A 97680-nucleotide genomic window follows, 5' to 3' on the forward strand; every position below is an offset into this window, starting at 1 on the left:
GAGCCGGCCCTCGGTGCCGACCTCGCGGGCGACCCGGGTCACCTCACCGGTGAACAGCGACAGCTGGTCCACCATGCGGTTGACCGCCCGGCCGAGCCTGCGCAGGTCCCCGCGGAGCGGCCGGCTGCCGTCGTGCAGGTCCACCCGCTGCGTCAAGTCGCCGTCCGCCACGGCGTCCAGCACCCGGGTGGCGTTCGCCGCCGGGATGACCAGCGCGTCGATCAGGGAGTTCGCCGCCTGCACGCTCATCGCCCAGGACCCCTGGCCCGGGCTGTCGGCGAGCCGCTCGTCCAGCCTGCCCCGGCGTACGACCTCCCGCTTGACCCGGCCCAGTTCGGCGGAGAAGTGCTGCTCCCGCGCGACGATCCGGTTGAACGTTCCGGCGAGTTCGGCCAGCACCCCTTCGGCACCGTCACCCAGCCGCACCCGGAAGTCGCCGTCGCACAGGGAGCGCATCGCCGTGAGCAGCGGCCGCAGTTCCGCCGCGCGTATCCACTCACCGTCCGGCGGCGGGTCGACGACACGCGGACGCGCAGGAGTCGCGGTTTTCGGGGCGGGAACAGCCGATTTAAGAGCCATGACGGCCTTCTTCGGTGACTCGGCGCTTATGAGCGCGCTCAGTCTGTCACGCTGTGCGTGCCGTTAAGGGCGCAATGCCGGATCTGCTCGGGAGCCGCACAGTGGGGCCAGATTCCATGCCACGGGAGTTCGTTTCCCGTACCAGCCTGCCCGGCAACCAGCTGGCGGCCTCCGCGGCACGGAAGTTCGTCCGCGCCGCGCTGGCCGAGTGGACCACGGAGGAGCCCTGGCCGGCCGAGAGCATCGGTGACCACCTCGTGGACGACGCGGTGCTGCTCGTGAGCGAACTCGTCACGAACGCGGTCATCCACGCCGGTACCACGGTCGAGCTGCTCTGCCGGCTGGAGAGCGCGGCACCCGGCGCACGCGAGGACGGCGGCCTCGTCGTCGAGGTCTCCGACCACCACCCCGCCCGGGTCGTCCGCGACCGGGCCGAACTCGCCCGCGAGGGCCGCGACGGCGGGCGCGGCCTGCAGCTCGTCTCCGCGCTCTCCGAGGAGTGGGGCATCACCTACCGGCGCGACCTCAAGACCATCTGGTGCCGGCTGACCGCCGCCCGCGAACCCGGGGAGACGCTGCCGCCGGCGCCCGAGGCCGAGCGCGCCCTGCTGCGCGGACTGCGTGCCACCGAGATCCTCGCGCCCACGGCGCACCGCCTCCCGCGGCGGCACGACAGCGAGTGGATCAGCCGCGGTTCGCTCTCCTTCCTCGCCGAGGCCTCCGACCTGCTCGCCGGGCAGCTCGACGAGGACATGGTCGCCTCCCTCGCCGGGCAGCTGCTGGTGCCCCGGCTCGCCGACTGGTGCGCCGTCTGGCTCTCCGGGGACGGTCCCGAGGGCTCCGACCCGCGCCTGGCGCGCGTCTGGCACGCGGCGGAGGGCCGCATCGACGGGCTCCGCATGGTGCTGGAGAAGGAACCGCCACCGCCCGGCTCCCGCCCCGGCGCCGTGCCCTGGCCGTGGCCCGCCGTCGCCCACGGCACGGAGGCGGTCGGCGCGGCACTCGCCTGCCCCCTGGTCACCGGCGGCCGCTGGCACGGCACGCTGCTCCTCGGGCGCACGGGGCTGATGCGCTTCCCCGACGAGGTCATCGGCCTCATCGAGGACTTCGCACGCCGTGTCGCGCTCGCGGTGGGCACCGCCCGCCAGTACACGCGGCAGGCCATGATCAGCCGGGTCCTGCAGCGCGGCCTGCTGCCCGCGGGACTCGGCGCGGTGCCGGGCGTCGACACGGCCGTCGTCTACGAGCCCACGCGTGCCGACGTCGTCGGCGGTGACTTCTACGACCTCTTCCCCGCGGGCGGCGGCCGCTGGTGCTTCGCCCTCGGCGACGTCCAGGGCAACGGCCCCGAGGCCGCCGCGGTCACCGGCCTCGCCCGGCCCGTCATGCGGCTCCTCGCGCGCGAGGGGTACGGCGTGGCGGAGGTCCTCGACCGGCTCAACCGCGCCCTGTCGGACGAGGCCGCGGCGGCCACGCTCGGCGACGCGCTCGGGCCGGGGTGGGACGCGGGGCCGCGCTTCCTGTCCCTGCTGTACGGGGAGATCGTGCCGGAGGAAGCGCCGGGCGGCGGTTCGGCCGGCGGCGCCCTGTGCACCTTGGCCAGTGCCGGGCACCCCCTTCCGCTCCTGCTCACAGGAGACGGCGCGGTGCGGCCCGCGGCGGTGCCGCAGATACTGCTCGGGATCACGGACGACGCGCGGTACCGCAGCGAATCGTTCCGGCTGGCCCCCGGGGACACGCTGCTGTGCGTCACGGACGGGGTGACGGAGCGGCGCAACGGGAGCCGTCAGTTCGACGACGACGACGGGCTCGCGGCCGTGCTCGCGGCGTGCGCCGGACTGGGGGCGGCGGGGGTGGCGGAGCGGGTCCGGCGGGCGGTGCACGAGTACGACGTGGCGCCGCCGGATGACGATCTCGCGGTGCTCGTGCTTCAGGCCCAGTGAGGGGCGCTGCGCTGCGCTTGCGGTCGGGGGTGCCCCTTGCGGCCGGTTGTCGCGTGCGGGCGGCTGCGCCGGGCTGCCCGGTGGTTGTGTGCGGGTTGGTTGCGCCTGCGGCGGGCGGCTCTCCCACCCACCCTCCCGATTGCCCGGCGCGGTCAGTGACCGCCTCGCGGGGTTCGTGCGTGGGCCGGGTGCGAGGCCCGCACCAATCGCGCCGGATGGGGGTCCCCCCGGCCGAAGGCTGGGGGAGGGAGGGCGGGCGGGGAAACCGCCCGCCGCAGGCGCAACGGAGCCGCACACAACCACCTGGGCAGCCCGGCGCAGCCGCCCGCAGGCGCAAACAACCCGCACACGACAACCGGCCGCGAGGGGCACCCCCGGCCATCCGGCGAAGCGCCCGCGGGGGATGGCGGACAATGGGACGCATGCCATCCGTACTGCCCGACGGGGAGCCCATGCCTGAGGACGGCGCGCTCCCGCCGACCGCCCTGCGCGGCGCGGAGTCGCGCCCTCTGGGGTTCTACCTGCACGTCCCGTACTGCGCGACCCGCTGCGGGTACTGCGACTTCAACACCTACACCGCCGCCGAGCTGCGCGGCACCGGCGGCGTGCTCGCCTCCCGGGAGAACTACGCGGACACCCTGGTCGACGAGATTCGGCTGGCCCGCAAGGTGCTGGGCGACGACCCCCGCCGCGTGGAGACCGTGTTCGTGGGCGGCGGGACCCCCACCCTGTTGCCGGCCGCGGACCTGGTCCGGATGCTGGGGGCCATCCGTGACGAGTTCGGCCTGGCGGAGGGTGCGGAGGTCACGACGGAGGCGAACCCGGAGTCCGTGGACCCGGCGTACCTGGAGGAGCTGCGGGCCGGGGGGTACACACGGGTCTCGTTCGGGATGCAGAGCGCCCGGCCGCACGTGCTGCAGGTGCTGGACCGGCGGCACACGCCCGGCCGCCCGGAGCAGTGCGTGGCGGAGGCGCGGGCGGCGGGGTTCGAGCACGTCAACCTGGACCTGATCTACGGCACGCCCGGGGAGTCGGACGACGACTGGCGGGCGTCGCTGGACGCCGCGATCGGCGCGGGGCCGGACCACGTGTCGGCGTACGCGCTGATCGTGGAGGAGGGTACGCAGCTGGCGCGCAGGATCCGGCGCGGCGAGGTGCCGATGACGGACGACGACGTGCACGCGGACCGCTACCTGATCGCGGAGGAGCGTCTGGCGGCGGCCGGCTACGGCTGGTACGAGGTGTCGAACTGGGCGACCGCGGATGCGGCCCGGTGCCGCCACAACGAGCTGTACTGGACCGGCGCGGACTGGTGGGGCGCCGGGCCGGGCGCGCACAGCCACGTGGGCGGGGTGCGGTGGTGGAACGTGAAGCACCCGGCGGCGTACGCGGCGGCGCTCGCGGAGGGCCGCAGTCCCGGGGCGGGCCGTGAGGTGCTGGCGGCGGAGGACCGCCGCGTGGAGCGGATCCTGCTGGAGCTGAGGCTGTCCGACGGCTGCCCGCTCGACCTGCTGGCCCCGGCGGGCGCCGAGGCCGCGGAGCTTGCCGTAAGGGACGGCCTCCTGGAGACCGCTCCTTACCTCGAGGGCCGCGCCGTCCTCACGCTGCGCGGCCGCCTGCTCGCCGACGCCGTCGTCAGGGACCTGGTCGACTGACTCAGCCCGGGGCCGTGACGAAGTCGATCAGCTCCTCCACCCGGCCCAGCAGTTCCGGCTGCAGGTCCCGGTAGGAGTGGACGGCGCCCAGGATGCGCTGCCAGGCGGCGCCGGTGTTCTCCGGCCAGCCCAGGGCGCGGCACACGCCGGTCTTCCAGTCCTGGCCGCGGGGGACGGCCGGCCAGGACTGGATGCCGACGGAGGAGGGCTTCACGGCCTCCCAGACGTCGATGTAGGGGTGGCCGGCGACCAGGACGTGCCCGCCGGTGACCTCCGCGGCGATGCGGGACTCCTTGCTGCCCGGGACGAGGTGGTCCACGAGGACGCCGAGGCGGGCGTCCGGGCCGGGGGCGAAGGAGGCGACGATGGCCGGGAGGTCGTCGACGCCGTCCAGGTACTCGACGACGACGCCCTCGACGCGCAGGTCGTCGCCCCAGACGCGTTCGACCAGTTCCGCGTCGTGGCGGCCCTCGACGTAGATCCGGCCGGCGCGGGCGACCCGGGCGCGGGCGCCGGGGACGGCGAGGGAGCCGGAGGCGGTCAGCCGGGGGCCGGCCGCGGGGGCGGCGGCGGCGGGGCGTACGAGGGTGACCACGCGGCCCTCCAGGAGGAAGCCGCGGGGAGTCATCGGGAACACGCGGTGCTTGCCGAAGCGGTCCTCCAGGGTGACCGTGGGGCCCTCGGCGGTCTTCTCGCAGCGGACGACCGCGCCGCAGTAGCCGGTGGACACCTCCTCCACCACCAGGTCCCGCTCGGCCGCGACCTCGGGCGCGGGCGTGGCGGGACGTTTCCACGGCGGGGTGAGGTCGGGGTCGTAGTTGCGGCTGCGCATGCCAGGGATCGTATCCGCGCGGCGCACCGCTCAAGCGGATCCGAACCGGGCGGCGAGCGCGTCCCGTTGGGCGCGGACGAAGCGGGCGTCGACGACGGCGCCGTGGCCCGGCACGTACAGCGCGGTCTCGCCGCCCAGCCGCAGCAGCCGGTCCAGGGTCGCGGGCCAGGAGTGCGGGGCGGCGTCGGGCCCGGCCTGGGGCTCGCCGGACTCCTCGACGAGGTCCCCGCAGAAGACCACGGCCGGCGTGCCCGGCACGACCACCACCAGGTCGTGCGTGGTGTGGCCCTCACCCGGGTGGACCAGCAGGACCTGGCGGTCACCGCCGAGGTCGAGCTCGTAGGAGCCGTCCACGAGGTGGCGGGGGCGGACGAGGGCGTCCGCGGCCCGCGCGGACTCGGCCTCGCCGGCGCCGTGCTTGACCGCGTCCGGGCCCAGCGAGAAGCGCTCGCGGTCGAGGTAGGCGTCGAGGGTCATCTCCCCGAAGACCTGGACGCCCTCGAAGGCGGCGGCGCCGAAGACGTGGTCGAAGTGGCCGTGGGTGAATGCGATGTGCGTCACGTCCCGTCCGGTCAGTTCGCGTACCTCCCGGCGCAGTCCGGCGCCCTCGGGGACCGAGGAACCCGTGTCGATCAGCAGCACGCCCTCGTCGCCGACGACGACTCCGACGGTCACGTCGAGGAAGGACAGCCGCCGCCGCGCCACCCCCGGTGCGAGCTGCTCCCAGCCGCCGGGGGAGTCCGGTGCGGTCGGTGTGGTCTCCACAACGCGACGGTATCCCCGCGGGACGCCTCGCGCCCGCTACGGTGGCCGGTCAAGGACGCCCCCGGGCCGGACCCGTGGACGGCCCTTGCCGAGGTCTTGCCACCCCGCCGTACACTGACTTGGGGAAAACTGGCACTCAGGGAAGAGGAGTGCCAGGCCACGGGGGGCGACACGACCCGCACGGTGACCGAGCGACTGGAGGTGCGCGATGCTCAGCGAACGACGTCTCGAAGTGCTGCGTGCCATCGTCCAGGACTACGTGGGCACCGAGGAGCCGGTCGGCTCGAAGGCGCTCACCGAGCGGCACGCCCTCGGCGTCTCCCCGGCCACCGTCCGCAACGACATGGCCGTGCTGGAGGACGAGGGCTACATCCAGCAGCCCCACACCAGCGCGGGCCGCGTGCCGACCGACAAGGGCTACCGGCTCTTCGTCGACCGGCTCACCAGCGTCAAGCCCTTGTCCGGCGCCGAGCGCCGGGCCATCGGGAACTTCCTGGACGGCGCCGTCGACCTCGACGACGTGGTGGCCCGTACGGTGCGGCTGCTGGCGCAGCTGACCCGGCAAGTCGCGATCGTCCAGTACCCGTCGCTCACCCGCTCGACCGTGCGCCACGTCGAGCTGCTCGCGCTCGCCCCGGCCCGGATCATGCTCGTGCTGATCACGGACACCGGACGGGTGGAGCAGCGGCTGGTGGACGCCCCGGCGCCGGTCGGCGAGACCGTGCTGGCCGACCTGCGCGCCCGGCTGAACAGCCGGGTGGTGGGACGCCGGTTCAGCGACGTCCCGCCGCTGGTGCAGGAGCTTCCCGAGGGCTTCGAGCCCGACGACCGGCCCTCCGTCCAGGTGGTCCTCGCCACACTGCTGGAGACCCTGGTCGAGGAGACCGAGGAGCGGATCATGCTCGGCGGCACGGCCAACCTGACCCGCTTCGGGCACGACTTCCCGCTGACGATCCGCCCGGTGCTGGAGGCGCTCGAGGAGCAGGTGGTGCTCCTCAAGCTGCTGGGCGAGGCCAAGGACTCGGGCGTGACGGTGAGAATCGGTCACGAGAACTTCCATGAGGGCCTGAACTCCACATCGGTCGTCTCCGTCGGCTACGGTTCGGGCGACGAGGCGGTGGCGAAACTCGGCGTGGTCGGACCGACCCGCATGGACTACCCCGGAACGATGGGAGCGGTACGCGCAGTGGCACGTTACGTCGGACAGATCCTGGCGGAGTCGTAGTGGCCACGGACTATTACGCCGTGCTCGGCGTACGCCGCGACGCAGGTCCGGACGAGATCAAGAAGGCCTTCCGCCGTCTTGCGCGCGAGCTCCACCCGGACGTCAATCCGGATCCGAAGACCCAGGAGCGGTTCAAGGAGATCAACGCCGCTTACGAGGTGCTCTCGGACCCGCAGAAGAAGCAGGTCTACGACCTCGGCGGCGACCCGCTGTCGGCCAACGGCGGCGGCGCGGGCGCAGGCGCGGGCTTCGGCCAGGGCTTCGGCAACTTCAGCGACATCATGGACGCCTTCTTCGGCACGGCGTCCCAGCGCGGTCCGCGCTCGCGCACGCGGCGCGGCCAGGACGCGATGATCCGGCTGGAGATCGAGCTGGACGAGGCGGCCTTCGGCACGACCAAGGACATCCAGGTCGACACGGCCATCATCTGCAACACCTGCCACGGCGAGGGCGCGGCCCCGGGCACCACCGCGCAGACGTGTGACATGTGCCGCGGCCGCGGTGAGGTCTCGCAGGTCACGCGGTCCTTCCTGGGCCAGGTCATGACCTCCCGGCCGTGCCCTCAGTGCCAGGGCTTCGGCACCGTCGTCCCCACCCCGTGCCCGGAGTGCGCGGGCGACGGCCGGATCCGGTCGCGGCGCACGCTCACGGTCAAGATCCCGGCCGGAGTCGACAACGGCACCCGCATCCAGCTCGCGGGCGAGGGCGAGGTCGGCCCCGGCGGCGGCCCCGCCGGCGACCTGTACGTCGAGATCCGCGAGCTGCCGCACCAGGTCTTCCAGCGGCGCGGCGACGACCTGCACTGCACCGTCACCATCCCGATGACGGCCGCGGCGCTGGGCACCAAGGTCCCGCTGGAGACCCTGGACGGCCTGGAGGAGATCGACATCCGGCCCGGGACGCAGTCCGGCCAGTCGATCCCGCTCCACCAGCGCGGCATCACCCACCTGCGGGGCGGCGGCCGGGGCGACCTCATCGTGCACGTCGAGGTCCAGACCCCGGGCAAGCTCGACCCGGAGCAGGAGGAGCTGATGCGCCGCCTGGCGAAGCTGCGCGGTGAGGAACGGCCCATGGGGCAGTTCCAGCCGGGCCAGCAGGGCCTGTTCTCCCGCCTGAAGGACGCGTTCAACGGGCGTTAGGCCGACACGGCCCGGCCGCTCACCGGCCCGCGGTCCGGGGTGCACACCCTGGACCGCGGGCCGTCGCGTGCCGTGAAACGATGGGCGCATGGCCGCCCTGACCCACCGCTCCCCGAGGACCGCGCCGTGACCGCACCCGTCTTCGTCGTCGAACCCGGAGCGCTGGGCCCGGACCGCATCACGCTCTGCGGCCCCGAGGGCCGGCACGCGGTGTCCGTACGCCGGCTGCGGGTCGGCGAGGAGATCGTGCTCACCGACGGCCTGGGACGCGGCGCGTACGGCACGGTGGCGGCCGTCGACGGCAAGGACACGCTCGAGGTCGCCGTCGCCGACGTCCGCGAGGAGGCCGAGCCCCGCCCGCGGATCACCGTCGTCCAGGCGCTGCCCAAGGGCGACCGCGGGGAACTCGCCGTCGAGACCATGACCGAGGTCGGCGTCGACGCGGTCGTGCCGTGGGCCGCCGCGCGCTGCATCACCCAGTGGAAGGGCGAGCGCGGCGCCAAGTCCCTGGCCAAGTGGCGTTCCACCGCCCGCGAGGCCGCCAAGCAGGCCCGGCGCCTGAGGTTCCCCGAGGTCGCCGAGTTGATGACGACCCGTCAGCTCGCCGGGCTGCTGTCCGGCGCGGCGTTCGCCGCGGTCCTCCACGAGGAGGGCTCCGAGCCGCTCGCCGCGGCCCCGCTGCCGCCCGAGGGCGACATCGTGCTCGTCGTCGGCCCCGAGGGCGGGGTCTCCCCGGAGGAGCTCGACGTCTTCGCCGCGGCCGGCGCCAAGCCGTACCGACTCGGCGCCAGTGTCCTGCGCACCTCCACCGCCGGCGTCGCCGCGACCGCCCTCCTGCTCGGCCGCACCGGGCGCTGGAGCTGAGCCGGCCGCCGGGCCGGAATCCCCTCGGCGGGCAATGAGATCGAAAACCCCTGACCAGCAGGGCGCCGGGTGGTTAGTGTGACGACGTGACGCAGCCGCAGCCTTCGCACCCCGCGTACCTCCGCTTCCCGCACCTGCACGGTGACCTGATCACCTTCACCGCCGAGGACGACGTCTGGGCCGCCCCGCTGGACGGCGCCGGCCGGGCCTGGCGGGTCAGCGCGGACAACATGCCCGTCGGCCATCCGCGGTTCTCGCCCGACGGCGCGCTCATCGCGTGGACCTCCACGCGGGACGGCGCACCCGAGGTGCACGTCGCGGCCACCGACGGCGGGCCGTCGAAACGCCTGACGTACTGGGGCAGTGGCCGCACCTCCGTGCGCGGCTGGACGCCCGGCGGCGACGTACTGGCCATCAGCACGGCCGGGCAGGCGTCGCTGCGCCGCAGCTGGGCGCGGGCGATCCCGGTCGACGGCGGTCCCGCGTCGACGCTGCCGTACGGGCCGGTCGGCGACGTCGCCCACGGGCCGGACGGGGCCGTGCTGCTGCTGTCGGCCACGATGGGCCGCGAGGCCGCGGCCTGGAAGCGCTACCGGGGCGGCACCGCGGGCAAGCTGTGGATCGACCGCACCGGCGACGGGGAGTTCGAGCGGATCCACACGGACCTGGACGGCAACCTGGAGTGCGCGATGTGGGTGGGGGAGAGGATCGCCTTCCTCTCCGACCACGAGGGCGTCGGCGCGCTCTACTCCAGCCTCCCCGACGGCAGCGACCTGCGCCGCCACACCTCCGTGGAGGACGGCGGCTTCTACGCGCGGCAGGCCGCCACGGACGGCACCCGCGTCGTCTACACCAGCACCGGCCGGCTGTTCCTGCTGGACGACCTCGACGGCGTCCAGGCCCGTCCGGTCGAGGTACGCCTCGGCGGCCAGCGTGCCGACCTGCAGCCGCACCCGGTCCACGCGGCCCACCACCTCGGCGACGCCCGGCCCGACCACACCGGCCGCGGCAGCGCGGTGGAGATCCGCGGCACCACGCACTGGGTCACCCATCGTGGCGGCCCCGCGCGGGCGTTGTCCGCCGAGCCGGGGGTGCGCACGCGGCTGCCGCGGGTGTTCGGCGGCGAGGGCGACCAGCAGGTCGTCTGGGTCACCGACGCCGAGGGCGAGGACGCGCTGGAGATCGCCCCCGCGGCGGGCTCGGGCACGGCCGCGCCCCGCCGGCTGGCCGCGGGGCGGCTCGGCCGGGTCCTGTCCATGAGCGTCTCCCCGGACGGCCACCGGATCGCCGTCGCCTCGCACGACGGCCGGGTGCTGCTCGTCGAGGCCCAGACCGGCGAGGTCCGCACCGTCGTCGAGGGCGAGCACGGCCACGCGAGCGGCCTCGCCTTCTCGCCGGACTCGGCCTGGCTCGCCTGGTCGCACGCCGGACCCGATCCGCTGCGCCAGCTCAAGCTCGCCTCGACCGCAGACCTCACCGTCGTCGACGCGACCCCGCTGCGCTTCCGGGACTTCTCGCCCGCCTTCACCGCCGACGGCAAGCACCTGGCGTTCCTGTCCGAGCGCTCCTTCGACCCGGTCTACGACGAGCACGTCTTCGACCTCGCCTTCCTCGGTTCCTGCCGCCCCCACCTGATCACGCTCGCCGCCACCACGCCCTCGCCCTTCGGCCCGCAACGCCACGGGCGGCCGGTCGACTCCTCGTCCGAGGACAAGGACGGCGACGACCGCGGCCAGGACGAGGGCAAGAAGGACTCCCGCAAGGAGGACGGGGAGGACCGGCACCGCACCCCCGTCACCAAGGTGGATGCCGAGGGCCTGGCCGACCGCATCGTGCCCTTCCCGGTGGAGGCGGCCCGCTACTCCACGCTGCGCGCGGCCAAGGACGGCGTCCTGTGGCTCCGGCACCCCGTGCGCGGCGTCCTGGGCGCGAGCCTGGCCTCGCCCGATGCCGAGCCGCCGTCCACCGCGCTGGAGCGGTACGACCTCAAGCAGTTGCGCGTGGAGGACATCGCCGACGACGCCGACGACTACGCCGTCAGCGGGGACGGCAACAAGGTGCTGGTGACGTCCGGTCACCGGCTGCGGGTGGCCGCGGCCGACCACAAGTCGGCGCCGTCCGACGACGAGACCGACAGCAACGTGACCGTCGACCTCTCCCGGGTCCGCGTCACCGTGGACCCGCAGGCCGAGTGGCGCCAGATGTACGAGGAGTCGCACCGCCTGATGCGGGACAACTTCTGGCGCGCCGACATGGGCGGCGTCGACTGGGACGGCGTGCGCGAGCGCTACCGGCCCGCCCTGGACCGGGTCGCCACCCACGACGACCTCGTCGACCTGCTCTGGGAGGTGGCGGGCGAGCTCGGCACCTCGCACGCCTACGTCTCCCCGCCCGGCGGCCGCGGTGACGCGCTGAACCGCCAGGGCCTGCTCGGCGCGGACCTCGCCCGCGACGCGGACGGCGTGTGGCGCGTGGAGCGGGTGCTGCCCTCGGAGACCTCCGACCCCCGGGCCGGCTCCCCGCTGGCCGCGCCGGGCGCCGCGGTCCGGGCCGGTGACGCGATCCTCGCGGTGGACGGACGGCCCGTGGACCCGCTGGCCGGCCCCGGCCCGCTGCTCCTCGGCACCGTGCGCAAGCCGGTGGAGCTCACCGTCGGCCCGGCCGACGGCGGGGCGGTGCGCCATGTCGTCGTCGTGCCCATCGGGGACGAGGAGCCGCTGCGCTACCACGACTGGGTGGCCGGGCGCCGGGCGTACGTGCGCGAGCTGTCCGGCGGACGGCTGGGGTACCTGCACGTCCCCGACATGGTCGGCTCCGGCTGGGCCCAGATCCACCGCGACCTGCGCGTGGAGGTCACCCGGGAGGGTCTGGTCGTGGACGTGCGGGAGAACCGCGGCGGCCACACCTCCCAACTGGTCGTGGAGAAGCTGGCGCGGCGGATCGTGGGCTGGGACCTGCCGCGCGGGCTGCCCGCCTTCAGCTACCCGCTGGACGCGCCGCGCGGGCCCGTCGTGGCCGTCGCCAACGAGTTCTCCGGCTCGGACGGCGACATCGTCAACGCGGCGATCAAGGCGCTGGGGATCGGGCCCGTGGTGGGCACCAGGACCTGGGGCGGCGTCATCGGCATCGACTCCCGCTACCACCTGGTCGACGGGACGCTGGTCACCCAGCCGAAGTACGCCACGTGGCTGGAGGGCGTGGGCTGGGACGTGGAGAACCACGGCGTCGACCCGGACGTGGAGGTCGTCCACACCCCGCAGGACTGGGCCGCCGGGCGCGACCCGCAGCTGGACGAGGCCGTCCGCATCGCCCTGGAGGCGCTGGAGGCCAACCCGGCCCGTACCGCGCCCCCGTTGCCGTAGCGGCGGGAGCGGGGCCCGGGGCGACCCGGGCCCCGCGACGGCGCGCCCCCGCGAGGGGCACCGGTAGCATGCGGGACGTACTGATCAACCGCTGGACGGAGGCGTCAGGTGGCGGGAGAACCGCAGGCGGACTGCCTGTTCTGCAAGATCGTCGCGGGGAGCATCCCCGCGACCGTCGTGCGGGAGACCGAGACGACGGTCGCCTTCCGCGACATAAACCCCCAGGCACCGACGCACGTCCTGGTCATCCCCAAGGCGCACTACCCGGACGCCGCCTCGCTGGCCGCCCAGGCGCCCCAGCTCGCCGCGGACGTGCTGCGGGAGGCGGCCGAGGTCGCGGCCGGGGACAAGGTGGACGGCACCGGCTACCGGGTCGTCTTCAACACCGGCGCAGGGGCGGGCCAGACCGTCTTCCACGCGCACGCCCACGTGCTGGGCGGCCGTGGCCTCGAGTGGCCTCCCGGATAACCACCGGTGTCCGCACGTGAATTGGTCGTGCTCGGCACGGCAAGCCAGGTCCCGACCCGGCACCGCAACCACAACGGCTACTTCCTGCGCTGGGACGCCGAGGGCATCCTCTTCGACCCGGGGGAGGGCACCCAGCGTCAGATGCTGCGGGCCGGTGTGGCGGCGCACGACCTCACCAGGCTGTGCGTGAGCCACTTCCACGGGGACCACAGCCTGGGCCTGGCCGGGGTGATCCAGCGGATCAACCTCGACCGGGTGCCGCACCCGATCACCGCCCACTACCCCGAGTCGGGCAGGCGGTTCTTCGACCGGCTGCGGTACGCCACCGCCTACCGCGAGACCGTGCGGCTGCGCGAGGAACCGGTGGCGGGCGAGGCCGCGGTGCTGGTCGACTCCGAGGCCTTCCTGCTGGAGGCGCGCCGGCTGTCGCACCCGGTGGAGGCGTACGGCTACCGGCTGGTCGAGCCCGACGGGCGCCGCATGCTGCCGGAGCGCCTGGCCGCGCACGGCATCACCGGCCCGGCGGTGGGCCGGCTGCAGCGCGAGGGCGAGGTGGACGGGGTGACGCTCGCCGAGGTGAGCGAGACGCGCCCGGGTCAGCGCTTCGCCTTCGTGATGGACACCCGGCTGTGCGACGCGGTGTACGCCCTCGCCGACGGCTGCGACCTGCTCGTCATCGAGTCGACCTTCCTGGACGAGGACGCCGCGCTGGCCGAGGAGCACGGCCACCTGACGGCCGGCCAGGCAGCCCGGGTGGCGGCCGAGTCGGGTGTACGCCACCTGGTGCTCACGCACTTCTCGCAGCGCTACACCGACCCGGCGGACTTCGAGCGCCAGGCCCGGGACGCGGGTTTCCAGGGCGAGCTGACGGTCGCCCAGGACCTCGGCCGGGTCACCGTGCCGAAGCGCCGCCAGAGCTAGCCACACCCCTGTGACCTGTACGGTTGCGGGGTGAGCATCCCGAAGGCCGAACTCCATCTGCACATCGAAGGCACCCTCGAACCCGAGCTCGCCTTCACCCTCGCCGAGCGCAACGGGGTCGACCTGCCCTACGCCTCCACCGAGGAGCTGCGGCAGGCCTACTCCTTCAGCGACCTGCAGTCCTTCCTGGACCTGTACTACGCGCTCATGGCCGTGCTCCGCACCGAGCAGGACTTCGCGGACCTCGCCGACGCCTACCTCGCCCGGGCCGCCGCGCAGGGCGTGCGGCACGCCGAGGTCTTCTTCGACCCGCAGGCGCACACCGCGCGGGGCGTCCCGATCGGCACCGTCGTCGAGGGCCTGGCGCGGGCCCTGGACGGCAGCCGGGAGCGGCACGGCGTCAGCACACGGCTGATCATGTGCTTCCTGCGGGACGAGTCGGCCGAGTCCGCGCTGGAGACCTTCGAGGCCGCCCGGCCCCACCTGCACCGGATCAGCGCCGTCGGCCTGGACTCCGCCGAGGTCGGCCACCCGCCGTCGAAGTTCCGCGCGGTCTACGAGGCCGCCGCCGCGGCGGGCCTGCGCCGGGTCGCTCACGCGGGCGAGGAGGGCCCGCCGGCGTACGTGTGGGAGGCGCTGGACGTGCTCGGCGTCGACCGGATCGACCACGGCATCCGCAGCATGGAGGACCCGGAGCTGGTGGCCCGGCTGGTCCGCGACCAGGTGCCGCTGACCGTCTGCCCGCTGTCCAACGTGCGGCTGCGCTGCGTGGACACCCTCGCCGACCATCCGCTGCCCGCCATGCTCGACGCCGGGCTGCTGGTCACCCTGAACTCCGACGACCCCGCCTACTTCGGCGGCTACGCGGGCGACACCTTCGACGCCGTGGCCGGTGCGCTGCCGCTCGGCGAGGACGCCCTGCGCGGGCTGGCCCGCAACTCCTTCCTGGCCGCCTTCCTCGACGACGACGAGGAACTGCGCGCCCGGTACCTCGCCGAGGTGGACGCCCACACGTTCTGAGCGCGTTCCGAGTGCGTGCGCGCGTGCCGACATGAGTACGCGCACTCATGCGGGCCGCACCGCGCGGGCGGAGCATGGAGTCATGCGAAGGCACCTGATACGGCCCGCAGCGGCCGTCACGCTGATCGTGACCACGCCCGTCGCCACCTGGGGGCTCATGGGCCGGCAGGACGCGGCCGGTTTCGAACCCGCCGAACTGGACTACCTGGTGCGGCCCTTCGCCATCCCGGAGGGAGCGGAGACCGCGATCGGCGCGGCCGCGGCCGTGCTGGCCGCCGGCGCGGCCGTGCTGCTGGGCCGGGCCTCCCGTCCCGGACCGGACCGCTTCGACGGCCGGTGGTGGGAGGTCATCGGGCCGCTGCTCGCGGCCGGGCTGCTGACCGGAGCGATCTGGCGGACGGTGACCGCCGGGGTCATCGGCGCCAACATCGGCGCCGGGCTGGCGATCCTGCTCGGTGGGCCGGTGGTCGCCGGGCTGGTGCTGTGGTCGCTGGGCCGGGGCCTGTGGCTGGCCCGCTCGCGGCGCCGCGGCACCCGCCCCCCGCGCGGGGGGACGGGCACCGCGGGCTGGCGGCCCGCCGCCGGTCAGGGCACGTAGTACATCGGGTTGGGGAGCTTGAACGACTTGTCGGCGTGCCCGCCGTTCAGGTCGCTGTACTGATCGCCGAAGTTGGCGACGATGTCGTACCCCTGCGCCTCGATGTGGGCCCGGGTGCCCGCCTTGTAGTCGACGGTGGAGCAGGTCCACGTCGGGGCGGAGCAGGGCAGGTAGTCGGTCGCGACCTTGTTCTTCAGGAAGAAGTGGGCCGGGTCGGCGGTGGAGCCGTAGCCGGCGGTTCCGAGGTTGCGGACGCTCGCGGCGCGCTGCGTCTCCGGGCGGCCGGTGATCCAGAAGACCGTCACGCCGTGGTCGGCGGCCCAGTTGGCCAGCTGGGGCATGCCGAAGACCGGGGCCATGTCCTTGTTCTGGATGTACGCGTCGTTCGAGGCCGGCGTGTAGTTGAAGCCCACCTCGAGCTCGTAGTTGTACGTCAGCAGGGACGTGTCGTCGACGTCCAGGACGATCGCGGGCTTGCCGTGGCGGTGGTGCGCGGACTTCGCGAGGGCGTCCCGCAGGTAGTCCTGGGCCTTCTTCTCGATGCCGGCGACCTGCTTGGCGTAGTTGCCGTCGGTCGCGGCCTGGTGCTCACCGGAGGCGTCCACGGTGTCGCCGTAGTACGCCTTGATGTCGTTGACCACGTCGGTCAGGTTGGGGATCTGCTTGTCGCTGCGCGGCACGGAGGTGTCCGCGGTCGCCGCGCCGACCCCGTAGAGGGTGGCGGCCGCCGCGACCGCGGCGACGGCGGCGGCGAGGGTGCGGGTGCGCCCGCGGGTGAACACGGACGGCCTGGCTGCGGGCATCTGGGGGGCTCCTTCGATCCGGCCGGAGGGCACGCACGGCCGGGCCCACGCGCTTCGGGGGAACGCCCGGCCCTGCGGGGCTCGTTGACGCGGTGACGCTAGGGGCCACGATCGTGCTGGTCAAGGGCTGTCTACGCGCGATGACCCCGAATGGCCGCCCGAGGACGGATCAGCCCAGGTCGCCACGTGCGGAAAGGACCGGCAAAGCTTTGGTATGCCGCCGCGGCCGGGCCCCGCGCCGCCGACCCCGTACAGGTCCGAGGGTCAGTGGCGGTGCCGCCCCGGGCGCCGCCGCCCCGATGCGGCGCCCCTCCTGCGGGTGGCCCTCGACAGGGCCGCGCCGCCCGCGAAGAGCACGACGCCCACCGCGAACGCGGTGAAGCCCAGCGGTGCCTTCGGCAGCCCCCACAGGGTCTCCGCGAAGGGGTCCGGCGGGGCCTGCGCGCTGCCTGCGCCGCCCAGCAGACTGAGGATCAGGGACACCCAGACGGCGAACCCGGCGAGCGCCACCAGCACCCCGGCGGCCATGAGCACCCGGCCCGGCCCGCGCACCCGGAACAGCCCGGTGCAGGCCTCCTCGGCGGCCCCGGGGTCCGCCTCCCGCCCGTCGCCACCGTCCCCGTACTGCCGGCGCCCGGCGAGGTACTGCGCGCGCCCGGACGGGTAGCGGCGGGTGGGGCCGAGCCCGGACCGGCCCCGGGTGTCCCCGAGGTCGTGGAGCACGGTCAGCGGCGGGGGAGTGCCACCCGGGGCCTCCGCGGCTTCCGCGGCCTCTCCGGCTTCCGGGGGGTCCGCCTCGTCCTTGGGGTTCGCCTGCCGGGCCGACTCCACCGACAGCCGCAGCTCGACGTGGCCGATGCGGAGCAGGTCACCGTCGTGGAGGGGGCGCGGCTCGTCGACCAGGGTCCCGTTGAGGTAGGTGCCGTTGGTCGAGCCGAGGTCGCTGAGCACCACGTGGCTCCCGGCGCGGTTCATCGCGGCGTGCCGCCGGCTCACGCCCTCCTCGTCGAGCCGGATCCCGCTGCCGGCGAGCCTGCCGATCTCGCAGTAGCCGGCCGGTACGGGGTAGGCCCGTCCGGTGTCCGGCCCCGTGGTCACGATCAGTTGTGGCGGTGCGGCCGAGTGTCCGGGCATCTCCAGCCCCTGGGGGTCATCCGCTTTCCCTCAGGATCCGTCCGTGTCCCCGTGCGGACAAACGCTGGTCACGGCCCCGGGCGCGCGTACGATCGGTCGGAATGACACCAGGTCGGGAGGAGCCCGGGTGGAAGACCAGCCCGTCCTCGATCCGCTCGCGGCGGTGCGCGGGCCGGACGACCCGGAGACCGATGTGTACCTGACCGGCACGGTCTTCCTGGACATCATCTTCACCGGTCTCGACAGCGCGCCCGTGCGCGGCACCGAGTCCTGGGCACGCGGCATGGGATCGAGTCCCGGTGGCGTGGCCAACATGGCGACCGCCCTCGCCCGGCTGGGGCTGCGCACCTCGCTCGCGGCCGCCTTCGGCGACGACGTGTACGGGGACTACTGCTGGGACGCCCTCGCCGCGGGGGAGGGCATCGAGCTGGGGCTGTCCCGCAAGATCCCCGGCTGGCACTCGCCGGTCACGGTCTCCATGGCGTACGAGGGCGAGCGCACCATGGTCAGCCACGGCCACGAGGCGCCGCCGCCCGAGGAGCCCGCGCCGTCCTGCCCGCCGCCGAGCCGGGCGTGCGTGGCCTCGCTGGTGCCCGGGGTCCCGCAGCAGGAGTGGATCGGCACCGCCGCCGGGCGGGGCAGCCGGATCTTCGCCGACGTCGGCTGGGACGACAGCGGCCGCTGGGACCGCGCGGACCTGGCCGACCTGGCGCACTGCGAGGCCTTCCTGCCGAACGCCGCCGAGGCCATGCGCTACACCCGCACCGACTGCCCCCGGGCCGCCGCCCGCAAGCTCGCCGAGCTGGTCCCGCTGGCGGTGGTGACGCTCGGCGCCGAGGGCGCGTACGCGGTCGACTCCGCCGCCGGCCAGGCCGCCGAGGTGCCGGCGCTCTCGGTGGAGGCCCTGGACCCCACGGGCGCCGGGGACGTCTTCGTCGCGGGCTTCCTGACCGGCACCCTGGCCGGCTGGTCGCTCGCCGACCGGCTGGCCTTCGCGTGCCTCACGGCCGCGCTGTCGGTGCAGGAGTTCGGGGGTTCGCTCTCGGCGCCCGGCTGGATCGAGATCGCGGCCTGGTGGCAGCACGCCAAGGCCTACGACGACCAGGACCGCTCGGCGCTGCGCCGCTACGCCTTCCTGGACGACCTGCTGCCCACCGGCACCCGCCGCTGGCCCCTGCGCCGCGCCGTGCCGACGATCGGCTTCCGTCCGCCGCCCTTCCGCTGACGCGGTGGCGCTCAGGAGGCAGGCGGTACCCCGTCGCGGCCGCCGAGGTGCTCCGGGGAGAACTCCGCCGGCGCCGGACGGCCCGTGCGGCCCCGGATGTCGTCCGCCGTCGGCGTGCGTGCCTCCTCGGTCAGCTGCCGCAACAGGTAGGCGTCGAGGGACAGGCCGGCCTCGGCCGCACGGCCCCGTAGTGTGCGGTCCACGTCATCGGGGACGTCCCGGATCCGGATGGTGGGCATGCCCATCAGTATGGCGGCGCCGTCAGACCCGGCGCTCCAGGATCCGGCCCGGCCAGGGGGCGCCCTCGGCCTGGGGCACGGTGAAGGGCTCGGCGCCGGTGAAGCCCAGGGCTTCGTACTGCCGGACGAGCCGGCCCTCGCCGCCCGCGTAGCAGTCGACCCGCAGCAGCGGGATGCCGCGCCGCCGCGTCTCGGCGACGGCGTCCTCCACCAGGGCCGCGCCGATGCCGCTGCCGGACAGCGCCCGGTCGGTGACGAGCAGCCGCAGGTACAGCTCGCGCCCCTCCACGGGCGGGGCGTAGTCGGGCTTCTCCTCGGCCAGCACGCACACGCCGACCACCCGGCCGTCGGCCACGGCCGCGCGCAGCAGGTACTCCTTCGCGTACCGGGCCACGCGCTCCACCGCCGGGGGCCGGGAGGACCAGGGGCGGGTGCCCCACTGGCCGGTGTGGCCGCGGGCGGTCAGCCAGGCGACGGCTCCGTCCAGCAGGGCGAGCGTCGCGGGCAGGTCCTCGGGTCCTCCGGTACGGATCTCCATCAGGCAGTTCTACCCGGCGCGTGACGCAGCGTAAAACCCCTCGGCACCCCAGCCGCACCGACGTACCCTTGAACCCCAAGCCCAGTGGCATGTCGAACAGCAGAAGGCGGGATGAGCAGGCCGTCGAGCCTGGCCCATGACTCAGACACCGACAACGCAGCAACCGCAGGCGAGCGCCCACTTCGTCGTACCGGCCAAGCACCCCATGGTGACGGTCCTGGGGTCCGGTGACTCGCTCCTGCGCGTGATAGAGCAGGCGTTCCCGGCCGTCGACATCCATGTACGAGGCAATGAGGTCAGCGCGAGCGGTGAATCCGCGGACGTCGCGCTGGTCCAGCGCCTCTTCGACGAGATGATGCTGGTACTGCGCACAGGCCAGCCGATGACGGAGGACGCAGTGGAGCGCTCGATCGCCATGCTCCGCCAGGACAGCGGAGCCGACGGCCTGGAGGAGACCCCCTCCCAGGTGCTCACCCAGAACATCCTGTCCAGCCGGGGCCGCACCATCCGCCCCAAGACCCTCAACCAGAAGCGCTACGTCGACGCGATCGACAAGCACACGATCGTCTTCGGCATCGGCCCCGCCGGTACCGGCAAGACCTACCTGGCCATGGCCAAGGCCGTCCAGGCCCTGCAGTCCAAGCAGGTCAACCGGATCATTCTGACCCGACCCGCCGTCGAGGCGGGCGAGCGGCTCGGCTTCCTGCCGGGCACGCTCTACGAGAAGATCGACCCGTACCTGCGTCCGCTGTACGACGCGCTGCACGACATGATCGACCCCGACTCGATCCCGCGCCTCATGGCGAGCGGGACGATCGAGGTCGCTCCTCTGGCGTACATGCGCGGCCGCACGCTCAACGACGCCTTCATCATCCTCGACGAGGCGCAGAACACCAGCGCCGAGCAGATGAAGATGTTCCTCACCCGGCTCGGCTTCGACTCCAAGATCGTCATCACCGGTGACGTCACCCAGGTCGACCTGCCCGGTGGCACGAAGAGCGGACTGCGCCAGGTCGTGGACATCCTGGACGGCGTCGAGGACGTGCACTTCTCGCGCCTGACGAGCACGGATGTCGTACGCCATAAGCTGGTCGGGCGCATCGTGGACGCCTACGAGCGCTACGACGACCTCAACGGCAACCGAAAGTAGCCTCCGAAGCACTATGGCGATCGACGTCAACAACGAATCCGGCTGGGATTTCGACGAGGCGGCGGTGCTCGACATCAGCCGCTACGCCCTGCAGCACATGCGCATCCATCCGCTGTCCGAGCTCTCGGTCATCGCGGTGGACGCCGACGCCATGGAGCAGCTGCACATCCAGTGGATGGACGAACCGGGCCCCACCGACGTCATGTCCTTCCCGATGGACGAGCTTCGTCCCGGGAAGGAGGACGAGGAGCCCCCGCAGGGACTGCTCGGGGACATCGTGCTCTGCCCCGAGGTGGCGAAGAAGCAGGGCGACGAGGCCGTGACCAAGCACTCCATGGACGAGGAGCTGCAGCTGCTCACCGTCCACGGGGTGCTGCACCTGCTCGGTTACGACCACGAGGAGGCCGACGAGAAGGCCGAGATGTTCGGCCTGCAGAAGGCCGTCCTCGACGGCTGGCGCGCCGAGCGCGGCATCCAGGGCCCGTCGCCGGCCCCGACGACCACCCACTGATCGCGATGGTGGTCTTCGCCGTCCTGCTGGTGGTCGTCGCCTGGCTCGCCGCCTGCGCCGAGGCCGGCATCGCCCGTACCTCGCGCTTCCGGGCGGAGGCCGCGGTGCGGGCCGGCCGGCGCGGCGCGGACAAGCTGCTGGCGGTGTCCTCGGACCCGACCCGCTACCTCAACGTCGCGCTGCTGGTCCGGGTGGCCTGCGAGATGGCGGCGGCGGTGCTGGTCACCGTCGTGTGCGTCCGGCACTTCGAGGAGACCTGGCAGGCGGTCCTGGTGGCGGTCGCCGTCATGATCGTGGTCTCGTACGTCGCGGTGGGCGTATCGCCCCGCACCATCGGCCGCCAGCACCCGCTGAACACCGCCACCGCGGCGGCGTACGTGCTGCTGCCGCTGGCCCGGGTCATGGGCCCGATCCCGGCGCTGCTGATCCTGCTCGGCAACGCCCTCACTCCCGGCAAGGGCTTCCGCCAGGGCCCGTTCGCCTCCGAGGCGGAACTGCGCGCGCTGGTGGACCTCGCGGAGAGCGAGTCCCTGATCGAGGACGAGGAGCGCCGTATGGTGCACTCCGTCTTCGAGCTCGGCGACACCCTGGTGCGCGAGGTGATGGTGCCGCGCACCGAGCTCGTCGCCATCGAGCGCTTCAAGACGATCCGCCAGGCCATGACCCTCGCCCTGCGCAGCGGTTTCTCGCGCATCCCGGTCACGGGCGAGAGCGAGGACGACATCGTCGGCATCGTCTACCTCAAGGACCTCGCCCGCCGGGTGCACATCAACCGGGACGCCGAGACCGACCCGGTCTCCTCGCTGATGCGCCCGGCCTTCTTCGTCCCCGACACCAAGAACGCCGGCGACCTGCTGCGCGAGATGCAGCGCGAGCGCAACCACGTCGCCGTCGTCATCGACGAGTACGGCGGCACGGCCGGCGTCGTCACCATCGAGGACATCCTGGAGGAGATCGTCGGCGAGATCACCGACGAGTACGACCGCGAGGTGCCGCCCGTCGAGGAGCTCGGCGGGGGCCGCTACCGCGTCACCTCCCGCCTCGACCTCGGAGACCTGGGCGAGCTCTACGGCGTGGACCTGGACGACGAGGACGTCGAGACCGTAGGCGGCCTGCTCGCCAAGACCCTCGGCCGGGTGCCGATCCCCGGTGCCTCCGCCGTCGTCGCGCTCCCCGAGACCGCCTCGGCCCCGCACGCCCCCGCCGCGCTCCGGCTCACCGCGGAGGCCCCGTCGGGCCGTCGCAACCGCATCGGGGCGGTCCTCGTCGAGCCGGTCCCGGTCGTCGCGGAGGACCCTTCGGGCCCGGAGCCGGACGGGGCGATGCACGGCGGGTAGCGCCGGTCAGTCCTCGTCGACGAGCGGGACGCCGGGGGCGAAGTGCTGCAGCGCGGCGGCCAGGCGTCGCCGGTCGAGCCGCCAGCCGTTCACCTGGCGGGACGCCATGAGCAGGTCGAACGGTACGGGGACCAGGGCCCCCGTGGCGGCGCGTGCCAGCCGGCCCTGCCCGGCGCCGGGCAGGGGCGGAGCCCCCTCGCGGCGCGTCACCCCGATCCAGGGCAGCCGGTGGCCGTGCGGGACCGGCTGCTTCCACAGCACCACGGCGGTGACGTCCTCCCACGGCACGTGCACGGTGGTGGCCCGGTGGCGCAGGGGCGTCCCGCCGAGGAGCACGCCCGTCGCGTCGACGCGCAGGGCCACCTTGCGGGTCAGCGAGTTCGCGGCGACGAGCAGTCCGCCGCCGCCGAAGAGGACGCCGCCCGCGATCCGCATCGCCGGCGGGACACCCATGCCCGGAATCACCAGGACCGCGGTGAACACGGCCGCCCCCAGCAGTACGGTGACCGTTCGGAGGTCGAAGCCGTAGCGCGCCTCGTAGGCCGGCGCCGCGTTGTCATCCATGCCGGGATCATGACGATGCCCGTCCCCGAGGGGAACCCACGGGGACGGATACGCTGACCGCATGAGCGACGAGCTGCACCCGGAAGACCGCAAGATCATCACCCTGGCCCGCTCCGCCCGCGCCCGCAACGGCGTCGCCGAGGGTGCGGCCGTGCGCGACGAGACGGGGCGCACCTACGTGGCGGGGACCGTGGCCCTTCAGTCGTTGTCGCTCAGCGCGCTGCGGACGGCGGTGGCCATGGCGGTCGCCAGCGGTGCCACCTCCCTGGAGGCTGCGGCCGTGGTGTCCGAGGCGCACGCGGTGCCGGACGAGGACCGTGCGGCCGTGCGCGACCTGGGCGGCGCGGGCACGCCCGTGCTGCTGGCCGGCCCCGACGGTGTGCTCCGGGCAACGGTCGAAGCGGGCTGAGCCCGCGCCGGGTCAGCGGCCGGAGGCCGCCGCCGGGAACGCCGCCGCCAACGCCGCCGCCAACTCCGCGACCTCGGGCCGCTGATCGTCCTCCCGCCACCCCAGGGCCAGTTCCGCGGGCGCCGGCCCCCGTACGGGGCGGACCACGACCCCGGGGTGCGGGTGGGGTTCCGCGTCGCCCCCCGCGACGAGGGCGACGCCGAGACCCGCCGCCACGGCCTCGACGACGTCGTCCGGGGTGGCGGCCTCCGTACCCACGACGGCGTCGCGGCCGCCGCGCGCGTCGAGGCCGAGCCAGAAGTCGCGCAGCGCCCCCGCCTCGCGCGGCAGGGCCACGAAGGGCTCGTCGTACAGCTCGGCGAAGTCGATCGCGTCCCGGCCCGCGAGCGGATGGCCGGCGGGCAGCGCGACCATCCGCGGCGCGCGCACCAGCACCCGCGTGGACAGACGCTCACCGGGCACCGGCAGCCAGAGGAGGGCGACGTCACTGCCGCCGTCGGCGAGGCCGGCCGTCGGGTCGTCCCAGCCGGCCGGGCGCAGGGTGACCTGCCGGCCCCGCTCGTGGAGGGCGCGCAGGACGTCGCGCCGCAGGTCGCGGCCGACGGCCGTCTGCACGCCGACGGTCGGCGCGAAGCCGGGCCCCGCAGAGCGGGCCGCGCGCAGGGCGTGCTCCCAGTCGCCGACCAGGGTGCGCGCGGCGGGCAGCAGCGCCTCGCCCTGCACGGTGAGGCCGACGCCGCGCGGCCCGCGGTCGAAGAGGCGGAAGCCGAGCTGCCGTTCCAGGGCCCGGATCTGCTTGGAGAGCGCGGGCTGGGAGATGCGCAGCCGCTCGGCGGCCCGCGTGAAGTGCAGCTCGTCCGCGACCGTGACGAAGTAGCGGAGGTCGCGCACATGGACGTCCATATCCATCGGTTATAGCAGCGGATCGTGGCCTGTGCCGTGCCCTCGGGGGAACACCGGGCGACGCCCGGGGAACGGCCGCTCCGGTCCGCCGGGCGGCGGTGCCGCCCGAGGGCGTCAGCGGGGCCCGGTGGATCAGGGACAATGGTCGCCATGAGCGTTCGCACCGAGACGACCCCCGCCCCCGCCCACCGGGCCGGCTTCGCCTGCTTCGTGGGCCGCCCCAACGCGGGCAAGTCCACCCTGACCAACGCTCTGGTCGGCACGAAGGTGGCCATCACCTCCAACCGGCCGCAGACCACCCGGCACACCGTGCGCGGCATCGTGCACCGCCCGGACGCCCAGCTGGTCCTCGTCGACACCCCCGGTCTGCACAAGCCGCGCACCCTGCTCGGCGAGCGGCTCAACGACGTCGTCCGCACCACCTGGGCCGAGGTCGACGTGATCGGTTTCTGCCTGCCCGCCGACCAGAAGCTCGGTCCCGGGGACCGCTACATCGCCAAGGAGCTGGCCGAGGTCCGCAAGACCCCCAAGGTCGCCATCGTCACCAAGACCGACCTGGTGGACTCCAAGCGCCTCGCCGAGCAGTTGGTCGCCATCGACCTGCTCGGCGCCGAACTGGGCATCGAGTGGGCCGAGATCATCCCGGTCTCCGCCGTCGGCGACAAGCAGGTCTCGCTCCTGGCGGACCTCCTCGTCCCGCTGCTCCCGGAGAGCCCGGCCCTCTACCCGGAGGGCGACCTCACCGACGAGCCCGAGCAGGTCATGGTCGCCGAGCTGATCCGCGAGGCGGCGCTCGAGGGCGTTCGGGACGAGCTGCCGCACTCCATCGCCGTCGTGGTCGAGGAGATGCTGCCGCGCGAGGGACGCCCGGCGGAGAAGCCGCTGCTGGACGTGCACGCCAACATCTACATCGAGCGCCCCAGCCAGAAGGGCATCATCATCGGCCCCAAGGGCTCCCGGCTGAAGGAGGTCGGCACCAAGTCCCGCCGCCACATCGAGGCGCTGCTCGGGACGCCGGTCTTCCTCGACCTGCACGTGAAGGTCGCCAAGGACTGGCAGCGCGACCCCAAGCAGCTGCGCAAGCTCGGCTTCTAGGCGACAGCAGCTACCCGGCCGCACCTCCGGCGGCGGTCCCGCCGCTGAAGATCCCGTGGAAGCCGAACGGCACCGCGTGCGGGACCTCGGCGCGGGCCAGCTCGCGGAACGTGGCGGCGTCCAGCACCAGCAGGAAGGACGAGCCGGCCGCGGCGTCGAGGACGACGGAGAGCACCACGCCCTCGCCCTCCTCCCCGGCCTCCGGGGCCGCGACGAAGACGGGCTCCCCGGGGTAGCAGTCCTCCTGCGACCAGGTCACGGTGCCGCCGTCGGCCGTGTCGAGCCGCACGAGCTGGTCGGTGAAGTGCTCGCCCCGCCCGTCGCGGCTGCCGACGCCGTACGCGAAGCGGTAGGGGCGGCCGTTGCACCGGCCGTAGTCGATGCGGGGGAGTTCCATCGGCTCCTCGCCGAGCCGCTCGGCCGTCACCGCGCCGTCCGCGCCGATCCGGTACCGCGTGGGGCGGGCCTGCGGGACGCCGCCGCCGTCGCGCAGCCGGTCGAGGTAGAGGGCGTCGATGACGGACGGGTCCTCGTAGGCGCACAGGTCCAGCACCAGCGCGTCGCCGTCCTCGAAGGCGTTGACGTGGTGGAAGGCGAAGAAGGCGGGGCCCTTGGCGACGCGGCGGACGGTGCCGTCCCTGCGGTCCATGACGATGAAGCGGGTGCCGCGCTCAGGGCGCCAGCGGTAGTTCTCGATGAAGGGCCGGCCGCTGAGCAGCAGGGCCGGCGGGTTGACGACGAGCGGGAACTCCACGAGCACCACATGGCGGTCGGTGATCGCGAAGCTGTGCATGTAGCCGGGCCGGGTGACGGGCAGGCTGCCCAGGAGCCTGCGGCGGGCCGTGCCGTCGGAGGACTGGCGGTAGACGCGGTACTCACTGCGCCGCGCGAAGTGCGCCACGAAGTTGACCAGTTCGCCGGTGACCGGGTCCTGGTGCGGGTGCGCCGTGGTCCACTGACCGGCCAGCGCGTCCTCGTAGCCGACGACGCCCACCGTCTCCAGCGTCCTCGGGTCGAACTCCACCGGCATCGGGGTCTCGGTCAGCGCGACGAAGCGTTCGCCGAAGCGGGCGACGCTGACGTTGGCGTTCCCCGACGGCTTGCGGAGGAACGGGGTGAGCACCCGCGCGAAGAGCGAGCGGCAGGGGTCGGTGGCGAACTCCTGGTAGCCGATGCGGCCCTCGTGCCGCGCGGTACGGCTGCTCGGGACGTCCAGGAAGCGGTTGGCGTAGGAGACCCGGCCGTCCTCGATCGCGAACCGGTGGAGCATCGCCTGGCCGTCGAACCAGTGCCGGTAGCGGCGCTCCCCGGCCTCGAAGAGGGCGGGGCCGTTGCGCAGCAGCACCCCGTCGAGCCACCGCGGCAGCCGTCCCCGCACCGGCAGTTCGGGGACGGTCACCTCGTCGGTCAGGCTGCGCAGCCCGGTCGTGTGCCCGCTCATCGGCTACGCGCCCTCCTTCAGCACCAGTTGGACCAGTTCGCGTTGTTCCTCCGTCAGCCGCGGGTCGGCGCAGTGCACCGTGCGGCCGTCCACCGTGATCTCGTACCGGAAACCGTCCGGTACGCCCTGCGGGGGCGCGGCCGGGCCCGCGGCGAGGACGTCGCGGGCCAGGGCGTGCAGACGGAAGGCGTCGGGCCGGCCGGCGGTGTCCAGCACGGCCCGGCGCTCGATCCCCGCGAAACCGCCGGAGCGGATCACCTGTATGCGCATGGCGGACGTCTACCCCTGTGCGGGCGGTCGCGCACCTTCCGGGACCGGCGACTGGCGCGGCACGTCGGTGCCGTTCACGGAGGTCGGGATGCCGACCTCCGACCACGCCTTCACCACCGCCGCGTGCTCCTCGCCCTCACCGAAGCGCCCGGCGGCCGAGGCGACCGTCGCCTGGGCGAACTCGGCGAACGTCGCCCTGGGCGGCAGCGCGCCGCCGGTCAGCACGTCGTACCAGATCAGCCCGGCCCGCTCCCAGGCGTTGCCGCCCAGCGCGACGGCCAGCAGGTGGAACGCCCGGTTGGGGATGCCGGAGTTGATGTGCACGCCCCCGTTGTCCCGCGAGGTGCGGACGTAGGCGTCCATGTGGCCGGGCTGCGGGTCCTTGCCGAGGACGTCGTCGTCGTAGGCCGTGCCGGGGGCCTTCATGGAGCGCAGCGCCACGCCCGTGACGCGCGGGGCGAGCAGTCCGGCGCCGATCAGCCAGTCGGCCTCGTCGGCGGTCTGGCCGAGCGCGTGCTGCTTGATGAGGGAGCCGAAGACGTCCGACATCGACTCGTTGAGGGCGCCGGACTGGCCGAAGTAGTCGAGGTTGGCGGTGTACTGGGTGACGCCGTGGGTGAGTTCGTGGCCGATGACGTCGAGGGGGAGCGTGAAGTCGAGGAAGATCTCCCCGTCGCCGTCCCCGAAGACCATCTGCTCGCCGTTCCAGAAGGCGTTGTTGTAGTCGCGGTCGTAGTGGACGGTGGCGTCCAGCGGCAGCCCGGCGTCGTCGATGGAGTGGCGGCCGTACGCCGTCAGGAAGAGCTCGAAGGTCGCCCCCAGTCCGTCGTAGGCCCGGTTGACGGTGTCGTCGGCGAGGGCGGGGTCGCCCTCCCCGCGGACGGCCCGCCCCGGCAGGTCCGTGCGGTGCTGCGCGTCGCTGATCGTGCGGCGCGGCCGGTCCGACGGCTCCGCCCCGATCACCGGGAGGGCGCCGATGACGGTGGTCAGCCGGCGGCGGGTGCGCTCCGCGGCGTCGCGTTCCAGGGTGCGGCGGGCGGGCTCGGCGAGTGCGGGGTCCTCGTTGCGGGCGACCTTGTCGAGGACGTGCGGCGGCACGATCGTGCAGAAAACAGGTGTCTGCTCCATGCAGGGCAATGTGGCACGGTGCTCACTGTCTGTCACTAGGTGTGACCATGATCCACGAAAAGGGGGGAAGATGTACGTTTTTCATGTCATCACGGGCGGTCTTGCATACTGAGAAGAACGCCGCAGCGGCTGCAGGGTCCCCGGGGGCTCGGTTATGGTCGACAGCATCATGCGTTTCGGGCTGCTTCTTCTTAGCTGCCGCGGCGAGGGCCTGTAGTCCAGGTCGACTCCCTCCCCGCGGGGTTTGGCGTTGCACCAGCGCCGGTCGGCCGCCTCCACAGCCGCAACCGAGGAGCACCCCCGCAGATGTCCACCCCGAACGCCGTCGGCCGCCCCACGCCCATCACCGCCGCGACGGTGCGCCAGCGCCCGACCGCGATGCCGGTCCACAGGTACAAGCCGTACGAGGCCGTGGAGATCCCGGACCGCACCTGGCCGGACCGGCGGATCACCAAGGCCCCCCGCTGGCTGTCGACCGACCTGCGGGACGGCAACCAGGCGCTGATCGACCCGATGTCACCGGCCCGCAAGCGCGCGATGTTCGACCTGCTGGTGAAGATGGGCTACAAGGAGATCGAGGTCGGCTTCCCGGCCTCGGGCGAGACCGACTTCGCCTTCGTGCGCTCCATCGTCGAAGGGGGCGCGATCCCCGACGACGTCACCATCTCCGTACTGACCCAGGCCCGCGAGGAACTGATCGAGCGGACCGTGGAGTCCCTGCGCGGCGCGGCGCGCGCGACCGTGCACCTGTACAACGCGACCGCCCCGACCTTCCGCCGGGTGGTCTTCCGCGGCTCCAAGGAGCAGATCCGGCAGATCGCGGTGGACGGCACGCGGCTGGTCATGGAGTACGCGGACAAGATCCTGGGCGACGAGACCGTCTTCGGCTACCAGTACAGCCCGGAGATCTTCACCGACACCGAGCTGGACTTCGCGCTGGAGGTCTGCGAGTCGGTGATGGACGTCTGGCAGCCCGAGGAGGGCCGCGAGATCATCCTGAACCTGCCGGCGACCGTCGAGCGCTCCACGCCCTCCACCCACGCGGACCGCTTCGAGTGGATGTCGCGGAACCTGTCGCGCCGCGAGTACGTGTGCCTGTCGGTCCACCCGCACAACGACCGCGGTACGGCCGTGGCCGCCGCGGAGCTGGCGCTGATGGCCGGCGCCGACCGCATCGAGGGCTGCCTGTTCGGCCAGGGCGAGCGCACCGGCAACGTCGACCTGGTCACCCTGGGCATGAACCTGTTCAGCCAGGGCGTGGACCCGATGATCGACTTCTCCCAGATCGACGAGGTCCGCCGCGCCGCCGAGTACTGCAACCAGATGGAGGTCCACCCGCGCCACCCGTACGTGGGCGACCTGGTCTACACGTCCTTCTCCGGCTCCCACCAGGACGCCATCAAGAAGGGGTTCGACGCCATGGAGGCCGACGCGGCCGCCCAGGGCCCGGGTGTGACCGTCGACGATCTGGAGTGGGCGGTCCCGTACCTGCCGATCGACCCCAAGGACGTCGGCCGCTCCTACGAGGCCGTCATCCGCGTGAACTCGCAGTCGGGCAAGGGCGGCGTCGCGTACGTCCTGAAGAACGACCACAAGCTGGACCTGCCGCGCCGCATGCAGATCGAGTTCTCGAAGATCATCCAGGCGAAGACCGACGCCGAGGGCGGCGAGGTCACCCCGAAGGAGATCTGGGCGATCTTCGAGGACGAGTACCTGCCCACCCCGGAGAACGCCTGGGGCCGCGTCGCGCTGCGCAAGGCGCAGACCTCGACCAGCAGCGACGGCACCGACACCCTGACCGTCGAGGCGGTCGTGGACGGCGCGGAGACGGTCCTGACGGGCACCGGAAACGGCCCGATCTCCGCGTTCTTCGACGCGCTGGCCTCGGTCGGGGTCGACGCCCGCCTGCTGGACTACACCGAGCACACCATGAGCGAGGGCGCCAGCGCCCAGGCCGCCTCGTACATCGAGTGCGCCATCGACGGCCAGGTCCTGTGGGGCATCGGCATCGACGCCAACACCACCCGCGCCTCGCTGAAGGCGGTCGTCTCCGCCGTCAATCGCGCGGCCCGCTAGTCACCGCGGACGGTGAACCGGCCACGGCGCCCACCCGGGTGCCGTGGCCGGTTCTCGTATTCGGCCCTCACGTGGTACTGACTACGCGCCGCCCATGTGGCTAACATCACGTCATTACGGCGCCGTTGCCGGAGCGTTACCCACGCGTACGGCGCGTAAAGGGACGAACCGGTGTAATCGGGATGGCGGCCGGAGGGTGCGAAGTGCTCCACATCAAGGGCTTGTGCATCTTGGGCGTGCGGACGGTCTGGCACACCGAAGGTGACGGGGAGTTCTTCTGCGCCGGCTGCGGCGGCGACCGCGGCTACCGGCGGCGCACCGGCACCCGGCGGCTGACCCTGCTGGGCCTGCCCCTCCTGCCGCGCGGCTCGGCCGGCACGGTCGTGGAGTGCGTGGTGTGCCGCGCCCACCGCGGCCCCGAGGTCCTGGAGCAGCCCACCACCACCGTCTTCTCCGCCATGCTCCGCGACGCCGTCCACACCGTCGCCCTCGCCGTGCTCACCGCGGGCGGCGCCATGGGGCGCGGCGCCCGCGAGGCGGCCGTCGGCGCGGTCCGCTCGGCCGGGTTCACCGACTGCACCGAGGACCAGCTGCTCGGCCTGCTGGCGGCGATCGTCGCCGACGAGGGCCGTTTCCCCGGCGCCTCCGACGCCCTGGACGCCGACGGGCTCGCGGACGCCCTCGACGGCTGCGGCAGCTGGCTGTCCATCGAGCTCCACGAGGCTCTGGGACCCCTCTCCCGTCACCTCGCCCCCCAGGGCCGCGAGCACATCCTGGTCCAGGGCGCCCTCATCGCCCTCGCCGACGGTCCCTACCTGCCCGCCGAGCGGGAGGTCCTCGGCGCCGTCGGCCGCTGCCTCGGCCTCGTCGGCGAGGACACCGAACGCATCCTGGAGGCCGCGGCCCGTACGCCGTCCTGACGGGCCGCCCCTGACCGCCACCGCCGGGCGTACTCCCCGGGGAGTAACGGGGCCCGCACCGCACCCCGGGCAGTAACGCCGGGCTCGGTCCCGGGCCCGACGAAAAGGCGCCCTCGCGCCGGAAGTCTGGGAAGGACCAGACCACCGGCCCGGAGGGAGGCCCATGATGGGGGCCCCGACCACTGAGACCACACCGGCCGCCGTGCCGCCGCCGACGCGAGGACGGGGGAGGAGCCGGGGCGCCCGCGCGATCCCCTGGGCGGTGCTCGCGCTGTGGATCGCCGTACTGGCGCTGGCCGGTCCGCTGGCCGGCAAGCTCGCCGACGCGCAGCAGAACCGGGCGGTGGACTACCTCCCGGTGAGCGCCGACTCCACGCAGGTCGCCCGGCTCCAGGACGCGCTGCCCGGCGGCGAGGCCACCGAACTCGTGGTCGTCTACCACCGCGAGGGCGGGCTGACCGCCGCCGACCGCGACAAGGCCGCCGCCCAGATCGCCGGCATCGCGCGGGCGCACCGGCTCACCGGCGGCACGCCGCACGCCGTCCTGTCGCACGGCGACACGCTGATGTACCCCGTGGCGAGCACCGGGCCGGGCCAGGACGACGAGGCCAGGAACGCCTTCGTCACCGACGTCCGCGACCGGGCCGAGGGCGGCGACGGGCTGACCGCCCACGTGGGCGGCCCCGGCGCGCTCAACACCGACATGAAGGAGGTGTACTCCTCCCTCGACGGGCCGTTGCTGTGGACCACGGTGGCCGTCGTCGCCGTCCTGCTGATCCTCATCTACCGCAGCCCGCTGCTGTGGCTGCTGCCCCTGTTCGTCGCGGGCGTGGCCGACGCCGCCGCGATGGCCGGGGTCTACGGACTCCACCAGGCCTTCGGCATCACCGTCACCGGCCAGAGCCAGGGCGTGATGACCATCCTGGTCTTCGGCGCCGGCACCGACTACGCGCTGCTGCTCGTCTCCCGCTACCGCGAGGAACTCCGGCGCGTACCGCGCCCGTACGACGCCATGCGCGCCGCGCTGCGCGGCTGCGGGCCCGCGGTCCTGGCCTCCTCCGCGACGGTGGCCGCGGGCTTGCTGTGCCTGCTCGCCGCCGACCTCAACAGCAGCCGGGGCATGGGCCCGATCGCCGCGGTCGGCGTACTGTGCGCGCTGGTCGCCATGACGACGCTGCTGCCCGCGCTGCTGGTGCTGCTGGGCCGCCGGGTCTTCTGGCCGCTGGTCCCGGCGTACGGCAGCGAAGTGCCGCGTCCGCGCGGCCTGTTCGCGGCGATGGGCGGCTCGGCCGCACGCCGTCCGCTGGCCGTGCTCGCGGGTGGCGCGGTGCTGCTCGGGGCGCTGGCGCTCGGGACCCTGGCCCTGCCCGGCAGCCTGAAGAACGACGACGCCTTCACCAGTGCCCCGGAGTCGGTCGCCGCCATGCGCACCCTCGCCGAGGCCGACCCCGGCCGCTCCGCCCAGCCGATCACCGTCATGGCACCCACCGGCCGGGCCGGCGAGGTGCTGGCCGCGGTCCGGGGCACCGAAGGCGTCGCGTCCGCCGAACGCGGGCGCAGCGGCGGCGGCTGGACGGAGGTGTCGGTGACCGCGCAGGCGCCGCCCGAGTCGCCCGGCGAGACCGCGACCATCCACGCCCTGCGCGCGGGGCTGGACGGCCCCTACGGCGCCCACGTCGGCGGGCCCGGTGCCCAGCAGGCCGACCTGGCCGACACCAGTTCCCGCGACCGCTGGGTCGTCGTGCCGCTCGTCCTTGCGGCTGTGCTGCTGATCCTCGTCGTGCTGCTGCGCAGCCTGGTCGCGCCGCTGCTGCTCGTGGTGGCCGTGATCGCGGTGTGGGGCGCCGCGCTGGGCATCGGCGGGCTGGTCTTCGGGCCGCTCTTCGGCTTCGAGGGCACGGACCCGGGGCTGCCGCTGCTGTCGTTCGTCTTCCTCGTGGCGCTCGGCGTCGACTACGGCATCTTCCTCATGCACCGGATGCGCGAGGAGTCGCTGGCGGGGGCCGCGCCGGCCGCCGCGGCCGTCACCGCGCTGCGCACCACGGGCGGGGTGATCGCCTCGGCCGGGCTGGTGCTGGCGGCCACCTTCTCGGTACTGGTCAACATGCCGTTGGTGTCGCTGGTAGAGATGGGCTTCGTCATCGCCGTGGGCGTCCTGCTGGACACCTTCCTCGTCCGCACCTATCTGGTCACCTCCGCGAGCGTGGCGCTGCGCGAGCGGCTCTGGTGGCCGGGCCGGCTGAGCCGGCCGCGCACGAGCCCGTGAACCGGCCCGTGAACCGGCCCGTGAACCGGCCCGTGAACCGGCCCGTGAACCGGCCCGTGAACCGGTCTGTCACGCCGCCGACCCCGTAACGGAAGATGGAGCCGTGCCGAAGCCGCCGCCCCTCCCGCCCGCCGTCCGCGCGCACAAGGACGCCGCCCTCGCCGTGGGCGTGCTCGCGCTCCAGTGCACCATGGGCGCCCTCCTTCCGTCCGGACAGGGGCACCGCCCGGACGCTGCGGGCTGGGCGCTGCTGGTGGTCACCGCGCTGGTGCTGGCCGCCCGGCGGCGGTGGCCGATGACCGTGATGCTCGTCATGGTCGCGGCCGTCGCCCCGTACCACGCCATGGACAACCTCCACCTGGCCGTGGTTCCGGCCAGCATGGTGGCGATCTACTCGCTCGCGGTCGCCGGGCCGCCGCCGCGGACGTACCTCACCGTGGCGGCGGTCGTCGCGATCATGGTCGGGGTGATGTCGGCGACACCCGACCGGCACGCGGCGACCGACATGCTGCGCAGCGGCGGCTGGGTGGTGGCGGTGGCACTGACCGGCGAGGCGGTCCGCATCCACCGCAAGTACGTGGCCGCCATCGTCGGGCGCGCCGAACGCGCCGAACGCACCCGGGAGGAGGAGGCGGCCCGGCGCGTCGCCGAGGAGCGGCTGCGGATCGCCCGCGACCTGCACGACCTGCTCGCCCACAGCATCACCCTCATCGGCGTGCAGACCTCGGTCGCCGCGCACGTCCTGCTCGCCGACCCCGAGCGGCTGGACCGCACGGCCGTCGCCGGCGCCCTCGACAGCATCGCCGGCACCTGCCGCGACGCCCGCGCCGAACTGCGCGCCACCCTCCAGGTGCTGCGCGGCGACGACGAGCGCGGGCCGCTGCCGGGCCTGGCGGCCGTGGCCGACCTGGCCCGCTCCGCCGAGGCCGCCGGCGCCCGGGTGGAGCTGGCCGTCGCGGCCGGCGCGGACGGGGTGCCCCCGGCGATCGGGGCGGCCGCCTACCGCATCGTGCAGGAGGCCCTCACCAACGCCGTACGGCACGCCGGGGGCACCTCGGTCCGGGTCGGGGTGGAACTCGGCACCGACCCGGACCGCGGCACCGCCCTGCGGATCGCCGTCACCGACGACGGCCCCTGCCCGGGGACGGAGGCCGGGCACGAACCGGACCGCCCCGACGCCCGATGGCGGCCCTGGCGCGCCGTGGCACCCCCGAGGCCCCCTGCGGACGCCGGCCCGGCGGAGACCGTACCCGCCGCCGGCTACGGCCTCATCGGCATGCGTGAGCGCGCCCGCAGCGTCGGCGGGACGCTGACCGCCGGGCCCCGGCCCGAGGGCGGTTTCCAGGTGGCCGCCGTTCTGCCGTTCGCAGGGGGCCCGGCGTGATCCGCGTCCTGCTCGCCGACGACCAGACCCTGGTCCGTGAGGCCTTCGCGATGCTCGTCGAGTCCGCCCCCGACATGCAGGTCGTCGGGCACGCGGCGACCGGGCGGGAAGCCGTGGCGGCGGCCCGCGCCGGCCGCGCCGACGTGGTGATCATGGACATCCGCATGCCGGACCTCGACGGCATCGAGGCCACCCGGCTGATCGCCGCCGACGACGACCTGGCCGGGGTCCGGGTGCTGGTGCTCACGACGTACGACAGCGACGAGCACGTCGTCCCCGCCCTGCGCGCCGGGGCCAGCGGCTTCCTCGTCAAGGACACCCGCCCCGCCGACCTCCTGGACGCCATCCGCACGGTCGCCGCGGGCGAGGCGCTGCTCTCGCCGGGGCCGACCGCGCGGCTCATCGCGCGGGTGCTGCGCCTCCCGGAGGGCCCGCCGCCGGGCGGGCCGGCCCCGGAACGCCTCGCCGCGCTGTCCGCACGGGAGCGGCAGGTGCTCACCCTCGTCGCACGGGGCCTGAACAACACGGAGGTCGCCGAGGCGCTGGGCCTCAGCCCGCTCACCGCCAAGACGCACGTCAGCCGGATCATGGGCAAGCTCGGCGTCCGCGACCGCGCCCAGCTGGTGATCGCGGCCTACGAGTCGGGGCTGGTCGCGCCCGGCGGGACGGCGGGGCTCAGCGGCTGACCGCCCAGACCAGGATCGCGGCGGCGACGGCGAAGCAGGCGAGCACGGTCCACACCGTCGCGCCCAGCGCCCGCTTGTCCGCGGCCATCGCCGGCGCCCCGCCGGCTCCGTGGGCCTGCGAGAGGTGGACCAGCGCCTTGTCCCTGGCGCCGCCCCAGGTGATCTGCTCGCGCCACGCGCAGTGCCGGCACTCGAGCATCCGCCGTCCGCGGTCCGCGTAGCCGTACAGCACCTCCAGGGCGGTGCCGTCGGGGCCGGTCGCGGTGATGTGGTGGGTGACGGAGTCCATCAGCGGGCCACCAGCACCAGGGCCAGGGCGACGAGGGCCGGCACGGTCTGCACGAAGAGGATGCGGCGGCTCGCGGTCGCGGCGCCGTACAGCCCGGCGACCGCCACGCAGACGAGGAAGAACACCGTGGCCTGGAAGCCCACCGGGTCGGCGGCCACGGCGCCCCACACCAGCCCGGCGGCGAGGAAACCGTTGTAGAGCCCCTGGTTGGCCGCGAGTGCCTTGCTCGCCTGCGCGAACTCCGCGGTGGTCCCGAAGGCTCCCCTGGCGCGGGGGGTGGTCCACAGGAACATCTCCAGGACCAGGATGTAGAGGTGGAGGGCCGCTATGAGCAGCACGGCGACGGTCGCTGTGATCGACATGGGCCGTAGCGTACGACCCGGGCCGGTCCGGTCGCCGCGTACGGAAGAATGGGCGCATGAGTCTGTTCCGCGACGACGGCATCGTGCTGCGCACCCAGAAGCTGGGCGAGGCGGACCGGATCATCACCCTGCTCACCCGCCGGCACGGCCGGGTGCGGGCGGTGGCCCGCGGCGTGCGGCGGACGAAGTCCAAGTTCGGGGCGCGGCTGGAACCGTTCTCCCACGTGGACGTGCAGCTCTTCGCGCGCGGGGGCGAGCTGATCGGCCGCGGCCTGCCGCTGTGCACCCAGGGCGAGACGATCGCCCCCTACGGCAGCCGCATCGTCACCGACTACGCCCGCTACACCGCGGGCACGGCCATGCTGGAGACCGCCGAGCGCTTCACCGACCACGAGGGCGAACCGGCGGTGCAGCAGTACCTGCTGCTGGTCGGCGGCCTGCGCACGCTCGCCGACGGTGAGCACGACCCGCGTCTGGTGCTCGACGCCTTCCTGCTGCGCTCGCTGGCGGTCAACGGCTACGCGCCCAGCTTCGGGGACTGCGCGAAGTGCGGGATGCCCGGCCCGAATCGGTTCTTTTCGGTCGGTGCGGGAGGAGTCGTATGCGGCGAGTGCCGCCCGGCCGGAAGCGTCGTACCCTCACTGGAGTCACTGGAACTCCTCGGCGCGTTGCTCGGAGGGGACTGGGAGACCGCCGACGCGTGCGAACCGCGCCACTGCCGGGAGGGCAGCGGACTGGTCGCCGCGTATCTGCAGTGGCATCTGGAGCGCGGCTTGCGCAGTCTGCGTTTCATCGAGAAGTAGCAGCGGTACCCGGCGGGCCCGGCAGCACCAACTCGTGAGGCACAGGAAGTGGAGAGCAAGGTCATGGCAGTACGCGGGATTCTGAGCCGTCCCCGGCGCGAGTACCGGGCTCCCGACCCGCACCCGTCCGGCGCGCAGCCCCCCAAGATCCCAGGTGAGCTGGTCCCCCAGCACGTGGCCATCGTGATGGACGGCAACGGCCGCTGGGCCAAGGAGCGCGGCCTGCCCCGCACCGAGGGGCACAAGGTCGGCGAGACCGTCGTGCTGGACGTCCTCAAGGGCTGCCTGGAGCTGGGGGTCAAGAACCTCTCCCTGTACGCCTTCTCGACCGAGAACTGGAAGCGCTCGCCCGACGAGGTCCGCTTCCTGATGAACTTCAACCGGGACGTCATCCACCGCCGCCGCGACGAGATGCACGAGATGGGCATCCGCATCCGCTGGGCCGGGCGCATGCCCCGGCTGTGGAAGTCGGTCGTCAAGGAGCTCCAGGTCGCGGAGGAGATGACCCGCGACAACGACGCGATGACGCTGTACATGTGCGTCAACTACGGCGGCCGTGCCGAGATCGCCGACGCGGCGGCGCGCCTGGCCGAGGACATAAAGGCGGGTCGCCTCGATCCCTCCAAGGTCAACGAGAAGACCCTCGCCAAGTACATGTACCACCCGGACATGCCGGACGTGGACCTGTTCGTCCGCCCCTCCGGCGAGCAGCGCACCTCCAACTTCCTGATCTGGCAGTCCGCCTACGCCGAGATGGTCTTCCAGGACGTCCTCTGGCCGGACTTCGACCGCCGCGACCTGTGGCGCGCGTGCCTGGAGTACGCCTCCCGCGACCGCCGTTTCGGCGGCGCGCTGCCCAACGAGCAGCCGCCGGCGACGGAGAGCGACGCGGACACCGAGTAGTCAGTGGTCACCCCGCGGTCGTCGACGGGCGACCGCGGGGTGAAGCCGTACACGCGGGCGGGGCCGCGTTCAGTTCGCGGCGGGGCCGCCGCAGCCGGCGCAGTCGGCGCACGTCCCGAAGATCTCCACGGTGTGGGCGACGTCGACGAAGCCGTGCTCCTCGGCGATGGTGTCGGCCCACTTCTCGACCGCGGGACCCTCGACCTCGACCGCCTTGCCGCAGATGCGGCAGACCAGGTGGTGGTGGTGACCGCTGCTGCAGCGCCGGTAGACGGACTCGCCCTCCCCGGTGCGCAGGACGTCGATCTCGCCGGCGTCGGCGAGGGACTGCAGCGTGCGGTAGACCGTGGTGAGGCCGACCGAGTCACCCCGGTGCTTGAGGAGGTCGTGCAGTTCCTGGGCGCTGCGGAACTCGTCGACCTCGGCGAGGGCCGCGGCGACGGCGGCACGCTGCCGGGTCGATCGTCCGCGGACGGGGGGCTTGGCGGTCGTCACCGGTGGCCTCCTACTCGGTCGGTTCGGTCGGTCATTCTGCCAGGCCTGGACCTCATACCCGGACGTCGTCCTCGGTGGGACGCGCCGCGGGTACCTCCAGGGTGCACCGTGTCCCGTCCTCCGCGGCACGGCGTGCACGCTTTTTCGCCAGCGGCGCGGCCAGCAGCGTCAGCGTGACGAAGACGCCGATGGCCAGCAGCACGATGGTCGCCCCTGAGGGCACGTCGGCGTAGTACGAGGTCACCGTGCCGGAGAAGGCGACCGCCACGCCGATCACCACCGACAGCGCGAAGGCCGTGGCGAAGCTGCGGGCGATCTGCTGGGAGGCGGCGACCGGGATCACCATCAGCGCGCTGACCAGCAGCAGTCCGACGACCCGCATGGCGACCGTGACCGTGACCGCCGCGGTGACCGCGACCAGCAGGTTCAGCAGCCGCACCGGCAGGCCGGTCACCCGGGCGAACTCCTCGTCCTGGGAGACCGCGAACAGCTGCCGCCGCAGTCCCACGGTGACCAGCACCACGAAGCCGGCCAGCAGGCAGATCGCGGTGATGTCCTGCGGGGAGACGGTGGTGATGGAGCCGAACAGGTAGGTGAGCAGGTTGGCGTTGGAGCCGTTCGGCGCGAGCGAGGTGAACAGCACGCCGGCCGCCATGCCGCCGTAGAAGAGCATGGCGAGCGCGATGTCGCCGCGCGTCCTGCCGTACCAGCGGATGAGTTCCATGACGACGGCGCCCGCGACCGACACGGCCGTGGCCATCCACACCGGGTTGGTGCTGAGCAGGAAGCCGAGGCCGACGCCGGTGAGGGCGACGTGGCCGATGCCGTCGCCCATGAGGGCCTGGCGGCGCTGGACGAGGTAGATGCCGATCGCGGGGGCGGTGATGCCGACGAGGACGGCGGCGATCAGCGCCCGCTGCATGAAGGCGTAGGAGAACAGCTCCATCAGAACAGCCCCGTCCGGATCGGCTCGGCCACGTGACCGGCGTGCGGGTGGACATGGTCGTGGCCGGGCAGCGCGTGCTGCCCCTGGGCCTTCGGCGGGGGCCCGTCGTGGACGACGCAGCCGTCGCGCAGCACCACCGCGCGGTCGATCAGCGGCTCCAGCGGCCCGAGTTCGTGCAGGACCAGGAGCACGGTGGTGCCCAGCGAGACCTGTTCGCGCAGCGTCCCGGCGAGCACCTCCTGGCTGGCGATGTCGACGCCCGCCATCGGCTCGTCCATGATCAGCAGTTCGGGCTCGACGGACAGCGCGCGGGCGATGAGCACCCGCTGGTGCTGGCCGCCGGAGAGCGCCTCGACCGGATCGCCGGCCCGGTCGGCCATCCCGACCAGTTCCAGGGCGCGCTCCACCGCCCGGCGGTCCGCCTTGCGGGGCAGCCCGAGCCTCGTACGGGCCAGCCGCCCTGCGGAGACGACCTCGCGCACGGTGGCGGGGACGCCGGAGGCCGCCGTGGTGCGCTGCGGCACGTAGCCGATCCGGGCCCAGTCGCGGAACCGGTTCAGCGGGGTGCCGAAGAGCTCCAGACCGCCCGCGGTGAGCGGCACCTGGCCGACCACGGCGCGGATCGCGGTGGACTTGCCCGAGCCGTTGGCGCCGAGCAGCGCGACGACCTCCCCGCGCCGCACGGTCAGGTCGACGCCGCGCAGCACCGGCCGTGAGCCGAGCGAGGCGGTCGCCCCCCGCATCGATATGACCGTGTCCATTCCAGCCTCCGTACCGGGCTCCGTCATCGTTGCCTCACTTCGCGCCGAGCGCCGTGCGCAGGGCCTGAAGGTTGCTGTGCTGGACCTCGAAGTAGTCGCGGCCCGCGGACTTGTCGGTGATGCCCTCGACGGGGTCGAGCACCGCGGTCTTCAGGCCGAGGTCGCCCGCGAGGGTCTTGGCGGTCCGGTCGCTGGCGAGCGTCTCGAAGAATACGGTGCTGACGCCGTTGTCCTCGGCGAGGGTGTGCAGCGTCTTCATCCGGGCGGCGCTGGGCTCGGACTCCGGGTCGATGCCGCTGATCGCCTCCTCGACCAGCCCGTAGCGCTCGGCGAGGTAGCCGAAGGCCGCGTGCGTGGTGATGAAGGTGTCCGAGGTGCGGTTCTCCAGCCCGTCCTGGAAGTCGGTGTTCAGCGCGTCGAGCTTCTTCACCAGCGCGGCGGTGTTCTTCCCGTAGGTCGCCTCGTGGTCCGGGTCGGCCTTGGCGAGGGCCTTGCCGACGCCTTCGGCGACCTGGGCGTAGCGGACCGGGTCGAGCCAGATGTGCGGGTCGGCGCCCGCGTCCTCCTCGTCCTCGTGCCCGGTGTGGTTGTCCCCGGTGCTGTGGTCGTGGCCGTCGACCTCGGTTCCGTGGTCCTCCAGCGGGGTCAGCGCGGCGGCGTCGACGGTGTTCGCCACGCCGGATTGCGCTATCGCGTCGTCGACGGCGGGCTGCAGGCCCTTGAGGTAGACGATGACGTCCGACTCGCCCAGCTCGCCGGTCTGCCGGGGGGTGAGCTCCAGGTCGTGCGGTTCGGTCCCCGGCTTGGTCAGTCCGGTCACGTCGACGTGCCCGCCGCCGATCTGCTCGGCCAGGAACTGCATCGGGTAGAAGGAGGCCGTGACCTTGACCCTGCCGTTCGCCACGCCCCCGCCCGCGGCGGAACAGGCGGAGAGGGCGACCAGCCCGGCGACGGCGGCGAGGGGGACCAGAGCGCGACCTATGTTCATGACACCCATTTTCAACAAAACTGGAAACGATTGTCAATTGGCTTAGTGGTCGGCCCCGGCGGCCCCTGACTGGGGAACCGATTTGATACAGGCCCCGCACCCGCCGGTAATCTGAGGTATTCGCCGGACCGCACGCGACCCGGCGGACCCCACCGACCGCTTCGTCGTCTGAAGAGAGCACCGTGGCCGCCGACAAGATCGACACCATCGTCAGCCTGAGCAAGCGCCGTGGCTTCGTTTTCCCCTGCAGCGAGATCTACGGCGGCCAGAAGGCCGCCTGGGACTACGGGCCGCTGGGCGTCGAACTGAAGGAGAACATCAAGCGCCAGTGGTGGCGCGCGATGGTCACCTCCCGGGAGGACGTGGTCGGCCTCGACTCCTCGGTGATCCTGGCCCGCGAGGTCTGGGAGGCCTCCGGTCACGTCGCCACGTTCACCGACCCGCTCACCGAGTGCACCTCCTGTCACAAGCGCTACCGCGCCGACCACCTGGAGGAGGCGTACGAGGCCAAGCACGGCCACCTGCCGGCCAACGGCCTGACCGACCTCAACTGCCCCAACTGCGGCAACAAGGGCACCTTCACCGAGCCCAAGCAGTTCTCCGGGCTGCTGTCCACCCACCTGGGCCCGACCCAGGACTCGGGCGCCGTGGCCTACCTGCGCCCGGAGACGGCACAGGGCATCTTCACCAACTTCTCCCAGGTGCAGACGACCTCGCGCCGCAAGCCGCCGTTCGGCATCGCCCAGACCGGCAAGTCCTTCCGCAACGAGATCACGCCCGGCAACTTCATCTTCCGGACCCGTGAGTTCGAGCAGATGGAGATGGAGTTCTTCGTCAAGCCGGGCGAGGACGAGACCTGGCACGAGTACTGGATGCAGCAGCGCTGGGACTGGTACCGGGGCCTCGGCATGCGCGAGGAGAACATGCGCTGGTACGAGCACGCCAAGGAGAAGCTGTCCCACTACTCGAAGCGCACCGTCGACATCGAGTACCGCTTCAACTTCGGCGGCACCGAGTACTCCGAGCTCGAGGGCATCGCCAACCGCACGGACTACGACCTCAAGGCCCACAGCCAGGCCAGCGGCCAGGACCTGTCGTACTTCGACCAGGAGGCCGGTGAGCGCTACTTCCCGTACGTCATCGAGCCCGCGGCGGGTCTCAACCGCGCCATGCTCGCCTTCATGCTCGACGCGTACAACGAGGACGAGGCCCCGAACGCCAAGGGCGTCATGGAGAAGCGCACCGTCATGCGCCTGGACCCGCGCCTGGCGCCGGTGAAGGTCGCCGTCCTGCCGCTGTCGCGCAACCCGCAGCTCTCGCCGAAGGCCAAGGGCCTCGCGGCCGACCTGCGCCGCCACTGGAACATCGAGTTCGACGACGCCGGCGCCATCGGCCGCCGCTACCGCCGTCAGGACGAGATCGGCACCCCGTTCTGCGTGACCGTCGACTTCGACACCCTCGAGGACAACGCGGTCACCGTGCGCGAGCGCGACACCATGAAGCAGGAGCGCGTCTCGCTGGACCAGGTCGAGGCCTACCTCGGCGGCCGGCTGCTCGGCTGCTAGATCCGCACCGCACCCGGACGTACGCGAAAGGCGCCCGGCCACCCCTCTCGGGGGTGGCCGGGCGCCTTCGTGCGTCCGCGGGGCGGGGCGCTCAGGCCTCCAGGCCGCGCAGGATCAGGTCGTTGACCGCGGAGAACGCGGCGTCGATGCCCGGGGCGAACCACTCGGCGGCGTACGCCGGGTCGTGGAAGCGGACGGTGGCGTCCCAGACCGCCTGCGCGGCGGCATCGGGGTCACCGGCGGCGAACTCGCCGGCGGTCACGCCGTCCCGGACGATCCGCGCGAGGAGCCCGACCATGACGGCGACGTGCTGGCCGACCACCGCGCTGTGCTCGACGGTGAGCGCCATGTACGTGGCGAACAGCTCGGGATCGCCGCCGGCCTTGCGCCGCTTGGCCGCGAACAGCGCCTCCAGCCAGGCGCGCAGCCGCTGCGGCCCCGGGCGGCCGTCGTCCTGCGCTATCGCCGTCAGCTCCGCGTGGGCCTGGTCCAGCCATCGCTGGGTGACCGCCTCCCGCAGCGCGGCCTTGGTGCGGAAGTGCCGGTAGACGCTGCCGTGGCTGACCCCGAGGGCGCGCGCCACGTCGACGACGGTCGCCTTGGCCGGGCCGTAACGGCGCAGCACCTCCTCCGTGGTCTCCAGGATGCGTTCGGCGGTCAGCGTCTCGGGTGGCATGGTCGTCATTCTCCCAGGGCCGGGCGGGTGCCGGTCAGTGCCGCTGCTCACTGTCCAGGTGCGCCATCTGGGACTCCGGGTAACGCTCGCCCGCGGCCGCGTCGGCCGGGACAGCGGTCTCGATCGCCGCCAGGTCGGCCGCGTCGAGCGTCACGTCCAGCGCGCCCAGTGCCTCGGTCAGCCGCTCGCGGGTGCGGGCGCCGACCAGCGGGACGATGTCCTCGCCCCGGGACAGCACCCAGGCGATGGCGGTCTGGGCGACGGTGACGCCCTTCTGCTCCGCGATCTTGCGCAGCGCCTCCACCAGCCCGAGGTTGTGCTCCAGGTTCTCGCCCCGGAAGCGGGGGCTCATCGCGCGGAAGTCGTTGCCGGCCAGCTGCCGGTCACGGGTGAAGTGGCCGCTGATCAGACCGCGGGACAGCACACCGTACGCCGTGACGCCGATGCCCAGTTCGCGGGCGGTCGGCAGGATCTCGTCCTCGATGCCGCGGGAGATCAGCGAGTACTCGATCTGCAGGTCACTGATCGGGGCCACGGCCGCGGCCCGGCGCAGGGTGGCGGCGCCGACCTCGGACAGGCCGATGTGGCGCACGTAACCGGCCTGGACGAGCTCCGCGATGGCGCCGACGGTCTCCTCGATCGGGACGGCGGGGTCGACCCGGGCGATGCGGTAGACGTCGATGTGGTCGGTGCCCAGGCGCTGCAGCGAGTACGAGGCGAAGTTCCTGACGGCCTGGGGGCGGCCGTCGTAGCCCAGCCACGTGCCGTCGGGGCCGCGCAGGGCGCCGAACTTGACGCTGATCAGCGCCTTCTCGCGGTCGGCCGGGGAGGCCGCGCGCAGGGCCTCGCCGATGAGCATCTCGTTGTGGCCCATGCCGTAGAAGTCGCCGGTGTCGATCAGCGTGACGCCCGCGTCGAGGGCGGCGTGGATCGTGGCGATCGACTCGCCGCGGTCGGCGTCGCCGTAGAGCGCGGACATGCCCATGGCGCCGAGGCCGAGCGCGGAGACGGTGGGGCCGGTGGAACCGAGGGTGCGGTTCTGCAAGGGGACTCCTTGGTCGGGATGAGGAGGTCGTGCGGGGGTGCCGACAACAGTGACACATGCACTGACAGATTTCAATATCTGTCAGTGCATGGCTGTCACTCGATCTCCTCGGTACGGGCCGGTCCGCCCCCGCGGCCCCTCAGGCCACCTGGCGCGGCAGCCGCAGGCTGGCGAGCGCCGTCACGACCACCGCCGCGAGCTGCACGACCAGCACCGTGACCAGTGCCTCCCGCGTCCCGTGCGAGGGGGCCAGGGCGAGGAAGAGCGTGCCGAGGGTGGCCACGCCCAGCGCCAGCGCCGACTGCTGGGTGGTGACCATGACCCCGCTGCCCACGCCGGCCCGCTCGGCCGGTACGTCCGCGAGCACCAGCCGGAACAGCACCGGCAGCTGCAGCCCCTGGCCGAGGCCGGCGATCGCCACACCCGGCAGCAGGGCCCACGCCGTCATCCCGGGTTCCCAGCTGCGGGCCACGGTCAGCGCCAGCACCGCGACACCGACGCCCTGCAGGACACCTCCCGCGGTGACCACGCGCCCGCCGTACCGGCCCACCAGGCGTGGCCCGGCCAGCGAGGCCAGGAAGAACGCCACGGCCATCGGCACGAGCGTGGTGCCCGCCTCCACCGGTCCGTACCGCAGGCCCTGCTGCAGGGCGACCGCGATCACGAACATGAAGCCGCCGAAGCCGATGGAGAACGGCACCAGCAGTGGCAGCGCCCGCCGCATCCCGGTGAGCGCGAACAGGCTCGGCGGCACGAGCGGGATCCGCCCGGCCCGGTCGGCCCGCCGCTCGACCAGGAAGAACGCCAGGGCCGCGAACGGGAAGACGGCCAGCGACACCCACGTCCACGCCGGCCAGCCGGCCGCCCGGCCCTCGGTCAGCGGCACCAGCAGCGTCACCAGCGACACCGCCAGCAGCAGGGTGCCCGGCCGGTCGACCGGCGCGGGGCGGTCGGAGCGGGTCTCCGGCACCGAGCGCACCGCGAGCAGCAGCCCGGCCGCCGCGACCGGCACGTTGACCAGGAAGACCGCGCGCCAGCCGGTGCCCGCGATGTCCGCGGCGACCAGGACGCCGCCGAGGATCTGGCCCGCGACCATGGACAGGCCCGCGGTCGCGCCGTACAGGCTCAGCGCCTTGGCCCTGCGGTGGCCGGCGGTCGCGGAGTGGATGGTGGCCAGTACCTGGGGGAGCATCAGCGCGGCCGCCCCGCCTTGCGCGACCCGGGCGCCCACCAGCACCCAGGCGTCGGGCGCCAGGCCGCAGGCGAGCGAGGTCAGGCCGAAGGCCGCCATGCCGGCGAGGAAGAGCCGGCGGCGGCCGAAGGAGTCGCCGAGCCGGCCGCCGAGCACCAGCAGCACGGCGTACGCCACGCCGTAGCCGGCCACGACCAGCTCCAGCACGGCGGCCCCCGCGTCGAGGTCGGTCTCGATGGCGGGCAGGGCGACGTTGACGATGAAGAAGTCGATGAGCGGCAGTGCCGCGCCCAGCAGCACGGTGAACAGGCCCAGCGGGCCGAGCGCCGGCGCGGCGGGGCCGGGCGGTGCCTCGGCGGCCGGTGGCGTGGTTCTCGCTGCCGGTGCCGGGCCGCCGGTGCCGACCCGGATGACGCGGGGGCGTACCTGGGCGCGGGAACGGAGGTCGGCGGAGACGGGGGCTTCGATGTGATCGGTCACGTATGCCACGATGACCTTGTTCCCAGGGGGGTACCAGAGAGCGTTTATCCAGGTATCGCGACCACCTGGCAATGGTTTGGGACCTCAGGCACTCTGGAGGTATGACGTCTCCCAGCGCCGCAGCGCGGAGCGAGCTCGCTTCCTTCCTCCGCAGCCGCCGTGAACGGATCTCCCCCGAGCAGGTCGGACTCCCGCCCGGCCGCCGCCGCCGCACCCCCGGGCTGCGGCGCGAGGAGGTGGCACAGCTCGCCGCGGTGGGGGTGACCTGGTACACCTGGCTCGAGCAGGCCCGGGAGATCCAGATCTCCGCCCAGGTGGCCGACTCCATCGCCCGGGCCCTGATGCTGGACCCGAACGAGCGCACCCACCTCTTCCTGCTCGCCGGGGTGCCGGACCCCAATCCGCGTGCCCAGTGCCCGGGGATGTCGGACCAGATCCGGGAGATGCTGGCGAAGCTGGAGCCCCTGCCGGCCGCGGTCCTCAACAGCCGTACCGACGTCATCGCCCACAACCGCACCTACGCGCGGCTGGTCGACGACCTCGACCGGCTCCCCTTCGAGGACCGCAACATCATGTGGCTGGCCTTCACCGACCCCGCCTGGCGCGAGGGCCTGCCGGACTGGCACGAGACCAGCCGGCAGCTGGTCGCCAAGTACCGTGCGGCGATGGCCGAGCATCTCGCGGAGCCGGCGTGGAAGTCCCTGGTCAAGCGGCTGGAGCAGGCCTCCCCGGAGTTCTGCGAGCTGTGGGAGCGGCATGAGGTGCAGGAACCGGAGAACCGCACCAAGCGCTTCCTCAACCCCCGGGTCGGTCTGCTGACCTTCCACTTCACGCACCTGTGGCTCGGTCCCAGCCAGGGGCCCCGGCTGGTCACCTACTCCCCGGCGGACGCCGCCACCCGCGAACGGCTGGACCGGCTGTACGAGATCGCCCGGTCCGCGCCGAGCGCTATGCCGATGGCGGTGTGAGCAGCCGCTGCCGCGCCTCCATGAGGGCGAAGCCCAGCAGGTTCAGGCCACGCCACCGGTCGGGATCGGCGGCGTGCTCGTCGTCGGCGGCCAGGCCGATGCCCCATATCCGGTCCAAGGGGCTGGCCTCCACCAGCACGCGCGAGCCGGTGCCCAGCAGGTAGTCCCGCAGGGCCGGGTCCTGGCCGAACTTGGCGACGTTGCCCGCCACGACCAGTTCCTCGCGGTGCCGCTCCCAGGTCGCGTTGTCGAAGCCGCGCACCTGCCGTCCCAGCTTCTTCGCGGCGTTCGGGTGCGGGGCGGCGAGGATCCCGGCGAGGGTCCGGTCGTCGTCGAACAGCCGGGCCTTGCCGGCCATCATCCAGTGCTCCGCCGTGGCGTAGCCGATGCCGTCGACGGTGAACTCCGAGGGCCACCACTGGCTCAGGCAGCCCGCGCCCACGCTGCCGTCGCGCCGCGGCTGATGGCCCCAGAAGAACAGGTACTTCGGCCGGACGCCACGCGCGGTCAGTGCCGTCAGCGCAGCCCGGGAACGGGCGTCGCGGGGCTCGGTGATCTGCGTCGTCATGTCACCGACCGTAGCGCCGGGCACCGACAACGGCCCCCGGCTTTCCCGGCTCACCCCGGGGCCGACCCCAGCAGCTTGGTCACCACCCGGTCCAGCGCGGCGAGTTCCTCCGTGTCCAGCTGCAGCAGGCCCGGTGGGGGAGTGCCCAGGATGCGGTCGGCCTCCTGCGCCGCCGCGGCGCCGTCGGGTGTGACGCCCAGGAGCTTGCGGCGCCGGTCGCGCGGGTGCGGTGTGCGTTCCACCAGCCCGCGCCGGACGAGGTCGTCGACGACCAGCGTGACGTACGGGCGGTCCGTCATGAGGTCGGCTGCGAGGTCGCCCGGCGTCACGGGGGCCGCCGCGATCCGGCGCAGCGCCTTGACGCGGAAGAAGCTCATGCCGAGGGCGTCGGCGACCTCGCGGCGCCGTTCGTTGCGTTCGAGGACGAGCGTGCGCAGGTCGCGCCACACCCGGGTGGCCGTGGCCTCGTTCACCGGGCGCCCACCGGCTCGCGGGCGGCGTCCGCGCTGAGCCGCTTCGCGGCGCGTTCCGCGGTGCCCGCCGCCCAGTGGCCCGAGGTCAGCCACCCCAGGGCCAGGATCGCCACACCGCAGCCCGTGATGATCCACCACGCCGTGAGGTCGAGCCCGGCGGCGAGCGCGGCGCCGATGACGGCCACGCCCAGGGACTGCCCGACCTGCCGGCTGGTGGAGGCCACCGCCGCGGCGACCCCGGCCTGGGTCCGCGGCATGCCGGAGACGGCGGTGTTGGTGATCGGGGCGTTGACGAAGCCGAAGCCGATGCCGAACAGGACGTACGCGGTGAACAGCCTCGCGTCCGAGGCGGTCGCGTCCAGCGCGGCGAACATCACGCCGCTCGCCGTGGTGGCCAGGCCCGCCAGCAGCAGCGGCAGGCGCGGGCCGCGGCTGCCGACCATGCGCCCGGACAGCGGGGCGCAGACCAGGGCCATGGCCGCCATCGGCAGCAGGTGCAGACCGGCGTCCAGGGCGGACATGCCAAGCTGGTCCTGGAGGTACAGGGTGTTGAGGAAGAGGAAGCCGGCGAGGGCCGCGAAGGCGCTCACCGCTATCACCGTCGCCCCGCTGAAGGGCGCGCTGCGGAAGAAGCGCGGATCGATCAGCGGTTCCCTGCGCCGCCGTTCGTACGGGACCAGGGCCACCGCCGAGCACAGGGCGAGCACGAGGCAGCCGACGATGACCGGGGAGCCCCAGCCCGCCGCGGGCGCCTCGATGATGGCGTACGTCAGCGAGCCGAGCAGCGCGATGACCATCAGCTGTCCGGCCGGGTCGATCCGGCGTGGCCGGGGGGCACGGGACTCGGGCACGTACAGCGCGGTGAGCACCAGGGCGAGCAGGCCGATGGGCAGGTTGATCCAGAACACCGAGCGCCACCCGACCGACTCCACCAGCGCGCCGCCGATGATCGGCCCTGCGGCCATGCTGATGCCGACGACGCCGCCCCACGCCCCGATCGCCCGCGCGCGCTCGCGCGGATCGGTGAAGACGTTGGTGATGATCGACATCGCGACGGGGTTGAGCATCGAGCCGCCGACCGCCTGCAGCATGCGGAAGACCACCAGCCACTCCAGGCTGGGGGCGATGCTGCAGAGCCCGGAGGCCACGGTGAAGATCACCAGGCCGACGCGGAAGATCCGTCGGCGGCCGATCCGGTCGGCGGTCGAGCCGGAGAGCATGAGCAGCGAGGCCAGCACGAGCGTGTAGGCGTCGATGGTCCACTGCAGTCCGGAGATGGAGGTGTGCAGGTCCCGGCGCATGGCGGGCAGCGCGACGTTGAGGATGGTGTTGTCGAGGCTGACGATCAGCAGGCTCATGCAGCAGACGGCCAGCACCAGCAGACGTCTGCGCCGGCTCAGCTCGGGCATCGGCCGTTCCCGTCTCCGTGATCGGTGCTATCGGTGGATTGATTGTACGTGTGTAACCATTTCACGCTACACCCAATCCCTCCCGGGTGATACGGGAGAATGGTCCACATGACTGCTGACGCCACCGCTCCCGCACTCCGCATCGGCCCGCACACCGTGTGGCCCCCGGTGGTGCTGGCACCGATGGCGGGGATCACCAACGCGCCGTTCCGCACGCTGTGCCGCGAGTTCTCCGGCGGCAAGGGGCTCTTCGTCTCGGAGATGATCACCACCCGCGCCCTCGTCGAGCGCAACGACAAGACGATGCAGCTGATCCACTTCGACGGCACCGAGAAGCCCCGTTCGATCCAGCTGTACGGGGTGGACCCGGTCACCGTCGGCAAGGCGGTCCGGATGATCGTCGACGAGGACCTCGCCGACCACATCGACCTGAACTTCGGCTGCCCGGTCCCGAAGGTGACCCGCAAGGGCGGCGGCTCGGCCCTGCCCTACAAGCGCAACCTGCTCCGCTCGATCCTGCGCGAGGCGGTCGGCAACGCGGGCGACCTGCCGGTCACCATCAAGATGCGCAAGGGCATCGACGACGACCACACCACCTACCTGGACGCCGGCCGGATCGCGGTCGAGGAGGGTGTCACCGCCGTCGCGCTGCACGGCAGGACCGCCGCCCAGCACTACGGCGGCACGGCCGACTGGGAGGCGATCGCCCGCCTCAAGGAGCACGTCCCGGAGATCCCGGTGCTGGGCAACGGCGACATCTGGAGCGCCGCGGACGCGGTCCGGATGATGCGGGAGACCGGTTGCGACGGTGTCGTCGTCGGCCGCGGCTGCCTCGGCCGCCCGTGGCTCTTCGGCGACCTCGTGGCCGCCTTCGAGGGCGGCGGCGCCCCCGCCGCCCCGACGCTGCGCGAGGTCGCCGGCGTCATGCGGCGGCACGCCGGGCTGCTGGGGGAGTGGCTGGGCGACGAGGAGCGCGGCGTCATCGACTTCCGCAAGCACGTCGCCTGGTACACCAAGGGCTTCTCGGTCGGCTCGGAGATGCGCCGCAAGCTCGCGATGACCTCCTCCCTCGCCGAGCTCGACGCCCACCTCGCCGACCTCGACCTGGACCAGGAATGGCCGGATGGCGCCGAGGGACCGCGCGGACGGACGGCCGGGAGCAAGCGCGTGGTGCTCCCGGACGGCTGGCTGGAGGACCCGTACGACTGCTCGGTGGTCGTCGGCGCCGACGCCGAGCTGGACACTTCGGGCGGCTGAGGAGGTTTCGCCGGTCCGCGGGGACGTCCGGACTGTAAGACGAACCGCGGGCAGAGCGAGTGATTCTCGCCACGCCTGATAAGGGTATCGCTCAAATGAGCGCCCCGAGTGTCACCACACCTCTCCAATGAGTGGCACTGAGTGTCATCGTTGTCGTGGCCACATGGTCAAGCCATCCCTCACGTGGAGTGACCGGCTCCGACTGTGGCGATCACGTGGCGAGAGCATGTGTTCGACGGTTGAACGCATCCCCCGTTCACCCGGAGGGACGCCATGACTTTCGATCTCTCGGCGGATGGGTGGTTACGACCGTGTGACCTGGTGATTGACGTACTGCAGCGCCTTCGAGATGGGTACGCTCCCCGCCGTCAGGGCATCCCGGCCGCGAGGAGCGAGTCCCGTGTCGGAAGAACAAGTAATCCAGAAGTTCGTCTACGACTTCACTGAGGGCAACAAGGACCTCAAGGACCTGCTCGGCGGCAAGGGCGCGAACCTCGCCGAGATGACCAACCTCGGCCTGCCCGTCCCTCCGGGCTTCACGATCACCACCGAGGCGTGCAAGGTCTACCTGGAGTCGGGCGCCGCACCCGCGGCGCTGCGCGACGAGGTGAGTGCGCACCTCGAGGCGCTCGAGCAGAGGATGGGCAAGAAGCTCGGTCAGGCGGACGACCCGTTGCTCGTCTCCGTCCGCTCGGGGGCGAAGTTCAGCATGCCGGGCATGATGGACACGGTCCTCAACATCGGCCTGTCCGACGCCTCGGTCGCGGGCCTGGCCGCGCAGGCCGGCAACGAGCGCTTCGCGTGGGACTCCTACCGGCGCCTCATCCAGATGTTCGGCAAGACCGTGCTGGGTGTCGACGGCGAACTCTTCGAGGACGCGCTGGAGGACGCCAAGCGGGCCAAGGGCACCCACGACGACCTCGACCTGGACGCGGGCGACCTGCAGGGCCTGGTCGAGCAGTTCAAGGCCGTCGTCGCCAAGGAGACCGGGCGGGACTTCCCGCAGGAGCCGCGCGAGCAGATGGACCTGGCCGTCCGCGCCGTCTTCGACTCGTGGAACGGAGAGCGCGCCAAGCTCTACCGCCGCCAGGAGCGCATCCCCGGCGACCTCGGCACGGCCGTCAACGTCTGCTCCATGGTCTTCGGCAACCTCGGCTCCGACTCCGGCACCGGCGTCGCCTTCACCCGCGACCCGGCCACCGGCCACCAGGGCGTGTACGGCGACTACCTGAGCAACGCGCAGGGCGAGGACGTCGTGGCGGGCATCCGCAACACCGTGCCGCTCGCCGAGCTGGAGCAGCTGGACAAGACGTCCTACGACCAGCTGATGCAGATCATGGAGACCCTCGAGACGCACTACAAGGACCTGTGCGACATCGAGTTCACCATCGAGCGCGGCAAGCTGTGGATGCTGCAGACCCGCGTCGGCAAGCGCACCGCCGCCGCCGCCTTCCGCATCGCCACCCAGCTGGTCGACCAGGGCCTGATCGACGAGGCCGAGGCGCTGCAGCGGGTCAACGGCGCGCAACTGGCGCAGCTGATGTTCCCCCGCTTCGACGAGAAGGCGAAGGCCGAGCGGATCGGCTGGGGCATCGCCGCCTCCCCGGGCGCGGCCGTCGGCAAGGCCGTCTTCGACTCGTACACCGCCGTGAAGTGGTCGCGCTCCGGCGAGAAGGTCATCCTCATCCGCCGCGAGACCAACCCCGACGACCTCAACGGCATGATCGCGGCCGAGGGCATCCTCACCTCGCGCGGCGGCAAGACCTCGCACGCGGCCGTCGTCGCCCGCGGCATGGGCAAGACCTGCGTCTGCGGCGCCGAGGAGCTCGAGGTCGACACCAAGCGGCGCCGGATGACCGCGCCGGGCGGGGTCGTCGTCGAGGAGGGCGACGTCCTGTCCATCGACGGCTCCTCCGGCAAGGTCTACCTCGGCAAGGTGCCGGTCGTGCCGTCCCCGGTCGTGGAGTACTTCGAGGGCCGCATGCACGCCGGCGCCGACGACGCAGACGAGCTGGTGCGGGCCGTGCACCGGATCATGGCGTACGCGGACCGGGTCCGCCGGCTGCGGGTGCGCGCCAACGCCGACAACGCCGAGGACGCCTCCCGCGCCCGCCGCTTCGGCGCCCAGGGCATCGGCCTGTGCCGCACCGAGCACATGTTCCTCGGCGAGCGCCGCGAGATGGTGGAGCGGCTGATCCTCGCCGACACCGACTCCGAACGCGACAAGGCGCTCTCCGCGCTGCTGCCGCTGCAGCGGTCCGACTTCATCGAGCTCTTCGAGGCGATGGACGGGCTGCCGGTGACCGTGCGCCTGCTGGACCCGCCGCTGCACGAGTTCCTGCCCGACATCACCGAACTGTCGGTGCGGGTCGCGCTCGCCGAGTCCCGCAAGGACGCCAACGAGAACGACCTGCGCCTGCTGCAGGCCGTCCACAAGCTCCACGAGCAGAACCCGATGCTCGGCCTGCGCGGTGTCCGCCTCGGCCTGGTCATCCCCGGTCTGTTCGCCATGCAGGTACGGGCGATCGCCGAGGCCGCCGCGGAGCGCAGGAACGCCAAGGGCGACCCGCGGGCCGAGATCATGATCCCGCTGGTGGGCACCGTCCAGGAGCTGGAGATCGTCCGTGAGGAGGCCGAGGCCGTCATCGCCGAGGTCGAGGCCGCCACGGGCACCGAGCTCAGCCTCACCCTCGGCACGATGATCGAGCTGCCCCGCGCCGCCCTGACCGCCGCCCAGATCGCCGAGGCCGCCGAGTTCTTCTCCTTCGGCACCAACGACCTGACCCAGACGGTCTGGGGCTTCAGCCGCGACGACGTCGAGGCGAGCTTCTTCACCGCCTACCTGGAGAAGGGCATCTTCGGCGTCTCCCCGTTCGAGACCATCGACAAGGAGGGTGTCGGCGCCCTCGTCCGCTCCGCCGCGGAGGCCGGCCGCGCCACCCGGCCCGACCTCAAGCTCGGCGTGTGCGGCGAGCACGGCGGCGACCCCGAGTCCGTCCACTTCTTCCACGAGGTGGGCCTGGACTACGTCTCCTGCTCCCCGTTCCGCATCCCCGTCGCCCGCCTGGAGGCGGGCCGGGCCGCGGCGCAGAGCAAGGGCAGCGACTGCCGGTAGCCCGGCCCGGAAGACCATCTCCCACCCTCACCGGGGGCGGCACCTTTGTGCGAAGGTGCCGCCCCCGCTTCCGTTCCGCCCGGCTACGAACGGAACGGGCCGCGCACCTCGTAGGTGATGCCGCCCGACGAACTGCCGCTCGTGCCGCGCTGCGAGGAGAAGTACAGCCGGGTGCCGTCGGGGGAGAAGGCGGGACCGGTGATCTCGGAGGCGGACTGGCCGCCGACCCGCAGGAACGGCGAGACGACGTCGTCCGGGGTGATCAGGCAGATCTCCATGGTGCCGCCGTCCTCGGCGACGTAGAGGTCACCCGAGGAGCTGCCGGTGATGTTGTCCACACCCGTCAGCGGGGCGCTGCCGGAGACGAGGGAGTCGTCGTACGCCAGCGCGTAGGTGCCGGCGGCCAGGTCGAGCCGCCAGACGCGGTTGTCGCCCTTGGTGGTGAACCAGACGGTGTCGTCGGCGTAGTGGCAGCCCTCGCCGCCGTTGAACCTCTTCGCGCCGGACACCTGGCTGCGGGTGGCGGTCGGGGAGCCGTCGGGGTCGGGCACGTTCGCCCAGGTGAACGAGCCCGAGGCGGCGGTGCCGGCGACCAGCACCTGCAGGGTCCCGGCCGACAGGTCGCCCCAAGTGGCCGGGACGAACCGGTAGAAGCAGCCGTTGGTCTCGTCCTCGGTCAGGTAGACCACCTTGCGCACGGGGTCGGCGGCGGCCGCCTCGTGCTTGAACCTGCCCATGGCGGCGCGGCGCACGGCCGCCTCCACGCCCCGGGGGTCGGTCTCGTACACGTGGCCGAGGCTGACCTCCTCGCAGGACAGCCAGCTGTTCCAGGGCGTCCTGCCGCCCGCGCAGTTCTGCCGGGTGCCGGAGAGGATGCGGTAGGCGCCCGTGACGCTGCCCGAGGCGTTGAACCGCACCGCGCTCGCACCGCCGTTCGGGTCGATCTCCGAGTTGGAGACGTAGATCCAGCCGGTGCCGTCGGCGAAGCACGCGCCGCCGTCGGGCGCGCTGTGCCAGGTGTACGACGTGCCCGCGACCTTCTGGCCGGAGCGGGCGACGACACGGCTGGTGAAACCGCCGGGCAGGGCGATGCCGTTGGCGTCGGGCGCCTGCAGCGCGCCGTAGGGGCCGGCACCGGGCTGGGCGGGTGCGGCGTGGACCGCACCGCGCATCAGGGTGCCACCGAAGGCGGCCGCCGAGCTGCCGACCACCGCTCCGCGCAAGAAGGTTCGACGTTCCACGATCACTCCAGGGACGACGGGGTGGCCCGCCCGGACCCATCGCCGCGGGCGGGTCGCGCACCGGAAGGCTAGGGTGCGCCCCCCGACGTCTTCACCAACACAGCGTGAACCCCCCGCCACGGTCTGTCGGATTCACCGTCATGGCAGAGGGCGCGGGACGCGGCGGCTCACCCCGCCGCGGGCAGTTCGTAGCGGACGCCCGTCAGTTGTTCGGAGGCCGCCCACAGCAGCTCGCCCGCCCGGTCGTCGCGGGTCCACGGGGCGCGCCAGGAGGGGGCCGGGGAGCCGCGCCAGCCCTGGAAGCGGGGACCGGTGAAGGAGTCGGGGAGCACACCGGGGGCCGTGGCGGCGTACAGCAGCGGGAGCGCGCCGGCGTCCGCGGACTGGGCGATCACCCGGTTGCCGAGGCTCACCACGCGTTCGACGGTCCGGCGGTTCTCCATGCGCGCGGCGCGGGTCTGCAACCCGGTGCTCGCGTAGCCGGGGTGCGCCGCCGCGACGACGGTGCCGGCGCCCGCGGCCGCCAGCCGCCGGGACAGCTCGTGGACGAAGAGCAGGTTGGCGCTCTTGGAACGGGCGTAGGCGACCCAACGGCGGTAGTGGCGCTCGCTGTTGAGGTCACCGGGGTCGATGGTGGCGACCGCGTGCATGCTGCTGGAGACGGAGACGACCCGCGCTCCCGGGGTGGCCAGCAGGCGCGGCAGCAGCAGCCCGGTGAGGGCGAAGTGGCCGAGGTGGTTCACGCCCATCTGGGTCTCGAAGCCGTCGGCGGTGGTGCCGTGCGGCAGGGCCATCACACCGGCGTTGTTGACCAGCAGGTCCAGCGCGGTGCCGTCGTACCCGGCGGCGAAGGCGCGCACCGAGGACAGGTCGCCCAGGTCGAGGTGGCGGTATCCGGCGCGGGCGTCGGGCACCTCGGCCTTCAGGCGGTCGACGGCCTCCTTGCCGCGCGTCTCGCTGCGGCAGGCGAGCAGCACCCTGGCGCCCTTGCGGGCGAGCTCGCGGGCGGTGCAGTAGCCGATGCCGCTGTTCGCACCGGTGACGACGGCCGTGCGGCCGCTCTGGTCGGGGATGTCGTGCGCGCTCCAAGCCATGCGGGCCAGCGTAGGGCCGCCGCGCCGCCCTCCACACGGGTGCGCGACGGCCCGTCGGCGTCAGGAGTGCGGGGGACGGTCCTCGCCGGTGCCGCCGGTGCCGAACTCGTCGCCCAGCTTGTCCTGAGCGGTGTCGACCTGGCGCTGGTACTTCCCGCCGGTCTTCTCGTCCAGCATGTCGCCGCCCTTGTCGATGCCCTTCTGGGACTGGCTCTCGTGGCCCTTCAGCTTGGCCTTGATCTTGTCGAACATGGACATCGCTGTCCTCCTCGCCGTGAGTGGCACTTCTCTCAGCATCACCGCCCCGCCGAAGATCCGCATCCGGAACCCGCGAGTGGTCGAAGCCGCAGGTCAGAGCGATGACGCGGGGCGTGAAGCGCGGCGTGGCCGGGGCCGGACGCCGTGGGGCGCCGGCCACGGGGACCACCGGCCGGAGGCCTCCCGTGCGGCGGCGCACCGGCGGCGCAGGCGCCGTCCTGCGTACGGTCGTTGCCGCGGGGCACCGCGGGTGGAGGGGGACGGCGTCCGTCGGGAGCCGCGGGGCGGCGGGCCCCGGGCGGCCGACGCGAGGTGCGGCCGGCCCGGACCCCGGTGCGCCGGCGGCGAGGCCCGCCGTCCGAAGCCCTTGGGCGGGGGTCGCGGGGTGGTGGCACACGCGCCGTCCAGCGCACGGCGGTTGCCGCCGAGGGCCACGGGCCCCGGGCGGCCGACGCGAGGTGCGGCCGCGGCGGCGTGCGGTTGCACATGCCTGCGGGCCGGGCCGCGGTGTGAGGGGCGGATTGCGGGCGCTCGCGTGGTGGTCTCGTGTCGGCAGCGATCCGGGGTGACCCGTATGCCGGTGCGGCCGTCTGCCCCAACAGGGGAGCCCGGCGGGTCCGACGTTTCCCTCTGGGAGGGGAGACGCGGCAGTGGCGTCGGAGGGCGACCGGAATCCGGGTCCGGGTGCGGTGCGAGGCGCCGTGCCAGGCGGGGGCGACCGCCGGGTTCGCCGTCGCGCCGGGCCCATCGGGATGCGTGCTGGACGGGCGGCCGGTCAGGGGGCGGGGGACACCCGGCCGCCGATGTCGACGGTGCCGTCGGGGTGGAACCGGGTCAGGATCTGTGAGCCCACGCCCTGGCGGACGTCCAGCGGGCGTCCCAGCTCGCCGGTGAGCACGAGCGCCGCGGCGCCCGTCGCCTCGTCCTCCACGATCCCGTCGCCGCGTCGCGGGAAGGCCCGTGCCCGGACGCGTCCGGCCGCCTCGTCCGCCCAGGCCCAGGCGTAGAGCCAGCCCTCACCGGGCGGTGGCGCGGGGAGCGCGTCCACTTCCTCGGGTGAGCCGAACCGCTGGGTGCGACGCCCCGATGCCCACTCCGCGCGCCCGCGCACCCAGGTGAAAGCGCCCTCCGTCCAGGCCTTCACCTCTCCGGCCGGCGGCCGCAGCACCTCCGCCCCGAGCAGCCACGCCGTCCCCACCATCGGATGGCCCGCGAAGGGCAGCCGTACGCTCGGCGTCCAGATGTCGACGACGCCGCGTGCGGCGTCGTCGACGAACACGGTCTCGCTGTAGCCGAGCTCCGCGGCGAACCGCCGCCGCGCCTGCGTCCCGGGTACGGACGCGCCGTCCCGCACCACCCCGAGCAGGTTCCCGCCCCGCCCCTCGGGACCGATGAACACGCGCAGCACCTCGACCTCGGCCATGGGCCGATTCAAGCAGGCGCCCGGCCCGTCACCGCACCCGCACCGGGAAGGCCGGCACCGAGACCGCCTCGTCGTCGAGGCAGCGGCCGTCCTCCAGGTCGAAGCGCTGCTTGAGCAGCGGGGAGGCGACGAAGGCCCGGCCCTCGGCGGTGGAGCCGAGCAGGCCGCGGGACAGGACGTAGGCGCCGGTGAAGGGGTCGCGGTTGTCGATGGCGTACGGGCGCCCGTGCCGGTCGGTGAAGAGGGCCGCCTGCCGGCCGTCGGGGAGGAGGGCGGCGACGCCGCGGCCGGGGGTGAGGACGTCGTGGTCGCAGACGGCGAACCAGCCGGCGGTGCCGGGGAGGAGGACTTCGACGTTCATGCGGTGGTGGTCCCTTCGAGGGTGCGGACGGGGAGCACGGGGCCGGCGAGCAGGTCGAGGTCGGGCTTGACCTGGTCCCGCTCGGGGACGAAGCGGACCGAGGGGTCGGGCACGCCGGGCGCGTTGACGAAGGAGACGAAGCGCCGCAGCCGCTCCGGGTCCCCCAGCGTCTGCGCCCACTCGTCGCGGTAGTGCGCGACGTGGTCGGCCATCAGCCGCTCCAGCTCCCCGCAGATGCCGAGCGAGTCGTGGACGACGACGTCGCGTACGTGGCCGAGCCCGCCCTCGATCCGCTCCAGCCAGGCGGAGGTGCGCTCCAGGCGGTCGGCGGTGCGGATGTAGAACATCAGGAAGCGGTCGACCAGCCGGACCAGTTCGGCGTCGCTCAGGTCCTGGGCGAGCAGGTCCGCGTGACGCGGGGTGGCGCCGCCGTTGCCACCGACGTAGAGGTTCCAGCCGCTCGCGGTGGCGATCACGCCGAAGTCCTTGCTCCGCGCCTCCGCGCACTCGCGCTGGCAGCCGGAGACGGCGGACTTGAGCTTGTGCGGGGACCGCAGGCCCCGGTAGCGCAGTTCCAGGTCGATGGCCATGCGGACGCTGTCCTGCACGCCGTAGCGGCACCAGGTCTGCCCGACGCAGGACTTCACGGTGCGCAGCGCCTTGCCGTACGCGTGCCCGGACTCGAAGCCGGCGTCCACCAGCCGGGCCCAGATCATCGGGAGCTGGTCGACCCGGGCGCCGAACAGGTCGATCCGCTGGCCCCCGGTGATCTTGGTGTAGAGGCCGAAGTCGCGGGCCACCTCTCCGATGACGATCAGCTTCTCCGGGGTGATCTCCCCGCCCGGGATGCGGGGCACGATCGAGTACGAGCCGTTTCTCTGCAGGTTGGCCAGGAAGTGGTCGTTGGTGTCCTGCAGCGCGGCCTGCTCGCCGTCCAGGACGTAACCGGAGGCGCCGATCGCCGGGGCGAGCGAGGCGATGATCGACCCGACGGCCGGCTTGCAGACCTCGCAGCCGTCGCCGCCGCGTGCGCCCTCGCGGCCGTGACGGTCGAGCAGCTCGCGGAAACCGGTGATCCGCAGCGCCCGCACGATCTCGTAGAGCTCCTGGCGGGTCTGGGCGAAGCAGCCGCACAGCCCCTTGTCGACCTCGACGCCGGAGGCCTCCAGCTCGGCGGTGACCAACTGGCCCAGCACCTTCACGCAACTGCCGCAGCCTGTCCCGGCCCTGGTGCACTTCTTCACCTCGGGGACCGTCGTGCAGCCGTGCTCCGTGACCGCCCCGCGGATCGTGCCCTTGGTGACGTTGTGGCAGGAGCAGATCACCGCCTCGTCCGGCAGCGCCGACGGGCCCAGCGCCACGGGGGAGCCGGCGCCCGCCGGGAGCACCAACTGCTCCGCGGGGACCGGGGGCACCGAGCCGGTGAGCGGGCGCAGCATGCCGTACTGCTCGGCGTCGCCGACGAGGATGCCGCCCAGCAGCACGCCGTCCGGCGAGACGACCAGTTTCTTGTAGACCCCGGAGCGCGAGTCGGAGTAGACCACGTCGAGGCAGCCCGCGGTCGCGCCGTGCGCGTCGCCGAAGGAGGCCACGTCCACGCCGAGCAGCTTCAGCTTGGTGGAGGTGTCGGCGCCGGTGAAGGAGCCCTCCTGGCCGGCGATGGCCTTCGCCGCGGTCTCCGCCATGTCGTAGCCCGGCGCCACCAGGCCGTACACCCGGCCGTCCGAGGCCAGGGCGCACTCGCCGATCGCGTAGACCCGCGGGTCCTCGGTGCGGCAGGTCGCGTCGACGACGATCCCGCCGCGCTCGCCGACCGGCAGCCCGCACTCACGGGCGAGCTGGTCGCGCGGCCGTACGCCCGCGGAGAAGACCACCAGGTCGACGTCGAGCGACGAGCCGTCCGACAGCGCCATGGCCCGGACCGAGCCGTCGGCGGTCGTGACGATCTCCTGCGTGCCCACCCCCGTGTGGACGGTCACGCCCATGCCCTCGACCGTGCGCCGCAGCGCCTCGCCGCCGCCCTCGTCGACCTGCACCGGCATCAGCCGGGGCGCGAACTCCACGACGTGCGTGTCCAGCCCGAGCCCCTTGAGCGCGCCGGCCGCCTCCAGCCCGAGCAGCCCCCCGCCGACGACCGCGCCGGTGCGCGAGGTCATCGCGTACTCCTCGATCGCCAGCAGGTCCTCGATGGTGCGGTAGACGAAGCACCCCGTCGCGTCCTTGCCGGGGACCGGCGGCACGAAGGGGTACGAGCCGGTGGCGAGCACCAGGGTGTCGTAGCCGACCGTGAGCCCGGAGCGGGCGGTGACGGTCCGGGCCCGGCGGTCCACGGCGACCGCCGGGTCGCCCAGGTGGAGTTCGATGCCGTGCTCCGCCATGAAGCCGGCCTCCACCAGGGAGAGCCCCTCCGGGCCGGTGCCGGCGAAGTACGAGCTGAGGTGGACGCGGTCGTACGCCGGGCGGGGCTCCTCGCAGAGCACCACCACCCGGGCGCGGGAGGTCAGGCCGCGGTCGGCCAGCGCCTCCAGGAACCGCTGTCCGACCATCCCGTGGCCGACGAGGACGATGGTGGGCGTGGTCATGTCAGGACCCTCCGTTGTCGGTGAGCAGGTGGAGCGGGGGAACGGGCAGCGGCTCGTCGCCCTCCCAGGTGCGGGCGAGCGTGCCCACGGTGCCGAGGTCGCCGAGGAGGATGCCGCCGACGAGGCGGTCACCGCGCAGGACGACCTTCCGGTACGCGCCGCGCGTGGCGTCTGCGAGGCGGAGCACGTCGTCGCCCGGGGCGGGCGTGGTCTCGCCGAAGGAGGCGATGTCCAGGGCCGCCGGGCCGTTGAGGGTGAGCCGGGTCAGCGAACGGGTGCCGCCGTACCGGGGCGCGGGGTCGGCCGTCAGGACGTCCGCCAGCGCGTCCGCCTGCTCGGTGGCCGGGCCCGCGAGGCCGTAGACGACGCCGCCGTGCTGGGCGCAGTCGCCGATCGCGTGGACCGACGGGTCCGAGGTGCGCAGCGCGTCGTCCACGACCACCCCCTTGGCGACCGCCAGCCCCGCCGCCTGGGCGAGCCCGACGCGCGGCCGGACGCCGCAGGCCAGCACGACCAGGTCGGTGCCGAGGCGGTAGCCGTCGGCGAGTTCGACCGCGGTGACCACGGACCGCGCCGCCCGGCCGTCGCCGGCGGCGCCGCGGGGCAGGGTCAGCGGGCGCGCCCCGGCGGACCCGCCTCCCGTACGCGCCGCCACGGCCGGCCGCAGCCGCCGGGAGGGCCGCGCGACCCCGGCCCCGTCTTCGTCCCGGGTCAGCAGACCACGCACCCGGCACTGGGTGTGCACCTCGACGCCCAGGCCCTCCAGGTGCGCGCGCAGCAACTGCGAGGCGGCCTCGTCCAGATGGCGTTCCATCAGATGCTCGCCCTGGGTGGCGACCACCACCTGCGCCCCGCGCGCCGCCAGCGCCCGCGCCGCCGACACCCCGAGCAGCCCGCCGCCGACGACCACCGCACGCGCCCCGGGACGTACCGCCGCCGAGAGTGCCAGGCAGTCGTCCATCGTGCGGAAGGCGTGCACCCCCTCCGGGAACGTGCCGCCGTCCTCCGCGAACAGCCCGCGCAGCGGCGGCAGCACCGGATTGGAGCCGGTCGCCAGCACCAGCCGGTCGTACCGGACCACGCCACCGTCGTCGCAGACCACGGCCCGCTCGTCGCGGTCGATCCGCACCACCCGGACACCCCGGCGCACCACCGTGCCGGGCACCCCCGGCAGCGCGACCACCTCCGGCGCGTACCGGCCCGCCAGCACCTCCGCGAGCAGCACCCGGTTGTACGGGGCGTGCCGCTCCTCGCCGATCACCGTGACGTCCGCGCCGGAGGGCGCCAGACGCTGCGCGAGGCGCGCCCCCGCCATTCCGCCGCCGACCACCACCATCCTCATGGCACGAGCCTGCGGCGCCGCTGTTACCCGGCCGCATCCCCGTCGTTTCCCCCGGGGAACAGTGCCCTCAGCGCCCGCCCGGCCCCACTGTGAGCCCGAAGCGGCCTCCGGCTACGGCCGGTCGACCCTGATCATGGCGATCCCGGGCCGGACCTTGGCCACCGACGCGAAGTCCTGAGCGGCGTGGATCAGGGTCAGGCCGCGGGCCTCCGCGGTCAGCGCGATGAGGATGTCCATGGGCGACGGTCCCCTGTGGTGCCCGATGGCGATCAGATCACGCTGCACGGCGTGGATCCGGCGCCAGGGATCGTCGAGCGCCGGGCACCAGCCGAAGGTCCGGCGCAGTACGGCGAGAAACGGCTCGTACTCGCGATCGGAGCGCACACCGGTCATCAACTCGGCTTCGACCGGCGGACACATGGCGACCAGCCCCCGGGCCACATGCGTGGGCCACGGCTCGGGGATCTGCCGCCGCAACAGGCGCCACACCGCCGAGGTGTCAGCGAGGTAGCTCATCGGCCGCCGCGCTCCTGCTCCGCCAGGTAGTCGAAGTCCAGGACGTCCTCGGCGTGCTCCTGGAGCCATGCGAGCCCGCGGGCACGGTCGTCGGCGCTCGTCCCGGCCGCTATCGACAGGGCCAGGTTGATCGTCTCGCGCTTCGTCTTGGTGCCGAGCTGCCGCTGGGCGAAGGCGAGCATCGCGTCGTCCAGATCGATGACCGTGCGTGCCATGACGACCTCCCGGTTGATATCAGGCAGGATGCCCGTATATCAACAGCGATATCAGACGTCGATGGCCCGCGGCTGCGCCCGCTCGACGCGGACCGCGCACACCTTGAACTCCGGCATGCGGGAGGTCGGGTCGAGCGCCGGGTTGGTGAGGGTGTTCGCGCGGCCCTCGCCCGCCCAGTGGAAGGGCATGAAGACCGTGTCCGGACGGATGGCGCGGTCCACCCTGGCAGGCGCCACCGCACGGCCGCGGCGCGACGTGACGGCGACCGGGTCGCCCTCGGCGACACCGATGCGCTCGGCGAGCCGCGGATGGAGCTGCACGAACGGACCGGGCGCGGCGGCGTTCAGCTCCGCCACCCGCCGGGTCTGGGCGCCCGACTGGTACTGCGCCAGCACCCGTCCGGTCGTCAGGTACAGCGGGAAGTCCCCGTCCGGCTCCTCGGCCGCCGGCCGGTGCAGCACCGGCACGAACCTGGCCCGGCCGTCCGGCGTCGCGAACCGGTCGAGGAACAGCCGGGGCGTGCCCGGGTGCGCCCCGGCGTCCCCGGCCGGGACGTCCGGGCACGGCCAGAACACCCCGTCCTCCGCCTCGATGCGGCGGTAGGTGATCCCGGAGTAGTCCGCGGGCCCGCCCGCCGACGCGCGGCGCAACTCCTCGAAGACCTCCTCCGGGTCGGCAGGGAAGCCCTTCTCCCGGCCCAGGCGCGCGGCCAGCCCGTTCAGCACGTACAGGTCGCTGCGCACGCCCTCCGGCGGGTCCAGGGCCTTGCGCCGCAGCAGCACCCTGCCCTCCAGGTTCGTCGTGGTCCCCGTCTCCTCGGCCCACTGCGTCACCGGCAGCACCACGTCGGCCATCGCCGCCGTCTCCGACAGCACCACGTCGCACACGGCGAGGAAGTCCAGCGCCGCGATGCGCTCCGTGACGTGCGCCGCCCGCGGCGCGGAGACCACCGGGTTGGAGCCCATCAACAGCAGGCCCTTCACGTCCCGGCCCAGCGCGTCCAGCAGTTCGTACGCGCTGCGCCCCGGCCCCGGCAGGTCGTCCGGGTCGACCCCCCACACCCGGGCCACGTGGGCGCGCGCCGCCGGGTCGTCGAGCCTGCGGTAGCCGGGCAGCTGATCGGCCTTCTGGCCGTGCTCCCGGCCGCCCTGGCCGTTGCCCTGCCCCGTGAGACAGCCGTACCCCGACAGCGGGCGCCCCGCGCGGCCCGTCGCCAGGCACAGGTTGATCCACGCGCTCACCGTGTCCGTGCCCTTCGACTGCTGCTCCGGGCCGCGCGCGGTCAGCACCATCGCCTCCGGCACGCCGCAGAACAGCTCCACCGCCTCCCGGAGCCTGGGCACCGGCACTCCGGTGATCCGCTCGACCAGCTCCGGCCAGAGCGACATCGCCGAGGCCCGCGCCTCCGGCCAGCCGGTCGTCCGCTCCGCGACGAAGTCCTCGTCCACGCGGCCCTCCGCGACCACCAGGTGCAGCAGGCCGAGCGCGAGGGCGAGGTCGGTGCCGGGGCGCGGCTGCAGGTGCAGGTCGGCGTGCTCGGCGGTGCGCGTACGGCGCGGGTCCACGACGATCAGGCGGCCGCCGTTCTCCTTCAGCTCCGTGAAGTAGCGCAGCGCGGGCGGCATCGTCTCGGCGAGGTTCGAGCCGACCAGGATCACGCAGCCCGTCCGCGCGACGTCCGCCAGCGGGAACGGCAGGCCCCGGTCCAGGCCGAAGGCCCTGGTGTGGGCGGCCGCGGCGGAGGACATGCAGAAGCGGCCGTTGTAGTCGATCTGGGACGTCCGCAGCACGACCCGGGCGAACTTGCCGAGGGCGTACGCCTTCTCGTTGGTCAGGCCCCCGCCGCCGAAGACGCCGACCGCGTCGGGGCCGTGGGCGGCCCGCACCCGCAGCAGGCCTTCCGCGACCCGGTCCAGGGCGTCCTCCCAGGGGGCCGGCTCCAGCCGCCCCGAGGCGCGGTCCCTGACCAGGGGCCCGGTCAGCCGTGCCTCCGGGGCCAGCACGGCGGGCGCGGTGCGGCCCTTGCCGCACAGGGCGCCCTTGTTCACGGGGAAGTCGCGCTCCACGACGTCCGGGATGCGGCTGCCCCCGGCGGTGCGGCGGAGGCCCATTCCGCACTGCAGGGCGCAGTAGGGGCAGTGGGTGTCGACGGTTCCGCTGGCGCTCATGCCGCCCACGATGCGGCGCCGGTGTTTCGCCCCCCGGGCGGGGGCGTTACGCCCGGCGTACGGTGCGCTCCCTGCGGGGCTGTGCGGGGTGTGAGGGTGCGGGTCGTTTGCCGTGTGCGGGTGCGTTGTGGTTGCGGTGGGGGGGGGGTTCCCGCCCGCCCTCCCGATTGCCCGGCGCGGTCAGTGCGGGCCTGCGCTCTGTTCGGGTGGGGTCGGTGCCGCGCCGGCGCACGTCTCCCCCAGCCTTCGGCCGGGGGGACCCCCACAGCGCTCGCGGTTTGGCCCTACATCGTTCGGCGCCCGGGTCCGCCGCTCGTCTCCCCCAACCTTCGGCCGGGGGGACCCCCATGGGCGCACCCCGCCACACCCCCTTCCGCGGGTTGGGGCGCATGACGGCCGGTGGGGGTTCAGAAAGGCACCTGCGGCCACCCCGGACCGCTCTCTGAACCCCGTCCGGCCGTTAGTCGCCCATACGACCGGAGGGGGTGTGGCGGGGTGCCCCCGCAGGCGACGAGCGGTGCGCGCGGCGCCGCATGACGTGGGGCAGCGCCGCGAGCGCCGAGGTGGGGGTCCCCCCGGCCGAAGGCTGGGGGCGTGCCCCGGCGCGGCACCGACCCCACAACGACCGCGCGAGGCGGTCACTGACCGCGCCGGGCAATCGGGCGGGCGGGCGGGGAAGAAACCCCAACAGCAACCACAACGCACCCGCACGCGGCGACACGGGGTAGCCCGGTCCGGGGCGGAGGTCACCCCAGGGCGCGCTGGACGCCGGCCTCGCGGGGGCCGAGGAAGCGGGGGTCCGGGGTGAACGCGGCGTCGAACGCGGCCTTCACGGCTCCCGCGACCTCGCGGGTCCCCCCGTAGTACCAGGTCGCGTCGTGCCGCTCGTCGACCCCGATCCCGTACGCCTCGATCCCGGCCGCCCCGCACAGCGCCAGCGCCCGCCGTATGTGGAAGCCCTGGCTCACCAGCAGCGCCCTGTCGACGCCGAAGACGCGCCGGGCCCGGGCGCAGGAGTCCCAGGTGTCGAAGCCGGCGTAGTCGAGGACGACCTTGTCACGGGGCACGCCGTGTGCGGCCAGGTAGTCCCGCATCGCGGTCGGCTCGTCGTAGTCGGTGCGGCTGTTGTCGCCCGTGACGAGGACCGCCCGCACCTTGCGCGCCGTCCACAGTTCGGCGGCCGCGTCGAGGCGGTGGGCCAGGTAGGGGGAGGGCTCGCCGTTCCACAGGCCCGCGCCGAAGACGACGGCGACGGGCTCCGCGGGGGCGTCCGCCACCGTACGGACCCGGTCGTCCGCGGTGACCTGGAGCCACGTGGCGGGCAGCAGCGCCAGCACGCCCAGGGCCACGGCGGCCCACAGCAGGTGCCGCCGCCCCCGTCTGGACCGCGGTAGCTGTGGCAGCCGCGCGAGCCGCCGCAGACGCGGCAGCACGGCCCCCACGCGTACCCCTGGCGTCTTCCGGTTCAGGCTTCGTTCCACGTCCGAGTCGACGTCCCGTACGTCCCTGCGGTTCCATGAGGGTGATGCGTGACGACCATTCCCGCCTCCCGTTCTTCGTGTACGGGACCCTGCGGCCCGGCGAGATCAACCACTCCTGGCTGCTGCGCGGCCGGACGACGTCCGAGACGCCCGCCGTGCTGCACGGCGCGCTGCTCTTCGACGGTCCGGGCTACCCGTACGCCGTGGCCGACGACCGCGGCCGCATCCACGGCGACGTCATCCATCCGGTCGAAGACCTGTACCAGGAGGTGCTCGCGGACCTGGACCGCCTGGAGGAGTACAGCCCGGGCGCCGCCGGGAACCTGTACGAGCGGGTGGTCCGCGACGTGCGCACCTACGCCGGGCGGACGGTGCCCGCATGGGTGTACCTGGCGGCCGCGGACCACGAACGGGAGCTGCGCGAGAAGGGGCGCCCCATCGAGGGCGGGGACTGGAAGCGCCGCTGACGCACGCTCTGCGGGCGCCCCTCACACCCGCCCGCACGGAGTGTGAAGTGGCGGAAACCAGTCGTCATCTCGGTGCAACGGGGTGGCAACCCCCGCTCGCCACACTCGGTGCATGACGGCCGAGGAACCCGCGCCGCACGGCGTGCCAGGACCGGACCACTTCGACAGTACGGCGCAGCTCATGTCCCGGATCACCACGCAGCTCAGCAGCCAGCTCTCCCGGGTGACGCTGCGCTCCGCGGCACCCCGCCGCCCCGTCCTGGTCGCCGTCGCGCACGGCAGCCGCGACCCGGAGGCGCTGCGCACCGCGCACGCCCTGCTGGAGCGGATCAGGGACCTGCGCCCGGGGCTGGCCGTGCGGCTCGGCCACATCGAGATCGACGAGCCGTCGCTGGACGACACCCTTGCGGCCCTGCGCGGCGAGGCCGTCCTGGTGCCACTGATGCTGACCCGCGGCCACCACGTCAAGCGGGACGTCCCCGGGGCGCTGGCCCGTGCGCCCCACCTGCGGGGGCGGGTCGCGGCGCCGCTCGGCCCGCACCCGCTGCTCGCCGAGGCGCTGTACGACCGCCTGGGCGAGGCGGGCTGGCGCACGGGCCTCCCGCGGGCCGCCCGGCGTGCCGGGATCGTGCTGGCCGCCGCAGGGTCCAGGGACCCGCAGTCGGCCCGGGACACCGAGGCGACGGCCGCGCTGCTGCAGGCCCGGCTGGGCGGTGGGGTGCCGGTGGTGCCCGCGTACGCGTCGGGCGGGCCGGACGTCGCCGCGGCGGTGCGGCAGCTGTCGGCCGACGGCCGGGACCGGGTCGCGGTGGCCTCCTGCTTCGCCGCGCCGGGCCGCTTCGCGACCGCGGCGGCCGCCGCGGCGCCGTGGATCGCCGCCGCCCCGCTCGGCGCGCATCCGGCGATGGCGGCGCTGGTGCTGCACCACTACGACCGGGCGCTGGCCGGCACGGCGGGTCCCGCCGCCGCGGCGCAGCTGGCCACGGCGTAGCCGCCGGTACCGGGTCGCGCCCGCTACCGTCGCGGTATGGACGCGAACCACCCTGCGGCGACCGACTACGCCCCCTACAGCGAAGCCGACACCGAGCGCTACGTGCCCGAGCCCGACAAGCGGCCCGGCCGCACGTCGTTCCAGCGGGACCGGGCCCGCATGCTGCACTCCGCGGGGCTGCGCAGGCTGGCCGGGAAGACGCAGGTGGTGGACCCGGTCGACGACGCCCGGGCGCTCAACAGCAGCCCGCGGACGCGGCTGACGCACAGCCTGGAGTGCGCCCAGGTCGGCCGGGAGCTCGGGGCGGCCCTCGGCTGCGACCCGGACCTGGTGGAGACCGCCTGCCTGGCCCACGACATCGGCCATCCGCCCTTCGGGCACAACGGGGAGATGGTGCTCGCCGAGGTCGCGGCCGGCTGCGGCGGCTTCGAGGGCAACGCCCAGAGCCTGCGCATCCTGACCCGGCTGGAGCCGAAGCGTTTCGCCCACGCCGACGACGGCACCCTGACCAGCGTGGGCCTCAACCTGACCCGGGCGGCGCTGGACGCGGCGACGAAGTACCCCTGGCCGCGCGGCGGGCACCCCACCGACCCCACCAGCCCCAAGTTCGGCGTGTACGAGGACGACCTGCCGGTCTTCGAGTGGCTGCGCCGCACCGCCCCCGCCGACCGCCCGTACGTGCAGTGCTTCGAGGCGCAGGTCATGGACTGGGCCGACGACGTGGCGTACTCCGTCCACGACGTCGAGGACGGGCTGCACGCCGGCCATCTGGACCCGGCGGTGCTGCTCGCCGAGCCCGAGCGCCGCGAGATCTTCGCCGTCGCCGCCGGCCGCTACGCCCCCGGGGCGGCCGAGGACGAGCTCGCGCAGGCCCTGGACCGGTTGCTGGAGATGGAGTGGTGGCCGCACGGCTACGACGGATCCGCCATCGCCCAGGCCCGGCTGAAGGACGCCACCTCGCAGCTGATCGGCCGCTTCTGCCTGGCCGCCGAGCGCGCCACCCGGGACGCCTACGGCACCGGCCGGCTCACCCGTCACCGCGCCCAGCTGGTCGTCCCGCGCGACCAGCGGCTGGAGTGCGCCGTCCTGAAGGCGGTCGCCGACCGGTACGTCATGCAGCGCGAGGCGCAGGAGCGGCGGCGCGCCCAGCAGCGCGTGGTCATCGGGGAGCTCGCCGAGGCCCTGCTGTCCCGGGCGCCGGAGGGGCTGGACCCGCAGTTCCGTGGCATCTTCGACGAGGCCAAGGACGACCGGGCCCGGCAGCGGGCCGTCGTCGACCAGATCGCCTCGCTCACCGACGCGGCCGCGACCGCCCTGCACGCCCGCCTCACCGCCCCCCGGTGAGCCCCCGGCGGGCCCCCGGCCGCCCCCGCGCGCCGCGCCGCCCCCGTTCCCGGTCGGCGCGGCACTCTTCACGTCGGCCCTGCCGTGCGGGACGCTCACATGACTGGCAATTGCCAGAGGGAGGGCCCCCGGGCACCCGAGGACACCAGGGAGGCGCACAGTGGTGGACGCAGACCACACATTCGTCATCGTCGGGGCGGGGCTCGCCGGGGCGAAAGCGGCGGAGACGCTGCGCTCCGAGGGTTTCACCGGCCGCGTGATACTGATCGGGGACGAACGCGACCACCCCTACGAACGACCCCCGCTCTCCAAGGGCTTCCTGCTGGGCAACGAGGAGCGCGAATCGGTCTTCGTCCATCCCGCCGCCTGGTACGCCGAGCACGACGTCGAACTCCACCTCGGCCAGCCGGTCACCGGCCTGGACCGGACCGGCAAGCGGATCACCCTGGGCGACGGCACCTCCATCCCGTACGACAGGCTGCTGCTGACCACCGGCGCCGAGCCGCGCCGGCTGGACATCCCCGGCACCGACCTGGCCGGGGTGCACCACCTGCGCCGTCTCGCGCACGCCGAGCGGCTGAAGAACGTGCTGACCTCGCTCGGCCGCGAGAACGGCCACCTGGTGATCGCCGGAGCGGGCTGGATCGGCCTGGAGGTGGCGGCCGCCGCCCGCGGCTACGGCGTCGAGGTCACGGTCGTCGAGCCGCAGCCGTGCCCGCTGCACTCGGTCCTCGGCCCGGAGCTCGGCGAGGTCTTCGCCGACCTGCACCGCGAGCACGGGGTGCGGTTCCACTTCGGCGCGCGGCTCACCGAGATCACCGGCCAGGACGGCATGGTGATGTCGGTGCTCACCGACGACGGCGAGGAGCACCCCGCCCACCACGTGCTCGCCGCGATCGGCGCCGCCCCGCGCACCGCGCTCGCCGAGGCCGCCGGGCTCGCGCTGGCCGACCGCGCCGCCGGCGGCGGCATCGCCGTGGACGCCTCGCTGCGCACCTCCGACCCGGACGTCTTCGCCGCGGGAGACGTCGCCAACGCCGAACACCCCCTGCTGGGCGGCCGGTTGCGGGTCGAGCACTGGGCGAACGCCCTCAACAGCGGGCCCGTGGCGGCCCGTGCGATGCTCGGCGGGGACGTGGTGTACGACCGGGTCCCCTACTTCTTCACCGACCAGTACGACCTGGGCATGGAGTTCTCCGGGCACGCCGCCCCCGGCACCTACGACCAGGTGCTGGCCCGGGGAGACATGGGCAAGCGGCAGTTCATCGCCTTCTGGCTGCGCGACGGCAGGGTGCTGGCCGGGATGAACGTCAACGTGTGGGACGTGACCGACACCGTCCAGAAGCTCATCCGCTCCGGCCGCCAGGTCGACACCGACGCGCTGGCCGACCCCACGGTCCCCCTGACCTCCCTCCTGGAGTGAGCCCGGGGGCGGTCACCTAGCATGGCTGTCATGGAGCCCAGGACCGCCGTCGTACCCGTCGAGGAGATCTTCGAACTGCGCTGGAGGGTGCTGCGGACCGGGCTCCCGCGGAAGTCGGCGATCTTCCTGGAGGACGGTCATCCGCTCGCCTTCCACATGGCGGCCTACGACGGCGACGGCGGCGACGAGGTCGTGGCGTGCGTCACGCTCTTCCCGGAGCAGCTGCCCGGCGACGGCGCGATCGCGTACCGCATCCGCGGCATGGCCAGCGCCCCGGAGGTCCGCGGCCGCGGCTACGGGGCGGCGCTGCTGCACGCCGCGCTGGAGCAGGCCCGGCAGCGCGGGGCCGAGCTGGTGTGGTGCAACGGCCGTACCTCGGCGCGCGGCTTCTGGGAGGGGCAGGGCTTCATGGCGGTGGGGGAGGAGTTCGTGCTGGAGCCGGCCGGCCCGCACTTCCTCTTCGTCGCCAAGCTGGTCTGACCTTCCTCGGGCCGCGCCGTAGAATCCTTCCGTGGCTGGGCGGATCAGGGACGAGGACGTCAAGGCGGTACGGGACGCGGTCCCGATCGACGCCGTCGTGTCCGAGTACCTGCAGCTCAGGAACGCGGGCGGTGGCAACCTGAAGGGCCTGTGCCCCTTCCACGACGAGAAGTCGCCCTCTTTCCACGTGAGCCCGAGCAAGGGGCTCTACCACTGCTTCGGCTGCCAGGAGGGCGGCGACACCCTCGACTTCGTGATGAAGGTCGACCACCTGTCCTTCTCGGAGGCGGTCGAGCGGCTCGCCGCCGTGGCGGGCATCACGCTGCGCTACGAGGAGGGCGGCTACACCCCGGGCCGGCAGCAGGGCGAGCGGATCCGGCTGGTCGAGGCGCACAAGGCGGCCGCGCAGTTCTACGTCGAGCAGCTGGGCGGCGCCGAGGCCGAGATCGGCCGGAAGTTCCTCACCGAGCGGGGCTTCGACCAGGCCGCCGCCGAGCACTTCGGCGTCGGCTACGCCCCGGCGGGCTGGGACCACCTCGTCCGCTTCCTGCGCGGCAAGGGCTTCACCGATCGCGAGCTGATCGTCTCCGGACTCGCCAGTGAGAGCCGCCGCGGCGGTGCCATCGACCGCTTCCGCGGCCGGCTGATCTGGCCGATCCGCGACATCACCGGCGAGGTGATCGGCTTCGGCGCGCGCAAGCTGCGCGAGGACGACCAGGGCCCGAAGTACCTCAACACCCCCGAGACGCCGATCTACAAGAAGTCCCAGGTCCTGTACGGCATCGACCTGGCGAAGAAGGAGATCGCCCGCACCAGCCGGGCCGTCGTCGTCGAGGGCTACACCGACGTCATGGCGTGCCACCTCGCGGGCGTCACCACCGCCATCGCGACCTGCGGCACCGCCTTCGGCGGCGATCACATCAAGATCCTCCGCCGGCTGCTGATGGACAACTCGGGCGCCGAGGTCGTCTTCACCTTCGACGGCGACGAGGCCGGCCAGAAGGCCGCCCTGCGCGCCTTCGAGGACGACCAGAAGTTCGCCGCAGAGACCTCCATCGCCATCACCCCCGGCGGCATGGACCCCTGCGACCTGCGCCTCGCCGAGGGAGACGCCGCCGTACAGCGGCTGGTCGACACCCGTACCCCGCTGTTCGCCTTCGCCCTGACCTCGGTCGTCGCCCGCTACAACCTCGACACCGCCGAGGGCCGGGCCTCCGCGCTGGAGGCGGGCGCGCCCATCGTCGCGGGCATCAAGAACGCCGCCATCCAGCACGAGTACGCGGTGCAGCTGGCCGGCATGCTCGGCATCCTCGACTCGCAGTTCGTGGTGCGCCGTGTCGCCCAGCTCGCCCGCTGGCAGCGCGAACGCCGCCAGTCCGGCGGCGCCGCCCAGCTGGGCCGGGGCGCCGCGGCGCGCCCCGACGCGGCCCCGGGCCCCGCCGCTCCGGCCGGTCCGCGCGGGCCGCGGCTGGACATGCGCAGCCCCGCCCACCGGGTCGAGCGCGAACTGCTCAAGCTCGCCCTCCAGCACCCGGAACTGGTCTCCCCGGCCTTCGACGCCTACGGCGAGGACGAGTTCACCGCACCGCCGTACGCCGCCGTGCGCCGCGCCATCGCCGAGGCGGGCGGTGCCGAGGCCGCCGACGCCGAGTTCCTCGTCCGGGTCCGCGACGTGGCCCCGGACGACACCGTGCGCTCGTTGGTGACCGAACTCGCCGTCGAGCCGGTCCAGCACAAGGCGCCGGACATCTACGCCGGCAAGATCCTCGTCGACGTACGCCGTCAGGCGGTCGCCCGCCGCATCGCCCAGCTCAACGCCGACCACACCCGGCTGAGCGCCCAGGGCCCGCGCGCCGACGAGGCCCAGCTCGCCGCCGTCCAGGGCGAGCTGTGGGCGCTCCAGCAGTACGGCCAGCGCCTGCGCGAACAGGGCGTCGCCGCCCTCTGAGCCGGACGCGGACGGCCGTCCTGCCCGGGAACGGACGGGGACGCGGGCGTGACGAGGGGGTTGCCCTCCGTCACAAAAAAGCGGCGCACGACCCTCGTGGGCATGGTGTGCCGTAGGCCACACTGGGGGCGGTGCAAGAGTCCTCGGAGCGCGGACTGCCGAGCGGTGTCGATGGTGACGCCACCGGAGTGCCGCTGACGGCGAACTCCCGGACGGGCCGTGGCGAGGACGCCGCGACCGTTCCGTCGCGGCGCGTCTCCGAGTCCGTGGCTGCGCTCACCGTGGAGGTCTCTCCCGTGCACATCCAGACACTGACGCCCCTGACGGCCCCGGCCGACGCCCTGCTGGAGCGCGTGCCGGAGCAGAACCACGCGGCCGTGCACCCCGAGGAACCGGCCGGCGAACCCGACGATTCACAGGCGCAGGCGCGGGCGGAGGCCGCGGCGGAGACGGGGTCCGACCCCGAGTCCGATGCCGACCCGGGCCCCGTACGGCGGACCGGCGACGAGGTCTCCGGCCCGTCCGCGGACCTGTTCCGCCAGTACCTGCGCGAGATCGGCCGGATACCCCTGCTCACCGCCGAGGAGGAGGTCGAGCTCGCCCGCCGGGTCGAGGCCGGCCTCTTCGCCGAGGAGAAGCTGAACGGCACTCCGGACCCCGACTCCCGGCTCGCCGTCGACCTCGACCGGCTGGTCGTGCTGGGCCGGATGGCCAAGCGCCGCCTGATCGAGGCCAACCTGCGCCTGGTCGTCTCCGTCGCCAAGCGCTACGTGGGCCGCGGCCTGACCATGCTCGACCTGGTCCAGGAGGGCAACCTCGGGCTGATCCGCGCTGTGGAGAAGTTCGACTACGCCCGCGGCTACAAGTTCTCCACCTACGCGACCTGGTGGATCCGCCAGGCCATGAGCCGCGCCCTGGCCGACCAGGCCCGCACCATCCGGGTCCCGGTCCACGTCGTGGAGCTGATCAACCGCGTCGTGCGCGTCCAGCGCCGCCTGCTGCAGGAACGCGGCTACGAGCCCTCCACCGAAGAGGTCGGCGCCCACCTGGAGATCCCCCCGGAGCGGGTGAGCGAGGTGCTGCGCCTGGCGCAGGAACCGGTGAGCCTGCACGCCCCGGTCGGCGAGGAGGAGGACGTCGCCCTCGGCGACCTCATCGAGGACGGCGACGCCACCTCGCCCGTGGAGTCCGCCGCCTTCCTGCTGCTGCGCGAGCACCTGGAGGCGGTGCTGTCCACCCTCGGCGAGCGCGAGCGCAAGGTCGTCCAGCTGCGGTACGGCCTGGCCGACGGGCGCCCGCGCACCCTGGAGGAGATCGGCCGGATCTTCGGCGTCACCCGCGAGCGCATCCGGCAGATCGAGTCCAAGACCCTCAACAAGCTGCGCGACCACGCGTTCGCCGACCAGTTGCGCGGCTACCTGGACTGAGCACGCGCGAGCCCCCGCCGGCCGGGCCGGCGGGGGCTCGCGTCGCGGCCTCGCGGTCGGTCAGTCGACCTCCGCCACCGCCTGCGCGAACTGCGCCGCGTACAGCCGGGCGTAGGCACCGTCCTTGGCCAGCAGCTCCTCGTGGGTGCCCTGTTCGACGATGGCGCCGCTCTCCATCACCAAGATGACGTCCGCGTCGCGGATCGTGGACAGCCGGTGGGCGATGACGAAGCTGGTCCGCCCGTGGCTGAGCTGCGCCATGGCCCGCTGGATCAGCACCTCGGTACGGGTGTCGACCGAGCTGGTGGCCTCGTCGAGGACGAGGATCACCGGGTCGGACAGGAACGCCCGCGCGATGGTGATCAGCTGCTTCTCGCCGGCGCTGACGCCCGTGCCCTCGTCGTCGATGACGGTGTCGTACCCGTCCGGGAGGGTGCGGACGAAGCGGTCCGCGTGCGCGGCGCGCGCGGCCTCCTCGACCTGCTCGCGGGTCGCGCCCTCGGTTCCGTACGCGATGTTCTCCGCGATCGTGCCGCCGAACAGCCACGTGTCCTGCAGCACCATGCCGATGCCGGAGCGCAGTTCCTCCCGCGGCAGGGACGCGATGTCGGTGCCGTCGACGGTGATCCGGCCGCCGGTGACCTCGTAGAAGCGCATGAGCAGGTTGACCAGCGTGGTCTTGCCCGCGCCGGTCGGGCCGACGATGGCGACCGTGTGGCCCGGTTCGACGGTCAGCGACAGGTCCTCGATGAGCGGCTTCTCCGGCTCGTAGCGGAACGCCACGTCCTCGAAGCCGACCTCGCCGTGCTGCTCCTTGCGCAGCCCGAGCGTCTTCGGCTCGGGGCTCTGCTCCTGCGCGTCGAGCAGCTCGAAGACCCGCTCGGCGGAGGCGACCCCGGACTGCACCAGGTTGGACATGCTCGCCACCTGGGTCAGCGGCTGGCTGAACTGCCGGCTGTACTGGATGAAGGCCTGGACGTCGCCGATGGACAGCGCGCCGCTCGCCACCCGCAGGCCCCCCACGACGGCCACCAGGATGTAGTTGACGTTCCCGATGAACATCATCGCGGGCTGGATGACGCCCGAGATGAACTGCGCCCGGAAGCCAGACTGGTAGAGCGCCTCGTTCTGCTCGCGGAAGGCCTCCGCGGACTCCTCCTGGCGGCCGAAGACCTTCACCAGGGTGTGCCCGGTGTACATCTCCTCGATGTGGGCGTTGAGCTTGCCGGTGGTCCGCCACTGCTGCACGAACTGCGGCTGGGCCCGCTTGCCGACCGCCGTGGCGACGAACACCGACAGCGGCACGGTCACCAGCGCCACCAGCGCCAGCAGCCAGGAGATCGAGAACATCATCACCAGCACGCCCACGATCGACAGCAGCGCGAAGATGATCTGCCCCATCGTCTGCTGCAGCGTCTGGCCGATGTTGTCGATGTCGTTGGTGGCCCGGCTCAGCACCTCGCCGCGCGGCTGCCGGTCGAAGTACGACAGCGGCAGCCGGGCCAGCTTCGCCTCGACGTCCTGGCGCAGCCGGAACACGGTGCGCTGGATGACCGTCGTGGCCAGCCGGCCCTGGACGACCGCGAAGACGGCGGCGGCCGCGTAGATCGCCAGGGCGGTCAGCAGCACGTGGCCCACGGCGTCGAAGTCGATCCCGGCGCCCGGGGTGAAGTCGGCGGACTGCAGCAGGTCGGCGAGGGTGTCGCTGCCCTGCTGCCGCAGGTGCTCGATCGCCCCTGCCTTGTCGGTGCCCGCGGGCAGCGAACGGCCGAGGACCCCGGCGAAGATCAGGTCGGTGGCCTTGCCCAGGATCTTGGGGCCGATGACGTTGAGGGCGACGCCCAGCGTCGTGCAGGCCAGCATGGCGACGACCAGGGTGCGCTCGGGGCGCATCAGCCCCAGCAGCCGCTTGCCGGAGCCCTTGAAGTCCATGGACCGCTCGGTGGGCTGGCCGCCCATGAACCGCATCGGCCCCGCCGTGGGTGCGGGCCCCCTCCGGGGCGCGGGGACGCTCATGCCGCCTCCTGCTCGGTGAGCTGGGAGAGCACGATCTCCCGGTACGTGGGATTGCCGTCCATCAGTTCGTGGTGGGTGCCCGTGCCGACCACACGGCCCTCGTCGAGGACCACGATCCGGTCGGCGTCGCGGATGGTGCTGACCCGCTGTGCGACGATCACGACCGTCGCGTCCGCCGTCTCCCGGGCCAGCGCCCGGCGCAGCGCGGCGTCGGTGGCGTAGTCCAGCGCGGAGAAGGAGTCGTCGAAGAGGTAGACGCTGGGCTTGCGCACCAGGGCCCGCGCGATGGCGAGGCGCTGGCGCTGGCCGCCGGAGACGTTGGTGCCGCCCTGGGCGATCGGGGCGTCGAGTCCGGAGCCGCCGCCCTCCTGCGCGAGCCGCTCCACGAAGTCCCGGGCCTGTGCGATCTCCAGGGCGTGCCAGAGCTCCTCGTCGGTGGCCTCGGGGTTGCCGTAGCGCAGGTTGGACGCGACCGTCCCGGTGAACAGGTACGGCTTCTGCGGGACCAGGGCGACCGTCTCGGCCAGGTGCGCCGCGTCCAGTTCGCGGACGTCGGTGCCGTCGATCAGCACCCGGCCGCCTGTGGCGTCGAACAGCCGCGGCACCAGACCCAGCAGGGTCGTCTTGCCGCTGCCGGTGGAGCCGATCACCGCCGTGGTCTCACCTGGCCGGGCGACCAGGTCGATGCCGCGCAGCACCTCGGCCTCGGCGCCCGGGTACGCGAAGTCCGCGGCGCGCAGCTCCAGCTCGCCGCGCCGTACCGCGAGCCGCACCGGATCGGCGGGCGGGGTGACGCTGGGGTCGGTGCCCAGCACCTCCTCGATGCGCTCGGCGCAGACCTCGGCACGCGGCACCATCATCACCATGAAGGTGGCCATCATGATCGACATGAGGATCTGCATCAGGTAGCTGATGAAGGCGGTGAGCGCGCCGATCTGCATGCCGCCGCTGTCGATCCGGTGGGCGCCGAACCACAGCACGGCCACGCTCGTGATGTTCACGACGGCCATCGCGACCGGGAACATCAGCGTCATCATCCGCCCGGCGCGCAGCGCGACGTCCGTCAGGTCGTCGTTGGCCTTGCGGAAGCGGGCCTGCTCGAAGTCGTCCTTGACGAAGGCGCGGATGACCCGGATGCCGGTGATCTGCTCCCGCAGCACCCGGTTCACCGTGTCGAGCCGCTCCTGCATGGAGCGGAAGAGCGGCCGCAGCTTCCGCACCAGCAGCAGCACCAGCACGCCCAGCACCGGCACCACCGCCAGCAGCAGCGAGGACAGCGGCACGTCCTGGCCGAGCGCCATGATGATGCCGCCGAAGCACATGATCGGTGCCGAGACCATCAGCGTGAAGGTCATCAGCACCAGCATCTGCACCTGCTGGACGTCGTTGGTCGTCCGGGTGATCAGCGAGGGGGCGCCGAACTGCCCGACCTCGCGGGAGGAGAAGCGCTGCACCCGGTCGAAGACGGAGGCGCGGATGTCCCGGCCGACCGCCATCGAGGTGCGGGCGCCGTGGTAGACGGCGCCCACCGAGCAGGCGAGCTGGACGAGGGTCACGGCGAGCATGATGCCGCCGACCCGGAGGATGTAGCCCGTGTCCCCCTTGACGACGCCGTCGTCGATGATGTCGGCGTTGAGGGTGGGCAGGTAGAGCATGGCGAGGGTCGCCACGAGCTGCAGTACGACGAGCACGGAGACGGCACGCCTGTAGGGCAGGAGATGGGACCGGAGGAGACGGATCAGCACGACGGATGACCCTATAGTCCGATGGTTGCCGTAGGCACACGGTTTACCGGCTCATGGCCGACACCGGGATCAACCCGGGAACGCCCCCGGATGCGTCTGCTCACGCACCGCGACGTACTGCTGCCGCACCGAGTGCCCGATCGGCCCGTCGTCCGGGCCGGGTTCGGCCACGGCGTAGTCCGCGGGGTGCCAGTACGGCGGCTGATCCGGCGATGCCGTGCCGTTCACCACCCCCAGTGACCAGGCCGCCTGCCGGGCCGCGCCCAGCGCCGCGTACTCGGCCGGCGGCGGTACGACGACCTGCGCGCCCAGCAGCGCCGGGGCCATCGACCGTACGGCGGGGAGGTCACCCGCCGGGCCCAGCAGGAAGATCCGGCGCACCTCCACCCCGCGCGCCCGCAGCACGTCCAGCGCGTCCGCCAGCCCGCACAGCATCCCCTCGAACGCCGCCCGCGCCAGGTGCTCCGGCTTCATGCTCTCGCGCCGCAGCCCGTGCAGCGTCCCCGCGGTGTGCGGCAGGTCGGGTGTGCGCTCGCCCTCCAGGTACGGCAGCAGCACCAGGCCGTACGAACCCGGGGTGGAGCGCATCGCCAGCTCCGACAGCCCGGCCAGGTCGGTGCCGAGGAGCTCGGCGGTGCCGCGCAGCACCCGTACCGCGTTGCGGGTGTGGACGACCGGCAGATGGCGGCCGGTCGCGTCGGCGAAGGAGGTGATCAGGCCGGTCGGGTCGTTCAGCGCGTGGTGGTGCACCGCGAAGACCGTCCCCGCCGAGCCCAGCGACACCACCGCGTCCCCCGGGCCGACGCCCAGTCCGAGGGCGGCCGCCATGTTGTCCCCGGTGCCGGCCGAGATCAGCAGCCCCTCCGGGGTCCGGCCGGCCGGCTCGGCGGGGGCCAGCACGTCGGGCAGCTGCACCGGATGGCCGAGCGCCAGCTCCACGATGTCCGTGCGCCACCGTCCGGTCGCCGCCGACCAGTAGCCGGTGCCCGAGGCGTCGCCCCGGTCCGTCGTGCGCCGCCGGGGGCGCCCCATGAGCTGCCACACCAGCCAGTCGTGCGGCAGCAGCACCTGCGCGGTGCGCTGCGCCGAGGCGGGTTCGTGCCGGGCCAGCCAGCGCAGCTTGGCCACCGGGTACGCGGCCTGCGGCACCGCCCCGACCGCCTCGGCCCAGGCGCCGGGACCGCCCAGCTCCTCGGTCAGGTCGGCGGCCTGGATCTGCGCCCGCTTGTCGTTCCAGAGCAGTGCCGGCCGCACGAGCGCCCCGCCGGCGTCCAGCGCCAGCATCCCGTGCTGCTGTCCGGAGACCCCGATCGCCTCCACGCCCTCGAGCATCCCGCCCTTGGCCGCCTCGCCCAGCGACAGCAGCCAGGCCTCGGGGTCGATCTCGGTCGGCGTGCCGGCGCCCTCGCCGCCCGGCAGGGGGTGCGGGGCGTGCGTCTGCCGGAGCACGGCTCCGCTGCCGGTGTCGCACACGACGACCGTCGTGCCGGTGCCCGAGCTGTCGATCCCCGCCACAATCCCCATGCGGGCATCATGCCGCACCCGGCGCGTACGGCGGAAAACCGGGCACCTTCACCCGCATCCGCCCGCGCCGGACCGGCGTCGTCAGGTGTTGCTGGTGCCCCAGTCGTCCTCGACCGCCGAGCCGTTGCCGCGCACGCGGCGCAGCCGCTCCGCGACCGCCGGCGGCAGCCGGTCCCCGACCTTGGCGGTCACCGCGTCCACGGCCTTCACGGCCGCCCCGCGGCCCGCCTGGCCCGCGGACTCCACGGTGTTCCGCAGCGCCGGGTTCTGCGCGATGCGCTGGGCGCTCTTGCGCAGCTGCTCGTACCGGTCGCGGCCGGCCCGCGCCCCGAGCACGTACCCGACGGCGACCCCGCTGATGAACGTCAGCCGGTAGCGCATGGCTCCACCCTCTCCTCGTCTCGGGGCTGTGCTTCGCGCCTACCCGCCGTGGCCTGCGGACAACCACGGAGATACCGGTTGGCGGAGCACCCCCCACCTTGCGCTAATGTATGTGTCGCAGCGAGCGCACGCCGTCCGGGATGCCGGAAACGGGTGCATTCGGTGCAAGCGGAGCGATCCCCTGTAGCTCAATTGGCAGAGCAGCCGGCTGTTAACCGGCAGGTTACTGGTTCGAGTCCAGTCGGGGGAGCTCGCGCTCCTCTATCCCCTGTAGCTCAATTGGCAGAGCAGCCGGCTGTTAACCGGCAGGTTACTGGTTCGAGTCCAGTCGGGGGAGCAGCGGTCAAGGACCCCCGCGGGGGTCCTTTTTCGTGTCCCCGGGAACCGATCATCCGGTGATCGCAGTCCACCGGGTGGTGCGTCTGTGACCCGCGAGGGCGACAGATCGTATGAGCAGCTATGCTGCGGCAGACGGCGTGCACAGGATGGTGACGGCACGCCGTACGGGGCGGTAGCTCAGCCGGTTAGAGCAGCGGACTCATAATCCGTCGGTCGTGGGTTCGAGTCCCACCCGCCCCACCAAGGGCCGCGGGCCCGCAGGTTCAGGACCCGCAGCGAGATAACGAACGAAGCCCCTCCGGGTCACCCGGAGGGGCTTCGTCGATCGCTGGCCGGCCCGCTGCCGGCCCGAGTTGTCGACGATCACGCTCAACAGAGCGTCACCCCGGTTGCCTCATGCCGGTCTTCGTCACGTCCACACGTCGGGGCCGCCGCCGCGCCAGTCGAAGAGGTCGGGGTCGAGGACGCTGACGCCGTCGGGGTCGAGGCCGGCCCGGCGCAGGAACTCCAGCAGGTCGGCCATCCGGTACGCGGTGCCGAGGACCACGTCGTCCGCGCGGACCACCCGGCCGCCGGTGTCCCCAGGTGGCATCACGACTATGCGGTGCTCCATCCCGCCGGGATGCCCCGGGGTCCGTGGAGCCGCAGGGGGGATGCGGCCCGTCACGGATCCTGCTCGGCTCTGCCCGGGCGGGGCCGCCGCTTCGCCGTGCGCCACCCCGGAAACGGCGCGACAGTTGCTTTATGGGCCTGTGGGCATACGCCGTTTTCTACGGCGTGGGTGCCGCGGTCGGCCAAGGGGAGCCCGACGTGGGCGAGGCCGCGAGGGACCTGACCGCTGCGGCAGTGCGCGTGCAAGAGATCTACGACTGTGCAGGCCTCTGGCCCGACGTGCAGGAATCCGTCCGCCGGATCACCTACGAGATGCTGCACGAGGGCAGTACCGCGCTACAGCGGCAGGAGTCCTGGTCGTGCAGGGTGGGCGACGTGGAGCTGACGCTGTTCCCCATGCCGGATCGGGTGGCGCCGGTCACCGCGCGGCCGTATGGCATCCCCGAGCAGGCGGAGCACTGAACGTGACGAGGCCCGCACCGCTCGGGGTGCGGTGGAGGCCTCGGCCGTCGGCCCCGGATGCGGGGCAGGCGGAAGGCCACGCGCCCGCCCGTCCGGCCGTGCGGGACGCGCCCCCGGTACGCCCATTCGCTGCGGAGCGCAGTCGGCGGGGTGCAGGCGGGTGCGGGTTGCGGGCCCCGTCGTCACCCAGCCGCGTACGCTTCGCGGCACTCCCCGGCTGCCGTGAAGTACGCGTCGCGGAAGTCGCTTTGGACGTCGGGTGGCAAGTACTCGAACGTGACCTCGCCCTGCATGATCACCGCCATCGTGTGGGAAGCCCGCGCGAGCGGGGTCCATGCCGTGTCGAGGTTTTCGGCGTGCGAAGCCTTGTTGGCGGTGGCGTTCGCCTCTGCTGCTGCCGTGTCCACGTGCACCGGCACAGTGGGGTCGGGGTCCGGAAGATCGGCGTCCTGGCCGAAGCCCCATGATCGGCAGACGGACTGTGCTTCGGCCAGGGCTGTGGCTCTCTGTCCGGTGACGCCGTCACTGCCGGATGTGCACCCGGCGAGGGTGAAGGCCGTCGTTGCGGCGGCACAGACGGCCAGTGCTGCACGCAGCCCTGATCGGCCGCGCGCGTGCGGCGCGAGGTCGGAGCTCTCATTGGCGGCCATTGCGGCCCTCCCCGTGTGAGTGGCCCGCGCATCCTACGCGTCCGCGAAGGCGCCGTGGACGGAACGGTGACGAGGGGTGACGGTACCCGCGCAGAGGCGTCAACTGGCGGGGCACGCAGCCGTGTTCGCCGGGGAAGGACCGCGCGGGGAGTCCGGCGCCGTCGGACGGCGCGTCACACCGAGGACAGGTCGATCGCCCGGTCGGCGTCCGCGGGGCGCAGGACACGGAGGATGCCCTCCAGGAGGTAGTAGTCGGCGTAGGGGACGGAGACCTCGACGCCGTCCTCGGCGGGACGGTTGCGGGTGCAGCGGGCGACGACGGCCTGGGCGCGGGTGGAGCGGCTGGTCAGGCAGGTGCGGGAGAGGGCGAGGAGCAGTTGCAGGGCGCTCTCGCGGTAGCGGGCCGTGCCGGAGGCCGCGGCGAGGTCGAGCAGGCCGCAGGCCATGACCGCGCCGGCCGAGGCGTCCTTGACGTCGTTCGGCTGCTGCGGGGCGAGGTAGTCCCAGACGGGGACGTGATCGGGCGTCAGCGCGCCGAGGGCGAAGTCCGCGAGCCTGCGGGCGGTGGCGAGGAACTCCGGGTGGCCGGTGCGGCGGAACATCGTGGTGAAGCCGTAGACGCCCCAGGCCTGGCCGCGGGACCAGCAGGAGGCGGGGCTGTAGCCCTGCACGGTGTTGGGCCCGACGGGGGCGCCGGTGGCCGGGTCGAAGTCGAAGACGTGCGGGGTGGAGCCGTCGGGCCGCAGGAAGTGGCGCTGGGTGGTCCGCGCGTGCGCGACGGCGATGTCGAGGTAGGCCGGGTCCCCGGTCTGGCGGCCGGCGAAGGCCAGGAGGTCCAGGTTCATCATCGTGTCCATGATCACCCGGCCCGCGTTGTCGGCGCTGCCGAGCGCGCCCCAGGCCCGGATGAAGCGGCCGGCCGTGTTGTACCGCTTGATCAGGGAGGATGCCGCCTGCAAGGCGCCGTCGCGCCACTTGGGGTCGCCGGTCAGGCGCCAGGCGGTCACCCAGGACGGGGAGAAGAGGAAACCGAGGTCGTGCGTGCCGGTGTCGGTGCGCCGGGGCGCCAGCCGTTCCGCGGCGGCGAGGGCCAGGGAGCGGAACTGCGCGTCGCCGCTGTGCAGCCACGCCATCCACAGCGTGCCGGGCCAGAACCCGCCGACCCAGTCGCCGCCGGCGGAGTAGGTCCACTTCTCGAACTTCGTGATGACCGGGAACGTGGTCACCCCGGGTGCCACCGCGCGCAGCTTCGCCACCGCGTAGTCCGCCGCCTCCCGCAGCGTGCGGGTGGTCGCGGCCGGGTCGTCGGCGTACGCGGTGTGCGCGGGGGGCCCGGCCTGCGCCGGGGGAGCGAGCGCGGTGGTCGCCGCGGCGGCGCCGGCGGCGGTGGTCAGCAGATGGCGCCGGGAGATGCCCATGGGTGCCTGCCATTCGGAGTGGGGGGTGGTTCACGAGGAGGCCAGGGCCAGCGTGGCATGCCTATGACATCGCTGTACACCTACGTGTCGCGAGTTCCTGTACGTGAACGAACAATCGTCGGCGATGGCCGGAGGGGCGCTCTTGACGCCCCGTCGGCACCGTCCTAGGTTCCGGTGGCGCGTTCATGGAGCTGTGCTCCATTCATGTACGGAGACAGAGGGAGAAGAGGCATGCGCACCCCCTGGGGCCATTCCCCGCGCCGCCGCGCAGGCGTCCTCGCCGTCCTCGCGGCCCTCCTCGTCCCGCTGGCCTCCGCCGCCCCGGCCGCGGCCCGGCCGGACGCGCACCACGGCACGGCCGGCGGGCCCACCGCGGCACCGCGGACGGTCGTCCTCGACGGGAAGGACCTGGTACGGGCCAAGACCCGGCTCCGCGCCGGCGATCCGGGGGCCCGCCGCGCCCTGCGGGACCTCGTCGTCCAGGCCGACGCCTGGCTGGGGCAGGGCCCCTGGACGGTCGTGGACAAGGACCGCGTCCCGCCCAGCGGCGACCTGCACGACTACTTCAGCCAGGCCCCCTACTGGTGGCCCGGCGCGCCCAGGACCCCGGACAATCCCCAGGGTTGCCCGTACGTGCAGCGCGACGGGGAGCGCAACCCCGAGGTCGACGGGCTCACCGACCACGACGAGCGGGGCAAGGTCTTCGAGTCGGCCTACGAGCTCTCCCTCGCCTGGTACTACACCGGCAGGCGCGCCTACGCCGAGCACGCCGCCCGCATCCTGCGCACGTGGTTCGTCGACCCGGCGACACGGATGAACCCGAACCTGGGCAACGCGCAAGCCATCCCGTGCCGTTACGACGGGCGTGCCATCGGCATCATCGACTTCTCCCAGGGCTTCACCAGCCTCCTCGACGCCACCGCCGTCCTCGATCTGGGCGCACCCGGCTGGTCGGCGCGGGACCGTGACGGCATGAGCGCCTGGGAGAACCGGTTCCTCCACTGGCTGGTGGACAGCGACTTCGGCAGGCAGGAGGGCGCCGCCGCCAACAACCACGGCACCTTCCACCACATGCAGGTCGCCGCGCTCGCCGCCGCCACCGGCCGCACCGCGCTCGCCCGGCAGACCGTCACCGCCGCGCGGGTCGGGCTGATCGACCCTCAGATCGCCGCCGACGGCAGCCAGCCGCAGGAGCTGGCGCGCACCCGCAGCTGGCACTACTCCACCTTCAACCTGGTGGCCTTCACCCGGCTCGCCGCCGTCGGCGACCACGTGGGCGTCGACCTGTGGCACCACACGGGCCCGGGCGGCGCGTCACTGCGGCAGGCCGTCGACTTCCTGCTGCCGGCCGCCACCGGTGCCGGGCCGTGGCCCCACCCCGAGCTGGACTTCCACGCCTACGCCGCCTCCGACCTCGTCCACGCCGCCGCCGACCACGGCGACCGGCGGGCGCGCGCCGCGCTCGCGGACCTGGAGGCGCCCCCGGGCGGCGACCTGTGGGCGCTGCGGCCCGCACCGGAGCAGCTGGACGGCATCACGGGCTGAACGGGGACGGCCGGGGCCCCGGTTCCCTCCGGATGCGCCATCCGGGTGACTGTGATGTGCTGGACCTGTCGATGACGGCCCGGCACCGCGATCCGGGTGCCACGGGCCCCGGCCATCCCGCCCCTCCCCAGGGGGCCGGTGATCCGCGCTCCCTCGCAGGCACCGTCGTGTGCCCGGTGCCTCGGGAGCGCCGGCACCGAACCGGCCAGCGACCGATCCGACCGATCCGACCGCACAGACCGATCCGACCACCCGATCCGAGGTGGAGTCCATGGCTCTCGCGAAGAAGCTCGCCGCAGGAACGATCGCCGCGCTCGCGACGGGGGCCCTGGTCCTCGGCGGCACCGGTACGGCGGTCGCCGACGACGGCTGCCACGCCGGGAACGGGCAGGACGGCTCCGTGTCGCACTGCCTGCCGGGCGACTCGGGATGGTCCGCGGCGGACGTCCAGGAGGCGCTGCAGTCCTTCCTGCAGGCCCATCCGGACATCGCCGCCGATCCCCATGTGCAGGCCTTCGCCGCCCTCGCCACGCAGTGGCTGGAAGCGCACCCCGGCATGACGCAGGACCAGTTGGCGGCGGCGCTGGAGCCGGTCGTCTCCTGCCTGGAGGCGGGCGGCGCACCGGAGTCCTGCGTGATGTCGCCGTCCTGACGGAAGGGCCGGACGATGCCGGACAGCCCGATGATCCTCGTGACCGGTGCCGCCGGGAGCGTGGGGGCGGTCGGGCACACGACCGTCGAGTTGCTGAGGGAACGCGGCTTCCCCGTCCGCGCCTTCGTCCACCGCGAGGACGAGCGGGCGGTGCAACTGCGGGACACCGGGGCGGAGGTGGTCGCCGGTGACCTGACCAGGACCGCGGACGTCGCGCGGGCGGCCGAGGGCTGCGGCCGGATGTACTTCGGGATGGGCGTGTCGGCGCAGTACCTGCAGGCCGCCGCGACGACGGCGGCCGTGGCCCGCGCCCACGGCGGGCTCGACGTGCTGGTCAACATGTCGCAGATGACGGTGTCCCAGATGAAGCTCAGCAGCACGTCCGAGTCGAAGCAGCAGTGGCAGCAGTGGCTGGCGGAGCAGGTCATGGACTGGTCGGGGGTGCCGGTCTGCCACATCCGGCCGACGGTCTTCATGGAGAACCCGCTCTTCCTCGGCCTCGGTTTCCGCTCGGTCGCCCGGGACGGCACGATCCGCCTGCCCTTCGGCGACGCGCGGACCTCCCCCGTCGCGGCCCGGGACGTCGCCGAGGTGGTCACGGCGGTGCTGGCCGACCCGGCGTCGCACGTCGGCCGGGTCCACGAGCTGACCGGGGCCGAGTCCCGGGACATGACGGCGATCGCCGCCGAGTTCACCGAGGTGCTCGGGCGGAAGGTCCGTTACGTCGACGTGCCGTACGAGGAGTGGGCCGGGGAACTGGACGCCCTGGGACTCCCCGAGCACGTACGGCAGCACATCGCCACCATGGCCCGCCTCCACGCGGCGAACCGGTACGACCGCGCGACCGACGACGTCAGGGAGATCCTGGGCAGACCGGCCTCCGGCATACGCGAGTTGGTCCGGGAGCACCCGGAGGTGTTCGGCTGACGCCCCCGGCGGACCACGTCGTCAGTGGTCCGTAAGCGGCCGTCAGTGGTCCGCGCAACAGGGCGTCGGCTTGGGCACCTCGAACGGGGCGAGACGCCCGCCCACCGCGGGGACCAGCGGCAGGACCAGTTCTCCGGCCCGCCACTCGGGGCGGACGTGGTCGGCGGTGAGGACCTCGGTGTCCGGCGCGGGCCGCTCGCCCGCGGGGGAGCCGAGCACGACCAGCCGCGTGATCGCGGTGCGGGCCAGCAGGTCGGCCACGGTGACCGTACCGGTGAGGCCGTCGACGCCCGGGTAGACCACGGCCCGGCCGCCGCTGAGCGCCGCGGCCTCGGCGGCGGCACCGGCCGCCGCCTCGGCCAGCGGAGCCGGTCCGTGGCCGCGGCCGGCCAGGAAGACGCCCAGCGGGGCGCCGGTCCCCGAGGTCTCCGTGAGCGAGCGCCACGCCGTCTCCGCGGCGGCGGGGTCCGGCAGCGTCAGGGAGACCGCCGTGTGCGGATCACCGCCGCGGACCAGGTGCGTGCACGCGACGGTGCCCACGGGGAGGCCGAGCCGGTCCACCAGGTGGTGGACCAGGTGGTCGGCCTCCCGCAGGCCGGGGGAACCGGCGTCGACGCCGAGGACCGCGGGGGCCGTCGTCACGCGGGCAGCACCCAGATCGGGTTGGAGTAGAACCACAGGTCCTTCCAGGGGTCGGCGTCGCCGAGGACGTCGATCGCCGGGCCGGCCGGGTCCACCGCGGCGCCGTTGATGCCGACGGCGCCGCGGTTGCCGTCCGTGCCGCGCAGCCGGACGTAGAGCGGCTTGTCGACGCGGCCCAGGGAGTACGTCAGCCGCACCGACCCCGCCGAGCGGCCCACCTCGAAGGACTTCACGACCTTGGTGTCCGGGGCGGCGAAGGTGTCCTTGTCCGAGACCCGGCCGGTGACCGCGCCGCGGATGACGTCCACACGGGCCAGCTCCGGTACGAACTGGGCCCAGTTGGGGCCGTTCGCCAAGTCGATGTCGACGACGAGGTCGACCTTGTCGCCGCGGCGGACCCGCAGCATGCCGCCGAGCGTCTGCTCGTGCCCGCCGGAGCGCAGCCGCGCGTCGAGACCGCTGATCAGCCCGCCGTGGTCGACCCAGACGCGGCCCTCGCGGAGGCCGTCCATGACCGCGCGGTACGAGAAGCCGGCGGCCCCGACGTGGGTGCGGCTGTACTGGCCCGGCCAGAAGTCGCCGTCGGTCAGGCTGAGTCCGCCGCCGTAGACCGGGTCGTCGTAGTGGCCCTGGGTGGCGAAGTCGCCACCGCCGCGGACGGCGGTGTCGGCATACACGTTGTGCGCGTCGGAGTTGGCGGTGATCCACCACGGCTTGCCCTCGGCGAGGAGGCTGTCCCACAGGCCGCCGACCGTGGCGGTCATCCAGTCGAAGCCGCCCCAGGTGCGGTAGCTCTCCAGCGGGTAGCCGGGCCAGGACTGGGCGCTCGGGCTGCTGTCGTAGAAGCCGCGGCCGGAGCCGGGGCCCTGCGGCGCGGGCAGGCCGGCGGCCTGGTGGCCGGGCGCGCCCTCCATGCCGACCGCGATGGTGGGCTGGGCGTCGCGCCAGGCGCGGATCTCGTGCGGGGAGTCCAGGCCCTTGCGCGCGGGGTGGTTGGCCAGGAACAGCGCGTCCTGGACCTTCTTGCGGCGGACGGCGTCGGCGAGGAAGTCCAGCCCCGCGACGGCCAGCGCCTCATTGGCGGGGGTGGGCGCGGTGGCACCCTTGACCGAGCCGTCGAAGGAGTTCTCGAAGTCCTTCAGCACGGCGACCTCGTTGCGGCCGGGGTGGACGAAGACCGTGCCGTGCTCGGCGGCCGGGATGTTCCACTCCAGGCCCTGGAAGACCAGGGTGTCGGAGATCTCCCCGCGGGCCGCGACGATCTGCGGGTTGACCTTCTCCACGCCGATCTTGGCGTGCTGCTCGCTGCCGTGGTCGGTGATGACCATCCAGTCCAGGCCGTTCGCGTTGGCGTGGCGGACGTGGTCGATGACGCGGTACTTCGCGTCGGAGCTGAACTGGGTGTGGATGTGGTGGTCGCCGGCCAGCCACAGGTAACCACCGGGACGCGTACCGCCGTGCCCCTGGTACCCCTGCGGGGAGGAGCCGTGGGCGGCGGCCTGGCCGGCACCGGCGAGCACGCTGCCCGCGGCCAGCCCGGCGCCGAGCAGTCCGGTGCGGCGCAGCATGGAGCGCCGGGAGAGCTGGTCCGGGGTCAGTTCCCCGTCCGGGACCGAGAGGTCGAGCGCCGGCGGCAGGGACTCAGCGCCGTCGCCGTGGTGGTGGTGCGCGTGGGTGTGGTCGTGCCCGTGCTGGTGGCCGTGGCCCATGATCCGCTCCTTGCCCTCCGCGAGGGCGCCGGTCCGCGCTGACTGGGGCGTGCGTCAGGAGAGCCTGCGGATGCCGGATGAACTCCCCGGGCCGCGCGGGTGGACACCACCGGGACGCGACATGTGGGCTGGGACACGGGGAACGGAGGTGATCACTCCACCGCGGTGCGGAGGCGGTTGCCGGCCGGCACGTCGTGGAGCCGTTCCCTGGACGGGAGCCGGGTGTGTACACCGGTGGCTGGGGCTGATCGTGCTCGCCGGATTCGTCGGCGGACCGGCCGCCACGATCAACCTGAAGATCGCCCGTACCGGGCCGTCCCCCGCGGGCGAGGGGCCGGAGCGCCACGATCCGGCTCTTAGGGTGGGGGCATGGCCTCCTCGACCCCGCCGAACGCCGCTCCGGACGCAACACCGCCCGGGCAGGTTCCCGTTGACCCCGCCGAGCTGATCGCCGACCCCTACGGGGCGTACGGCAGGCTCCGCGAGGCCGGTCCCGTCCACCGCGTCACCGGCACCGACGGGCGTCCCGCCTGGGTGGTCACCCGGTACGAGGACGTGCGCCAGGCGCTCGGCGACCCTCTGCTGTCCCTGGACAAGCGCAACGCCCTGCCCGGCAACTACTCGGGGTTCGCGCTGCCGCCCGCCCTCGACGCCAACCTGCTGAACATGGACCCGCCGGACCACACCCGCATCCGGCGCCTGGTGTCGCAGGCCTTCACCCCGCGCCGCGTCGCGGACCTGCGCGAGCCGGTCCGCCGTACGGCCGCCGAACTCCTGGACGCCGTGGCCCCCGACGGCCGCGCCGACCTGATCGCCGCCTATGCCGCGCCACTGCCGATCCGCGTGATCTGCGACCTGCTCGGCGTCGCCCCCGGCGACCGCCGCGACTTCCGGGGCTGGACGGACGCCCTGGTCGCCCCGGACCCTTCGCGTCCCTCCGCGGCGAAGGAGGCGGTCGCCGCCATGCTCGGGTACTTCGGGCAGCTCATCGCGCGCAAGCGCGCCCACCCCGAGGACGACCTGCTCTCCGCGATGATCGCCGCCCGCGACGACGGCGACCGGCTCAGCGAGGACGAGCTGATGTCGCTGACCTTCCTCCTCCTGTTCGCCGGGTACGAGAACACCGTGCAGCTCATCGGCAACGCCGTCCTGGCGCTGCTGACGCACCCCGGGCAACTGGCCGCCCTGCGGGCCGAGCCGGGCGGGGCCGCGGCGGCGGTCGAGGAGCTGACCCGCTGGGACGGGCCGGCGCCGCTGGCCATCCGGCGCTTCCCGCTGGAGGACGTCACCATCGGCGGCGTGACGGTCCCCGCCGGCGAGACGGTGCTGCTCTCGCTGGCCGCGGCCAACCGCGACCCCGCCCGCTTCCCCGAGGCCGACCGGCTCGACCTCGGCCGCGCCGACACCGCGCACCTCGGCCTCGGGCACGGCATCCACTACTGCCTCGGCGCTCCGCTGGCCCGGCTGGAGACCGAGATCGCGCTCACCGGGCTGCTGGCCCGCTTCCCGGGGCTCGCCCTGGACGCGGACCCCGCACAGCTGCGGTGGCGCCCGTCGATGCGCACGCGCGGCCTGGTGGCCCTCCCGGTCCGTTTCTGACCGGCGGTACGGGACGGGTCACCGGCGGGCGGCGACGGTCGCCGCCACGGCCACCGTCAGCGCGCACCCGGTGGCCGCACCCAGGGCGGCGGGCGGTGTCACCAGGAGCACCAGGAGGCCCCCGGCCAGGGCGCCGGCCACCAGGGCGGCGACGCTCAGTGCCTGGCGAAGGGCCATCCGCCGGTCGTGCGCCGTGGCGCCGGTGCCGCTGAGCAGCCCGACCAGGGTGCGGGTCATCACGGTCGTGGTCAGGCCCGCGACGCCGACGCGTCCGGCCGTCGCGTTCTGGATGCCCATCGCCACCGCGCAGACCACCACCAGTACGCGCCGCGGCCCGTCCAGGGCGTGCAGTGCCGTGGCCGAGGCCAGCAGCGCGGTCTCGCACACCGCGGCCGCGCTCATCAGCGCGATCGGGCGGGTCAGCCGGGCCAGTGCCGCCCGGCAGAAGAGGATGCCCACGGCGAAGCCGCCGAGGGCCACCAGCGAGGTGACGACCGAGAACTGGGGCGCCCCGGCCAGGCCGAGGCTGACGAAGACCAGGTTGCCCGTCATGTTCGCCACGAAGACATGACCCAGGCTGAGGATGCTCACGGCGTCGACCAGCCCGCTGAGCACGGTGAGGACGAGCAGCAGCACGGTCAGCAGGCGCTGCCGGTCCCCTTCCGGGCCACCGCTCATGTCCAGCCGCCTTCCGCAGGGGTTCGCCGCCGCTCCTGGTCAGGATGCACCGGGCCGGGCCCCGGAGCAGACTTGTGCGTGTCCGCCCCGACCCGGGCGCGCCCCCGAACCGAAGGAGCGTGGTGATGGCGGAACCGCTGCCGCAGCCGGTGCTCAGCCCTCTCACCACGTCCGCGATCTTCCTGGTCGTGACGGTCGACCCCGGCAGGGAGACCGCCGTCCGCGATCTGCTGGAGGACCTGTCCGGGCTGCAGCGCTCGGTCGGCTTCGGCACCCCCGACGGGCGGCTGAGCTGTGTCGCCGGGGTGGGGTCGAACGTGTGGGGCCGCCTCTTCGGCGGGCCGCGCCCCGCCGGACTGCACCCCTTCGCCGAGCTGACCGGACCCCGCCACCAGGCGCCCGCCACCCCGGGCGACCTGCTCTTCCACATCCGGGCCGGCCGGCTGGACCTGTGCTTCACCCTGGCCCAGCTGGTCATGGACCGGCTGCGCGGCCATGTCACGGTCCGTGACGAGGTGCACGGCTTCAAGTACCTCGACGTCCGCGACCTGCTGGGGTTCGTCGACGGCACGGAGAACCCGGTCGGCCCCGAGGCGACCGAGGCGGTCCTGGTCGGCGACGAGGACCCGGACTTCCGTTGCGGCAGCTACGTGATCGTGCAGAAGTACGTCCACGACCTCGACGCCTGGAACGCCCTGCCCGTGGAGGCGCAGGAGCGGGTGATCGGCCGCAGCAAACTGGGCAACATCGAGATGGACGACGACGTCAAGCCCGCCGACTCCCACGTCGCCCTGACCACGATCGTCGAACCGGACGGCACCGAACGGCAGATCCTCCGCGACAACATGCCCTTCGGCCGGGTGGGCACCGCCGAGTTCGGGACGTACTTCATCGGCTACGCGCGGACCCCCGAGGTCACCGAGCGGATGCTGCGCAACATGTTCCTCGGCGACGGGCAGGCGAGCCACGACCGGATCCTGGACTTCTCCCGGGCCGTGACCGGCACGCTGTTCTTCGTGCCCTCCGCCGACTTCCTGGACGACCTTCCCGATCCCCCCGCCGTCGCGGCCGCCCCGGCCGCGAAGTCGCTGGGGATCGGCGACCTGAGGAAGACCGTCACATCATGAACAACCTGCACCGGGAACTCGCCCCGATCTCCGAAGCCGCCTGGGACGACCTGGAGGAGGAGGCGCGGCGCACCTTCAAGCGCCACGTCGCCGCCCGCCGGATCGTCGACGTGCCCGAGGCCGCCGGCCCCGAGTTCGCCGGGGTGAACACCGGCCACCTCGACCCGGTCGAGGCGCCCCACGAGGACGTGCTCGCCCGGGTGCGCCGCGCGCAGCCGGTCGTCGAGCTGCGCGTGCCCTTCACGGTCGACCGCGGCGAGGTCGACATCGTCGAGCGCGGTGCCCAGGACGCGGACTGGCAGCCCGTGAAGGACGCCGCCCGGCGCATCGCGTTCACCGAGGACCGGGCGGTCTTCGAGGGGTACGCGGCGGCCGGCATCACCGGCATCCGCGCGAGCGCCCCGAACCCGCCGCTGAGCCTCCCCGCCGACGTGCGCGACTACCCCAACGCCGTCAGCCAGGCCATCTCCGCGCTCCGCCTCGCGGGCGTCGGCGGCCCGTACACGCTCGCGCTGAGCGCCGACGCGTACACGGCCGTCAACGAGACCTCCCACTACGGCTACCCGATCCACGCCCACCTGGCCCGGCTCCTCGACGGGGAGATCGTGTGGGCCCCCGCCATCGACGGGGCGTTCCTGCTCTCCACCCGCGGCGGCGACTTCGAGCTGCGCATCGGCCAGGACGTGTCCATCGGCTACCTGTCGCACGACGACACCAGCGTGCGGCTGTACTTCCAGGAGACCCTCACCTTCCTGGTGCACACGGCGGAGGCGGCGGTCGCGCTCACGGCCGCGTGACGGTGACGCGTGACGGGTGACGGGCGCCCAGTACGGGTATTCGCCCGTTATGACCGGAAAACACAGGAAGACATCGCTCTGGCCGCACCGTTCCGAGGTCAGGACCGGCGGGCCCGCCCGCCACGCCGCCTCGGCGGGCGGGGACGACGGCGGTCGTGAGCCCGTCCCCGAGGACCTCCCGCCCGCCCACGCCCCGGTGGTGCCCGGCACCCACGTGGACGGCACGGAGGCGCCCCACCACCGTGCGTGAGAGCGGGCCCGCGCCGGACGCAGGACCGCCTCGTGCACCGTCGGCCGGCATGGGGGCGGCGCGCGGGGAGCACGGGGCGGGGGAAGAGGCGGAGGTCCGGCACGCCCGCGTCGACCGGCGCCGGAAGGGCCGCTGACGGGCCCTCACGAAGTGTGCCCCCGTACGGGTGGAGCGGGCCGGGAGGGCGTGACACGTTCCGTCACCGCGGGGACCGATTGTGTGATTATTCGGCCCGCTCGGTTGGAGGTAGTGCCCCCATGACCTCAGTGACGGAACGTCAGTCCGGCCATCCCGCGGCGGAGGTGCGGACCCGATGACGATGCACACCGAGAACGAGATCGTCATCGACGCGCCCCTGCGGTACGTGTGGCTGCGGACCAACGACGTCGCCGGCTGGCCCACCCTGTTCAGCGAGTACGCCGAGGCCGAGATCATCTCCCAGGAGGGCGACACCACCCGCTTCCGCCTGACCATGCACCCCGACGAGAAGGGCCGCGTCTGGTCCTGGGTGTCCGAGCGCACCGCCGACCCGGCCACCCGTACCGTGCGGGCCCGGCGGCTGGAGACCGGGCCGTTCGAGTTCATGAACATCTACTGGCAGTACGAGGAACTCGGCCCGGAGAGCACCCGCATGCGCTGGCTGCAGGACTTCCGGATGAAGGTGGACGCGCCCGTCGACGACGAGGGCATGCGGCAACGCATCAACAGCAACTCCCGCGTCCAGATGCAGCTGGTCAAGGACCGGCTGGAGTCCCGCCGGATCCGTCCCGTCGGCACCCTGGACACCCACGCGGACACCCGCCGCGGCGGCGACATCCGCACCCTGCTGACCACCGCCTCGGTCGGCACGACGGACGGGTTCTGCGGCATGGTCACCGTCGGCCCCGGCGAGGCCGTCGCCGAGCACTACCACCCGTACTCGCAGGAGCAACTGGTCGTCGTCGAGGGCGAGGTGCGGGTGGACCTCGACGGCTGCCCGCGCAGCGTCGCCGCCAACGAGGCCCTGCTCGTCCCGCGCGGGGTCCGCCACCGGCTGGTGAACACCTCCGACGCGGTGGCCCGCGCCGTGTTCTTCCTGGCCCCGCTCGCGCCGCGTCCGGAGCTGGGGCACGTCGACACCGAGACCCGCGAGCAGGCCGCCGCCATCGCCCGCGCCGCCACCGCGACGGGTCCGGCGACGGAGGGCCCGGCGCCCGGCCGCGAACTGGTCGACCGGTGACCGCGGGCCGTACCGCGCGCAGGGTGGTGGTGACGGGCGTCGGAGCCGTCGCCGCCGGCGGCGTCGGGCGGGAGGCGTTCTGGGAGCGGATCGTCGGGGGCAGTCCGGCGATCCGCCGGATCACCCGCTTCGACCCCTCGCGGTACCGCTCGCGGATCGCCGCCGAGGCCGACTTCGACCCCCTCGCGGCCGGGCTCACCCCCCGGGAGATACGCCGCAACGGCCGGTTCGCCCAGTTCGCGCTCGCCGCGGCCGCCGAGGCGCTCGCCGACAGCGGGCTGCGCACGGAGGCCGAGGACACCGACCGCATCGGGGTCTGCCTCGGCACCGCCGTCGGCGCCACCGTCACCCTGGAGGACGAGTACGTGGTCGCCAGCGACGGCGGCCGGCACTGGGAGGTCAGCCCCGACCACGGCATGCCCTTCCTGCACCGGGCGATGCACCCCTCCTCGGCCGCCGCCGAACTCTCGCTGCGGCACAGTCTGCACGGCCCGTCCTCGGTCGTCTCCACCGGCTGCACCTCCGGCGTCGACGCGATCGGCTGCGCCTTCCGGACGCTGAGCGACGGCGAGGCCGACGTCATGCTGGCGGGCGCGGGCGAGGCGCCCATCTCCCCGGTCACGGTGGCCTGCTTCGACGCGATCGGCGCCACCACCGCCTTCACCGGCGACCCCGAGCGGACGCCGGCGCCCTTCGACGCCCGGCGCGACGGGTTCGTCCTCGGCGAGGGCGGCGCCGTGCTCGTCCTGGAGGAACGGGAGCACGCCCGTGCCCGGGGCGCGTCCGTCTACTGCGAGGTGCGCGGCTGGGACAACCGGACCGGCGCCTACCACATGACCGGTCTGCGCCCCGACGGCTACGACCTGAGCGAGGCGATCATCTCCGCCATGTCGGAGGCCGGCATCGCCCCCGAGCAGCTCGACTGGATCAGCGCCCACGGCTCCGGCACGGTGCAGAACGACCGCTACGAGACCGCCGCGTACAAGCGCGCCCTCGGCGAGCACGCGCGCAAGGTCCCGGTGAGCTCCGTCAAGTCCGTCATCGGCCACTGCCTCGGCGCGGCGGGCGCCCTGGAGATGGCCGCCTGCGCCCTCGCCGTCCGGCGGGGGGTGATCCCGCCGACCGCCAACCTCCTGCGGCCCGACCCGCAGTGCGACCTCGACTACACGCCGGTCCTCGCCCGCGAACGGCGGGTGCGGCACGCACTGTCGGTGGCCTGCGGGCTCGGTGGTTTCCAGTCGGCGATGGTCTTCTCGGCCCTGGAGCCCGACCCTGAACGGGAGGCGGAGGCATGACCACACGCGCGGTCATCAGCGGACTCGGGGTCGTCGCCCCCACCGGTGTCGGCGCCCGCCCCTACTGGCGGGCCACCGTCGCCGGGCGCAACGGCATCCGGCCGATCGGCAGGCCCGACGCGAGCCGCTCCCCGGTCGTGCTGGCCGGGGAGGTCACCGGGTTCGACGCCGCCCGCTGGATCGACGACACCCTGCGCGCCGAGACCGACCGCTGGACCTGGTTCGCCCTGGCCGCGGCCGAGATGGCGCTGGCCGACGCGGCGCTGCGGCCCGCCGACCACCCCCCGTTCCACCTGTCGGTGGTCACCTCCAGCGGCTCCGGCGGCAACGAGTCCGGCCAGCGGGAGACCCACGCCCTGTGGGCACGGCAGCCCGGCGAGGCCGACGCCCACCAGTCCATCGCCTGGTTCCACGCGGCCGGCGCCGCCCAGATCTCCATCCGGCACGGGCTGACCGGCGGCTGCGGCGTCGTCGCCGCGGACGGCGCGGGCGGCCTGGACGCGCTCAAGCACGCCTGGCGGCGGCTGCGGCGCGGCGGCAAGGCCGTGATCGTCGGCGGCACCGAGGCGCCGCTGTCGCCCTTCGCGCTCGCCTGCCAGTCCACCCTGCCCACGGTGCACCGCGGCACCGACCCCGAACGGGCCTACCTGCCCTTCAGCCCGTACGCCTCGGGGTTCGTCCCCGGCGAGGGCGGTGCCCTGATGGTCCTGGAGGAGAAGGCGCACGCCGCCGAGCGCGGGGTGCGCGGTTACGCCGAACTGCTCGGCCACGCCGCCACGCACGACGCGCACCACCACACGGCGCCCGCGCCCGACGGCGTCCAGCTGGCCCGGGCCGTCACCACGGCGCTCGAGCAGGCCGGCCGCGCTCCCGGGGACGTGGACGTGGTCTTCGCCGACGGCGCCGGCGACCCGGCCGGGGACGCCGCCGAGGCGGCGGCGCTCCAGCGGGTCTTCGGCGACCGGCTGGCGGAGGTACCGGTGACGGTGCCCAAGGCGGGCGTCGGCCGGCTGACCTCCGGCGCCGGCGCGCTGGACGCGGTGACCGCAGCCCTCGCCCTGCGCACCGGCGTGATCCCGCCCACCCGCGGCGGCGACGCGCGGGCCGCCCGCGAGCGGTACGGCGTCCGCCTGGTCACCCGCTGGACACGGCCGGAACGGCTGACGACGGCCGTGGTGCTCGCCCGCGGGACCGGCGGGTTCAACAGCGCCGTCGTCCTGGGAGCGCTTGACTGAACAACCGGGCGCGACGTGTTCCCGGCATCTGCGCGGTCACCGTGTCCGGTGGCTGGAGCTGTCCCGCACGGTGCACCGGGTCTCGCGCTCGGTATGGCCGAGGGGAAGGTCGATGAGCGTGCCGGGATTGCCGCAGTTCTGATTCTGCCGGCCGTTCTGCGCGGTGTTGGTCTCGGATCCGACCACCTCGGTGGTGCCGGCGGAGGCCTGGCCCCGGTGAACGGTGGCGGGACCGGCACGGTGGGAGTGGTCGGCGGCGACGCATGTGGTGTGCTTCCGGATGGTGCCCAGTACGTTGACGGTGGCCGTGTCCGCGGAGTTGCCGCAGTTGAGGTTCTGCCTGCCGGTCTG

At 73.4% G+C, this 97680-nt stretch carries 90 protein-coding genes, 3 tRNA genes and 1 pseudogene; 48 read left to right on the plus strand and 46 right to left on the minus strand.

What is annotated here, in order from left to right:
* The coding region (locus tag ACFV3E_RS06115) for a HAMP domain-containing protein (protein WP_500533618.1) at positions 1 to 579 on the minus strand (579 nt) is incomplete at its 3' end.
* 116 nt (positions 580 to 695) lie between these two features.
* Here ACFV3E_RS06115 and ACFV3E_RS06120 point away from each other — a divergent pair.
* Together ACFV3E_RS06120 and hemW are read left to right on the plus strand one after the other, a co-directional pair.
* A complete protein-coding gene (locus tag ACFV3E_RS06120; protein WP_500533619.1) occupies positions 696 to 2522 on the plus strand; it encodes a SpoIIE family protein phosphatase in 1827 nt (608 codons plus the stop codon).
* A 422-nt stretch (positions 2523 to 2944) separates the two neighbouring features.
* Positions 2945 to 4177 (plus strand): radical SAM family heme chaperone HemW, encoded by a 1233-nt coding sequence (gene hemW, locus ACFV3E_RS06125; RefSeq protein ID WP_500533620.1) that lies wholly within the window; start codon positions 2945 to 2947, stop codon positions 4175 to 4177.
* Between the two features lies 1 nt (position 4178).
* On the opposite strand, the gene ACFV3E_RS06130 is transcribed toward hemW, so the two are convergent.
* Positions 4179 to 5009 (minus strand): DUF3097 domain-containing protein, encoded by an 831-nt coding sequence (locus tag ACFV3E_RS06130; protein WP_500533621.1) that lies wholly within the window; start codon positions 5007 to 5009, stop codon positions 4179 to 4181.
* Positions 5010 to 5039: 30 nt separating this feature from the next.
* Entirely contained in the window at positions 5040 to 5774 is a 735-nt protein-coding gene (locus ACFV3E_RS06135) for an MBL fold metallo-hydrolase (protein WP_500533622.1), read from the minus strand.
* Positions 5775 to 5982: 208 nt separating this feature from the next.
* On the opposite strand from ACFV3E_RS06135, the gene hrcA reads away from it, so the two are divergent.
* The 8 genes from hrcA to ACFV3E_RS06175 all read left to right on the plus strand — a co-directional run bounded on the left by hrcA (position 5983) and on the right by ACFV3E_RS06175 (position 15371).
* Positions 5983 to 6999, plus strand: coding sequence for a heat-inducible transcriptional repressor HrcA (gene hrcA / locus ACFV3E_RS06140; protein WP_500369677.1), 1017 nt, complete (start codon positions 5983 to 5985; stop codon positions 6997 to 6999).
* Complete coding sequence (gene dnaJ / locus ACFV3E_RS06145) at positions 6999 to 8138, plus strand: molecular chaperone DnaJ (protein WP_500533623.1); 1140 nt, start codon at positions 6999 to 7001, stop codon at positions 8136 to 8138. Before hrcA ends, dnaJ begins: the two co-directional genes overlap by 1 nt.
* Positions 8139 to 8264: 126 nt before the next feature.
* Positions 8265 to 9002 (plus strand): 16S rRNA (uracil(1498)-N(3))-methyltransferase, encoded by a 738-nt coding sequence (locus tag ACFV3E_RS06150; protein ID WP_500533624.1) that lies wholly within the window; start codon positions 8265 to 8267, stop codon positions 9000 to 9002.
* Positions 9003 to 9088: 86 nt separating this feature from the next.
* Complete coding sequence (locus ACFV3E_RS06155; RefSeq protein ID WP_500533625.1) at positions 9089 to 12364, plus strand: S41 family peptidase; 3276 nt, start codon at positions 9089 to 9091, stop codon at positions 12362 to 12364.
* A 108-nt stretch (positions 12365 to 12472) separates the two neighbouring features.
* Positions 12473 to 12832 carry a histidine triad nucleotide-binding protein gene (locus ACFV3E_RS06160; protein ID WP_500533626.1) on the plus strand — a complete coding sequence of 120 codons (360 nt, stop codon included), beginning with the start codon at positions 12473 to 12475 and terminating at the stop codon, positions 12830 to 12832.
* A 6-nt stretch (positions 12833 to 12838) separates the two neighbouring features.
* On the plus strand, positions 12839 to 13753 hold the full coding sequence (locus ACFV3E_RS06165; protein WP_500533627.1) for a ribonuclease Z: 915 nt from the start codon (positions 12839 to 12841) through the stop codon (positions 13751 to 13753).
* Between the two features lie 30 nt (positions 13754 to 13783).
* Positions 13784 to 14773 (plus strand): adenosine deaminase, encoded by a 990-nt coding sequence (locus ACFV3E_RS06170; RefSeq protein ID WP_500533628.1) that lies wholly within the window; start codon positions 13784 to 13786, stop codon positions 14771 to 14773.
* 82 nt (positions 14774 to 14855) lie between these two features.
* Complete coding sequence (locus ACFV3E_RS06175) at positions 14856 to 15371, plus strand: hypothetical protein (RefSeq protein WP_500369688.1); 516 nt, start codon at positions 14856 to 14858, stop codon at positions 15369 to 15371.
* On the opposite strand, the gene ACFV3E_RS06180 is transcribed toward ACFV3E_RS06175, so the two are convergent.
* The gene (locus tag ACFV3E_RS06180) at positions 15359 to 16174 is read right to left on the minus strand and encodes an HAD family acid phosphatase (protein WP_500533629.1); all 816 of its coding nucleotides are present in this window, start codon (positions 16172 to 16174) and stop codon (positions 15359 to 15361) included. The genes ACFV3E_RS06175 and ACFV3E_RS06180 overlap by 13 nt on opposite strands.
* Before the next feature lie 264 nt (positions 16175 to 16438).
* Complete coding sequence (locus ACFV3E_RS06185; RefSeq protein ID WP_500533630.1) at positions 16439 to 17308, minus strand: FHA domain-containing protein; 870 nt, start codon at positions 17306 to 17308, stop codon at positions 16439 to 16441.
* A gap of 127 nt (positions 17309 to 17435) precedes the next feature.
* Between ACFV3E_RS06185 and ACFV3E_RS06190 the strand changes: the two genes are divergently transcribed.
* A complete protein-coding gene (locus ACFV3E_RS06190; protein ID WP_500533631.1) occupies positions 17436 to 18533 on the plus strand; it encodes a carbohydrate kinase family protein in 1098 nt (365 codons plus the stop codon).
* A gap of 11 nt (positions 18534 to 18544) precedes the next feature.
* Here ACFV3E_RS06190 and ACFV3E_RS06195 read toward each other — a convergent pair whose 3' ends face one another.
* On the minus strand, positions 18545 to 18772 hold the full coding sequence (locus tag ACFV3E_RS06195; RefSeq protein ID WP_500533632.1) for a FitA-like ribbon-helix-helix domain-containing protein: 228 nt from the start codon (positions 18770 to 18772) through the stop codon (positions 18545 to 18547).
* Positions 18773 to 18794: 22 nt separating this feature from the next.
* On the minus strand, positions 18795 to 19310 hold the full coding sequence (locus ACFV3E_RS06200; protein ID WP_500533633.1) for a GNAT family N-acetyltransferase: 516 nt from the start codon (positions 19308 to 19310) through the stop codon (positions 18795 to 18797).
* A gap of 136 nt (positions 19311 to 19446) precedes the next feature.
* Here ACFV3E_RS06200 and ACFV3E_RS06205 point away from each other — a divergent pair, with 136 nt between their 5' ends.
* From ACFV3E_RS06205 to ACFV3E_RS06215, 3 genes are read left to right on the plus strand one after another with little or no spacing between them, the layout of a single operon-like run.
* Complete coding sequence (locus ACFV3E_RS06205) at positions 19447 to 20460, plus strand: PhoH family protein (RefSeq protein WP_499511815.1); 1014 nt, start codon at positions 19447 to 19449, stop codon at positions 20458 to 20460.
* A 13-nt stretch (positions 20461 to 20473) separates the two neighbouring features.
* Positions 20474 to 20971 carry an rRNA maturation RNase YbeY gene (gene ybeY, locus ACFV3E_RS06210; RefSeq protein WP_500533634.1) on the plus strand — a complete coding sequence of 166 codons (498 nt, stop codon included), beginning with the start codon at positions 20474 to 20476 and terminating at the stop codon, positions 20969 to 20971.
* 5 nt (positions 20972 to 20976) lie between these two features.
* Positions 20977 to 22308, plus strand: a complete 1332-nt coding sequence (locus tag ACFV3E_RS06215) for a hemolysin family protein (RefSeq protein WP_500369699.1) — start codon at positions 20977 to 20979, stop codon at positions 22306 to 22308.
* 6 nt (positions 22309 to 22314) lie between these two features.
* On the opposite strand, the gene ACFV3E_RS06220 is transcribed toward ACFV3E_RS06215, so the two are convergent.
* Positions 22315 to 22872: a hypothetical protein gene (locus ACFV3E_RS06220; protein WP_500533636.1), complete on the minus strand. Its 558-nt coding sequence runs from the start codon at positions 22870 to 22872 to the stop codon at positions 22315 to 22317.
* Positions 22873 to 22933: 61 nt separating this feature from the next.
* Here ACFV3E_RS06220 and ACFV3E_RS06225 point away from each other — a divergent pair, with 61 nt between their 5' ends.
* Positions 22934 to 23281 (plus strand): cytidine deaminase-like protein, encoded by a 348-nt coding sequence (locus tag ACFV3E_RS06225; RefSeq protein ID WP_500533637.1) that lies wholly within the window; start codon positions 22934 to 22936, stop codon positions 23279 to 23281.
* A gap of 12 nt (positions 23282 to 23293) precedes the next feature.
* Here the strand turns inward: ACFV3E_RS06225 and ACFV3E_RS06230 are convergent, their stop codons facing one another.
* On the minus strand, positions 23294 to 24184 hold the full coding sequence (locus ACFV3E_RS06230; RefSeq protein WP_500533638.1) for a LysR family transcriptional regulator: 891 nt from the start codon (positions 24182 to 24184) through the stop codon (positions 23294 to 23296).
* 141 nt (positions 24185 to 24325) lie between these two features.
* Between ACFV3E_RS06230 and era the strand changes: the two genes are divergently transcribed.
* Complete coding sequence (gene era, locus ACFV3E_RS06235; RefSeq protein WP_500369707.1) at positions 24326 to 25279, plus strand: GTPase Era; 954 nt, start codon at positions 24326 to 24328, stop codon at positions 25277 to 25279.
* Between the two features lie 10 nt (positions 25280 to 25289).
* Here era and ACFV3E_RS06240 read toward each other — a convergent pair whose 3' ends face one another.
* The 3 genes from ACFV3E_RS06240 to ACFV3E_RS06250 are packed head-to-tail and all read right to left on the minus strand — an operon-like array spanning position 25290 to position 28118.
* Positions 25290 to 26720, minus strand: coding sequence for a carotenoid oxygenase family protein (locus ACFV3E_RS06240; protein WP_500533639.1), 1431 nt, complete (start codon positions 26718 to 26720; stop codon positions 25290 to 25292).
* Positions 26721 to 26723: 3 nt separating this feature from the next.
* Entirely contained in the window at positions 26724 to 26990 is a 267-nt protein-coding gene (locus ACFV3E_RS06245) for a protealysin inhibitor emfourin (protein ID WP_500323011.1), read from the minus strand.
* 9 nt (positions 26991 to 26999) lie between these two features.
* Entirely contained in the window at positions 27000 to 28118 is a 1119-nt protein-coding gene (locus tag ACFV3E_RS06250) for a M4 family metallopeptidase (protein ID WP_500533640.1), read from the minus strand.
* Between the two features lie 306 nt (positions 28119 to 28424).
* On the opposite strand from ACFV3E_RS06250, the gene leuA reads away from it, so the two are divergent.
* From leuA to ACFV3E_RS06275, 5 genes are all read left to right on the plus strand, one after another.
* The gene (gene leuA, locus ACFV3E_RS06255) at positions 28425 to 30194 is read left to right on the plus strand and encodes a 2-isopropylmalate synthase (protein WP_500533642.1); all 1770 of its coding nucleotides are present in this window, start codon (positions 28425 to 28427) and stop codon (positions 30192 to 30194) included.
* A gap of 182 nt (positions 30195 to 30376) precedes the next feature.
* Complete coding sequence (locus ACFV3E_RS06260) at positions 30377 to 31114, plus strand: TerB family tellurite resistance protein (protein ID WP_500436874.1); 738 nt, start codon at positions 30377 to 30379, stop codon at positions 31112 to 31114.
* Positions 31115 to 31280: 166 nt separating this feature from the next.
* Positions 31281 to 33380 (plus strand): MMPL family transporter, encoded by a 2100-nt coding sequence (locus tag ACFV3E_RS06265; protein ID WP_500533700.1) that lies wholly within the window; start codon positions 31281 to 31283, stop codon positions 33378 to 33380.
* Positions 33381 to 33483: 103 nt separating this feature from the next.
* The gene (locus ACFV3E_RS06270; protein WP_500533643.1) at positions 33484 to 34764 is read left to right on the plus strand and encodes a sensor histidine kinase; all 1281 of its coding nucleotides are present in this window, start codon (positions 33484 to 33486) and stop codon (positions 34762 to 34764) included.
* Between the two features lie 50 nt (positions 34765 to 34814).
* Positions 34815 to 35450 carry a response regulator gene (locus tag ACFV3E_RS06275; protein ID WP_500533701.1) on the plus strand — a complete coding sequence of 212 codons (636 nt, stop codon included), beginning with the start codon at positions 34815 to 34817 and terminating at the stop codon, positions 35448 to 35450.
* Here ACFV3E_RS06275 and ACFV3E_RS06280 read toward each other — a convergent pair.
* On the minus strand, positions 35440 to 35739 hold the full coding sequence (locus ACFV3E_RS06280) for a hypothetical protein (RefSeq protein ID WP_500533645.1): 300 nt from the start codon (positions 35737 to 35739) through the stop codon (positions 35440 to 35442). The genes ACFV3E_RS06275 and ACFV3E_RS06280 overlap by 11 nt on opposite strands.
* Entirely contained in the window at positions 35739 to 36101 is a 363-nt protein-coding gene (locus ACFV3E_RS06285) for a DUF1304 domain-containing protein (protein WP_499511801.1), read from the minus strand. Before ACFV3E_RS06285 ends, ACFV3E_RS06280 begins: the two co-directional genes overlap by 1 nt.
* A gap of 56 nt (positions 36102 to 36157) precedes the next feature.
* On the opposite strand from ACFV3E_RS06285, the gene recO reads away from it, so the two are divergent.
* Entirely contained in the window at positions 36158 to 36904 is a 747-nt protein-coding gene (gene recO / locus ACFV3E_RS06290) for a DNA repair protein RecO (RefSeq protein ID WP_499511800.1), read from the plus strand.
* Between the two features lie 63 nt (positions 36905 to 36967).
* Entirely contained in the window at positions 36968 to 37807 is an 840-nt protein-coding gene (locus ACFV3E_RS06295) for an isoprenyl transferase (protein WP_500369727.1), read from the plus strand.
* Between the two features lie 69 nt (positions 37808 to 37876).
* Here ACFV3E_RS06295 and ACFV3E_RS06300 read toward each other — a convergent pair whose 3' ends face one another.
* The 4 genes from ACFV3E_RS06300 to ACFV3E_RS06315 are packed head-to-tail and all read right to left on the minus strand — an operon-like array spanning position 37877 to position 40997.
* Entirely contained in the window at positions 37877 to 38302 is a 426-nt protein-coding gene (locus ACFV3E_RS06300; protein ID WP_500369728.1) for a Fur family transcriptional regulator, read from the minus strand.
* A gap of 52 nt (positions 38303 to 38354) precedes the next feature.
* Positions 38355 to 39248: a metal ABC transporter permease gene (locus tag ACFV3E_RS06305; protein WP_500533647.1), complete on the minus strand. Its 894-nt coding sequence runs from the start codon at positions 39246 to 39248 to the stop codon at positions 38355 to 38357.
* On the minus strand, positions 39248 to 40009 hold the full coding sequence (locus ACFV3E_RS06310; RefSeq protein ID WP_500369731.1) for a metal ABC transporter ATP-binding protein: 762 nt from the start codon (positions 40007 to 40009) through the stop codon (positions 39248 to 39250). Before ACFV3E_RS06310 ends, ACFV3E_RS06305 begins: the two co-directional genes overlap by 1 nt.
* A 34-nt stretch (positions 40010 to 40043) precedes the next feature.
* Positions 40044 to 40997, minus strand: coding sequence for a metal ABC transporter solute-binding protein, Zn/Mn family (locus ACFV3E_RS06315; protein ID WP_500533649.1), 954 nt, complete (start codon positions 40995 to 40997; stop codon positions 40044 to 40046).
* Positions 40998 to 41179: 182 nt separating this feature from the next.
* Here ACFV3E_RS06315 and ACFV3E_RS06320 point away from each other — a divergent pair, with 182 nt between their 5' ends.
* Positions 41180 to 42562 (plus strand): glycine--tRNA ligase, encoded by a 1383-nt coding sequence (locus tag ACFV3E_RS06320; RefSeq protein WP_500333210.1) that lies wholly within the window; start codon positions 41180 to 41182, stop codon positions 42560 to 42562.
* Between the two features lie 91 nt (positions 42563 to 42653).
* Here the strand turns inward: ACFV3E_RS06320 and ACFV3E_RS06325 are convergent, their stop codons facing one another.
* The 3 genes from ACFV3E_RS06325 to ACFV3E_RS06335 all read right to left on the minus strand — a co-directional run bounded on the left by ACFV3E_RS06325 (position 42654) and on the right by ACFV3E_RS06335 (position 45775).
* Entirely contained in the window at positions 42654 to 43238 is a 585-nt protein-coding gene (locus ACFV3E_RS06325) for a TetR/AcrR family transcriptional regulator (protein ID WP_500533651.1), read from the minus strand.
* Positions 43239 to 43272: 34 nt separating this feature from the next.
* A complete protein-coding gene (locus tag ACFV3E_RS06330) occupies positions 43273 to 44283 on the minus strand; it encodes an aldo/keto reductase (RefSeq protein WP_500369737.1) in 1011 nt (336 codons plus the stop codon).
* 139 nt (positions 44284 to 44422) lie between these two features.
* Complete coding sequence (locus tag ACFV3E_RS06335) at positions 44423 to 45775, minus strand: MFS transporter (RefSeq protein ID WP_500533702.1); 1353 nt, start codon at positions 45773 to 45775, stop codon at positions 44423 to 44425.
* Between the two features lie 281 nt (positions 45776 to 46056).
* Between ACFV3E_RS06335 and ACFV3E_RS06340 the strand changes: the two genes are divergently transcribed.
* A complete protein-coding gene (locus ACFV3E_RS06340) occupies positions 46057 to 46923 on the plus strand; it encodes a helix-turn-helix transcriptional regulator (protein WP_500533652.1) in 867 nt (288 codons plus the stop codon).
* Here the strand turns inward: ACFV3E_RS06340 and ybiA are convergent.
* Genes ybiA through ACFV3E_RS06355 form a run of 3 tightly spaced genes read right to left on the minus strand, consistent with a single transcriptional unit; the run spans position 46904 to position 49373 of the window.
* A complete protein-coding gene (ybiA, locus tag ACFV3E_RS06345; protein WP_500533653.1) occupies positions 46904 to 47491 on the minus strand; it encodes a riboflavin biosynthesis intermediates N-glycosidase in 588 nt (195 codons plus the stop codon). The two genes, ACFV3E_RS06340 and ybiA, sit on opposite strands and share 20 nt — an antisense overlap.
* A gap of 50 nt (positions 47492 to 47541) precedes the next feature.
* Positions 47542 to 47964, minus strand: a complete 423-nt coding sequence (locus tag ACFV3E_RS06350) for a MarR family winged helix-turn-helix transcriptional regulator (RefSeq protein ID WP_500533654.1) — start codon at positions 47962 to 47964, stop codon at positions 47542 to 47544.
* Complete coding sequence (locus ACFV3E_RS06355; protein ID WP_500533655.1) at positions 47961 to 49373, minus strand: MFS transporter; 1413 nt, start codon at positions 49371 to 49373, stop codon at positions 47961 to 47963. Before ACFV3E_RS06355 ends, ACFV3E_RS06350 begins: the two co-directional genes overlap by 4 nt.
* A gap of 108 nt (positions 49374 to 49481) precedes the next feature.
* On the opposite strand from ACFV3E_RS06355, the gene dusB reads away from it, so the two are divergent.
* Positions 49482 to 50630 (plus strand): tRNA dihydrouridine synthase DusB, encoded by a 1149-nt coding sequence (gene dusB / locus ACFV3E_RS06360; protein ID WP_500533656.1) that lies wholly within the window; start codon positions 49482 to 49484, stop codon positions 50628 to 50630.
* A gap of 418 nt (positions 50631 to 51048) precedes the next feature.
* A complete protein-coding gene (ppdK, locus tag ACFV3E_RS06365) occupies positions 51049 to 53745 on the plus strand; it encodes a pyruvate, phosphate dikinase (RefSeq protein WP_500533703.1) in 2697 nt (898 codons plus the stop codon).
* An 83-nt stretch (positions 53746 to 53828) separates the two neighbouring features.
* Here ppdK and ACFV3E_RS06370 read toward each other — a convergent pair whose 3' ends face one another.
* The 11 genes from ACFV3E_RS06370 to ACFV3E_RS06420 all read right to left on the minus strand — a co-directional run bounded on the left by ACFV3E_RS06370 (position 53829) and on the right by ACFV3E_RS06420 (position 66388).
* Positions 53829 to 54986 carry an alkaline phosphatase PhoX gene (locus ACFV3E_RS06370; RefSeq protein WP_500533657.1) on the minus strand — a complete coding sequence of 386 codons (1158 nt, stop codon included), beginning with the start codon at positions 54984 to 54986 and terminating at the stop codon, positions 53829 to 53831.
* A gap of 167 nt (positions 54987 to 55153) precedes the next feature.
* The gene (locus ACFV3E_RS06375) at positions 55154 to 56080 is read right to left on the minus strand and encodes an oxidoreductase (protein WP_500533658.1); all 927 of its coding nucleotides are present in this window, start codon (positions 56078 to 56080) and stop codon (positions 55154 to 55156) included.
* A 60-nt stretch (positions 56081 to 56140) separates the two neighbouring features.
* Entirely contained in the window at positions 56141 to 56338 is a 198-nt protein-coding gene (locus ACFV3E_RS06380) for an antitoxin (RefSeq protein WP_500533659.1), read from the minus strand.
* A 775-nt stretch (positions 56339 to 57113) separates the two neighbouring features.
* Positions 57114 to 57761 (minus strand): PhzF family phenazine biosynthesis protein, encoded by a 648-nt coding sequence (locus tag ACFV3E_RS06385; protein ID WP_500533660.1) that lies wholly within the window; start codon positions 57759 to 57761, stop codon positions 57114 to 57116.
* A 28-nt stretch (positions 57762 to 57789) separates the two neighbouring features.
* On the minus strand, positions 57790 to 58122 hold the full coding sequence (gene nirD, locus ACFV3E_RS06390; protein WP_500533661.1) for a nitrite reductase small subunit NirD: 333 nt from the start codon (positions 58120 to 58122) through the stop codon (positions 57790 to 57792).
* Entirely contained in the window at positions 58119 to 60704 is a 2586-nt protein-coding gene (gene nirB, locus ACFV3E_RS06395) for a nitrite reductase large subunit NirB (protein WP_500533662.1), read from the minus strand. Before nirB ends, nirD begins: the two co-directional genes overlap by 4 nt.
* Before the next feature lies 1 nt (position 60705).
* On the minus strand, positions 60706 to 62040 hold the full coding sequence (locus ACFV3E_RS06400; protein ID WP_500533704.1) for an NAD(P)/FAD-dependent oxidoreductase: 1335 nt from the start codon (positions 62038 to 62040) through the stop codon (positions 60706 to 60708).
* A gap of 117 nt (positions 62041 to 62157) precedes the next feature.
* Positions 62158 to 62562, minus strand: coding sequence for a PIN domain-containing protein (locus ACFV3E_RS06405; RefSeq protein ID WP_500533663.1), 405 nt, complete (start codon positions 62560 to 62562; stop codon positions 62158 to 62160).
* Positions 62559 to 62777 carry a type II toxin-antitoxin system VapB family antitoxin gene (locus tag ACFV3E_RS06410; protein ID WP_319140420.1) on the minus strand — a complete coding sequence of 73 codons (219 nt, stop codon included), beginning with the start codon at positions 62775 to 62777 and terminating at the stop codon, positions 62559 to 62561. The genes ACFV3E_RS06405 and ACFV3E_RS06410 overlap by 4 nt, the downstream gene beginning before the upstream one ends.
* Before the next feature lie 51 nt (positions 62778 to 62828).
* The gene (locus ACFV3E_RS06415; RefSeq protein WP_500533664.1) at positions 62829 to 64946 is read right to left on the minus strand and encodes a molybdopterin oxidoreductase family protein; all 2118 of its coding nucleotides are present in this window, start codon (positions 64944 to 64946) and stop codon (positions 62829 to 62831) included.
* Positions 64947 to 65692: 746 nt separating this feature from the next.
* On the minus strand, positions 65693 to 66388 hold the full coding sequence (locus ACFV3E_RS06420) for a SanA/YdcF family protein (RefSeq protein WP_500533665.1): 696 nt from the start codon (positions 66386 to 66388) through the stop codon (positions 65693 to 65695).
* Between the two features lie 83 nt (positions 66389 to 66471).
* Here ACFV3E_RS06420 and ACFV3E_RS06425 point away from each other — a divergent pair, with 83 nt between their 5' ends.
* The 7 genes from ACFV3E_RS06425 (at position 66472) to ACFV3E_RS06455 (ending at position 74507) form a co-directional block, all read left to right on the plus strand.
* Positions 66472 to 66894 carry a gamma-glutamylcyclotransferase family protein gene (locus tag ACFV3E_RS06425; protein WP_500323046.1) on the plus strand — a complete coding sequence of 141 codons (423 nt, stop codon included), beginning with the start codon at positions 66472 to 66474 and terminating at the stop codon, positions 66892 to 66894.
* Positions 66895 to 67006: 112 nt separating this feature from the next.
* Positions 67007 to 67885: a sirohydrochlorin chelatase gene (locus ACFV3E_RS06430; RefSeq protein WP_500533666.1), complete on the plus strand. Its 879-nt coding sequence runs from the start codon at positions 67007 to 67009 to the stop codon at positions 67883 to 67885.
* A gap of 36 nt (positions 67886 to 67921) precedes the next feature.
* Complete coding sequence (locus ACFV3E_RS06435; RefSeq protein ID WP_500369763.1) at positions 67922 to 69229, plus strand: deoxyguanosinetriphosphate triphosphohydrolase; 1308 nt, start codon at positions 67922 to 67924, stop codon at positions 69227 to 69229.
* A gap of 160 nt (positions 69230 to 69389) precedes the next feature.
* Complete coding sequence (locus tag ACFV3E_RS06440; protein ID WP_500533667.1) at positions 69390 to 70652, plus strand: NAD(P)/FAD-dependent oxidoreductase; 1263 nt, start codon at positions 69390 to 69392, stop codon at positions 70650 to 70652.
* A 30-nt stretch (positions 70653 to 70682) separates the two neighbouring features.
* Positions 70683 to 71132: a GNAT family N-acetyltransferase gene (locus tag ACFV3E_RS06445; protein WP_500533668.1), complete on the plus strand. Its 450-nt coding sequence runs from the start codon at positions 70683 to 70685 to the stop codon at positions 71130 to 71132.
* Positions 71133 to 71163: 31 nt separating this feature from the next.
* Complete coding sequence (dnaG, locus tag ACFV3E_RS06450) at positions 71164 to 73080, plus strand: DNA primase (protein WP_500533670.1); 1917 nt, start codon at positions 71164 to 71166, stop codon at positions 73078 to 73080.
* 131 nt (positions 73081 to 73211) lie between these two features.
* On the plus strand, positions 73212 to 74507 hold the full coding sequence (locus ACFV3E_RS06455) for an RNA polymerase sigma factor (protein WP_500533671.1): 1296 nt from the start codon (positions 73212 to 73214) through the stop codon (positions 74505 to 74507).
* Between the two features lie 60 nt (positions 74508 to 74567).
* Here the strand turns inward: ACFV3E_RS06455 and ACFV3E_RS06460 are convergent, their stop codons facing one another.
* The 4 genes from ACFV3E_RS06460 to ACFV3E_RS06475 all read right to left on the minus strand — a co-directional run bounded on the left by ACFV3E_RS06460 (position 74568) and on the right by ACFV3E_RS06475 (position 80173).
* Positions 74568 to 76523: an ABC transporter ATP-binding protein gene (locus tag ACFV3E_RS06460; protein ID WP_500533672.1), complete on the minus strand. Its 1956-nt coding sequence runs from the start codon at positions 76521 to 76523 to the stop codon at positions 74568 to 74570.
* A complete protein-coding gene (locus ACFV3E_RS06465) occupies positions 76520 to 78268 on the minus strand; it encodes an ABC transporter ATP-binding protein (protein WP_500533673.1) in 1749 nt (582 codons plus the stop codon). The genes ACFV3E_RS06460 and ACFV3E_RS06465 overlap by 4 nt, the downstream gene beginning before the upstream one ends.
* A gap of 69 nt (positions 78269 to 78337) precedes the next feature.
* Positions 78338 to 79792 (minus strand): FGGY family carbohydrate kinase, encoded by a 1455-nt coding sequence (locus ACFV3E_RS06470; protein ID WP_500533674.1) that lies wholly within the window; start codon positions 79790 to 79792, stop codon positions 78338 to 78340.
* A gap of 81 nt (positions 79793 to 79873) precedes the next feature.
* The gene (locus tag ACFV3E_RS06475; protein WP_500533675.1) at positions 79874 to 80173 is read right to left on the minus strand and encodes a YtxH domain-containing protein; all 300 of its coding nucleotides are present in this window, start codon (positions 80171 to 80173) and stop codon (positions 79874 to 79876) included.
* Between the two features lie 177 nt (positions 80174 to 80350).
* Here ACFV3E_RS06475 and ACFV3E_RS06480 point away from each other — a divergent pair.
* The 3 genes from ACFV3E_RS06480 (at position 80351) to ACFV3E_RS06490 (ending at position 80755) form a co-directional block, all read left to right on the plus strand.
* Positions 80351 to 80423: transfer RNA gene (locus ACFV3E_RS06480), tRNA-Asn, on the plus strand.
* Between the two features lie 14 nt (positions 80424 to 80437).
* Positions 80438 to 80510: transfer RNA gene (locus ACFV3E_RS06485), tRNA-Asn, on the plus strand.
* Between the two features lie 168 nt (positions 80511 to 80678).
* A tRNA-Ile gene (locus ACFV3E_RS06490) sits at positions 80679 to 80755 on the plus strand.
* 166 nt (positions 80756 to 80921) lie between these two features.
* Here ACFV3E_RS06490 and ACFV3E_RS06495 read toward each other — a convergent pair.
* Complete coding sequence (locus tag ACFV3E_RS06495) at positions 80922 to 81125, minus strand: hypothetical protein (protein ID WP_500533676.1); 204 nt, start codon at positions 81123 to 81125, stop codon at positions 80922 to 80924.
* A 131-nt stretch (positions 81126 to 81256) separates the two neighbouring features.
* Between ACFV3E_RS06495 and ACFV3E_RS06500 the strand changes: the two genes are divergently transcribed.
* On the plus strand, positions 81257 to 81586 hold the full coding sequence (locus ACFV3E_RS06500) for a hypothetical protein (protein ID WP_500533677.1): 330 nt from the start codon (positions 81257 to 81259) through the stop codon (positions 81584 to 81586).
* 182 nt (positions 81587 to 81768) lie between these two features.
* Here the strand turns inward: ACFV3E_RS06500 and ACFV3E_RS06505 are convergent, their stop codons facing one another.
* Together ACFV3E_RS06505 and ACFV3E_RS06510 are read right to left on the minus strand one after the other, a co-directional pair.
* Positions 81769 to 82236 (minus strand): hypothetical protein, encoded by a 468-nt coding sequence (locus ACFV3E_RS06505; protein ID WP_500533678.1) that lies wholly within the window; start codon positions 82234 to 82236, stop codon positions 81769 to 81771.
* A 173-nt stretch (positions 82237 to 82409) separates the two neighbouring features.
* Positions 82410 to 83654 (minus strand): glycoside hydrolase family 88 protein, encoded by a 1245-nt coding sequence (locus tag ACFV3E_RS06510; protein WP_500533679.1) that lies wholly within the window; start codon positions 83652 to 83654, stop codon positions 82410 to 82412.
* A gap of 231 nt (positions 83655 to 83885) precedes the next feature.
* Here ACFV3E_RS06510 and ACFV3E_RS06515 point away from each other — a divergent pair, with 231 nt between their 5' ends.
* The 3 genes from ACFV3E_RS06515 to ACFV3E_RS06525 all read left to right on the plus strand — a co-directional run bounded on the left by ACFV3E_RS06515 (position 83886) and on the right by ACFV3E_RS06525 (position 86778).
* Entirely contained in the window at positions 83886 to 85199 is a 1314-nt protein-coding gene (locus ACFV3E_RS06515) for an alginate lyase family protein (protein WP_500533680.1), read from the plus strand.
* Between the two features lie 271 nt (positions 85200 to 85470).
* Complete coding sequence (locus tag ACFV3E_RS06520; protein ID WP_500533681.1) at positions 85471 to 85851, plus strand: hypothetical protein; 381 nt, start codon at positions 85471 to 85473, stop codon at positions 85849 to 85851.
* A 15-nt stretch (positions 85852 to 85866) separates the two neighbouring features.
* The gene (locus ACFV3E_RS06525) at positions 85867 to 86778 is read left to right on the plus strand and encodes an NmrA family NAD(P)-binding protein (protein WP_500533682.1); all 912 of its coding nucleotides are present in this window, start codon (positions 85867 to 85869) and stop codon (positions 86776 to 86778) included.
* A gap of 42 nt (positions 86779 to 86820) precedes the next feature.
* Here ACFV3E_RS06525 and ACFV3E_RS06530 read toward each other — a convergent pair whose 3' ends face one another.
* Both ACFV3E_RS06530 and ACFV3E_RS06535 read right to left on the minus strand, forming a co-directional pair.
* Positions 86821 to 87420, minus strand: coding sequence for a hypothetical protein (locus tag ACFV3E_RS06530; RefSeq protein ID WP_500533683.1), 600 nt, complete (start codon positions 87418 to 87420; stop codon positions 86821 to 86823).
* Positions 87417 to 89129, minus strand: coding sequence for a PHP domain-containing protein (locus ACFV3E_RS06535; protein WP_500533684.1), 1713 nt, complete (start codon positions 89127 to 89129; stop codon positions 87417 to 87419). The genes ACFV3E_RS06530 and ACFV3E_RS06535 overlap by 4 nt, the downstream gene beginning before the upstream one ends.
* 369 nt (positions 89130 to 89498) lie before the next feature.
* Here ACFV3E_RS06535 and ACFV3E_RS06540 point away from each other — a divergent pair, with 369 nt between their 5' ends.
* Entirely contained in the window at positions 89499 to 90728 is a 1230-nt protein-coding gene (locus ACFV3E_RS06540; RefSeq protein WP_500533685.1) for a cytochrome P450 family protein, read from the plus strand.
* Positions 90729 to 90746: 18 nt separating this feature from the next.
* Here ACFV3E_RS06540 and ACFV3E_RS06545 read toward each other — a convergent pair whose 3' ends face one another.
* Positions 90747 to 91406 carry a YoaK family protein gene (locus ACFV3E_RS06545; protein WP_500533686.1) on the minus strand — a complete coding sequence of 220 codons (660 nt, stop codon included), beginning with the start codon at positions 91404 to 91406 and terminating at the stop codon, positions 90747 to 90749.
* A 125-nt stretch (positions 91407 to 91531) separates the two neighbouring features.
* Here ACFV3E_RS06545 and ACFV3E_RS06550 point away from each other — a divergent pair, with 125 nt between their 5' ends.
* The 6 genes from ACFV3E_RS06550 to ACFV3E_RS06575 all read left to right on the plus strand — a co-directional run bounded on the left by ACFV3E_RS06550 (position 91532) and on the right by ACFV3E_RS06575 (position 97329).
* Positions 91532 to 92533 carry a Dyp-type peroxidase gene (locus tag ACFV3E_RS06550; protein WP_500533687.1) on the plus strand — a complete coding sequence of 334 codons (1002 nt, stop codon included), beginning with the start codon at positions 91532 to 91534 and terminating at the stop codon, positions 92531 to 92533.
* Positions 92530 to 93330 (plus strand): family 1 encapsulin nanocompartment shell protein, encoded by an 801-nt coding sequence (locus tag ACFV3E_RS06555; RefSeq protein ID WP_500533688.1) that lies wholly within the window; start codon positions 92530 to 92532, stop codon positions 93328 to 93330. Before ACFV3E_RS06550 ends, ACFV3E_RS06555 begins: the two co-directional genes overlap by 4 nt.
* 49 nt (positions 93331 to 93379) lie before the next feature.
* Positions 93380 to 93580: a hypothetical protein gene (locus ACFV3E_RS06560; RefSeq protein ID WP_500322019.1), complete on the plus strand. Its 201-nt coding sequence runs from the start codon at positions 93380 to 93382 to the stop codon at positions 93578 to 93580.
* A 313-nt stretch (positions 93581 to 93893) separates the two neighbouring features.
* Complete coding sequence (locus ACFV3E_RS06565; protein WP_500533689.1) at positions 93894 to 94799, plus strand: cupin domain-containing protein; 906 nt, start codon at positions 93894 to 93896, stop codon at positions 94797 to 94799.
* Entirely contained in the window at positions 94796 to 96094 is a 1299-nt protein-coding gene (locus tag ACFV3E_RS06570) for a beta-ketoacyl-[acyl-carrier-protein] synthase family protein (protein WP_500533690.1), read from the plus strand. Before ACFV3E_RS06565 ends, ACFV3E_RS06570 begins: the two co-directional genes overlap by 4 nt.
* Positions 96091 to 97329, plus strand: coding sequence for a beta-ketoacyl synthase N-terminal-like domain-containing protein (locus ACFV3E_RS06575; RefSeq protein WP_500369787.1), 1239 nt, complete (start codon positions 96091 to 96093; stop codon positions 97327 to 97329). Before ACFV3E_RS06570 ends, ACFV3E_RS06575 begins: the two co-directional genes overlap by 4 nt.
* Positions 97330 to 97365: 36 nt before the next feature.
* Here the strand turns inward: ACFV3E_RS06575 and ACFV3E_RS06580 are convergent.
* A pseudogene (locus ACFV3E_RS06580) lies at positions 97366 to 97680 on the minus strand (hypothetical protein); the annotation flags it as partial.

This window comes from Streptomyces sp. NPDC059718, assembly GCF_042733315.1.
In the GTDB taxonomy this organism is placed as follows: domain Bacteria; phylum Actinomycetota; class Actinomycetes; order Streptomycetales; family Streptomycetaceae; genus Actinacidiphila.

Bases quoted from the DNA above. Each gene is read 5' to 3' on its own strand.
- ACFV3E_RS06380 (WP_500533659.1), bottom strand. From the start codon at position 56,338: ATGTCCATGTTCGACAAGATCAAGGCCAAGCTGAAGGGCCACGAGAGC.
- ACFV3E_RS06470 (WP_500533674.1), bottom strand. From the start codon at position 79,792: ATGGGGATTGTGGCGGGGATCGACAGCTCGGGCACCGGCACGACGGTC.
- ACFV3E_RS06430 (WP_500533666.1), top strand. From the start codon at position 67,007: ATGACGGCCGAGGAACCCGCGCCGCACGGCGTGCCAGGACCGGACCAC.
- ACFV3E_RS06565 (WP_500533689.1), top strand. From the start codon at position 93,894: ATGACGATGCACACCGAGAACGAGATCGTCATCGACGCGCCCCTGCGG.
- ACFV3E_RS06215 (WP_500369699.1), top strand. From the start codon at position 20,977: ATGGTGGTCTTCGCCGTCCTGCTGGTGGTCGTCGCCTGGCTCGCCGCC.
- ACFV3E_RS06225 (WP_500533637.1), top strand. From the start codon at position 22,934: ATGAGCGACGAGCTGCACCCGGAAGACCGCAAGATCATCACCCTGGCC.
- ACFV3E_RS06515 (WP_500533680.1), top strand. From the start codon at position 83,886: ATGCGCACCCCCTGGGGCCATTCCCCGCGCCGCCGCGCAGGCGTCCTC.
- recO (WP_499511800.1), top strand. From the start codon at position 36,158: ATGAGTCTGTTCCGCGACGACGGCATCGTGCTGCGCACCCAGAAGCTG.
- ACFV3E_RS06340 (WP_500533652.1), top strand. From the start codon at position 46,057: ATGACGTCTCCCAGCGCCGCAGCGCGGAGCGAGCTCGCTTCCTTCCTC.
- ACFV3E_RS06525 (WP_500533682.1), top strand. From the start codon at position 85,867: ATGCCGGACAGCCCGATGATCCTCGTGACCGGTGCCGCCGGGAGCGTG.
- ACFV3E_RS06540 (WP_500533685.1), top strand. From the start codon at position 89,499: ATGGCCTCCTCGACCCCGCCGAACGCCGCTCCGGACGCAACACCGCCC.
- ACFV3E_RS06180 (WP_500533629.1), bottom strand. From the start codon at position 16,174: ATGCCCGCAGCCAGGCCGTCCGTGTTCACCCGCGGGCGCACCCGCACC.
- ybiA (WP_500533653.1), bottom strand. From the start codon at position 47,491: ATGACGACGCAGATCACCGAGCCCCGCGACGCCCGTTCCCGGGCTGCG.
- ACFV3E_RS06310 (WP_500369731.1), bottom strand. From the start codon at position 40,009: ATGGACACGGTCATATCGATGCGGGGGGCGACCGCCTCGCTCGGCTCA.
- ACFV3E_RS06220 (WP_500533636.1), bottom strand. From the start codon at position 22,872: ATGGATGACAACGCGGCGCCGGCCTACGAGGCGCGCTACGGCTTCGAC.
- ACFV3E_RS06245 (WP_500323011.1), bottom strand. From the start codon at position 26,990: ATGCGCATACAGGTGATCCGCTCCGGCGGTTTCGCGGGGATCGAGCGC.
- ACFV3E_RS06230 (WP_500533638.1), bottom strand. From the start codon at position 24,184: ATGGACGTCCATGTGCGCGACCTCCGCTACTTCGTCACGGTCGCGGAC.
- ACFV3E_RS06535 (WP_500533684.1), bottom strand. From the start codon at position 89,129: ATGGGCCACGGCCACCAGCACGGGCACGACCACACCCACGCGCACCAC.
- ACFV3E_RS06520 (WP_500533681.1), top strand. From the start codon at position 85,471: ATGGCTCTCGCGAAGAAGCTCGCCGCAGGAACGATCGCCGCGCTCGCG.
- ACFV3E_RS06500 (WP_500533677.1), top strand. From the start codon at position 81,257: ATGGGCCTGTGGGCATACGCCGTTTTCTACGGCGTGGGTGCCGCGGTC.
- ACFV3E_RS06295 (WP_500369727.1), top strand. From the start codon at position 36,968: ATGGCAGTACGCGGGATTCTGAGCCGTCCCCGGCGCGAGTACCGGGCT.
- ACFV3E_RS06505 (WP_500533678.1), bottom strand. From the start codon at position 82,236: ATGGCCGCCAATGAGAGCTCCGACCTCGCGCCGCACGCGCGCGGCCGA.
- hrcA (WP_500369677.1), top strand. From the start codon at position 5,983: ATGCTCAGCGAACGACGTCTCGAAGTGCTGCGTGCCATCGTCCAGGAC.
- ybeY (WP_500533634.1), top strand. From the start codon at position 20,474: ATGGCGATCGACGTCAACAACGAATCCGGCTGGGATTTCGACGAGGCG.
- hemW (WP_500533620.1), top strand. From the start codon at position 2,945: ATGCCATCCGTACTGCCCGACGGGGAGCCCATGCCTGAGGACGGCGCG.
- nirD (WP_500533661.1), bottom strand. From the start codon at position 58,122: ATGAACGTCGAAGTCCTCCTCCCCGGCACCGCCGGCTGGTTCGCCGTC.
- ACFV3E_RS06130 (WP_500533621.1), bottom strand. From the start codon at position 5,009: ATGCGCAGCCGCAACTACGACCCCGACCTCACCCCGCCGTGGAAACGT.
- ACFV3E_RS06260 (WP_500436874.1), top strand. From the start codon at position 30,377: ATGGCGGCCGGAGGGTGCGAAGTGCTCCACATCAAGGGCTTGTGCATC.
- ACFV3E_RS06285 (WP_499511801.1), bottom strand. From the start codon at position 36,101: ATGTCGATCACAGCGACCGTCGCCGTGCTGCTCATAGCGGCCCTCCAC.
- ACFV3E_RS06265 (WP_500533700.1), top strand. From the start codon at position 31,281: ATGGGGGCCCCGACCACTGAGACCACACCGGCCGCCGTGCCGCCGCCG.
- ACFV3E_RS06545 (WP_500533686.1), bottom strand. From the start codon at position 91,406: ATGAGCGGTGGCCCGGAAGGGGACCGGCAGCGCCTGCTGACCGTGCTG.
- ACFV3E_RS06120 (WP_500533619.1), top strand. From the start codon at position 696: ATGCCACGGGAGTTCGTTTCCCGTACCAGCCTGCCCGGCAACCAGCTG.
- ACFV3E_RS06195 (WP_500533632.1), bottom strand. From the start codon at position 18,772: ATGCCCACCATCCGGATCCGGGACGTCCCCGATGACGTGGACCGCACA.
- ACFV3E_RS06375 (WP_500533658.1), bottom strand. From the start codon at position 56,080: ATGGCTTGGAGCGCGCACGACATCCCCGACCAGAGCGGCCGCACGGCC.
- ACFV3E_RS06315 (WP_500533649.1), bottom strand. From the start codon at position 40,997: ATGAACATAGGTCGCGCTCTGGTCCCCCTCGCCGCCGTCGCCGGGCTG.
- ACFV3E_RS06305 (WP_500533647.1), bottom strand. From the start codon at position 39,248: ATGGAGCTGTTCTCCTACGCCTTCATGCAGCGGGCGCTGATCGCCGCC.
- ACFV3E_RS06550 (WP_500533687.1), top strand. From the start codon at position 91,532: ATGGCGGAACCGCTGCCGCAGCCGGTGCTCAGCCCTCTCACCACGTCC.
- dusB (WP_500533656.1), top strand. From the start codon at position 49,482: ATGACTGCTGACGCCACCGCTCCCGCACTCCGCATCGGCCCGCACACC.
- ACFV3E_RS06405 (WP_500533663.1), bottom strand. From the start codon at position 62,562: ATGAGCTACCTCGCTGACACCTCGGCGGTGTGGCGCCTGTTGCGGCGG.
- nirB (WP_500533662.1), bottom strand. From the start codon at position 60,704: ATGACCACGCCCACCATCGTCCTCGTCGGCCACGGGATGGTCGGACAG.
- ACFV3E_RS06510 (WP_500533679.1), bottom strand. From the start codon at position 83,654: ATGGGCATCTCCCGGCGCCATCTGCTGACCACCGCCGCCGGCGCCGCC.
- era (WP_500369707.1), top strand. From the start codon at position 24,326: ATGGTCGCCATGAGCGTTCGCACCGAGACGACCCCCGCCCCCGCCCAC.
- ACFV3E_RS06555 (WP_500533688.1), top strand. From the start codon at position 92,530: ATGAACAACCTGCACCGGGAACTCGCCCCGATCTCCGAAGCCGCCTGG.
- ACFV3E_RS06205 (WP_499511815.1), top strand. From the start codon at position 19,447: ATGACTCAGACACCGACAACGCAGCAACCGCAGGCGAGCGCCCACTTC.
- ACFV3E_RS06325 (WP_500533651.1), bottom strand. From the start codon at position 43,238: ATGCCACCCGAGACGCTGACCGCCGAACGCATCCTGGAGACCACGGAG.
- ACFV3E_RS06495 (WP_500533676.1), bottom strand. From the start codon at position 81,125: ATGGAGCACCGCATAGTCGTGATGCCACCTGGGGACACCGGCGGCCGG.
- ACFV3E_RS06560 (WP_500322019.1), top strand. From the start codon at position 93,380: ATGACCGGAAAACACAGGAAGACATCGCTCTGGCCGCACCGTTCCGAG.
- ACFV3E_RS06275 (WP_500533701.1), top strand. From the start codon at position 34,815: ATGCTCGTCGAGTCCGCCCCCGACATGCAGGTCGTCGGGCACGCGGCG.
- ACFV3E_RS06240 (WP_500533639.1), bottom strand. From the start codon at position 26,720: ATGAGCGGGCACACGACCGGGCTGCGCAGCCTGACCGACGAGGTGACC.
- ACFV3E_RS06400 (WP_500533704.1), bottom strand. From the start codon at position 62,040: ATGGTGGTGGTCGGCGGCGGAATGGCGGGGGCGCGCCTCGCGCAGCGT.
- ACFV3E_RS06415 (WP_500533664.1), bottom strand. From the start codon at position 64,946: ATGAGCGCCAGCGGAACCGTCGACACCCACTGCCCCTACTGCGCCCTG.
- ACFV3E_RS06575 (WP_500369787.1), top strand. From the start codon at position 96,091: ATGACCACACGCGCGGTCATCAGCGGACTCGGGGTCGTCGCCCCCACC.
- ACFV3E_RS06185 (WP_500533630.1), bottom strand. From the start codon at position 17,308: ATGCCCGGACACTCGGCCGCACCGCCACAACTGATCGTGACCACGGGG.
- ACFV3E_RS06475 (WP_500533675.1), bottom strand. From the start codon at position 80,173: ATGCGCTACCGGCTGACGTTCATCAGCGGGGTCGCCGTCGGGTACGTG.
- ACFV3E_RS06250 (WP_500533640.1), bottom strand. From the start codon at position 28,118: ATGGAGCAGACACCTGTTTTCTGCACGATCGTGCCGCCGCACGTCCTC.
- ACFV3E_RS06460 (WP_500533672.1), bottom strand. From the start codon at position 76,523: ATGAGCGTCCCCGCGCCCCGGAGGGGGCCCGCACCCACGGCGGGGCCG.
- ACFV3E_RS06355 (WP_500533655.1), bottom strand. From the start codon at position 49,373: ATGCCCGAGCTGAGCCGGCGCAGACGTCTGCTGGTGCTGGCCGTCTGC.
- ACFV3E_RS06425 (WP_500323046.1), top strand. From the start codon at position 66,472: ATGCGTGACGACCATTCCCGCCTCCCGTTCTTCGTGTACGGGACCCTG.
- ACFV3E_RS06445 (WP_500533668.1), top strand. From the start codon at position 70,683: ATGGAGCCCAGGACCGCCGTCGTACCCGTCGAGGAGATCTTCGAACTG.
- ACFV3E_RS06175 (WP_500369688.1), top strand. From the start codon at position 14,856: ATGCGAAGGCACCTGATACGGCCCGCAGCGGCCGTCACGCTGATCGTG.
- ACFV3E_RS06385 (WP_500533660.1), bottom strand. From the start codon at position 57,761: ATGGCCGAGGTCGAGGTGCTGCGCGTGTTCATCGGTCCCGAGGGGCGG.
- leuA (WP_500533642.1), top strand. From the start codon at position 28,425: ATGTCCACCCCGAACGCCGTCGGCCGCCCCACGCCCATCACCGCCGCG.
- ACFV3E_RS06410 (WP_319140420.1), bottom strand. From the start codon at position 62,777: ATGGCACGCACGGTCATCGATCTGGACGACGCGATGCTCGCCTTCGCC.
- ACFV3E_RS06200 (WP_500533633.1), bottom strand. From the start codon at position 19,310: ATGGAGATCCGTACCGGAGGACCCGAGGACCTGCCCGCGACGCTCGCC.
- ACFV3E_RS06280 (WP_500533645.1), bottom strand. From the start codon at position 35,739: ATGGACTCCGTCACCCACCACATCACCGCGACCGGCCCCGACGGCACC.
- ACFV3E_RS06435 (WP_500369763.1), top strand. From the start codon at position 67,922: ATGGACGCGAACCACCCTGCGGCGACCGACTACGCCCCCTACAGCGAA.